Genomic DNA, 114,436 nt, shown 5'->3' with positions numbered 1-114,436 from the left:
GACGGGCGTGGTGCGCGCCGGCCTCGCGAACCTGCTCAGCATGTCGAAATCGCAGGGCGCCAGCACCATCACCATGCAGGTGGCGCGCAACTTCTATCTGTCGTCCGAAAAAACGTATTCGCGCAAGTTCTACGAACTGCTGCTCACCTTCAAGATCGAAGCCGAGCTCACCAAAGACCAGATCCTCGAGCTCTACATGAACCAGATCTATCTGGGACATCGGGCTTACGGCTTCGCGGCGGCGTCACGCACCTATTTCGGCAAGCCTGTGTCCCAGGTCACGGCAGCCGAAGCGGCCATGCTGGCGGGCATTCCCAAGGCGCCGTCGCGCTTCAACCCCCTTGCCAACCGGCCCCGCGCCGAACTGCGCCAGCATTACGTGCTCGGGCGCATGCATTCCCTGGGCTACCTCACCGACGCCGAATACCAGCAGGCCAAGGCGCAGCCCATCGTCATGAAGGCGGCCGAGGGCACGCCGGCCGGCGGTTACGCCATTCACGGGGAATATGTCGCCGAACTGGCACGCCAGCTGCTTTACGGCATCTACCAGGACGAACTCTATTCGCGCGGCATCAATATCTACACCACGGTGCGGTCGAAAGACCAGGAAGCCGCCTATCAGGCCGTGCGCGAGGGCGTACTGCAATACACGCGACGCGCCGTCTATCCCGGCCCCGAAGAACAGCTCGACATGCCTGCCGGCATTGAAAACAACGCCCAGGCACTCGACGACTACCTGGACGGCGTGTTCGATAAGCATCCGGACAGCGGCGACCTGCTTACCGCCGTCGTGCTGTCGGCCAGCCCGACCGAAGTCAAGGTGGCGCGCAGCGCCAGCGAGGTCATCACCATTACCGACAAGAAGGCGCTGGCCGTGGTGGCCCGCTCACTGGGCAGCAAGGCGCCCGCCGAGCGCAGGCTGCGGCGCGGCTCGGTGGTGTACATCCACAAGTTCGGCAATGGCTGGGAAGTCATCAACATGCCGGCCGTGCAGGCCGCATTCGTCTCGCTGTCGCCGCAAGACGGCGCGATTCGCGCCATGGTGGGCGGCTTCGACTTCTACCGCGGCAAATTCAACCGGGTGACGCAGGCATGGCGCCAGCCGGGCTCGAATATCAAGCCCTTCGTCTATGCCGCCTCGCTCGAACGCGGCTTGACTCCCGCCACCCAGATCTCCGACCAACCCTTCCAGCTGACCGCCGAGCAAACCGGCTCGAAGGCCTGGAACCCCAAGAATTACGGCAACACCTACGAGCCGATGCTGACGATGCGCCAGGCTTTGTACAAGTCCAAGAACATGGTGTCGATCCGCATCCTCCAGGCCATCGGCCCGCAGTACGCGCAAGACTACCTGGCGCGCTTCGGCTTCGACAAGGCGCGTCAACCGGCGGTGCTGCCATTGGCGCTGGGCGCGGGCTCGGTCACGCCGCTGCAGCTGGCGGGCGCCTATGCCGTATTTGCCAATGGCGGCTACCGTATTGCGCCGTATCTGATCGAACGCGTCACCGACAGCAGCGGCAAGGTGCTGATGCAGTCCAAGCCCATTGTTGCCGGCGATGCCGCGGCCCGCGCCATCGATCCCCGCACCGCCTATGTCATGGACGACATGCTGCGCGGCGTGGCCACCAGCGGCACGGCGGCACGCGCGCGCGTGGCGCTCAAGCGTTCCGACGTGGCCGGCAAGACCGGCACCACGAACGAATCGGTCGACGCCTGGTTCTCGGGCTATACGCCCACGCTGGTCGCCACCGCATGGATGGGCTTCGACCAGCCCAAGTCGCTCGGGTCCCGCGAAACGGGCGGCGGAGTGGCCATGCCGATCTGGCTGGACTATATGTCGACCATGCTCAAGGGCGTGCCGGAACAGAAGCAGCCGCCCAGGCCTGACGGCCTGCTCGTCGAGCGCGGCGAGTTCTATTTTTCGGAATTCCCTCCGGGCCAGGCCGTGGCGCGGCTGGGACTATCGGAGCCCACCCCTGCCGAAACCGATCAGCTGGGCGAGTTTCTGAACGATCTGGTGGGCGGCGGAGACAGCAGCATCCGCGTGTCACCCAGCATGAGCCCCGAACAGCAGACGCCCTGGTCGCAGAGAATCCCGTTCTAGGCAGCTCCCCCGCCTCGGCGGGGTATTTGTTTACAGCTTCACGGTGACCGGCACGCCGGCCGCAACCGAGCAGATCTGCGAAAGCGCATCGGGCAGTTGCGGCCCCCCGCGAGTGTCGTTCCAGTGCTGCCCGTCGTAGCGGTAATGGAAACCGCCACTGCGGGCCGCCACCCAGATTTCCTGCATGGCGGTCTGGCTGTTGACGACCACGTGCGTGCCGTCTTCGAACACCAGCGTCAGCACGTTGCCGCTGCGGCTGGCTTCGACATCGACGTCTAGTGACGCGGCCCAGTCGTCGGCCTGGCTCTCGATGCTGTCCAGAACCTGGTCGACCAACGCAAGGAATTCGGTTTCAGTCATAATCGAACCTGCAAGAATTACGGAGTTTCAAGTGTTCCACTTGGCACACAGCCGCATGGCCTTACGCATTGTAGCCACGCTTGCCACGACCAGCCTGGTCGCCGCCTGCGGCTTCAAAGGCCCACTTTACCTGCCGCCGCCCCCGCCCGGCGAGCCGCAGACAGATATTCCCGCGCCGCCCAGAATTCCCCCGCCCGATACGATTCCATGACCTTCCAGCATTCCTCGCAGCCTACTCTGGCCGGCGATCCGCATTTCCATTACCAGAACGGTACCCTGCACGCCGAAGGCGTCGCGCTCGACAAGCTCGCCGCCGAGCTCGGCACGCCGCTTTATGTGTACTCGCGCGCGGCGCTGGGCCAGGCCTGGCGCTCGTACAGCGACGCCATCGGCCAGCGCAATGTGCTGGTCTGCTATGGCATGAAGGCCAACTCCAACCTGGCCGTATTGAAAGAATTCGCGCGCCTGGGTGCCGGCTTCGACATCGTGTCGGGCGGAGAACTCAAGCGCGTGCTGGCCGCCGGTGGCGACCCGGCCAAGGTGGTGTTTTCTGGCGTGGGCAAGCAGGCCTGGGAAATGCGCGAAGCGCTGCAGGCCGGCGTGAAGTGCTTCAACGTCGAGTCGCAGGCCGAACTGCACTGCCTGTCCGACGTCGCTCAGTCGATCGGCAAGCGCGCCCGGGTGTCACTGCGTGTCAACCCCGACGTCGACGCTCACACCCATCCGTACATTTCCACCGGCCTCAAAGAAAACAAGTTCGGCATCGCCATCGAAGCGGCTCTGGACGCCTATCGGCTGGCCAAGTCCCTGCCCTCGCTCGACGTGGTGGGCGTCGACTGCCACATCGGGTCGCAGCTTACCGACATCAGCCCCTATTTCGATGCGCTGGAAAAGCTGCTTGACCTGATCCAGCAACTGAACGCCATCGACATCGACATCCAGCATCTCGACCTGGGCGGCGGCCTGGGCATCCGCTATACCGATGAAACACCGCCTTCGCCCCAGGCCTTGCTCGACCCGGTCTTCGAACGCCTGCAGGCACGCGGTCTCGGTCATCTGCAGGTCATCCTAGAACCCGGACGTTCCCTGGTGGGCAACGCGGGCGTGCTGCTCACCACCGTGCAGTACCTGAAGCACGCCGAGGCACGCAACTTCGCCATCGTCGACGCCGCCATGAACGATCTGCTGCGTCCGGCGCTGTACGAGGCCTACCACGGCCTGCGCGCGGTGGTTCCGCGCGACGGCGAACCGACGGAATACGACATCGTCGGCCCCGTGTGCGAAAGCGCTGACTGGCTGGCGCGCCAGCGCAAGCTGGCCCTGCAGGCGGGCGACGTGCTCGCTCTCGAATCCGCGGGCGCCTATGCCATGGTGATGGCCAGCAACTACAACACCCGCGCGCGCGCGGCTGAAGTCATGGTCGACGGCGCAAACCACTACATCGTGCGCCAGCGCGAAACACTCGACGACCTGCTGCGCGGCGAGTCGACGCTTCCCTGACAGTCCGCTGCGGCCGGCCGCGCGACATGCGCGCAAACCCGGCCGCGGCCGACAACCGGCTGCCGGCCCCCCACCTCAGTGGGGCGCGGTACGCCATTCAGAACCGGTGCCGAAATGCCCGCAGCACCTGAACGAACGATCCTTCAGGCGACAACGCCGTACGCACCCGGTTCTAGAGTTCGCCGTAGGAATGCAGCCCCGACAGGAACATATTGACGCCCAGGAAGGCGAACCCCGTCACCAGCAAGCCCACCAGCGCCCAGTACGCGGCCAGGTGTCCCCGCAGGCCCTTCATCAGGCGCATGTGCAGCCACGCGGCGTAATTCAGCCACACGATGAGCGCCCAGGTTTCTTTCGGATCCCACTGCCAGTAGGCGCCCCATGCGTCGGCCGCCCACAGCGCGCCCAGAATGGTGGCCACGGTAAAGAAGGCGAAGCCGATGGCAATGGCGCGGTACATGATGTCGTCCAGCACCTCGAGCGGGGGCAACGCCTGGGCAATGCGCCGGCGGGCCAGCAATATGCCGCCCACGATCAGTACTCCCAGGCCGAAATAGATGATCCAGGTGGCCGACACGCCTTCGGTACGAAACACGATGGGCTCAACGCACAGCAGGACCCCCAGGATGAACAGGGGCGCCAGTTTCAACCACGACGTCGTCGAACCATGCTGCTTGACCAGATAGGCAAAGCCCACCATGGCAGCCAGCGAAAAGGTGCCGTAGCCGATGAAGTTGGCCGGCACGTGCAGCTTCATCCACCAGCTTTTCAACGCCGGCACCAGCGGCTGGATCTGGCCAGCATCACGGGTGAAGGCATACCACAGCAGGAAGACGGTGGCCGATGAGATCACCAGCAGCACGAAGCCACCCAAGGCCCGGGTGGCGTACTTGCGCTCGTAGTACAGGTAGAACAGCGCAGTGATCAGCGAGAACAGCACGAACACTTCGTACAGGTTGCTGACCGGGATATGCCCCAGGTCGGGCCCCATCAGGTGCCCTTCGCGCCAGCGCACCAGCATGCCGGTCGTGCCGGAGAACACCGCGCCCCAGGTCAGGGCCGTGCCCAGCCAGGCCGAAGTCGGGCTCACGATGCCGATCCAGTAGCAGAGGGTGGCCAGGATGAAGAGCGCGCTCATCCACAAAATGGCCGACTGTGACGAAAACAGGTACTTCAGGAAGAACACCTGTTCGGCCTGCGCCAGATCGTTTCCGTAGAGCACCAATGCCAGGCCCGTGGCCAGGGCGCTGGCGATCATCAGCCGGCGCAGCGGACGCCACAGCCAGCCCAGCCAGGTCAGCAGGAAGACCGTACCGCACAGTATGATTTTCTCGTAGTAATCCATCGCGCTGCTGTAGCGCGTCAGGGCGTAGCCCGCCCCCGCCGCCAACAGCAGAAAGAAAACGATGTCTGACCAATCGGGCCGGCCGCGCAGCGCGCGCCCGTCACCCGTCGCGGACAAGGGGGCCTGCCACAAGGAGTCGGACGAAGGGGAAGTAGTGCTCACTGACATGAAAACCCTCAGGGCCGGTTCCGGCGCAATAAAGCCTGCTTGAAACGGTCGAATTCGTGATTGAAGTCCAGTGTACGCTTCTGCGAAGTCATGGCAGCCTGGACGTCGCTACCCGCACCCTCGGCAGCGGGCTTGATCCACACCCACACGCGTCTGTCGCGGATATAGAACATCGAGAACACGCCCAGCACCAGCAGCAGGCAGCCGATATAGACCGCATTCTTGCCGGGCGTGCGGCTGACCTGGAAGACGCTGGCCTGAACATGCTCGAAGTTGCTCAGACCCAGGAATACCGGGGCCGGATACACATGCAGGTCGGACAGCGCGGCAACCGCCAGGCGCGACCATTGCGCGGCCTGCTCGGCCTCGGGGCCTTCGCTGGGCAGGGGCGGCAGTCCGGCCCGCTCGCGCGCCACGTCGCGCAATTCCGCCATCGAGACCCCGATCAGGCGTATGACGACGTCGGCCGCACGTTCCAGGTCCGCGGCCGCCGTGTTGGCCTGCAGGAACGTGGCAATGGCCTGCAGCCCGCCCTGGGAGAACGTATCCAGCGCCCGTTCGGCCGCCGTCTGCAAGGCCTGCTGTTCGGCCTGCGCGGAGCTGTTGCGTTCGGCGAAGCGTTGTGCCGCCAGCTTGCGCACTTCCGGATCCGCCAGCGCGGCGCGCAGGTGCATGAATTCGGTCAGTGAGCTGTCGGCGTCGGCCGGTATGCGCAGATAGCGGTAGTTCTCGGATGCATTGTTGCGGACGCCGGCCAGGAAGACCGCCGCGCCGTCGAGCTCGACGGGCAGCATGTAGTTCATGAACTCGTGGGCCTGGCCCGCCTGGTCGACCAAGCGGTATTCGACGCTCGGCCCGACGTTGCGCAGGTTTTCGTTCTTTTTGCCGGCCGCACTGCCCGACACGGCTGCGACGTGCTCGCCCAGCGTCAGGGGGTTGCCGCTGGGCGTGCCGCTGGTCAGGTCTTCAACGTTGATGGGCCGCAGCGCCGTGATGTCGACCGCCATGCTGCGCGGGCTGCCATCGGCTGCGCGCGCCGTGATTTCGGCAGGCTTGCCCACGGTGCCGTCGACCTCGAAAGGAGCGCTGCTGGCGCCCACCAGCGGATAGCCTCTCAGGCTGACGCTGCTGCCGCCATCGTCGAAGCTGGATTGGTAGACCGTCACGCCCTTGTAGCGCAAAGGCTCGTTCACTTCGATGGTGGATTCGAACGTCTCGCCCGTGTCGGGATCGGTGACCTCGACCTCACTGGCAAACCGGCTGGGCATGCCCGTGGAGTAATAGTCGATCAGGAATTTCTTCAGCTTCAGGGTGAATGGCAGAGGTTGCACCAGTGCACCGTCACCGACCATGACGACGGCCGTGGTGGCCTGGCCACCCTCGGGTATCAGCACGCTGGCCCGAAAGCTCGGGTTGGCCACCGACAGCCTGCCGCTGGCCGGCACTTGCGAGATCAGCATGTTCTCGACAATCGGCTGCTTGCCCGCCAGCAACACCTGCAGGCGCACGGCAAGCTCGCTGTCCAGCAGGCCGCCCAGGCAGATGATCACCATGGCGGCATGGGCGCAGATGTAGCCCAGCCGGTTGGCGCTGCCTTTCTTGGCCGCCAGCAGCACGCCGTCGCCGTCGTGACGCTCGCGCACGGCATAGCCTTGCCCCACCAGCAGGTTCCTGATGTCTCCCGCCGCGGCCGCGGGCGGCACGGCGTCGCGTATTTCGACGCGGTGCGGAAAGGCCCGCAGGCTGCTGGCGCGCACGTGCTCGCGAAACGAGCGGGCGTCGCGCAGCATCTTCGGCGTATTGCGGATCAGGCACAGGGTGGTGGACACCACCAGGAACCCCATGATGGCCAGAAACCACCAGCTGTTGTAGACATGCCAGATGGAGAACTTGTCGAACACCTCGAACCAGAAGGGGCCGAACTGGTCGATGTAGGTGGTGGACGAACGGTTCTGCACCAGCACCGTGCCCAGCACGCTGGCCACGCAGATGAACATCAGCAGGCTTACGGCGAACCGCATGGACCCCAGCAACTCGAACAGGTCGCTGGTCAGGCTGCGCAGGGGGCGGGAGGAAGGTGAAGTCGTGTTCATGGAAAAAGGGGGGCCGCGCTACCGGCTTCCCCCCTTATGGACAGCGCCCACCCGAAACTGGTTCCGGGCCGGCGCGAGTATGACTGCGCGGGCCGGCCGCGCTTGGATCGAGCAGGCGCTTTAGCGCAGGCCCGCTGCGTAATCGGAGACGGCCTTGATATCGGCGTCCGACATGCGATCGGCAATTTCCTGCATGACGATGTTGTTGCCGCGGTCACCGCTGCGGAACAGCTTCAGCTGTTCTTCGATGTAAGACGGGAACTGGCCCGCCAGTCGCGGATACTGCGCAGGAATGCCGCCGCCGTTGGCGCCGTGGCACGACGCGCAGGCCGGCACGTTGCGCTCGGGCAGCCCGCCGCGCCAGATCTTGCGGCCCAGCTCGACCAGGTCTTCGTGGCCGGCGGTGGCCGGCTGGGTCAGCGATTGCTGCGCCAGATACAGCGACACGTTGCGCATGTCTTCGGGCGTGAGGTTCTGCGCCATGGGCGTCATGGGGGTGGGGTTGCCGCCAGGACCATTGCGCACGGGCTTTTCCGCGCCTTCCTTGACCTGGAAGTCGGCCAGCTGCTTCACGAGGTACTCGTGCGGCTGGGCAGCCAGGTTGGGGTTCGCAGGGATGCTGCTATTGCCCGCGGGGCCGTGACAGGATGCACAGGCCACGATGGCACGCGAGGCATCGCCCTGGTCGTACAGTTGCGCACCCTTGGCCGCGTCCGGCTTGGCCGGGCCGGCTGCGCCGTCGGCGGCGAAACTGGGTGAAATTACGGACGCACCGAGCATCAGCCCGCTTGCTACCAACATCCGGGACAGCACACGCTTCATTGAAAACCTCGACGATCGGATCTCGATCAAGGCGCCAAGGCGCCCCATGCCTGCCCCATGCCATGCCGGACCGAACATACATTCGCTCTGGGCCCGTAGCACCGACGATGCAACGCCTTCAGCAGGCGGAAAAAAGCCGGTGCAATGCAGGGGGACCACTGTTGCAAACGCACGATTATACAATAGGGTTCACATCCAACCGTATCGGCCCCCTCGTGTCCCTTTTACACCGCGCGTCTTTCACCATCTCGGCAGCCCGCCTGGACCAGCTGCCCGCCCCTGGCGCGCCCGAAGTCTGCTTCGTCGGCCGTTCCAACGCGGGCAAATCGTCGGCCATCAACGTGCTGTGCAACCAGCGCCGGCTGGCGTTTTCCAGCAAGACGCCCGGCCGGACGCGGCTGATCAACATGTTCGGCCTGCCCGACCCGCTTGACCCCGATCAACAGCTGGGTTTCCTGGTCGACTTGCCGGGTTATGGCTACGCGTCAGTGGCCCACAAAGAAAAAGAGAAGTGGTCCGACATCCTCGGCGGCTACCTGCGCGACCGCGCCTCGCTGGCCGGCATCGTGCTCATCATTGACATCCGCCGCGGCGTCACCGAACTCGACCGGCGCCTGGCCGACTTCATCGCGCCCACCGGCCGGCCGGTGCTGGCCCTGCTGACCAAGGCCGACAAGCTGCCCTTCGGCCAGCGCCAGCGCACCGTGTTCGCCGTCCGCAAAGACCTCGCCGATATCGGCGCGCTGCATACCGTGCCGTTTTCGGCCACCGAACGAATCGGCCTGCCAGAGGCCGCCCAATACATCGAGAACTGGATCTCTCCCAAGGTAGTGCCATGAAACCGCACATTATTGCTCCCGCATTTCCCATTTCGCGGCCGCGCCGCCTGCGCCGCGACGACTTCACCCGCCGCCTCGTGCGCGAAAGCGCGCTGACGGTCAACGACCTGATCTATCCGGTGTTCGTGGCCGAAGGCACCGGACTGCGGCAGCCGGTGCCCTCGCTGCCGGGCGTGGTGCGCTATTCGCCCGACACGCTTCTGCAGGCCGCCGAAGAGTGCGTGGCGCTGGGCATTCCCGTCATGGCGCTATTTCCGGTCATCGACCCTGCGCTCAAGACACCCGACGGCGCCGAGGCCGCCAACCCCGATGGCCTGATCCCGCGCGTGGTGGCGTCGCTGAAGCAACGCTTTCCGCAGCTGGGCCTGCTGACCGACGTTGCGCTCGACCCCTATACCAGCCATGGGCAAGACGGCGTCATCGACGACGAAGGCTACGTCCAGAACGAGCCCACGGTGCAGATCCTGATCCGCCAGGCCCTGGTGCAGGCAGCGGCCGGCGTAGACATCGTGGCGCCAAGCGACATGATGGACGGCCGCATCGGCGCCATACGGCAGGCGCTCGAAGCCGATCAGCACATCCACACCCGCATCATGGCCTATTCGGCCAAGTACGCCAGCGCGTTCTACGGGCCGTTCCGCGACGCCGTCGGCTCGGCCTCCAATCTGGGCAAGTCGAACAAAATGGCCTACCAGATGGATCCGGGCAACCTCGACGAAGCCCTGCGTGAAGTTGCGGCCGACCTTCAGGAAGGCGCCGACATGGTGATGGTCAAGCCCGGCATGCCGTATCTCGACGTGTTGCGCCGTGTGAAGGACACCTTCCGAGTTCCGACCTTCGCCTATCAGGTCAGCGGCGAATTCGCCATGATCAAGGCGGCAGCCGCCAACGGCTGGCTCGACCACGACAAGGTCATGATGGAAGCCCTGCTGGCCTTCAAACGTGCCGGCGCCGACGGCATCCTGACGTACTTCGCAGTCGACGCGGCCAAGCTGCTCAAACAGCAATAGGCTCTGGGCAGCGCCAGCAAGACGCTAGCGCGCCAACACGCGCTCAAGGACTGCCGCAAACCGCGGCGCATCCTGGAAGCCTATGACCCGCGCGTCGGCGATGGGCGCGCCGCCCGGCTCGAAGAACAATATGCCGGGCGGGCCGAACAGGCGGAAACGCTTCAACAATGCGCGGTCGTCGGCGTTGTTCTGAGTGACGTCGGCCTGCACCAGCAACAGTTGCGCCATGCGGCTGGCCACGGTCGGATCCGAAAACGTAAAACGCTCCATCTCGCGGCACGACACACACCAGTCGGCATAAAAGTCGAGCATCACCGGCTTGGTACTTTGTGCCAGCAGCGCGTCCAGTTCGGCATTGCTGCGGACCCGTACGAACTCGACAGGCCCCGCATTCGCCTCCCCCGCCGCGCCACCCGCGCGCTGCGCCAGGTGCGAAAGCGGCTGCAGCACATCGCGGCCGCCACTGGCCGCACCCGCCAGCCAAGCCACTCCGGCCAGTGCCAGCAACAGCCCCAGCCCCTTGGCGAACATGCGTGGCGCGCCGGCCGCTGGCGGCAGCGCATCGAACGCGCGCAGCATGACTGCCGCGACAATCGCCAGAAAGGCCCAGCCCACCATCTGCAACCAGGTCGGCAGAAGCGGAATCAGCATCCACCATGCAGTGGCCAGCAACAGCATGCCGAACAGGCGCTTGACGCCGTCCATCCAGGCCCCGGCCCTGGGCAGCAGCGCACCCGACGATGCGCCCACCACCAGCAGGGGCACTCCCATGCCCCAGGCCATGGCGAACAAGGCAGCCCCACCCAGCACGACGTCGCCCGTCTGCGATATGTAGAGCAGGGCGCCCGCCAGCGGTGCGGCCACGCAGGGACCGAGTATCAATGCCGATACGGCGCCCATTGCCAGGGCGCCGGTCGCGCGGCCCCCCGGAATTCGCGCGGCGCGGGCCGACAGCCAGCCCTGTACCGATCCCGGCATCTGGAAATCAAACGCACCGAAGGTGGCCAGGGCCAGCACCGCCAGCACACCCGCGAATGCGGCCAATACCCATGGCGTCTGTAACCACGCCGCGAGCCCGGCGCCGCTCAGGCCGGCCGCCACGCCCAGCAGCGTGTACACCACCGACATGCCCAACACATAGGCGGCCGCTAGGCCCAGGCCACGCCAACGCCCTGGATGGGCCTGCCCTTGCCCGCCGACCAGGATGGACGACAGGATGGGAATCATGGGCAATACGCAGGGAGTGAACGCCAGCAGCAGTCCCAGCACCAGGAACACGCCCGCGGTTTGCAACCAACCCAGATTGCCCATGGCATCGGCCAGGCCCAGGTCACCCGCCAGCAGCAGCGCGCCCAGGCCCTTGCCAGGCTCGGCGCCACTGGCCCCTACAGGGGAGGCAGCGGCCGTCAATGCGCCCATACCGGCCTCGGCGGGTGCCACGCCTGCTACGGCGTAGCCACCCGGCACAGGTGTCAGCCGGACGTTGTGGTCGGCCGGCGGATAGCACAGGCCCGCATCGGCGCAACCCTGGCTGGTGACGGTCAGGACGAAAGGCTGTTGCCCGCTGACCGGCACGGCGATCGCCACTTGCCGGTGATAGACCTCCATATCTTTCTCAAAGGTCGGGTCGTACTTCACCTCGCCTTGCGGAAAGACCGCGACGCCCAGCACAGCCGCATCCGGCGGGGTCGCCGCGACGGCAAAGCGTTCGCGGTACATGTAATAGCCGGACGCAATGCGATAACGCAACTCGAGCCTGTCCGGCGCGGTCATGGCGGCGCTGAAGACGAAGGCCTGTTCGGGCGGCAGGAAGTCGGTCTCGTCCAGGGCGGATGCCGGGCGGCTGGCCAGCATGGCCCACATCGCCAGCATGGCCAGCAGGCCAAGCACGCCACCTCGCCATGTACGGCGCGCACGAACCAAAAACGGATGCATCAGATTCTCTTTATGTTTGCGGCCGGCATAGCCAGCACCACCTTGCACGGACGTCAGCCCGGTCGAGCCTCAATGCGAAGACTGGCCATTGGCCTGCTCGCGTACCCAGTTCAGGTACGGCGCGTTACCGCCCAAGACCGGCACGACAATGATCTCGGGCACGTCGTAGGGATGCAGCCTGGCGATGGCGTCGATAAGCGCCTGCTGCCGGCCCACCGTGGTCTTGATCCACATGGGGATCTCTTCCGCCCCTTCGATTTCGCCTTCCCAGCGATAGATGGACAAAATCGGAGCGCCAAGGTTCACGCAGGCCGCCAGCCCGTCTTCGACCAGCACATGGGCGATGCGCTTGGCCAGCAACAGATCTGGCGCGTTGCTGATTACCAGCACGATATCGTCGTCGCGCGACATGAGAGCTCCTGTAAATGGCCGGCAATACCCGCGATAAGGTATTTTATCGGCACTGCGCATCGCGCCTACATTGCCCGGAGGCGAGCCGCCATGTCGGACGACTGCCTGTTCTGCCGTATTGCCCGGCAACAGATTCCTGCCCACGTCGTGCACCAGGACGACGAGATCCTGGCCTTCCTGGATATCCAACCGGTAAGGCCGGGCCATGTGCTGATCATACCCAGGCAACACTACTCTTACTTCGAGGACCTGCCCGCGCCCCTGGCCGGCCGTATCCTGGAATTGGGACAGCGGCTGGCGCGCGCCATGAAGCAACACTACAAGGTCGAGCGCGTCGGCTTCGTGTTCACCGGCATCCATGTCGCGCATGCCCACGCGCACCTCATACCGATGCACCAGAAGCACGACGTCACATCCACGCAGTACATCGCCCAGCAAGACCTGGATTTCATCATGCCGCCGCAGTGCCCGGCCGAGCAGTTGGAGGAAACCGCGGCGCAATTGCGGCGCGCGCTGTGCCAAGCATAGAATCCGTAGCGCCGGCGCCGCGCCGCATCGATCGCGCTTGCGAGTCCGGACCGCACGGCTGGGCACAAAAAACAAGGGCGGACCCGAAGGCCCGCCCTTGCGCTTATTCAACGGCCGGATTTATTCGGCAGCGTTGTCGGCCTCGGTTTCCTCGACTTCAGGACGGTCAACGAGTTCCATGTAGGCCATGGGAGCGTTGTCGCCTTGACGGAATCCCATCTTCAGCACGCGGGTGTAGCCGCCGTTACGGGCCGCGTAGCGCGGGCCGATCTCGGCAAACAGCTTGACCACGGCAGCGCGATCGCGCAGACGGGCAAATGCCAGACGCTTGTTCGCCAGAGTGGGTTCTTTGCCCAGGGTAATCAGGGGTTCAACGACGCGGCGCAGTTCTTTCGCCTTGGGCAGCGTGGTCTTGATCGCTTCGTGAGTGATCAACGAAACGGCCATGTTGCGAAACATGGCGAGACGGTGGCTGCTGGTGCGGTTGAGCTTACGCAAACCATTACCGTGACGCATGATAAGTTCCTTATGAATCTAAAGACGGTGCAAGCACCGCCAGGTTATCCGGATCTTCTATCGGCCTGTTGCCAAGCCGCGGTCCAGTGGAAAAGAGTGGCTGTGACGATCTGAATTCAGAGTGTTTTGGTTTCGGCCGGCCCTTCCGGGCCTTAACTTCGCTACGCGAAGTGAGCCTTCACCTAAACTGGCCTCAGAGCCAGGCTACGCCTGCCTCCCGATGATTCGGGCTTGCCCTAATCATCCTCCTTAGGGTCTTTCCAGACCCAGAGGAGGCCAGTTTTCCAGCTTCATGCCCAACGTCAGGCCGCGTGCAGCCAGGACTTCCTTGATCTCGTTGAGCGACTTGCGACCCAGGTTCGGGGTCTTGAGCAATTCGTTCTCGGTACGCTGGATCAGGTCGCCGATGTAGTAGATGTTCTCGGCCTTCAGGCAGTTGGCCGAACGGACGGTGAGTTCCAGATCGTCGACCGGACGCAGCAGCACCGGATCGATCTGCGGGGTGCCACGCACCGGCGCTTCGTACGAATCGCCAGCGCCTTCCAGCGCGGCAAACACCGAGATCTGGTCCATCAGAATGCGCGCCGACTGGCGAACCGCTTCTTCGGGCGAGATCACGCCGTTGGTTTCGATGTCCAGCACCAGCTTGTCCAGGTCGGTGCGCTGCTCGACGCGAGCGCTCTCGACGGCATAGCTGACGCGACGCACGGGGCTGAACGAAGCGTCCAGCACGATGCGGCCGATGGTATGGGTGCGGTCTTCCGACAGCGCACGCACGTTACCCGGCACATAGCCGCGGCCCTTCTCGACCTTGATCTGCATTTCCACCTTGCCGGCGTCGGTCAGGTTGCAGATGACGTGGTCGGGGTTGATGATCTCGACGTCGTGCGGCAGTTCGATATCGCTCGCCACGACGGTACCGGCGCCATTCTTGCGCAGCACCAGGGTCACTTCGTCGCGGTTGTGCAGCTTGAAGACCACGCCCTTCAGGTTCAGCAGGATGTCGACGACATCTTCGCGCACGCCGGGAATGGTCGAATATTCGTGCACCACGCCAGTCATCTGGACTTCGGTGGGCGCATAGCCCGTCATGGACGACAGCAGAATGCGGCGCAGGGCGTTGCCCAGCGTATGGCCGTAGCCGCGTTCGAACGGCTCCATCACGATCTTGGCGTGGTGGGTGCCGACCGGTTCGACTTCAATGGAACGCGGCTTCAGAAAACCTTGAGTGGACATGTACAGTATTCCTTTTCAATACCCTCGGCTCGTTACACCGATAAGGCTGATGGAAACGAGAAAAACAGAACGGCGAACAGCCGCTTGCTACTGACCGCAAAGCCCGCTCCGCGAGACTGGCGGAAGCGGGCTGTTGCAGAGCCTGCATCAGATAGGCGGCGAATGGTGCACGGCCACCGGGGCCGTGCCTGCACCGATTAACGCGAGTACAGTTCGACGACCATCGATTCGTTGATGTCGCGAGCGACGTCAGCGCGGTCGGGCATGGCCTTGAAGGTACCGGCCATCTTGTTGGCGTCGACTTCCACCCACTGCGGAAGGCCGATGCTGGAGGCCAGATCGAGCGCTTCGCGGATACGGCCCTGCTTCTTGGCCTTTTCGCGCACGGTGATCACGTCGCCGGCCTTGATCATCATCGAGGCGATGTCGGCGGTGTGGCCGTTGACTTCGATGGCGCGGTGGCTCACCAGCTGGCGAGCTTCGGCGCGCGTCGAGCCAAAGCCCATGCGATACACCACGTTGTCCAGGCGCGATTCCAACAGCTGGATCAGCGTTTCGCCCGTGTTGCCACGGCGGCGCTCGGCTTCAGCGAAGTACTTGCGGAATTGCTTTTCCAGCACGCCGTACATGCGCTTGAGCTTTTGCTTTTCGCGCAGCTGCAGGCCATAGTCGGAGGTGCGGGCACCCGAAGTGCGGCCATGCTGGCCGGGCTTGGAATCCAGCTTGCACTTGGAATCCAGCGAGCGACGGGCGCTCTTCAGGAACAGGTCAGTACCCTCGCGGCGCGAGAGCTTGCATTTGGGTCCAGTATAACGAGCCATGTGGATTCCCTTTAGATACGACGACGCTTCGGCGGACGGCAGCCGTTATGCGGCACGGGCGTGATATCGGCGATGCTCGAGATCTTGATGCCCAGGGCGTTCAGAGCACGCACGGACGATTCGCGGCCGGGGCCGGGGCCCTTGATGCGCACTTCGAGCGTCTTGATACCGTATTCCAGCGCGACACGGCCGGCGGTTTCGGCGGCCACCTGCGCGGCGAACGGCGTGGATTTGCGCGAGCCCTTGAAGCCTGCGCCACCCGACGTCGCCCACGACAGGGCATTGCCCTGACGGTCGGTGATGGTGATGATGGTGTTGTTGAACGACGCGTGAACGTGCGCAATGCCGTCCGAGACGTTCTTCTTGACCTTTTTGCGCACGCGCGAAGCGCCGCTGGTGGAAGCTTTCGCCATAATCCTGTTCCTCGATTATTTCTTCAGGGACGCAGCAGCACGACGCGGTCCCTTGCGGGTGCGGGCGTTGGTGCGAGTGCGCTGGCCGCGCACGGGCAAACCGCGCTTGTGACGCATGCCACGATAGGTGCCCAGGTCGATCAAGCGCTTGATCGACAGTTGCACTTCGCGGCGCAGGTCACCTTCGACCGTGAACACGCCCACGTGTTCGCGGATGCGTTCCAATTCAGCGTCGGTCAGGTCCTTGACCTTTTTGGAAAGGGGTACATTTGCTGCTTCGCAGATCTTGCGAGCGCGCGTACGACCGATGCCAAAAATGGCGGTCAGGCCGATCTCGGCGTGCTGTTGCGGCGGAATGTTAATGCCAGCAATACGGGCCATGACTGTTCCTTGAATATATCCGTTGCGTGTCGCTAACCGGGGTTAGCCTTGACGCTGCTTGTGACGCGGGTCGGTGCAGATGACACGCACCACGCCGTGACGTTTGATAACTTTGCAGTTGCGGCAGATCCGCTTAACCGATGCCATTACTTTCATGGTTGACTCCTAATTTTCCGTAATCCGGTCCGTTTACTTCGAGCGGAACACAATTCTTGCTCGCGTCAGGTCATAGGGCGTGAGCTCCACAGTGACCTTGTCGCCCGGCAAGATCCGGATGTAATGCATACGCATCTTGCCGGAAATATGGCCTAGCACCACGTGGCCGTTTTCGAGCTTGACGCGAAAAGTCGCGTTGGGGAGGTTCTCGAGAACCTCGCCTTGCATCTGGATGACGTCGTCCTTAGACATTCTCTTTTTGCTATCGCATCGGCAAACCTGAGGATCCCTTGAAGTTCGCCTTCTTCAGCAGCGAATCGTACTGGTGCGACATCATGTAGGCCTGTACCTGCGCCATGAAGTCCATCGTCACCACCACGATAATCAACAAGGACGTGCCACCAAAATAAAACGGTACGTTCCAGCGCATCACCAGGAATTCGGGCAGCAGACACACCAACGTGATGTACAGCGCACCCACCAGCGTCAGGCGCATCAGGATCTTGTCGATGTAGCGCGCCGTCTGCTCACCCGGACGAATACCCGGTACGAAAGCGCCGCTCTTCTTCAGGTTGTCTGCAGTCTCGCGGCTGTTGAACACCAGGGCCGTGTAGAAAAAGCAGAAGAAAATGATAGCAGCGGCATACAACGTGATGTAGAGCGGCTGGCGCGGTTCGAGGGCCGCAGCCAGGTCACGCAGCCACAGCATACTGTCGCCCGTCGAAAACCAGCTCGTGATCGTGGCCGGGAACAGAATGATCGACGATGCGAAGATCGGCGGAATCACCCCGGCCATGTTCAGCTTCAGCGGCAGGTGCGAGCTCTGGCCACCGTACACCTTGTTGCCTACCTGGCGCTTGGCATAGTTGACCGTGATCTTGCGCTGGCCGCGTTCCACGAACACCACGAACGCAGTCACCAGCACCACCAGCGCCACGATGAACAGGGCCGAAGGCACCGCCATCGCGTTGGTACGCACCAGATCCAGCAGTCCGGCCAGTGCCGAGGGCAACCCGGCGACGATGCCCGCGAAAATCAGGATCGAAATGCCGTTGCCCAAGCCACGCTCAGTGATCTGCTCGCCCAGCCACATGACGAACATGGTGCCGGTAAGAAGCGTCACGACCGTCGTGAAGCGGAACAACATGCCCGGATCGACGACCAGGCCCGGCTGGGATTCCAATGCCACCGAAATGCCCACCGCCTGCACCAGCGCCAGCACGACCGTGCCGTAGCGAGTGTATTGGGTGATCTTGCGGCGGCCGGCCTCGCCCTCTTTCTTGAGGGCTTCCAGCGAGGGCACCACGACGGACATCAGCTGCATGATGATCGATGCAGAGATGTACGGCATGATCCCCAGGGCGAAGATCGAAAAGCGCGACAAGGCGCCGCCCGAGAACATGTTGAACAGGCCCAGGATCCCGCCTTCGTTCTGGCGGAACAGGTCCGCCAGCGCGTCCGGATTGATGCCCGGAACCGGGATGTGCGTACCCAGACGGTAAACCATCAGGGCAAGCACCAGGAATACGAGCCGGCGCTTCAAGTCGCCGTATCGCGATCCGGTCTTGCCTAGTGCCTGTGCATTAGCCACGTGTTACCTCGCAATCAAGCAAGCGAGCCGCCCGCGCCTTCGATGGCGGCGCGAGCGCCGGCCGTCGCCGTGATGCCCTTGAGCGTCACTTTGCGCGAGAGTTCACCCGACTTGATGACCTTGGCGTAGCGTACCGCCTGGCCCACGACACCGGCAGCCTTCAGCACTTGCACATCGATCTCGTCGACGGGCAGGGATTGCAGGTCCGACAGGCGAACCTCGGCGTACAGGTGCCGACCCAGGGGCGTGAAACCACGCTTGGGCAGGCGACGCTGCAGCGGCATCTGGCCGCCTTCGAAGCCAACCTTGTGGAAGCCGCCCGAACGCGACTTCTGGCCCTTGTGGCCGCGGCCGGCGGTCTTGCCCAGGCCCGAGCCGATGCCACGGCCGACGCGACGCTTGGCGTGCTTGGCGCCTTCAGCGGGCTTCAGGGTATTGAGTTGAATTTCCGACATCGTAATTCCTTAGGCTTCCGAGACGGACACCAGATAATCCACCTTGCGGATCATCCCACGGACCTCGGGCGTATCGACCAGGATGCTGGTGCTGTTGACGCGGCGCAGGCCCAGGCCGCGCACGGTGTCGCGATGGGACTGCTTGGTACCGATCACCGAGCGCACGAGGGTAACTTTGATCTGCTTCTGAGCCATGATTTACCCCAGGATCTCTTCGACAGTCTTGCCGCGCTTGGCAGCGACTTCCGACGGAGTCAGGGAAGCGCGCAGGCCGTTCAGCGTGGCACGGACCATGTTGTAGGGATTGCTCGAGCCGAGACTCTTGGCAACCACGTTACGCACACCCATCACTTCGAAGATGGCGCGCATCGGGCCGCCGGCGATCACGCCGGTACCTTCGGCCGCAGGCGAGATCAGCACGGTGGAAGCGCCATGCTTGCCGACCACGGAGTGATGCAGCGTGCCGTTCTTCAGGGCAACCTTGAACATGCCGCGACGGGCCTGTTCCATTGCCTTTTGGACGGACACCGGCACTTCGCGAGCCTTGCCCTTGCCCATGCCGATGCGACCATCGCCATCGCCAACCACGGACAGCGCGGCGAAGCTCATGGTGCGACCACCCTTCACGACCTTGCTGACGCGGTTGACCGCGATCATTTTTTCGCGCAGGCCGTCGTCGTTCTCTTTTTCCGCGGCGCCTTTGCCTTGTACTTTAGCCATTTGACAGATCCTCGCTTAGAACTTCAGGCCGGCTTCACGCGCGGCATCGGCCAGCGCCTTGACGCGGCCATGGTAACGAAAGCCCGAGCGATCGAAGGCAACCAGTTCGATACCGGCGGCCTTGGCCTTTTCGGCAACGCGCTTGCCCACCAGCGTGGCGGCGGCAGTGTTGCCGCCCTGACCGGATTGGCCGGCCAGTTGCGCACGCACCTCGGGTTCCAGCGTGGATGCGCTGACCAGCACGCGATCGCCTTCCGGCGAAATGATGTTGGCGTAGATGTGCAGGTTCGAGCGGAAGACCGAGAGGCGATGTACGCGCAGCTCGTTGATCTTCCGGCGGGTCGGAACCGCACGACGCAAACGGGAAACTTTTTTGTCCATGATTCGTCCTTGCGTGCGCCGTTATTTCTTCTTGGTTTCTTTGATGATCACGCGCTCGTCCGCATAACGCACACCCTTGCCCTTGTAGGGTTCGGGTTCGCGATAGGCGCGGATTTCAGCGGCCACCTGACCGACGACTTGCTTGTTGGAGCCCTTGATGACGATTTCCGTCTGGGTGGGGCATTCGGCCTTCACGCCTTCGGGCAGCTTGTGCAGGATGTCGTGCGAGAAGCCCAGCTGCAGCTTGACGGCATCACCCTGGACCTGGGCGCGGAAACCCACGCCAACCAGGTTCAGCTTGCGCTCGAAGCCCTTGCTCACGCCGGTGACCATGTTGGCCACCAGAGCGCGCACGGTGCCCGACATGGCGCCAGCGTGGCGCGAGTCGTTGGCGGCAACGAACGTCAGCTTGCCGTCGTCCAGCGCAACGGTGACATCACCGGTCAGCGCCTGGGTCAGCGTGCCCAGCGGGCCCTTGACGGTGATCTGATCCTGTTGGATGTTGGCTTCAACACCCTTGGGCAGCTCGACCGGATACTTAGCGATACGTGACATGCGAGTTTCTCCTTAGGCCACGTAGCACAGCACTTCGCCGCCGACGCCGTTGGCACGGGCCTTGCGGTCGGTCATGACGCCGCGCGAGGTCGAAACGATAGCCACGCCCAGGCCGTTCATGACCTGAGGAATGCTGCTGCGGCCCTTGTAGATACGCAGCCCGGGGCGCGAGACGCGTTCGATGCGCTCGATGACCGGACGGCCGGCGTAGTACTTCAGGGTGAGTTCCAGCTCAGGCTTGGCCTGGGTGCCCTTGACTTCGAAGCTGTCGATGTAGCCTTCGTCTCGCAGCACAGCGGCAATGGCCGCCTTCAGCTTCGAGGAGGGCATGCTCACCGTAACTTTGTCAACTTGCTGCGCATTGCGAATGCGAGTCAGCATATCGGCGATGGGATCGCTCATGCTCATGTTTTATTCTCCTACCAGCTGGCCTTGGTGATGCCGGGGATTTCACCCTTCATCGCCATTTCACGCAGTTTGTGGCGGGTCAGCCCAAACTTGCGGAAGACACCGCGCGGACGGCCGGTAACGGCGCAGCGATTACGCTGGCGCGTCGGGTTGGCATTGCGCGGCAGTTGTTGCAGCTTCAGCCGAGCTTGGTAACGGTCTTCGTCGGACTTCGACTGATCGTCGATGATCGCCTTCAGTTCGGCGCGCTTGGCGGCGAACTTGTCGGCCAGCTTGGCGCGCTTGATGTCGCGATTGATGAGGGAAAGTTTAGCCACGTCATCAGCCTCTTAGTTACGGAACGGGAAGCTGAAGGCGGTCAACAGCGCCTTGGCTTCGTCGTCGGTCTTGGCGGTAGTGGTGATGCTGATGTTCAGCCCACGCAGCGCGTCGATCTTGTCGTACTCGATCTCGGGGAAAATGATCTGCTCTTTCACACCGATGTTGTAGTTGCCACGACCGTCGAACGCACGACCCGAAATACCGCGGAAGTCGCGCACGCGGGGCAGAGCCACCGCCACCAGGCGATCCAGGAATTCGTACATGCGCTGACCACGCAGCGTGACCATGCAACCGATCGGGTAGTTTTCGCGGATCTTGAAGCCGGCGATAGCCTTGCGGGTCTTGGTCACGACGGGCTTCTGGCCGGAGATCTTGGACAGATCGGACACGGCGTGCTCGATGACCTTCTTGTCGGCGACGGCTTCCGAGACACCCATGTTCAGGGTGACCTTGGTGATGCGCGGCACTTCCATCAGGCTCTTGTAGCCGAACTTGGCCTGCAGGTCGGGAGCAACCTTGCTCTTGTAGAAATCTTGCAAACGAGACATGTGTGTCGCCCCTTACGCCTTGGCGCCGACAACGGCACCATTGGAACGGAACACACGGACCTTGCGACCATCGACCACTTGAACGCCGACGCGATCGCCCTTGCCCGTGGCCGGATTGAACAGCGCCACATTGGAAATATGGATCGGCATGGTCTTTTCGACGATGCCGCCAGGATTGTTGGCCATGGGATTGGCCTTCACGTGCTTCTTGACGACGTTGACGCCTTCGACCAGGACGTGGTCAGCGTCGACGCGAGCCAGCACGGTACCGCGCCGCTTCTTGTCACGGCCGGTCAGGACGATGACTTCGTCGCCTTTACGGATGTTGTTCATCGAGGGCTCCTTACAGCACTTCGGGGGCCAGCGACACAATCTTCATGAACTTCTCGGTACGCAGTTCACGCGTAACGGGTCCGAAGATGCGGGTGCCGATGGGCTCCAGCTTGGCGTTGAGCAATACGGCGGCGTTGCCACCGAAGCGGATCAGCGAACCGTCTTTGCGGCGCACGCCCTTGGCGGTGCGAACCACCACGGCGTTGTAGATTTCGCCTTTCTTGACACGGCCACGAGGGGCCGCATCTTTGACGCTCACCTTGATGATGTCGCCGATACCGGCATAACGGCGCTTGGAGCCACCGAGCACCTTGATGCACATGACAGCGCGCGCACCGGTGTTGTCGGCCACGTCCAGCGTGGTCTGCATTTGGATCATGATTTTTCCTGTTCCAACTTAACCGGAATTACGAGTTTCCACCCTGGAAACGCCGCTCTTCCCGCCAGTTTTGGTCCCGTCAGGTCCGCCGCCCGCTTCGAAGACAATCTTCAAAGGCAATACAGCGACCCTGGGTTGAAATCCTGCGGATGCTTTTCTTCCCGAACCCCGCCACCCTGGCTATGCAGAAGCGCAATAGCACCCGGCCAGCAACGGCAATTCGGGAAAGCTGTCAATTCTAACCCGCTTGGCTCACGCACGCAAGTACTTTGTTGGAACGCGACGCAGGATCAGATACCGGTGAGCGTGCGGGCCATGACCACGGCCTCGGTGCGCACGCACGCTCAGGAGGAACTCCCCCTGTTCGGCCATTGCCACCGCCTGGCTGCAGTACTGGTATCCGCTCAGCTTGACCGCGTCCGCCTCATAGAGCAGAGCTCCTTCGCGGGTCAGATTCAGCAGCGTATCGGCGTCTTCGAATCGAGCTGCCGCTGTCCGCTGTACCTCCGGGTGTATGCCTTCGGCCTCGGCGGGCCAGCCGCACCGCATTGCCCGCAAAGCCACGCTGCCGCCACGCAGGCAGACAGGCCGCGCCGCAGGCCGGACAGGCGACCCTTCCTGATCCAGTACCGCGTGGGATTCTCGCTTGGATTCTCGTGTTGTTGCGCAGAAGGCAGAGCTGTGATCTGCGTGGAGGGAGCGCGTCGGCGTCTGCCTATTCGCTAGATGGGATAGTGCTAAAGAGGTAGAACGCGCCCGCGAACTGCCCTATGCTCGTTCAGGTCTCCCCCTCGACGCCCATGCGTCACCTTTACCCGCGCGCATGGGGGGCACCACGCCCCGACCGCGGCCACGATTGGCTCCCCTCGAACTGATCGCAGTGGCTCAAGCAGCGGCGCCCCAGCTGGTTTAGACTGGGGGGCGCACTCGCAGCTATTCCCATCTTTTACGCAAGGAACACTGGCATGTACGAACAATTGGCGCTGTATATCGACGGCGAATTCCTGGCGGGCGAAGGCCGCCGCACGCAGGATGTCATCAATCCGGCCTCGCTCGAGGTATTGGGCCAGTTGCCTCACGCCACCGAGGCCGACCTCGACCGTGCCCTTGCCGCGGCGCAACGGGCTTTCGAGTCATGGAAGCACAGCTCCCCCATGGAGCGTTCGGCCATCCTGCGCAAAGTGGCTTCCCTGTCGCGCGAACGCGCCAAGGAGATCGGCCGCAACATGACGCTCGACCAGGGCAAGCCCTTGGCCGAAGCCGTGGGCGAGATCACGGCCTGCGCCGAACACGCCGACTGGCACGCCGAAGAATGCCGCCGCATTTATGGACGCGTGATCCCCCCGCGCAGCCCCGAGGTCCGCCAGTTCGTGGTGCGCGAGCCCATCGGTGTCTGCGCCGCGTTCACGCCCTGGAACTTCCCCTACAACCAGGCCATCCGCAAGATTGCCGCGGCCCTGGGCGCCGGATGCACCGTCATTCTCAAGGGCCCTGAAGATTCGCCCAGCGCCGTCATGGCAATCGCCCGCATGTTTCACGAAGCGGGGCTGCCCAAGGGCTGCCTGAACGTGGTCTGGGGCGAGCCGGCCAAGATTTCCGACTACCTGATCCGCTCGCCGATCGTGCGCAAGGTGTCGTTCACGGGTTCGGTGCCCGTGGGCAAACAGTTGGCGGCGCTTGCAGGAGCGCACATGAAGCGTGTCACCATGGAACTCGGCGGTCATTCGCCCGTTCTGGTGTTCGACGACGCCGACGTCGGGCGCGCCGCCGAACTGCTGGCCAGGTTCAAGGTTCGCAACGCCGGGCAGGTGTGCGTGTCGCCCACCCGTTTCTATGTTCAGGAAAAGGCCTACGAGCAGTTCCTGGCCCGCTTCACCGAGGTACTGAAGGGCATCAAAGTCGGCGACGGCCTCGAAGAAGGCACGCAGATGGGCCCGCTCGCGCACGAACGCCGCGTGCCGGCCATGACGAAATTCGTTGAAGACGCAAAGAAGCAGGGCGGCAAGATTGCCTTGGGCGGCGAGCCGCTCGACCGCAAGGGCTTCTTCTTCGCACCCACCGTGGTCACCGACATACCCGACGATTCGATGCTGATGACCGAAGAACCGTTCGGTCCGGTGGCGCCGGTGGTGCGGTTCAAAGACACCGACGAAGTGCTGCGCCGCGCCAACAGCCTGCCATTCGGTCTGTCGTCCTACGTGTTCACCAACTCGCTGCAGACGGCCACCAAAGTGAGCAACGGTCTCGAAGCCGGCATGGTCAACATCAACCACTTCGGCAGTGCGCTTGCCGAAACGCCCTTTGGCGGCATCAAAGACAGCGGCATCGGCAGCGAAGGCGGGCTGGAAACCTTCGACGGTTACCTGGTCACCAAGTTCATCACGCATGTCTAGCGCTTGATCCGGGCCGGCGGTCTCTCTCGAGTATGACGCCGCCGCCCCGGCACTGCAGACCGGTGCCGCGGCGGCGCTGCCTGCCCCGGTGATCACCGCCCGCGGGGCACCATCTGTGCGCAGAAGTCGGTGCCTCTTCAGTGCCCGGCCTCTGGCGCAAGGGCAAAAAAAAAACGGCAAGGAATAATCCTTGCCGTTTTCACGTCAGGGCGGCGTACCGCCCTGCCAGCATCATTAGATGATGCGAACCGCTTCGATCAGGCGCACCACGCTCCAGGACTTGGAACGAGAAATGGGGCGGCCTTCCGCGATTTCGACAGTGTCGCCTTCGTTGTACTGGTTCGACTCGTCGTGCGCTTTGTACTTCGCGGAACGCATGACGATCTTGCCATAGATGGGATGCTTGACGCGGCGTTCAACCAGAACGACGACGGTCTTGTCCATCTTGTTGCTGACGACCTTGCCAACCAGCGTACGCTGGCGCTTGGTTTGAGTGGTTTCAGTTACGCTCATGATTATTTCCCTGCCTGCTCGGTCAGCAAGGTACGCACGCGCGCGATATCGCGACGCACGTTACGCAGCTGGCTGGTGTTGGCAAGCTGCTGCGTGGCCTTCTGCATGCGCAGACCGAATTGCGCCTTCAGCAGGCTCTCGAGCTCTTTGCCGAGTTCGGCGGCGTCTTTCGAACGGAGTTCGCTGGCTTTCATTGTGGTCTCCTTAAGCACCGATATGACGCGCGACGAACGTGGTCGAGATCGGCAGCTTCGCAGCGGCCAGGCGGAACGCCTCGCGCGCGAGCTCTTCGCTGACGCCTTCCATTTCGTAGAGCACCTTGCCGGGCTGGATTTCAGCAACCCAATATTCGGGGTTGCCTTTACCGTTACCCATCCGGACTTCGGCAGGCTTTTGCGAGATCGGCTTATCCGGGAAAATACGGATCCAGATACGGCCGCCACGCTTGATGTGACGGTTGATGGCACGACGAGCAGCTTCGATCTGACGGGCGGTCAGACGGCCGCGGCCGGTGGCCTTCAGGCCAAACTCGCCAAACGACACGTTCGTACCGCGCGAAGCCAGACCGGTGTTGCGGCCCTTTTGCTCTTTGCGATATTTTCTGCGAGAGGGTTGCAGCATGGTTATTCTCCTTCAGGCGCCGGAGCTGCGTCCGCCTTGCGGGGACCACGGCCACGACCACCCGGACGACCGGGACGGCCGCCATCGGGGCGGTCGCCACGCGGTGCGCGACGCGGACGGCGTTCTTCTTCACGCGGGGTAGCGGCTTCAGGCGGCAATTCGCCATTGGCCAGCATGTCGCCCTTATAGACCCACACCTTGATGCCGATCACACCATACGTGGTGTGGGCTTCAGACGTGCCGTAGTCGATATTGGCCTTCAGCGTGTGAAGCGGAACGCGACCTTCGCGATACCACTCGGTACGTGCAATTTCGATTCCGTTCAAACGGCCCGAGCTCATGATCTTGATGCCCTGGGCGCCCAGACGCATCGCGTTCTGCATGGCGCGTTTCATGGCGCGGCGGAACATGATGCGCTTTTCGAGCTGCTGCGAGATCGAATCGGCGATCAGCTGAGCGTCGGTTTCCGGCTTGCGGATTTCCTCGATGTTGACGTGCACGGGCACGCCCATCAGGCGCTGCAGATCGGCCTTCAGGTTTTCGATATCTTCGCCGCGCTTGCCGATCACCACGCCCGGACGAGCCGAGTAGACGGTGATGCGGGCGTTCTTGGCGGGACGCTCGATGATGACGCGGCCTACCGAGGCGCTCTTGAGCTTCTTCTTCAGATACTCGCGCACGCGGATGTCTTCGGCGAGCATGCTGCCGAAAGCTTTGTCATCAGCGAACCAGCGCGAGGACCAATTACGGGTGACCGCGAGACGGAACCCAGTGGGGTGAATTTTCTGACCCATCGTGACTCCTTAGGCTCCGACCTTGACCGTGATATGGCAGGTCTGCTTCTCGATGCGGTTACCGCGGCCCTTGGCGCGAGCCGAGAAACGCTTCATCGATTGGGCCTTGTCGACGTAGATCGTGGTGACCTTCAGTTCGTCGATGTCGGCGCCATCGTTGTGTTCCGCGTTGGCGATGGCGGACTCGACAGCCTTCTTCAGGATGCCGGCGGCCTTCTTCGGGGAAAAGGTGAGGATGTTCAGCGCTTGAGCAACCGACTTGCCACGGATCAGGTCCGCGACCAGACGGGTCTTCTGCGCCGAGATGTGAACCCCACGGATAACGGCAGTAGTTTCCATCGATTACCTCTTCGCCTTCTTGTCCGCAGCGTGACCCTTGAACGTACGGGTCAAGGCGAACTCGCCAAGCTTGTGACCGACCATGTTCTCGTTGATGTACACGGGAACGTGCTGGCGGCCGTTGTGCACCGCGATCGTCAGGCCGATGAACTCGGGCAGGATCGTGGAACGGCGCGACCAGGTCTTGATCGGCTTCTTGTCTTTACCCGCGACGGCCGAGTCCACCTTCTTGATGAGATGGGCGTCGACAAACGGGCCTTTCTTGATCGAACGTGACATAGTGTTCGCCTCTTACTTGCGCTTGCGCCGTTGGACGATCATGTTGTTCGTCCGCTTGTTGCGACGGGTCTTGAAACCCTTCGAGGGCGTGCCCCACGGGCTGACCGGCTCGCGTGCTTCACCGGTGCGGCCTTCGCCGCCGCCGTGCGGGTGATCGACCGGGTTCATGGCCACGCCACGAACCGTCGGACGCACACCGCGCCAACGCATTGCACCGGCCTTGCCGATCTGGCGCAGGCTGTGTTCTTCATTACCGACTTCACCGATGGTGGCACGGCACTCGATATGCACGCGACGGACTTCGCCCGAACGCAGACGCACTTGAGCGTAGGTGCCTTCACGAGCCAGCAGCACCGCCGAAGCACCGGCCGAACGCGCCATCTGGGCGCCCTTGCCGGGGATCATTTCGATGCAGTGGATCGTGGTACCCACCGGGATGTTGCGGATCGGCAGCGTGTTGCCGGCGCGGATCGGGGCTTCGATGCCCGAGACCAGCGTGGCGCCCACTTCCAGGCCGCGCGGCGCAATGATGTAGCGACGTTCGCCGTCGGCGTAGCACAGCAGAGCAATGTGCGCCGTACGGTTGGGGTCGTACTCAAGGCGTTCAACCTTGGCCGGAATGCCGTCCTTGTTGCGACGGAAGTCGACAATACGATAGTGCTGCTTGTGACCGCCGCCACGGTGGCGGATGGTGATGTGACCGTTGTTGTTACGGCCAGAACCACGGGTCTTCTTTTCCAGCAGGGCAGCGTGCGGCGCGCCTTTGTGCAGGTTCGGGCTTACCACCTTCACCATGCCACGGCGGCCCGCCGAGGTCGGTTTTACTTTGACGAGGGCCATTTACTTCACCTCCGCAAAGTCGATTTCCTGGCCTTCCTTGAGCGCGACATAGGCCTTGCGCTCATTGCGGCGGCGACCCACGAAGCGGCCAAAGCGCTTGACTTTGCCCTTACGGTTGAGGACCTGCACGGACTCGACCTGCACCTTGAACAGCAGTTCGACGGCAGCCTTGATCTCCGGCTTGGTGGCGTCAGCCACGACACGGAAAGCGATTTGCTGATGTTTTTCGGCTACGAAGGTGGCCTTTTCGGTCACCACGGGAGCCAGAATGACTTGCATCAAGCGTTCGGCATTCATCCCAGCATCTCCTCGAGTTGAGCGATGGCCGGCTTGGTGATCAGCACTTTTTTGTAGTGGATCAGCGACAACGGATCGGCATAACGGGGCTCGACCACGGCGACGTGCGGCAGGTTGCGCGTGGCGAGATAGATGTTCTCATCGACGGTGTCGGTGATGATCAGCACCGAATCCAGGCCCAGGCTCTTCAGCTTGGCCACGGCCAGCTTGGTCTTGGGCGATTCGAGGCCGAACGTCTCGACGACGGCGATGCGGTCTTCGCGGGCCAACTGCGAGAGGATCGAACGGATACCCGCGCGATACATCTTCTTGTTGACCTTCTGGCTGAAGTTTTCTTCAGGCGAGTTGGGGAACGTGCGACCACCCCCACGCCACAGCGGCGACGAGGTCATACCAGCGCGCGCGCGGCCGGTACCCTTCTGGCGCCAGGGCTTCTTGGTGGAGTGCTTGACTTCGGCGCGGTCTTTCTGAGCACGGTTGCCACTGCGCGCGTTGGCCTGATAGGCCACCACGATCTGGTGCACCAGCGCTTCGTTGAAATCGCGACCGAAAATGGTGTCGGGCGCGTTGAAAGTCGCGGCCCCACCTTGGTCGTTCAGGAGCTTGAGATCCATGTTGCTTACGCCCCCTTCTTGGCCGGCGCCTTGATGGCCGGACGCACGACGACATCGCCGCCAGCGTGGCCGGGCACGGCGCCCTTGACCAGCAGCAGGCCGCGTTCGGCGTCTACACGCACGACGTCGAGGTTTTGAACGGTACGGGTCACATCGCCCAGATGGCCAGCCATGCGCTTGCCGGGGAAGATGCGGCCCGGGTCTTGCGCCTGACCGATCGAGCCCGGCACGCGGTGCGAACGCGAGTTACCGTGCGAAGCGCGCTGCGAACCGAAGTGGTGACGCTTGATCGTGCCGGCGAAACCCTTACCGATGGTGGTGCCCGTGACGTCGACCTGTTGGCCGGCTTCGAAGACAGATTCCACGGCGATGACGGCGCCAGGGGTGAATTCGGCCAGACGGGCCGGATCCAGGCGGAATTCTTTCAGGATGCTACCGGCTTCGGTGCCGGCTTTCGCATAGTGGCCGGTTTGCGGCTGAGCCACACGCGAGGCACGACGAGTGCCATAAGCCACTTGGACCGCGGCATAGCCGTCGGTTTCTTGCGACTTGATCTGGGTCACGCGGTTGTTCGACACGTCCAGCACGGTTACCGGGATGGATTCACCTTCCTCGGTAAAAATGCGGGTCATGCCGACCTTGCGACCCACCAGACCCAGCCGATGAGCGGCGGGCGTGGACGTCGAATTCGACATTGTTTTCTCCATTCCCGACTACGATTGGTCGGGGCTAATCAGGCAAAAGGTAAAGGCTTTCACCCTACAGGACTAAGTAACCAGAACCGCCCGCCCTGCTGTTGCAGAACATTCGGCCAGGGTTGCTCTCGCCACAAAATGGCAAGCTTTGCATATTAGCATGCTCCGCAGAGTCAACACAAGCACTTAACTCGGGAAGCGCATAACAAAATGGCCGCGTCCCGAAGGATGCGGCCATTGCTACGGGCTAGTAAGCCCGAACCGATTACTGCAGCGCGATCTCGACGTCGACGCCGGCCGGCAGGTCCAGGCGCATGAGTGCGTCCACGGTCTTGTCGGTGGGATCCACGATGTCCATCAGACGCTGGTGCGTGCGGATTTCGAACTGATCACGCGACGACTTGTTCACGTGCGGCGAACGCAGTACGTCGTAGCGGCGGATGCGGGTAGGCAGCGGCACGGGGCCGCGGACCACGGCGCCGGTGCGCTTGGCGGTGTCGACGATCTCGGCAGCGGACTGATCGATCAGCTTGTAGTCGAAGGCTTTCAAGCGGATACGGATCTTCTGGTTTTTCATGGTGTTTCCTAAAGAACGAAAGGCGAAGGCGGTAGAAGAGGACTCGCCGCCTTCGCTATGGGGTGGTCGCCTTAGGCGAGGATCTTGGCGACGACGCCGGCGCCGACGGTACGACCGCCTTCACGGATGGCGAAGCGCAGACCTTCTTCCATGGCGATCGGTGCCAGCAGCTTGACCGTCATCGAGACGTTGTCGCCAGGCAGCACCATTTCCTTGTCCTTCGGCAGCTCGATCGAGCCCGTCACGTCCGTCGTACGGAAGTAGAACTGCGGACGATAACCGTTGAAGAACGGCGTATGACGGCCACCTTCTTCCTTGGACAGAATGTACACCTCGGCCGTGAAGTCCGTGTGCGGCGTGATCGAACCCGGCTTGGCCAGCACCTGGCCACGCTCGACGTCTTCACGCTTGGTACCGCGCAGCAGCACCCCAACGTTGTCGCCCGCCTGGCCCTGGTCCAGCAGCTTGCGGAACATTTCCACGCCCGTGCACGTCGTCTTGACCGTCGGCTTGATGCCCACGATTTCGATTTCTTCGCCAACCTTCACAATGCCGCGCTCGACGCGGCCCGTGACCACCGTGCCACGACCCGAGATCGAGAACACGTCTTCAACCGGCATCAGGAACGCACCGTCAACCGCGCGCTCCGGCGTCGGGATGTACGTGTCCAGCGCTTCGGCCAGCTTCAGGATCGCCTGCTCGCCCAGCTCGCCCTTGTCGCCCTCGAGCGCCAGCTTGGCAGAACCCTTGATGATCGGCGTGTCGTCGCCCGGGAAGTCGTACTTCGACAGCAGTTCGCGAACTTCCATTTCCACCAGCTCGAGCAGCTCGGCGTCATCAACCATGTCGGCCTTGTTCAGGAACACGATGATGTACGGCACGCCAACCTGGCGGCTCAGCAGAATGTGCTCACGCGTCTGCGGCATCGGGCCGTCAGCGGCCGAGCACACCAGGATCGCGCCGTCCATCTGCGCCGCGCCCGTGATCATGTTCTTCACATAGTCAGCGTGGCCCGGGCAGTCAACGTGCGCGTAGTGACGGCTTTCCGTCTCGTATTCCACGTGCGACGTGTTGATCGTGATGCCGCGCGCTTTCTCTTCCGGCGCCGCGTCGATCTGGTCGTAGCCGCGGGCTTCCCCGCCGAACTTCGTCGACAACACGGTCGTGATCGCCGCCGTCAACGTCGTTTTGCCGTGGTCAACGTGACCAATCGTACCCACGTTCACGTGCGGCTTGGTACGTTCAAACTTGCCTTTTGCCATGATCTCTGTCCTTTGACTTTCAAGGAAACTTGGATAATTTGCCACGCCCCCGGATCGCGGAAGCATGGCGACGGTTATTTACTTGGCCCGAGCGGCGATGACTTCGTCAGCGACGTTCTTGGGGGCCTCGGAGTAATGCTTGAATTCCATCGTGTAGGTGGCGCGCCCTTGCGTCAGCGAACGCAGGTTCGTGGCGTATCCGAACATCTCGGCCAGGGGAACCTCGGCCCGGATGGTCTTGCCGCCACCAACCATGTCGTCCATGCCCTGCACCATGCCGCGCCGCGAGGACAGGTCGCCCATCACGGTGCCAGCGTAGTCTTCCGGCGTCTCGACTTCTACGGCCATCATGGGCTCGAGCAGCACGGGGCTGGCCTTGCGCATGCCGTCCTTGAAGGCCATCGAGCCGGCCATCTTGAACGCGTTTTCGTTCGAGTCGACGTCGTGGTACGAACCGAAGAACAGCGTGACCTTGACGTCTACCACGGGGTAGCCGGCCAGGATGCCCGACGGCAGGGTTTCCTGGATGCCCTTATCGACAGCCGGGATGTACTCGCGAGGCACCACGCCGCCCTTGATGGCGTCGACGAACTCGTAACCACCGCCCGGGGGCAGCGGCTCGAGCTTCAGCACCACGTGACCGTACTGGCCGCGACCGCCCGATTGCTTGACGAACTTGCCTTCGACTTCTTCGCAAGTCTTGCGGATGGTTTCGCGGTAAGCCACCTGCGGCTTGCCGACGTTGGCATCCACGCCGAATTCACGCTTCATGCGGTCGACCAGAATTTCCAGGTGCAGCTCGCCCATACCGGAAATGATGGTCTGGCCGGATTCTTCATCGCTGCGCACGCGGAACGAAGGATCTTCCTGGGCCAGGCGCGCCAGAGCCAGACCCATTTTTTCCTGGTCGGCCTTCGACTTGGGTTCGACGGCCTGCGAAATCACGGGCTCGGGGAACTCCATGCGCTCGAGCAGGATGTGCGAATCGATGTCGCACAGCGTTTCGCCGGTGGTGACGTCTTTCAGGCCCACCACAGCGGCGATGTCGCCCGCCAGAACTTCCTTGATTTCTTCGCGGTTGTTCGCGTGCATTTGCAGCAGACGGCCGACGCGTTCTTTCTTGCCCTTGATGGGGTTGAAGACGGTATCGCCAGACTTCAGCACACCCGAATACACGCGCACGAAGGTCAGCTGGCCCACGAACGGGTCGCTCATCAGCTTGAACGCCAGCGCCGACAATTTTTCGCCGTCGTCGGCCTTGCGCGACACTTCATTGCCGTCGTCGTCCTGGCCACCCACCGGCGGAATGTCGATCGGCGAGGGCAGGTAGTCGATGACCGCGTCGAGCATGCGCTGCACGCCCTTGTTCTTGAAGGCGGTGCCGCACAGCATGGGCTGGATCTCGCCGGCGATGGTGCGCTGGCGAATGGCCGCGTTGATCTCGGCTTCATCGAGCGCGCCGGTTTCGAGGTACTTGTTCATCAGTTCCTCGGTCGACTCGGCGGCGGCTTCGACCAGCTTCTCACGCCATTCCTGGGCAACGGTTTCCAGTTCGGCCGGAATGTCGACGTAGTCGAACTTCGTGCCTTGGCTGGCCTCGTCCCAGACGATGGCTTTCATCTTGACCAGGTCGATGACGCCCTTGAAGGTGTCTTCGGCGCCGATCGGGATCACGATGGGAACCGGGTTGGCGCGCAGACGCGTCTTCAACTGGTCGTAGACCTTGAAGAAGTTGGCACCGGTGCGGTCCATCTTGTTGACGAACGCCAGGCGAGGCACGCCGTACTTGTTGGCCTGGCGCCATACGGTTTCAGACTGCGGCTGCACGCCGCCCACGGCGCAGTACACCATGCACGCACCGTCGAGCACGCGCATGGAACGTTCGACTTCGATGGTGAAGTCCACGTGTCCCGGGGTGTCGATGATGTTGATGCGGTGCTCGGGGTAGTTGCCGGCCATGCCACGCCAAAACGCCGTCGTAGCCGCCGACGTAATAGTGATGCCACGCTCTTGCTCTTGTTCCATCCAGTCCATGGTGGCTGCGCCATCATGAACTTCGCCCAGCTTGTGGTTGACGCCGGTGTAGAAAAGAATGCGTTCGGTCGTGGTGGTTTTCCCTGCATCGATATGCGCAGAGATGCCAATGTTGCGATAGCGCTCGATCGGGGTTTTGCGGGCCATGGTAGGGGTGTCCTTAACCTTAAATTACCAGCGGAAATGGCTGAAGGCCTTGTTGGCCTCGGCCATCTTGTGCGTGTCTTCGCGTTTCTTCATCGCGGCGCCACGACCTTCAGAGGCGTCGATCAGTTCGCCAGCCAAGCGCAGATCCATCGACTTTTCACCGCGCTTCTTCGCGGCTTCGCGCAGCCAACGCATGGCCAAGGCCAGGCGGCGCACAGGGCGCACTTCAACCGGCACTTGGTAGTTGGCACCGCCCACGCGGCGGCTTTTCACTTCGACGATCGGCTTGATGTTGTTGATCGCCAGGCTGAAGACTTCGATCGGCTCTTTGCCGGTCTTGGCCTGAACCTGCTCGAGCGCGCCATAGACGATGCGCTCGGCGACGGCCTTCTTGCCGTCCAGCATGACGACGTTCATGAACTTGGCGAGTTCGACGCTGCCGAACTTGGGATCGGGCAGAATCTCGCGCTTGGGTACTTCGCGACGACGGGGCATGTTGCTTCCTTGTGTCAGTTCAGTTGAACCGTGATCTTCACGGCCATGGCCGTCCATCGGGACGGCCCCTTACGTGCCGCGCACCGTCCCGACAAGGGGCTGGCGCGGTTGCACTGTGGCGACGCTTGCGCGCGGCCGGGGTACTGCAAAAAACGGGTGAAACGCCGATCAGGCCTTCTTCGGGCGCTTGGCGCCGTACTTCGAGCGAGCCTGCTTGCGATCCTTGACGCCCTGCAGGTCGAGCGACCCGCGCACGATGTGGTAACGCACACCCGGCAAGTCTTTCACACGGCCGCCGCGAACCAGGACCACCGAGTGCTCTTGCAGGTTGTGGCCTTCGCCGCCGATATACGAAATGACTTCGTAGCCGTTGGTGAGGCGCACCTTCGCAACCTTACGCAGGGCGGAGTTAGGCTTCTTGGGGGTGGTGGTGTACACGCGGGTGCACACGCCGCGACGCTGCGGGCAGTTTTCGAGCGCAGGGCTCTTGCTTTTGATGATGCTGACTTCGCGCGGCTTGCGCACGAGCTGGCTAATGGTAGGCATGACCTTTTAAATCCCTTTTACGTACCACTGGTAAGTACTTTGTGTACTCTTGTCGCGGCTGGCCGCCCTGGCGAGGCTGGCACCACCCGCGAGAGGCAGTTCACGCAAAACCGCCTCAAACGTTCCGTACGTAAAAGAGCGGGTCTTGCAGTTAACACGCATAAAGCGGCAGCCGTGGCCTGAACCGATGGAGCAAACCCCGCTGGAACAAACCCAAAACCGGGCTTGCCACCTTGGAATAGGCAAGGCTACTTTATGCGCGAATAAAGCAGTAAGCCCGTCAGCATAACCCAGATCATAGGGTGTGTCAAAGCCGGATTGCTGGCCTGCCGCAGGGTGCGGTCCGCGGTTGCCGTGGCGGGCGCAATGCGCACGGACTGGTCTGCCGCACTGGTGTCGGCCGAGTGCCGGCCGGGATGGTGCCAGTAAGCAGACAGACGGGAAGCCGAGTCAAAATAAGGGGCAGATGCCTGCGCCCCGATCCGGACCGTCGAACTGGGGGAGGCTGCCAGCGCCCGGCCATGGCCTGGCCTTGGCCCGCCGCGGCCGCGCTGGCCGGATATCGCACGGACAGCTGCACGTGGCATGCGGCTGGAGTCGCCCGCTGCCGTTGCCATTGCGGTTGGCGCACCGGGGCAGCGCCCGGGTACTGAATCTTATTGGTTGGCGAAAAGATAGCCGCTGCCGTACACGGTACGAATGGGCAACGTGGCCCCGGCCAGCTCGGCTTTGCGCCGCAGGCGGCTGACGATGACATCGATACTGCGGGCGCCCCCGCTACGACCGATACTGCTGTCGGATTCGAGCCTCTGGTTGAGTTCGGCGCGGCTGACCGCGCGCCCGGCGACATCGAGCAGCGCCTGGACCACCAGCCGTTCGTTCGCGGACAGCGAAATCGCCACACCGGCGGGTGACAACAAGGTCCAGTTCTGGTCCCGCAATTCCCAGCGACCTGCCGCGGACTCGGAACTGTCTGCCGCGCTCGGCCTTTCGGGCATGCGGCCCGGCAGCCGGCGCGCCAATGCCAACAGGACACAAGCCAGCTCACGAGGGTCTGCGGGATGGGGCAGGCAGATATCGGCTCCGCTTTGCAGACAGCGTAACCGCCCTTCCACACCGCTTGTTGACCCGATTACAACGATCCCCAGTGAAGGCGAGGCGCGCAACCGGGAAAGCAGGGCGTAACCGATTTCGCCAAGTTCGTCGATATCCAATACGGTTGCATCGAATTGTGCCGCATCCAGCTGTTTGAACAGCTCGAGCGGGGTGCCGCACGCTTCTGCAGCGATGCCCGCCTGCAACAAAGTCTCTGCGGTTTGTGCACGCATTGTTGCATCGGGCACCATGATCAGTACCTTGATTTGCTTCATAACAATGTCCCTGAAGGTCGTCTTCTCTTTGAAACACGCGGCCTGCCGGGTGCTTCGCAGTGCGACATTTCTGAGACAGTGTGGAGAGTTTCTGCGCCAAACCGTAGTTAATCTTTGTCAACTTCACAATATTTGACGTTCACATTGTTGCAAGATTCAAGGATACGCAACGACGCGTTATCATCGCTATGCGGTATCGCGTCGCGCGTCCCGCGCGCTTGAACGGAAAGGGCCGAACATGCTCCATTCAGTGAACAAGCCCGTAAGCATCGCCTCGCTGGAAGACGACCTTGATCAGGCACGCCTTATCCAGCAGCTGCTGGACTCTGCCGGTTACGCATGCCGAAGCTTCCAGCGTAGCCGCGATTTACTTGCCGCCGCTCGTAACAGGGATTTCGATCTCATTATTCTGGACTGGCAAGTACCCGATATGACAGGTGATGAAGTACTGCGGCAACTGCGCGCCACCCTGGGCTTTCAGATGCCCATCATTTTCCTGACCAGCCGCAACCAGGAAGCGGATCTGGTGCAGGGGCTGGCCGCCGGCGCCGACGATTATGTGGTAAAGCCGCTACGCCCTGCCGAGTTGCTTGCGCGCATCACCGCATTGTTGCGCCGCACCCAGGCGGTCGTGCCTGAACATGCCCCCTTCAAGGTGGCTTCGTACCACATCGACCCGGCGAAGCGCGTCATCGCGCTGAACGGAACAGAAGTGACCCTGGCACCGAAAGAATTCGAGCTGGCCCAACTGTTTTTTCGCAATGTAGGCCGCCTGCTGTCACGCAACGTCCTGGCCGAAAGTGTATGGAACCGCGAGATTCCCGCCACCTCGCGCACGCTGGACACGCACCTGTCGAACATACGCCAGAAGCTGCAGTTGCGGCCCGAGAACGGCGTACGGCTCGCTGCCTCGTACGCGTTGGGATACCGGCTGGAAGTGTTGAACGAGAGCGCAGATGCGACACAAACGCCTGGCCAATGAGCCCAGGCAATAGGAGGTTTTTTCATGACATTGCGATCGGCGCGCGTTTTCGTTTTTCTTTGCATGGCCACTGCCGGATTCGCCTCGGCGCAGCCGATCGGAGCACTGGGCGACGACTTCATTTATAAGATCCGCCCCGGCGACACTTTGATCGAGCTCGCCGACACGTATACACGCAGCGAGTCCAACTGGAGCGCGTTGCAGCGTGTGAATTCGATTGCCGACCCCTATCGCTTGATGATCGGCTACGAGCTGCACATCCCTTTTTCGATGATTCCCGTGGAACCCGCGCACACGCAAGTCGTGCACGTCAGCGGCCGGGCCGATATCGATGGCGCGCCGGTTCGCGTGGGCATGCCGGTTCCCGAGGGTTCCACCATCACCACGGCGGCCAATGGGTTCGTGACGCTTGAGTTGGCCGATGGCACGAAGATCACGTTGCCCCAGCAAGGCACCACCGAGCTGCAGCGCTTGCGCCAGTTCCAGGGCACGGCGCTCACGGATTCCATCCTGCGCGTGGAAAGCGGTGTGGTGGATTCGCATGTCGCGCCGTCCGGCCAGGGCGTCGGACGGTTCGAGGTGCGAACACCGGTAGCCGTGACGGGGGTCCGTGGAACCCGCTTTCGCGTGCGTGCCAACAGCGAGGGCGCCCGCAGCGAAGTGGTTGAGGGCAGCGTGCGGCTGCAAGCCCATGCCCCCGAGCAGCACCCGGGCAAAGCCGTGGCCGTGGCCACCGGGCAGGGCGCAGCGGTCGCGGCCGACGGCGCGCTCATAGGCATACATCCATTGCTGCCCGCTCCCCGGTTGGGCGAGGCGCAACGGGCCGGTGGCGGCCAATGGACCGCGTCAGTCACGCCCGTGCCCGGGGCGGTGGCCTACCAGGTGCACGTGGCGCGCGATGCGCTCGGCATGGAGTTGACATCGTCACAGCGGTTCCCTGGTCCGGACATCCGTTTCTCGGCGCCGGGCGCCGGGACGTACTTTGTCGTGGTACGCGCCGTGGATGCGGCGGGCCTGGAAGGGCGTGACGCCAGCTTGAGTTTTGAGGGAGCCAATGTGCTTACCACGGCCTCTGGCCTGCCTGTAACGCTGCAACACGGCGGCGTGGTCACCCTGTCCGACTATTGAGCCGCGCCGCGGCCTCGCGATGCCTACCGGGATATATGGTCGCAGACGCATCCCGTATTCGCGGGTAGCACTTACCATCGCCCTGGCGGTGCTGACCGCCTTGCTGGGTTCGTTGAATGGTCTGGGCCGGCTCGACCAGATTGCGTACGATCGCGCCATTTCGCTGGTCAAGCAGCCGCGCGCCGACGATGTCGTGATCATCGTGATCGACGACGAAAGCGTGGCCGCTGTGGGACGCTGGCCGTGGCCACGTGCCGTACACGCAGCCTTGCTGGATCGTCTGCAAGGCGCGCGTGCAGTAGGGCTCGATATCGTATTTGCCGAGCCCGAGCTCCAGCAGCCCGACAGCGACCGAATATTCGCGGACGCCATCCGCCGGCAGGGGCGCGTCGTGCTGCCCGTCGTGCTCGACAATGTCCAGCACCCCACGCGGGTGGAACAGCCGGTGGCTCCTTTGGCGGACGCGGCCGCCGGCCTGGGTTATATCAATATCGCGCCCGACGTCGACGGCGTAGTTCGGCAAGTTACCTGGGAGCATGAAATACACGGCGTCCAGTGGCTGCACTTTGCCCTGGCCATGCTGCAGGTGGGAGGCCAGGATGAGGCGGTGCGCAACTTCACGAGCCACCTGCCGGCGGGCTCCACCCTGATTCCTTATGCGGGTCCGCCGGGCAGCTTCCACATGATTTCCTACGTATCGGTGCTGCGCGGCGACCTGCCGGCCGATTACTTCCGTGACAAGTACGTCATGGTGGGCGCCTGGGCCACCGGCATGGGCGACGTTTTCCCGGCCCCGGTCTCCCACAGCACCAGCGGAATCTCGGGCGTCGAGATCATGAGCAGCATGCTTCAGTCGGTACGGGACGACCGGGTGGTGTGCGCCACGCCGTGGTGGCTGAATGCGCTGATCAGCGCGGCGCCGGTACTGTTGCTGTGCCTGGCTCTGCCGCGGTTGTCTCCCCGGCAGACTTTGCTGTACGCCTCGCTATTGTTCCTGGTGGTATTGATAGGCGCGACGGTGACGCTGACATGGGGAGATCTGTGGATACCCCCCTCCGCCGCGCTGCTCGGACTCGCCATCTGCTACCCGGTGTGGAGCTGGCGCAGCCAGGAAGCCGCGTTGCGCTACATGACCAAGGAAATGGCACGCCTGCGCCGCGAGTATCCCCCGGTAATGCACGAAGCCATTCCGCAAGACCTGCGTATCAGCCGCTCGCTGGACCAGCATGTCGCCGAGCTCGATCAGGCGCTGAGCAGGGTGCGAAACCTTCGGCGCTTTCTTATAGACGGCCTGGATGGCATGCCAGACGCCACACTGGTCGTCGATCACACGGGTCGCCTGCAGTTCCGCAATCGCCCGGCCGTCATGTATTTCCTGAACCTGAGCATTCGGCCCCCGCGTACCGGAAGCGCACTCGCGCCCGTTCTGGAAAAGGCGTTCGAAGACGCTCCCACGCGCCAACTGATCAGCGCGGCCTTGCGCACCCGGGCTGAGCCCACGGGCGCTCCCACGGCGCAGGAACGGGTCAACGTCGAAGTGCGAGACCGCGCGGGGCAGGACCTGTTGATCAGGTGCGCCCCCTTCCGTACGGCGCGGGGCGCCCATGCGGGTCTGGTGGTCACGCTGAGCGATATCAGCGCCATCCGGCAGGCCGAGCGCCAGCGTGAAGAAACCTTGCGCTTCATATCCCACGACATGCGAGCGCCGCAGAATTCGATCCTCGCACTCGTGGCGCTCAACCAGAGCCAGCCCGGGCAAGGCGTACCGCAAGAGGCCCTGACCCGTATCGCCAGCCTCGCACATCGAACGCTGGGTCTGGTGGACGATTTCATCCAGCTCACGCGTGCCGAGTCGATGGACATCAGCCACGCCAGACTGAATCTGACTGACCTGGCGCAAGATGCTGCGGACGAGTTCTGGGCAACGGCCCAGCGGCGCAATATCGCCATGCATGTGCAGGCCCCGGACGCCCCGGCGCTGGCTTACGGTGACCATACGCTGATTCGCCGCGCCATCTGCAATCTGCTGGATAACGCCATCAAATACAGTTACGCCGGAGGCAGGGTGTGGCTACGGGTCCAGGCGGGCGATGATCAGACCTGGAATGTCGATGTGGAAGATGCGGGCGCGGGTATCGCCGCCGAGGAACAAGAGCGCCTGTTCTTGCCGTTCTTTCGCACCGGTGAGGCGCACGAGTCCGACGTCAGCGGATCCGGCCTGGGACTCGCCTTCGTGAAAACCGTGGCGCAGCGCCATGGCGGACACATCACGGTGCACAGCATTCGCGGGGTGGGCACAACATTTACCTTGAGCCTGCCCATGGCCCTGGACGATACCGCCTACGAAACATGATCGGATACCGGCGCGGGTTCAGCGGAACACATGCGTGATGACGGCAGGCTTGCCGGCTTTGACGTCCAGTGTCAGCTGATGCGGCGGCTGGGCCGAGTTGCGTATCGTGATCGCGTACCGTCCAGGGGCAAGACGCAGCGTCTTCAGCGGCGGGGTGACCCCGCGCGATACGCCATTGACGACGATTTCGCCCCAAGGCCGCACATTGATCCCGACCGTGACGGGAGCAACCTGCGGCGCCACCGGCTGCGGCTTGCGGCCTTGCGCGGCAGCCGGCCTAGAGGCCGCCTCGGGCGAGGCTTGCGAAGGCACTGCCGGCGCGGCCGCATGTTCGGCCACCGGCTCGGATGCGTCCCGGACCACCGGTTCGGCCGGTTCGCTCGAGCTCACCCCAGGAGGCAGGCTGGCGGCTGTTGGCACCGCGGGGGGCTCAAGCGGCGGCGCGTCGGCAGGGGGCCTGGGCACCTCGGCCCGGGTGAGGGCCGGTTCGGAATACGTAATGACCTCGCTGGGCTTCTCGGTGAGGCGGCCCCACCAGTAGGCGGCCACCCCTATCGTTGCAATTGCCAGCAACATTGTCTTGATCGCGGTGCGCACGCGCCCACGGCGTGAGCCCGGGTACACATACGCCTCGTGCGCGGTCTCGGCGGGCTCGATGGCCTGCGTGGGAGCTGGCGCCGCCACCGGTGTGGCGGGCAAGGCCATGAGCTTGGCATAGTCCTGCAGAGTCCGGGGCCGGTCCGCCGGTTGCATGGCCAGGCCCGCGTCAATTGCCTCCAGAAATGCGGCGTCGTACTTGGGCAGGTCCATTGCGGCCAGTGGCCGATACGTATCATTGACCCGCCGTTCGGGAGCCGCAGGCGGGCGCTGGCCAGTCACCAGCGAATGCGCCACCGCGCTCAACGCATAGATGTCCGTCCAGGGGCCGCGCGGCCACTCGGAGGCCTCGGTATACAGTTCAAAAGGGGCGTACCCCGGAACAAGCGTGAGGCTGTCCGCTGTGCGTGGAGGCCCTGACAAGGCCATGAGGTGAGCGCGTCCGTCTTCGTCCATGCCCACGGAATGCACCGAAATGTCACCACACACTCGGCCGACGCGGTGCAGGTCCTCAAGCACCGGAAGCACCTCGGCGAGAATGCGTTGGATACGCTTCTGGGGCACGCCGCCGGCCGTTGTCGCCGCGATGGCGCTCAGCGGGCGATGTGCCAGGGGCGCGGCGCCAGCAAAAGGGCCACGTGGCGAGGAGAAACCGGCAGAGGAAAACATAACCGAATCAGCGAGAATTTGACGCCTTCAGGACGCGCGATTATGGCGGCATCCGACGCTCAGGCCATGCGATAAAGAGGGGCAGGTTACTTTTTATAACGTAACTTCGCAGTAAGACGCATTATTCGTGCGACGCAACATAGGCTATTGATGCACAACCCGGATAATATCCGAGCATCCCGCGCGGGCCGTTTCACAATGGCTACGCAAGGAACAGGATGTGACTCTTTCCTCATTGCCCACGTGACCCTGCCTATGAAAAATCGTGCTCTCTTGCCCGCTTTCCTTTGCGTCATGGCCTTGCTCGGCGGTTGCGCCGGCCTGGGCTCGAGGTTCGAGGGGCCGGCGTCGGCCGAGGCCGAGAGCGCCATCACCCAAGTCCGCGAGTATTACTCCAACGGACAATACGGCAGCGTGATACGCACAGTGGCCACCTCGGGCGAGCTGGCGTCAGCGCCCACGTCCATGCGCATCGAGGCTTACAAGTTGCAAGCGTTCAGTTACTGCGTGCGAGACTTCCCTCAACTGTGCGAAGACACTTTCGTCAGGATTCTTCAGCTGGATCCGTCCTTCACCCTGGCGCCGAACGAAGCGGGCCACCCCCAGTGGGGCCCCGTGTTCCAGTCGGCGCAGGCTCGCGCCAGCCGCTGACAGTCAGCGGTTCACGGCGTGCAGCGCCGCGGCGCTGCAGCGTGGCCCGACACGACACGCGCACTGCCTGCCGGAAATCGATGCTCGGCAGATAAAAAAAAGGCCGCTGAATGATCAGCGGCCTTTTGTCTGACGCGGCCGGCATGCCGGCCAGCATCAGATGACGGGATCAACCCATCATTCGGCGGCGCCGTCCTGCCCCGCCTCAGGCTGCGGCGTCTCGGCGTCAACCGTCACGGGCGCATCTTCGAAGGGGTTGGCCAGCTGGCGCGCGGCTTCGCGCTCGGCAGCCTCGAGGGCTTCCTTGTCCTTGCGGGCGATGTGATACGCCAGGCCGGTACCCGCCGGAATCAGGCGGCCGACAATGACGTTCTCTTTCAACCCGCGCAGGTCGTCGCGCTTGCCCATGATGGCGGCTTCGGTCAGGACACGGGTAGTTTCCTGGAACGAAGCAGCCGAGATGAACGAGTCGGTAGACAGCGAAGCCTTGGTGATGCCCAGCAGCACGTTGTCGTAGGTCGCCGGACGCAGGCCTGCAGCGATGACGCGGTCGTTCTCGTTCAACAGCTCGGAACGCTCGACCTGCTCGCCCGGGATGAAGTCGGTGTCGCCGGCATCAACGATGTTCACACGACGCAGCATCTGACGAACAATCACCTCGATGTGCTTGTCGTTGATCTTCACGCCTTGCAGTCGATAAACGTCCTGGACTTCGTCCACGATGTACGTCGCCAGCTTCTCGATACCCTGCAGGCGCAGGATGTCGTGCGGGTCGGCCGGGCCATCGACGATCATCTCGCCCTTGTTCACCACCTGGCCATCGTGCACCAGAACCTGTTTTTCCTTGGGAATCAGGAACTCGTGGCTGATGCCTTCCAGATCGGTGATGACCAGGCGCTGTTTGCCCTTGGTGTCTTTGCCGAACGAAACCGTGCCCGTGACATCGGCGAGCATGCCGGCGTCTTTGGGCGAACGTGCTTCGAACAGCTCGGCCACGCGCGGCAGACCGCCGGTGATGTCGCGAGTCTTTTGCGATTCTTGCGGAATACGCGCCAGCACCTCGCCCACCGCCACCTGTTGGCCATCGCGCACCGTGATCAGCGCGCCGACCGGGAACGAGATGTTGACCGAGTGATCGGTGCCCGCGATCTTGACGTCTTCGCCGTTGTCGTTGACCAGCTTGATCTGCGGACGCATGGCCGTCTTGCCGCCACGCGTCTTGGGCGTGATCACCACCAGGGTCGACAGACCCGTGATCTCGTCGAGCTGCTTGGCAACCGTGACGCCCTCTTCGATGTTCTCGAAGCGCACCGCACCCGCGTACTCGGACACGATCGGACGGGTGAGCGGGTCCCAGGCCGCCAGGCGGGTGCCGGCCTTGACCGTTTCACCATCGCCCACCAGCACCGTGGCGCCGTACGGAATCTTGTGACGTTCGCGCTCGCGGCCGTTGTCGTCGAAGATCGCCAGTTCGCCCGAGCGCGAGATCGCCACGCGTTCGCCCTTGGCGTTCGTGACATAACGCATCGTGCCCGCGAAGCCCACCTTACCGTTGGACTTGGTTTCCACCGCGCTGGCCAGGGCCGAACGCGATGCCGCGCCACCGATGTGGAACGTACGCATCGTGAGCTGCGTGCCCGGTTCACCGATGGACTGTGCGGCGATGACGCCCACCGCTTCGCCCACGTTGACGTGCGAGCCGCGGCCCAGGTCGCGACCGTAGCAATGCGCGCACAGACCGTGACGGGTTTCGCAAGTGAGGGGCGTACGCACCTTCACTTCATCGACGCCGATGCGATCGATCAGATCGACCAGATCTTCGTCGAGCAGGACGCCGGCCGTGATTGCCGTTTCCTGCGTGTCGGGGTTCACCACGTCGATGGCGGTGACGCGGCCCAGGATGCGATCACGCAAGGGTTCGATCACTTCACCGCCTTCGACCAGCGCCTTCATGGCGTAGCCCTGGCTGGTGCCGCAATCGTCTTCGGTGATGACCAGGTCTTGCGTCACGTCGACCAGACGACGGGTCAGGTAGCCCGAGTTCGCCGTCTTGAGTGCGGTATCGGCCAGGCCTTTACGCGCACCGTGAGTCGAGATGAAGTACTGCAGAACGTTCAGGCCTTCGCGGAAGTTCGCGGTAATCGGCGTTTCAATGATGGAGCCGTCAGGCTTGGCCATCAGGCCGCGCATGCCGGCCAGCTGGCGAATCTGCGCAGCCGAGCCCCGGGCGCCGGAGTCAGCCATCATGTAGATCGAGTTGAACGACTCCTGGCGCACTTCCTCGCCATGACGGTTGACCACCGGCTCGGTGGCCAGTTGTTCCATCATCGCTTTGCCGACCTTGTCGCTGGCCTTGCCCCAGATATCGACCACGTTGTTGTAGCGTTCTTGGGACGTGACCAGACCCGACGAGTACTGCTTGTCGATTTCCTTCACTTCGCGGCTGGCCTCGGCCAGGATGCCTTCCTTGGCCTTGGGAATGAGCATGTCGCCCATCGCGATGGAAATACCACCACGCGTGGCCAGGCGGAAACCCGCCTGCATCAGCTTGTCGGCGAAGATCACCGTGTCGCGCAGGCCGCAGCGGCGGAACGACTGGTTGATCAGGCGCGAGATCTCTTTCTTCTTGAGCGACTTGTTCAGCACCGTGAAGGGCAGGCCCTTGGGCAGGATCTCGGACAGCAGAGCGCGGCCAACCGTCGTTTCGTGGCGACGCTGTACCGGCTGGAATTCGCCGTTCTCGTCACGCTCGTATTCGGTCAGGCGCACGGTGATGCGCGACTGCAGTTCCACTTCGCCGTTGTCGTAAGCGCGCTGCACTTCGGCCACATCGGTGAAGAAGATGCCTTCGCCCTTGCCGTTGATGCGCTCGCGCGTCGTGTAGTAGAGGCCCAGCACGATGTCTTGCGACGGCACGATCGACGGTTCGCCGTTGGCCGGGAACAGGACGTTGTTGGAAGCCAGCATCAGCGTACGCGCTTCCAGCTGCGCTTCGAGCGACAGCGGCACGTGCACGGCCATCTGGTCGCCGTCGAAGTCGGCGTTGAAGGCCGCGCAAACCAGCGGATGCAGCTGGATCGCCTTGCCTTCGATCAGCACCGGCTCGAATGCCTGGATGCCCAGACGGTGCAGCGTGGGCGCACGGTTCAGCATCACCGGGTGCTCACGAATGACTTCTTCGAGAATGTCCCAGACCACCGGTTCCTGGCTTTCGACCAGCTTCTTGGCCGCCTTGATGGTGGTGGCCAGGCCCATCATTTCAAGGCGATTGAAAATGAAGGGCTTGAACAGTTCCAGGGCCATCAGCTTGGGCAGGCCGCACTGGTGCAGCTTGAGCTGCGGGCCCACCACGATGACCGAACGGCCCGAGTAGTCGACGCGCTTGCCCAGCAGGTTCTGGCGGAAGCGGCCGCTCTTGCCCTTGATCATGTCGGCGAGCGACTTGAGCTGGCGCTTGTTGGCGCCCGTCATGGCCTTGCCGCGACGGCCGTTGTCCAGCAAGGAGTCCACCGCTTCCTGCAACATGCGCTTCTCGTTGCGCAGGATGATTTCCGGCGCTTTGAGTTCGAGCAGTCGCTTCAGGCGGTTATTGCGGTTGATGACGCGGCGGTACAGGTCGTTGAGATCGGACGTGGCGAAACGGCCACCGTCGAGCGGCACCAGCGGGCGCAGGTCGGGCGGCAGCACGGGCAGCACTTCCATGACCATCCATTCGGCCTTGATGCCCGACTTCTGGAAGCCTTCGAGCACTTTCAGGCGCTTGGAGATCTTCTTGATCTTGGCTTCCGAGCTGGTGGCCTTGAGCTCGCCGCGCAGCGTTTCGACCTCGCGATCGATGTCGATGGTGCGCAGCAGCTCACGCACGGCTTCGGCGCCCATCAGGGCACGGAAGTCGTCGCCATACTCTTCGGTCTTGGCCAGGAAGTCATCGTCGGACATGATCTGGCCGCGCTTGAGCGGCGTCATGCCGGGCTCGATGACGCACCAGGCTTCGAAGTACAGCACGCGCTCGATGTCGCGCAGCGTCATGTCGAGCACCATACCCAGGCGCGACGGCAGGCTCTTCAGGAACCAGATGTGCGCGACCGGGCTGGCCAGCTCGATGTGACCCATGCGTTCACGGCGGACTTTGGCGACCGTGACTTCGACGCCGCACTTCTCGCAGATGACGCCACGATGCTTCAGGCGCTTGTACTTGCCGCACAAGCACTCGTAGTCTTTGATCGGCCCGAAGATTTTCGAGCAGAACAGACCGTCGCGCTCGGGCTTGAACGTGCGATAGTTGATGGTCTCGGGCTTGCGGACTTCACCGTAAGACCACGAGCGGATTTTCTCGGGCGAGGCGATGCCGATCTTGATGGCATCGAACTGCTCGTCTCGAGACTTGCTTGAAGAGGTCGAGTAGCGCTTTCATTAGTTACGCTCCAAATCCATGTCCAGGGCCAACGAGCGGATTTCCTTGACCAGCACGTTGAACGATTCCGGCATGCCGGCATCGATGACGTGGTCACCCTTGACGATGTTTTCGTATACCTTGGTGCGGCCGGTGATGTCGTCGGACTTCACCGTCAGCATTTCCTGCAGGGTGTAGGCCGCGCCATAGGCTTCCAGCGCCCACACTTCCATTTCACCGAAACGCTGACCGCCGAACTGCGCCTTGCCGCCCAGCGGTTGCTGGGTCACCAGCGAGTACGGGCCGGTGGAACGGGCGTGCATCTTGTCGTCGACCAAGTGGTGCAGCTTCAGGTAGTGCATGTAGCCGACAGTGACCGGACGTTCGAACTGCTCGCCGGTGCGGCCATCGAACAGCCAGGCCTGCGTACGGGTGTCGGTCAGCTTCATGCGCTGGGCGACGTCGTCGGGATAGGCGAGTTCGAGCATCTTGCCGATTTCTTCCTCGGTCGCGCCGTCGAACACCGGCGTGGCGAACGGCACGCCGTTCGTGAGGTTCTGCGCAAGTTCCATGACTTCGTCGTCGGTCAGGGTCTCGATGTGAGCGCCCGTACCCGTGGTGTTGTACACCTTTTCGAGATAGGCACGCACGTTCTTCACCTGCGCCGTGCGCTCGTCGCGCAGCATGTCGGCGATGCGATGACCCAGGCCCTTGGCTGCCCAGCCCAGATGCACTTCGAGCACCTGCCCGACGTTCATCCGCGACGGCACGCCCAGCGGGTTCAGCACGATGTCGGCAGGAGTACCGTCGGCCATATGCGGCATGTCTTCCACCGGGGTGATACGCGAGACCACACCCTTGTTGCCGTGACGGCCGGCCATCTTGTCGCCAGGCTGCAGGCGGCGCTTGACGGCCAGGTATACCTTGATCATCTTGAGCACGCCCGGGGGCAGCTCGTCGCCTTGCGTAAGCTTCTTGCGCTTTTCTTCGAACGCCAGATCGAACTGGTGACGCTTCTGCTCGAGCGATTCCTTGGCTTGTTCCAGCACCACGGCGTGGGGCTCGTCAGCCAGGCGGATGTCGAACCACTGCCAACGGTCGAGGTCGGCCAGATACGCTTTGGTGATCGTGGCGCCCTTGGCCAGCTTGCGCGGGCCGCCATTGACCGTCTTGCCGATCAGCAGCTTCTCGATACGATCGAACTGGTCGTTCTCGACAATGCGCAGCTGGTCGTTCAGGTCTTGGCGATAGCGGCGCAGTTCGTCGTCGATGATGGACTGGGCGCGCTTGTCGCGCACGATGCCTTCGCGCGTGAAGACCTGCACGTCGATGACGGTGCCCACCATGCCCGAAGGCACGCGCAGCGAGGTGTCCTTGACGTCAGATGCCTTCTCTCCGAAGATGGCGCGCAGCAGCTTTTCTTCAGGCGTCAGCTGGGTCTCGCCCTTGGGCGTGACCTTGCCCACGAGCACGTCGTCGGCGGTGACTTCGGCGCCGATGTAGACGATGCCCGAATCGTCCAGGCGATTGAGCTGGGTTTCGGCCAGGTTGCTGATGTCGCGCGTGATTTCTTCAGGTCCCAACTTCGTGTCACGCGCCACGACCGTGAGTTCCTCGATGTGGATCGAGGTATAGCGGTCGTCAGCCACGACTTTTTCGGAGATCAGGATCGAATCTTCGAAGTTATAGCCGTTCCAGGGCATGAACGCGATCAACATGTTCTGGCCCAGCGCCAGTTCGCCCAGATCGGTCGAGGCGCCATCGGCCAGCACATCGCCCTTTGCGACCTTATCGCCACGCTTGACGATGGGACGCTGGTTGATGTTGGTGTTCTGGTTCGAACGCGTGTACTTGATGAGGTTGTAGATGTCGACGCCGACTTCGCCAGCGACGTTCTCTTCGTCATTGACACGGATAACGACACGCTCGGCATCGACGTGGTCAACCACGCCGCCACGCAGGGCCTGCACGGTGGTACCCGAGTCGACCGCGACGGTGCGCTCGATGCCGGTGCCCACCACGGGCTTCTCGGGGCGCAGGCACGGCACGGCCTGACGCTGCATGTTGGCGCCCATCAGTGCACGGTTCGCGTCGTCGTGCTCGAGGAACGGGATCAGCGATGCCGCCACGGAGACGATCTGCGAAGGTGCGACGTCCATGTAGTGCACGTTGCTCGGCGCGGTCAACATGGTTTCGCCTGCTTCGCGGCAAGCCACGAGGTCGTCGACGAAACGGCCTTCTTCGTCGAGCGCGGCGTTGGCCTGCGCGATGACGTAGTTGCTTTCTTCGATGGCCGACAGATAGTCGATCTGGTCGCTGACCTTGCCGTCGATGATCTTGCGGTAAGGCGTTTCGAGGAAGCCGTACTCGTTCAGGCGCGCGTAGAGCGCCATCGAGTTGATCAGGCCAATGTTCGGGCCTTCAGGCGTTTCAATGGGGCAGACGCGCCCATAGTGCGTGGGGTGCACGTCGCGCACCTCGAAGCCGGCGCGCTCGCGGGTCAGACCACCCGGGCCCAGGGCGGAGACACGGCGCTTGTGCGTGATTTCCGACAGGGGGTTGGTCTGGTCCATGAACTGCGACAGCTGGCTCGAACCGAAGAACTCCTTGATGGCCGCGGAGATCGGCTTGGAGTTGATCAGGTCGTGCGGCATCAGGTTTTCGGTCTCGGCCTGGCCCAGACGTTCCTTGACGGCACGCTCGACGCGCACCAGCCCGGCACGGAACTGGTTCTCGGCGAGCTCGCCCACACAGCGCACGCGACGATTGCCCAGGTGATCGATGTCGTCGATCTGGCCGCGACCGTTACGCAGCTCGACGAGCACCTTGATGGTCTCGACGATGTCTTCGTTGGTCAGCGTCATGGGACCGGTGATGTCTTCGCCACGGCCCAGACGGCTGTTGACCTTCATGCGGCCCACGCGCGACAGGTCGTACGTTTCTTCGCTGTAGAACAGGCGCTGGAACAGGGCCTCGACGGCGTCTTCGGTTGGCGGCTCGCCAGGACGCATCATGCGGTAGATCGCTACGCGCGCGGCCATCTGGTCGGCGGTTTCGTCGGTGCGCAGCGTCTGCGAGATGTAAGGACCGCGATCGAGGTCGTTGGTGTACAGCGTCTGGATGTTGTGCACGTTGGCGGCGCGCAGGGCGCTGAGCACGCTTTCCGTGATTTCATCGTTGGCGTGCGCCACCACTTCGCCGGTGTCGGGGTCGACGATGTTCTTGGCCAGCACACGGCCGTACAGGAACTCTTCGGGCACCGAAATGCGCTGGATGTTGGCATTGGCCATGTCGCGCAGGTGCTTGGCGTTGATGCGCTTGTCTTTCTCGACGATGACATTGCCGTCACGATCGGAAATATCGAAGCGGGCCATCTCGCCCTTCCAGCGTTCGGGCACGAATTCGATCATGCCGCCTTCGCTCTTGATTTCGAAGTTGTCGAAATCGAAAAAGTGCGCCAGGATGGATTCCGGCGTCATGCCGATGGCCTTGAGCAGGATCGTCACGGGCATCTTGCGACGGCGGTCGACCCGGAAGAACAACACGTCTTTCGGATCGAATTCGAAGTCGAGCCACGAGCCGCGGTAGGGAATCACGCGTGCCGAGAACAACAACTTGCCCGAGCTGTGCGTCTTGCCGCGGTCGTGTTCGAAGAACACGCCCGGCGAACGGTGCAGCTGCGAAACGATGACACGCTCGGTGCCGTTGATGACGAACGAACCGGTGCCCGTCATGAGCGGAATTTCGCCCATGTAGACTTCCTGTTCCTTCACTTCCTTGATGGTGGGCTTGCTGACTTCGCGGTCGAGCAGCACCAGGCGAACCTTGGCGCGCAAAGGCGACGCATAGGTCAGGCCGCGTTGCTGGCATTCCTTGACGTCGAACACCGGCTCGCCCAGCACATAGCTGACGAACTCCAAGCGCGCCATTCCGTTATGGCTGACAATCGGGAAAATCGACGAAAACGCCGCCTGCAGGCCTTCGCTAACGCGGCTGGACGGGGGAGTATCCGCCTGCAGGAAAGTTAGGTAGGATTGAAGCTGAGTCGCCAGCAGGAAAGGAACGTTTTGAACGTCTTCACGCTTGGCGAAGCTTTTGCGGATGCGCTTTTTTTCGGTGTACGAGTAAGGCATGAGCACTCCGACTCGAGGTTGCATGGGCCGTCAACCACGGCCCCAGGTGATACGACTCCAGAAAACCCCACTGTAAAGGGCGACCTGGCAGTAGGGGTTTCCTGGAAACGCAAAAGCCCGGGGACGGCAAACTGCGCTGTCCCCGGGCAGATGACGCAAGGTTTACTTGACTTCGACCTTGGCGCCAGCTTCTTCCAGCTTCTTCTTGGCGGCTTCGGCGTCAGCCTTGGCCACGGCTTCCTTGACGGGCTTCGGCGCGCCGTCGACCAGGTCCTTGGCTTCCTTCAGACCCAGGCCGGTCAGTTCACGCACAGCCTTGATGACGCTCACCTTGTTGGCGCCGGCTTCGGTCAGCACCACGGTGAATTCGGTTTGCTCTTCAGCAGCAGCAGCGGCGCCACCGGCAGCGGGGGCGGCCACGGCCACGGCGGCGGCAGCAGCCGACACGCCAAACTTCTCTTCCATTTCCTTGATCAGCTCGGACAGCTCGAGCACGGTCATGCCAGCGATGGCGTCAAGGATTTCAGCTTTGTTCAGTGCCATTTTTCAGAACTCCAAAATTGGATAAATGCCAGGTTGGGTGTCGCTCGGTCGTTCAGCGAATTCCACACGCAGAGGCTTACGCCGCTGCCTTCTGGTCGCGCACGGCGGCAAGGCCACGGGCGAACTTGGTGGGAACTTCGTTGAGCGTACGCACGAATTGCGCGATGGGGGCTTGCATGGTGCCCAGCAGTTTCGAGAGCAACTCTTCGCGCGAGGGCATGGTGGCCAAAGCCTTCACGCCTTCTTGGGTCAGCAGGCTGTTGGGCAGGGCGCCCGCCTTGATGACCAGCTTGTCGTTGCTTTTCGCGAAACCTGCGAGGACCTTGGCCGCCGACACCGGGTCTTCGCTGATGCCATAGATCAGCGGACCGGTCAGTTGCTCGGACAACGGCTCGAAAGCCGTGCCGGCAACCGCACGACGGGCCAGCGAGTTCTTGAGAACACGCAGATACACGCCCGATTCACGCGCAGTTTTGCGCAGTACGGTGACAGAGGCGACGTCCAGACCACGGTACTCGGCGATAACAATCGATTGGGCCTTGGCAACGGTTGCCGAGACTTCTTCGATCACCACCGCTTTCTCTTGACGATTGAGACTCACGGTTTGAACACTCCATCAAAAGACGCATGGGGCCTCGAGGCCTTGCGCGTCAACCGAATGCGGCGCCTGGTTGAGTTCTTCGGGTAAAGAAATCTTCCTGGGGACGCCGTCTACGCTGGATCCGGACTAGGTGAGCTCCGGGATTAAGCGGGGCAGCGGCGATGCTGCTGCCGTGCCCTGCTCCAGCGGTCTTTGACAGCAACATCCGGAATCCGGATGCAGCCCAAAGTTCGTTGTTGCCTGCGGCCGATCAGTTGGCCGAAAGAGAAGCTACTTCGACTCGCGCGCCGCCACCCATGGTGGAAGACACAGCAAGCTTGCGCAGGTAAATACCCTTGGCGGCAGCGGGACGAGCCTTTTGAAGGGCGTCGACCAGGGCGGCCAGGTTGGTTTGCAATTGTTCCACGCCAAATGAGGCGCGACCGATGGTGGCGTGAATGATGCCGGCCTTGTCGGTACGGTACTGGACCTGACCGGCCTTGGCGTTCTTCACGGCGGTGACGACGTCGGGCGTCACGGTGCCGACCTTGGGGTTCGGCATCAGGCCGCGGGGGCCCAGGATCTGACCCAGGGTACCCACGACGCGCATCGTGTCGGGCGAGGCAACCACCACGTCGAAATCGATCTGGCCAGCCTTGATGCGCTCGGCCAGGTCATCCAGGCCGACGATGTCGGCGCCGGCGGCGCGAGCTGCCTCGGCCTTTTCGCCCTGGGCGAACACGGCCACGCGGACGCTCTTGCCGGTACCGGCAGGCAACACCACCGAACCGCGCACGAGCTGGTCGGATTTTTTGGGGTCAATGCCCAACTGCACGGCCACGTCGATGGACTCATCAAACTTGGCGGTGGCGGTTTCCTTGACCAGGGTCAGGGCCTCGGTCACCGGATACAGCTTGGTGCGGTCGATTTTCTTCGCGATGGCGGCGGCGCGCTTGGTAATTTTTGCCATGATCAGATCCCCTCAACCGTGATGCCCATGCTGCGGGCGCTGCCAGCGATCGTGCGAACGGCGGCATCCAGATCGGCAGCCGTCAGATCGGGTTCTTTGGTCTTGGCGATTTCTTCGACCTGGGCACGCGTCAGCGTGCCGACTTTATCGGTGTGCGGCTTGGCCGAACCCTTTTGCAAGCCGGCAGCCTTCTTGATGAGGACCGTCGCAGGCGGGGTCTTCATGATGAAGGTGAAGCTCTTGTCGGCGAAAGCGGTGATCACCACCGGAATCGGCAGACCGGGCTCCATGCCCTGGGTCTTGGCGTTGAACGCCTTGCAGAATTCCATGATGTTCAGGCCACGCTGACCAAGCGCCGGGCCAATCGGGGGGGAGGGGTTAGCCTTACCAGCCGGTACTTGCAGCTTGATAAAGCCGACGATCTTCTTCGCCATGCTTTGCTCCTTGCGGGTTCAAACGCCCGCCGCGACGCGACGGGCTCCCCGGGGTTGAAAATCAGGTCTTTTCGACCTGGCTGAAATCGAGCTCGACGGGCGTGGCGCGACCAAAAATGGTGACAGACACACGCACCTTGCTCTTTTCGTAGTTGACTTCTTCGACGTTGCCGTTGAAGTCTGCAAACGGACCTTCTTTCACGCGAACCATCTCGCCCACTTCGAACAGGATCTTGGGGCGGGGTTTCTCGACGCCCTCTTCCATCTGGGAGAGGATCTTCTCGACTTCCTTTTCGGAAATCGGCGTGGGACGGTTGCCCGAGCCCCAGAAAACCGGTGACGCGGTTGGTATTCTTGACCAGGTGCCAGGTTTCGTCGGTGAGGTCCATTTCAACCAGGACATACCCCGGGAAAATGCGACGTTCACTGATGGACTTCTGGCCGCCTTTCATTTCGACGACTTCTTCCGACGGCACCAGGATGCGGCCGAACGACGTCTGCAGGCCCGCGCGCTCAATGCGCTCGTTCAGGGCCTTGTGGACGCTTTTTTCCATGCCTGAATACACATGGACGACATACCAGCGCTTACTCATGCGGCGTCCTTATTTCCAGCCCAACAGCAGGCCGTAGAGTATCCATTCGATGCCCTTGTCGAACAACCACATCAGCAGGCCCGTGACCGCCACGAAGGCGAACACGATGCCGGTCATCTGGGTGGTTTCCTTGCGGGTGGGCCAAGTAACCCGCTTGGTTTCGTTGTACGCCTCGCCACCGAAGGCGATCGTGCGACGCCCAGGTTCGCTGAACCAGGCGATAACGCCGGCAAGCACGAGCCCGCCCACGAACACGCCGATGCGCACGACCATGGGCTGGGCGCTGAGCACCGAAAAACCTACGATGCCAGCAATAACGACAAGAACCGCCAGGCCGAGCTTGACCCGGTCGGTGGTGCTGGTTACGGTTTCTACGCTGGTATTAGACATTTTGCGACGCAGGCCGGCCACGATTGCACGGCTTGCGGTGATCTCCCGGCGGTTTATGAGCGAGCGGGGTTGACGACGATTTGGCCAGGTTGGCCATGGCTTGAGCCAAAAGTGTGGCAGGGGCAGTAGGAATCGAACCTACAACCTTCGGTTTTGGAGACCGACGCTCTGCCAATTGAGCTATACCCCTAAAACGCTTCAAGCGCGCGATGCATGGCAACTTGCGGAACCATACATAGTACTACTTTTTTCACAAATATGGGAAGCAGGCCCATGAAGGGCCGGCTTCCCCGGGCAGATCGCGCTGTTTAGGCGAGGATCTTGGCGACGACGCCGGCGCCGACGGTACGACCGCCTTCACGGATGGCGAAGCGCAGACCTTCTTCCATGGCGATCGGTGCCAGCAGCTTGACCGTCATCGAGACGTTGTCGCCAGGCAGCACCATTTCCTTGTCCTTCGGCAGCTCGATCGAGCCCGTCACGTCCGTCGTACGGAAGTAGAACTGCGGACGATAACCGTTGAAGAACGGCGTATGACGGCCACCTTCTTCCTTGGACAGAATGTACACCTCGGCCGTGAAGTCCGTGTGCGGCGTGATCGAACCCGGCTTGGCCAGCACCTGGCCACGCTCGACGTCTTCACGCTTGGTACCGCGCAGCAGCACCCCAACGTTGTCGCCCGCCTGGCCCTGGTCCAGCAGCTTGCGGAACATTTCCACGCCCGTGCACGTCGTCTTGACCGTCGGCTTGATGCCCACGATTTCGATTTCTTCGCCAACCTTCACAATGCCGCGCTCGACGCGGCCCGTGACCACCGTGCCACGACCCGAGATCGAGAACACGTCTTCAACCGGCATCAGGAACGCACCGTCAACCGCGCGCTCCGGCGTCGGGATGTACGTGTCCAGCGCTTCGGCCAGCTTCAGGATCGCCTGCTCGCCCAGCTCGCCCTTGTCGCCCTCGAGCGCCAGCTTGGCAGAACCCTTGATGATCGGCGTGTCGTCGCCCGGGAAGTCGTACTTCGACAGCAGTTCGCGAACTTCCATTTCCACCAGCTCGAGCAGCTCGGCGTCATCAACCATGTCGGCCTTGTTCAGGAACACGATGATGTACGGCACGCCAACCTGGCGGCTCAGCAGAATGTGCTCACGCGTCTGCGGCATCGGGCCGTCAGCGGCCGAGCACACCAGGATCGCGCCGTCCATCTGCGCCGCGCCCGTGATCATGTTCTTCACATAGTCAGCGTGGCCCGGGCAGTCAACGTGCGCGTAGTGACGGCTTTCCGTCTCGTATTCCACGTGCGACGTGTTGATCGTGATGCCGCGCGCTTTCTCTTCCGGCGCCGCGTCGATCTGGTCGTAGCCGCGGGCTTCCCCGCCGAACTTCGTCGACAACACGGTCGTGATCGCCGCCGTCAACGTCGTTTTGCCGTGGTCAACGTGACCAATCGTACCCACGTTCACGTGCGGCTTGGTACGTTCAAACTTGCCTTTTGCCATGGCTGACTCCTGACCTGGATTGAAGCTTCTGACTAAGAAGAGAACAAAAATTAGTGGTGCCCATGACGCGGATCGAACGCGTGACCTCTCCCTTACCAAGGGAGTGCTCTACCACTGAGCCACATGGGCAAATTCTGGAGCGGGTGAAGGGAATCGAACCCTCGTCGTAAGCTTGGAAGGCTTCTGCTCTACCATTGAGCTACACCCGCGGGCTATCCTTTTCACCACTCGCCCGTATTCTGCAGTGCCCACCGCACAGCGAACCGAGCGGGATAAACCGGGGCCTTACACTGAGAATCCAGGCGAGGCCTGGATTCGGAATATGGGTCTCTGGTGGAGAGGGTTGGATTCGAACCAACGTAGGCGCAAGGCCAACAGATTTACAGTCTGCCCCCTTTAACCACTCGGGCACCCCTCCAGCGGAGAACTAGGGATTATGGACACTTTCAAAATGAATGTCAAATCACCTGCCCGATATTTTTCTAAGCCGCTCAGTACCTGTCGAAAAATTGCTGCAGCACTGACACCTCGGCCGTGAGGGAAAGGCCCAGCATCAGCAGAATGCGGGCTTTCTGAGGGCTCAGTTCGCCCGCAGCGATGAAGTGCGCGGCGTCGTCGTCGATTTCAACGTTGCGTTCCACACTGCCGCTACCCGTGCGGCTGGCCCGAACCACCGCGACGCCGGCCGCGGCGGCGCGCTGCAGGGCCTCGATGACGGCGTCGGTCGCGTTGCCGTCGCCCACGCCGGCCAGCACGATGCCCCGGCACCGCCCCGCCAGGAAATCGATGAGATCAGCGCCCACGTCGACGCCAGCGTGTGCGATGTCGACCCGGGGCCAGTGAGCCGCCTCGAGGGCGTCAAGGTGGAATTCGCTGGCCGTGGAATGCACGGTGCTGTTGCGCGAGTAAAAAGTGGCCTGCGCGCCGCGGATGCGGCCCGCCCTGCCCCGGTTAGGAGACGCGAACGCATTGATCCCCGCGCACGCCACTTTCTGTACTTCACGCGCGTAATGGATGTCTTCATTCATGACGACCAGCGCACCGCGCCCGTGGGCTTCGGGGCTGGCGGCCAGCGCCACGGCGTGATACAGGTTGGCGGGGCCATCGGCGCTAGCGGCCGTTGCCGGGCGCATGGCCCCCACCAGGACTAGCGGCTTGGCGTGGCGGATCACCAGGCTGAGGAAATACGCCGTTTCTTCGAGCGTATCGGTGCCATGGGTCACCACGATACCGTCGACCGTGGAATCGCTGCACAGCGCCTCGATGCGACGTGCCAGGCGGGCCCACACGGCGTGCGACATGTTCTGGCTGCCGACACTGGCCACCTGCTCTGCCCGCAGCCGCGCCAACTGGCCCAGGCCTGGTACCGCCGTCAGAAGTTGGTCGACGTCGATGGCACCGGCCTGATACGACGTTGAACCCTGTCGTGCCTGTGCCCCCGCAATGGTGCCCCCGGTGCCCAGTACCACTATGGTCGGCAGCCGCGTGTCAGGCATCGAGCGCACCGGAAAGCCCCTGGCGCTCGAGCAGCGAGTTCAGGTGTTCCCAACCATGAAAGTCGATGACGAGCTGGCCTTTGTCGCGCGCGCCCACTTTCAGCACCACCCGCGTGCCGAGCTGGTCGGACAAGGCCTCTTCCAGGCGTGCGACGTCGCGTGACGCGCCGGCGCCCTTCTTGCGGGCCGGCGCTTCCGTTTCTTTTGCGGTCTTGGCAACCAGTTTTTCGGCTTCGCGCACCGACAGCCGCCTGGCGATGATCTGGTTCGCCAGCTGGATCTGCATGGCCGCGTCAACGGCCAGCAGCGCTCGGGCATGCCCCATGTCGATATCGCCGGCCAGCAGCATGGTTTGTACGGGGGCCGCCAGGTTCATCAGGCGCAACAGGTTGCTGGTGGCGGATCGCGAGCGCCCGATGGCCTGCGCCGCCTGTTCGTGAGTGAGGCCGAACTCGTCCAGCAGCCGGCGCACGCCCTGGGCCTCTTCGAGCGGATTGAGGTCTTCGCGCTGGATGTTTTCAATCAGCGCCATGACTGCCGCGTTCTCGTCGGCGACCTCGCGCACCAGCACCGGTACCTCTTTCAGCCCAGCCAGCTGCGCGGCCCGAAAACGCCGTTCGCCCGCGATGATTTCGTAGTGGCCGGGACTATCGTCGAGGGCTCGCACGAGTATGGGCTGCATGATGCCCTGCGTACGTATGGATTCGGCCAGTTCGTTCAATGCGCCTTCGTCCATGCGCGTACGCGGCTGATACTTGCCAGCGCGCATTTTCGAGACCGGCAGGGTAGACGGCGGGCCCTCTGCTTTGGTGACAGCCTTTCCTATGGTGTCGATGGCGGGCCCGTCTGCACCGAGCAGGGCGTCCAGCCCGCGGCCCAGACCCTTGGGTTTCTTGGTGGCCATGTCGAGTAATCCTTCCTACAACTTAAAAGTTTTGTGGCGGCCGTCCTGCGGGCCGCTCGCCGGGGCGGCGACCGCGGCTGCTCCCCTTCAAGTGCAAGCTGGAACGATACGCCCTGCCGCCGATACGGAGAACGTGTGGATTACCCCAGCATGCAGGTAAGGGGCTCTGTGCCGGTATCAGTCCATGCTTTCCACGCGTTTCACCATTTCGGCGCCAAAGGCGATGTAGGCCTGCGCGCCCCGCGATGCCTCGTCGTAAACCACGCCGGGCAGTCCATAGCTGGGCGCCTCGGCCAGGCGCACGTTGCGCGGAATGACGGTGGTGAACACCTTGTCGCCGAAATGCGATTCGAGCTGGGCGGACACCTGCTGTTGCAACGTCATGCGCGGGTCGAACATGACCCGCAGCAGTCCGATGAGGCGGAGGTCGCCGTTGATATTGCGGTGCACCCGCTTGATGGTGTTGACCAGGTCGGACAGCCCTTCAAGCGCGAAGTATTCGCACTGCATGGGAATGATTACGCCATGCGCCGCGGCCAGCCCGTTCAGGGTGAGCAGTGACAGCGTGGGCGGGCAGTCGATGAGGATGAAATCGTACTGTGCCGACACTGCGTCTATGGCGGCCCGCAACTGCCGTTCGCGCTCGTCCATGTTGACCAGGTCGATTTCGGCGCCCGACAGTTCACGATTGGCGGGTAAAACATCGTAGCCACCCGATTCGGATCGTACGCGCGCGTCTTCGATGGTGGCGTCGCCTATCAGTACCTGGTACAGGTTCGACTGCAAGGTGCTTTTATCGATGCCACTGCCCATGGTGGCATTACCCTGCGGGTCGAGATCGACCAGCAATACCCGCTTGCCGTGCTTGGCCAGGCCCGCCGCCAAGTTGATGGCGGTCGTGGTCTTGCCGACGCCGCCTTTCTGGTTGGCGATGCAGAAAACGCGGGCGCCGCGCGGACCGGACGAAGTGGTGTTCATAGAGTTCCTTGACTGCGACGCATCCAGATCAGGCAGCGTTGGGCATCCAGCGCCGGGACTTGCAGCGGCTGGATACTATCGACGCGCCAATCACCTTGATCTTGCAGGGCTTGAATCTCGTCGTGCGGGACCTTCCCTTTCATGGCGACGAGGGTACCATCGTTGCGCACATGGCGACCGGCCAGCGACGCGAAATCGTTGAGCGAAGCGAACGCCCGAGAAATGACGACGTCGCACTCGGCGGGCGGCAATTGCTCGACGCGAGTGTGCAGGGCGCGCAAGTTCGCAAGCGACAATGCGCCGGACATCTGGCGGACGAAAGCGGTTTTCTTTTCCACTGCATCGATGCAACTGACTTCCCAATGCGGCCGCATGATGGCCAGCACCACTCCCGGCAGGCCGCCGCCCGACCCGACGTCATACAGGCGAGCCGGCGCATCGGGCGACAAGACCCTGCTCAACGGTTCGACCACGCTCAGGCTGTCGAAGAGGTGCTGCACGAGCATCTGCTGCGGATCGCGTATGGCCGTGAGGTTGTACGTGCGGTTCCAGCGCTGCATCTGCTCGAGATAACCCAACAGCTTTTGTTCCTGCGCAGGGCTCATCTGCAGGCCCAGGCTCGCGCCGGCCTGCTGCAAAAGGGGCAACAGGTTTGCGATGGCTGCCGCGCTCATGCGGCGCGCTGGCGCGTGCCGTAGTGCAGGCGCTTCAGATGGATGAGCAGCAGCGAGATGGCTGCGGGGGTCACGCCCGAAATGCGGGCAGCCTGCCCAATGGTTTCGGGGCGATGGGTCTTGAGCTTTTGCCGGACTTCGAACGACAGGCTGCTGACTGCGTCGTAATCGATGTCGGCGGGTATGCGCTGCTGTTCGTGTGCAAGGTGTTTTTGCACTTCATCTTGCTGGCGAGCGATATAGCCCGCGTATTTCACCTGGATTTCAACCTGCTCGGCGAGCACGTCATCTTGTACGACGCCGGGGCCGGCCAGCAGGCTGCCGTCGGGATTGCGGACTTGCATCAGCGATTCGTATGACACCGCGGGGCGCTTGAGCAAATCTGATAGTGAGTACTCACGTTCAATCGCCCTGCCGAGGAGGGGCTCGGCCACCTCTACCGGCAGGCTACGAGGGCTGACCCAAGTTGACTTCAGGCGTTCGACTTCGGCCGCCACGGCATCGCGCTTGCGGCTGAATGCTTCCCAGCGTGCATCATCCACCAAGCCCAACTTGCGCCCCACTTCAGTGAGGCGGAGGTCAGCATTGTCTTCGCGCAAGCTAAGCCGATATTCGGCACGGGAAGTGAACATGCGATAGGGCTCGGTGACGCCGCGCGTGACCAAGTCATCAACCAATACTCCCAAATAGGCTTCGTCGCGCCGGGGCGTCCACAATTCACGCCCGAGGGCCTGCAAGGCTGCGTTCGCCCCTGCCAGCAGCCCCTGCGCGCCCGCTTCTTCGTAGCCGGTGGTTCCGTTGATCTGGCCAGCGAAATAAAGACCCTGGATGGCTTTGGTTTCAAGCGTGCTTTTCAGTGCGCGCGGATCGAAGTAGTCATACTCAATGGCGTAGCCTGGCCGCAAAATGTGGGCGTTCTCTAATCCGGGCAGAGAATGGATCAGGTCCAACTGCACGTCAAACGGAAGGCTGGTAGAGACGCCGTTGGGATAGACCTCGTGCGTATCCAGGCCTTCGGGCTCCAGAAATACCTGGTGCGATGCCTTGTCAGCAAAGCGGTGGATTTTGTCTTCTATCGACGGGCAATAACGCGGCCCGACGCCCTCGATCACGCCGCTATACATAGGCGACCGGTCAAGCCCGGCGCGAATGATGTCATGCGTACGCGCATTGGTATGGGTAACCCAGCAGGGCAGTTGCTGGGGATGCAGCCCCGCGTGACCCATGAACGAAAACACAGGTATCGGGTCCAGGTCTCCCGGCTGGCGTTCCAGCACGCTGTAGTCAATGGTTCGGCCATCAATACGGGGCGGTGTGCCGGTCTTCAACCGGCCCTGAGGCAACTTAAGTTCCTTCAGCCGTTGACCCAAGGAATTTGCTGGCGGATCGCCGGCGCGGCCTCCGGAGTAATTCTGTAGACCTACATGAATCAGTCCGTTGAGGAATGTGCCCGCAGTCAAGACCACCGAGCGGGCCCGGAACTTCAATCCGATCTGCGTGACGGCCCCCACTACCCGATCTCCCTCAACCATGAGATCGTCAACGGCCTGCTGGAAAATCCATAGATTCGTCTGGTTCTCCAGCCGGGTGCGTATCGCCTTCCGGTACAGTACGCGATCGGCTTGCGCGCGGGTTGCGCGCACCGCAGGCCCCTTGGAGCCATTCAAGATTCGAAACTGAATCCCGGCTTCGTCGGTGGCAATAGCCATTGCGCCACCCAAGGCGTCGATCTCTTTGACCAAATGCCCTTTTCCGATTCCGCCGATGGAGGGGTTGCACGACATCTGCCCCAATGTTTCGATGTTGTGCGTGAGGAGCAAGGTCTTGGCGCCAACGCGGGCCGCGGCTAGCGCGGCCTCGGTGCCGGCATGTCCGCCACCGACCACAATGACGTCAAATTCGTGCGGATAATCCATGGTAAAAGCAGAAGAAAGAGCTGGTTGACGTGCATTATAGAGTCTGCGCGCGTGATGTTTCACGTGAAACCCCGACGGAGTTGAAACGGCACGCGTCACGCTTCGCACTGTTTCACGTGGAACAGTGGCCCCCTCGAACCGGGCGCGGTGCAAGGCGTAGGGCTTTTTAGGATATTGGGATCGTATGGGTCCTTCCGCATATAGCGTCGGAAACCCGCGCCGCCATAGCAATCCAAGCCCTTATGGGCGAACGAGTCTCCGGGCGGATCGCTTCCGAGGTTGTTCCACGTGAAACAATACCCACGGTACTCCTACCCACGAGTAAGCGAAAAGCGACGCGCGCGATACTGAAGGCCGGGCGCTCTGCCCGATATCGACCCGCCAAGCCGATACCCCAGCTTGAAGAAATTGCAAGCGCGGGGAACATACCGCCTGATCCCAATCTATGCCGCACGACGCGTGTCGCGGCAGGGGATCCGCAGCCGAGCCACAAGCGGACCCCGCCTGAGCACCGGAAAGGTACGAGGGCCGTAGATGAGTGTCGCGCGACCAGCGGCGAACGACCGTACTGGTCGGTCTAACGCTTAGGTGCCGATACTAGTACCTAGACCCAGCCCCCGAGATCACTTTGGCACACTCACCACCACCGCGGCACGGCGGGGCGCGCCGAGGACGTCGTGGCCTGCCGGATACCGGGCGACCGCTGGCTCGCCGGCGCCAGCCTGCATCGGCCGATCGCCCAATAAAGCCCCAACGGAAACGCCCTCTTCGGCGTCACCGCCGGGACGGCGCTCTGGCGATGGAAGACCGCACCTGCGCGCCCGACCACACGACCGTTCGCCGGCCCTTGAACCAGCTCGGTCTGGCGTCCGGGCGTAGTTTGGACCGTCATAGCCAGGATGGCGTTCCCACGCTGATCGCCCAATACATCCAGCATGGCTGCGCGGCCTGGAGAATGACCTGTACCAGGGACTGTGAGATCCCGTTGGCCAGCCGAGGCATGCATGACGCGCCGGTTCCGGAGAGCGAGACCGTCTATTCGCACCCCCAGTCGCTGCCGGCAGGGTGGGTGGCTTGCGGCTTTTTCCTACCGCGTGTCAACATTTGGCCTGCGCCAGGCAAGCTATCCGCCCGAGCTAGAAAGGCCGCAGGTCATGGCTGTAGCGCTGCAGTCCTGCTCACTCATTCGTCGGGTGCACTCCCAGGGGCGCGGCGCCGGCAGAATCACGACCAGACCACTACCCGCCTCAGGGTAGGCACCCTGCCTCTCAATCCATCGCTGCAAAACAGCGCCACGACGGTGTGCACGCGCCACTCTCGGGTGACACCCGCAGTCGCCGCGCGATAAGAACACCGAGGCGAACTGCGCCCAAGTTCGTCACGGCATCGTGGTTCGCCTCCAGAGTTCATAGCGGCTTGAACGCGACGCTTAGGGGCCTGGGCCCTTCAGGTGAACCGGATTACCTGACAAATGCTGAGCAGCATGTAGGGACGGTCCAGGCTGTAGTGACGCACTTTGGAAACGCCCAAGCGCGGCTTCCTACAGCAATCGTCGAAGAAAACGCCTGGACGTTAATGCCCGTGCGGCTTCGCGGCGATCGAAGGCTTGGAACGCATAAACAGAGCAGACCAGTGGTTGTTGTAGTTTTCCATTACGGCGGTTGCATCAATGGCTCGGGGGTCACCACCTGCAGCACGGTGGTGCCGCATCCATACCCGCTACGCCGTAGCGCGGCCCTCTCGGTTGCGAAGCGTCGCGGGCGGTTCCACTCGCTCTGCGCTGCAACGCCCAAATCTCAACAATAGGGTGCCGGGCACTGGCCTCGTGACGCAGGACGCGTCGCCATCGCTTTATCCGCCGCCGTCGCAGTGTTCCACGTGAAACACTCGCAAATGAGTTTCCTGGTCGGGAGGAAAAAGGTGGATATGCGCACGCGCCCGCATCGGCAGGGCAGCGTTGAAAGTCGACCACGCGACGCCTCGCCCCGAGGAGATATTCACAGGAGAGGAACGGTGCCGCGCGCGCAACGTTCCGCCGAGCAGAGCGCTATACAACCTGGGGATATCTTTGTGCACAAGTCCAGAGCAGATACCGCAGCGCAGCAGCGCAACGCCGCCGTGGAGTTGAAGCGATAGACCGAACCCGACCCCAATTAACGGCAGTTACGCTGTTAAGTGCCGGAAATCATGACGTTTTTTGGAATAACAACATTTTGGCGATATGCGGCCATGCAGCAGACGGATGCGCCGATATCACATCGTTTAACGGCGATCCCGCCCTGTGCAAAACTATTTCAAACTTTCCCCGGGTCGAACCGCGATCTGCGCCGTCACCTGCACTGAGCGCAGCTCTCATGGTATCTATGCACAAAGTTATCCCCAGATTTACGCACATAGGGGAAGGACAGCGGAAGGCACAAACAACAACGCCCCGACAGCGGAGCGCAGCGGGACGTTGCAGCCAGGCCTGACCTGGCATACGGGAAATCGGGATTTCCCGACTTAAAGCGGGCGAATTTCGGCCGCTTGAGGTCCTTTCGGACCATCCTTGACTTCGAATTCGACTTCCTGGCCCTCGTTCAGGCTACGGTATCCGCGCCCCTGGATTGCCGAGAAATGCGCAAACACATCGGTACCGCCGGCGTCCGGCGTAATGAAGCCGAAACCCTTGTCGGCGTTGAACCACTTGACCTTGCCCTTCTGAACCATTTGTATAGCGTCCTGGTAAATATGAGAGTGCGAGTGAATCAAGGACGCCAACGCGCATAAAGGCCTGTGCAACACTTGAATCGACTGCGAAAGTCAGCATACTCACGCGTCTTGTGCTTAACAAATAGTTGTTTACCCCTATGTGGCTTTTTCCCCAAGCGTCGCCTTCGGCGATATGCGGGGCATGTGGCGGCGCAATGGGCCCGGTTAGTGGGATACTTACGCGTTCTCTTACTCCCCTAAACGCCGTATCTTCACGCCATGATCCGATCCAAGTTGCCAGACGTCGGCACGACCATTTTCACCGTCATGAGCCGCCTGGCCATTGAACATCAGGCCATCAACCTTGGGCAGGGCTTTCCTGATTTCAATCCCGATCCCCGCTTGTGCGAGCTGGTGACCCGCGCCATGAGCGCCGGCCACAACCAATACCCGTATATGCCCGGCGTTGCGCCGCTGCGCCAGGCCATTGCCGACAAAACCCAGGCACTGTACGGGCACGCTTACGACCCCGAGACCGAGATCACCGTGACAAGCGGCGCCACTGAAGCCCTGATGGCCACGGTGCTCGCGGCGGTGAACAGCGGTGACGAGGTAGTGGTCATCGAGCCATGCTTCGATTCGTACCTGCCCGCCATACGGCTGGCCGGCGGCACCGCGGTGCCCGTGCCCCTGCGCGCACCGACAGCTGAGGACCCTTACCACCGCATCGACTGGCAACGGGTGCGCGACGCCATTACGTCGCGAACACGGCTGCTGATGCTGAACTTTCCCCATAACCCGACGGGCGCCATTCTGGACGACAGCGATCTCGACGCGCTGGAAACCATCGTGCGCGAAACAGGGGTGCTGCTGCTGTCGGATGAAGTGTATGAACACATCGTGTTCGACGGACGCCCCCATGCCAGCCTGGCGCGACGGCCGTTGTTGGCTGAACACGCGTTCGTGATCTCGTCGTTCGGCAAGACTTATCACACCACCGGCTGGAAAATCGGCTACTGCTGCGCGCCCAGGCAATTGAGCGCCGAGGTGCGCAAGGTGCACCAGTTTATGGTGTTCACCGTGTCTTCGCCCATGCAGTTTGCCTTGGCCGAGTACATGCAGGATCCACGGCCATACCTGGAGTTGCCCGCTTTCTACCAGGCCAAGCGAGACCGGCTGGCGGCCGGCCTGGCAAGCACACGATTCAAGCCCTTGCCCAGCCCCGGGACGTTTTTCATGCTGGCAGACTACAGCGACATATCTTCAAAGTCGGAAGCGGACTTTTCGCGTGAACTGACTGAACAACATGGCGTCACGGTGATCCCGGTGTCGGCTTTTTATCAGCGGCCGGATGCCCCCGAGTCCAACCACCAGTTGGTGCGGTTCTGCTTTGCCAAGAAAGATGCCACGCTGGACGAGGCGATTGAACGACTGGCGGCGGTATAAAAAAAGGGCCAGATGATCTCATCTGGCCCCAATAAAATGGCGGGATCAGGATGCCGCTTTTTGCGCCTGTCGCTTTGAGCGTATCCGGCGCAACGTCTGCGGCACAATGACCACCGCCACGGCGGCAATCCACAAGCCTATCGATACCGGGCTGCTGAACAGCACGGACAGCTCCCCATTCGTGATCGACAAGGCCCGTCGCAGGTTCTGTTCCATCATGTCGCCCAACACGACACCCAGTACCAGTGGCGCCATCGGCACACCGAATTTGCGCAAGTAATAGCCCAGCGCGCCTATGCCCACCGCCATCATCAGGTCGAATGTTCCCGAGTTGATGGCATACACCCCGATAAAGCTGATGCCGAGAATCCCGGGAACCATCAGCCAACCGGGCACCGACAACACCTTCGAGAATATCCGCACCATGGGCACATTCATCAAGAACAACATCACGTTTGCGATGAACAGCGACGCAATCAGGCCCCACACCAGTTCGGGCTTGGTGTCGAACAGCACAGGGCCCGGCGTGATGTTGTAGAGCGTGAGCGCGCCCATCATGACCGCGGTGGTGCCCGAGCCCGGTACCCCCAGCGTCAACATGGGCACGAAAGAACCTATGGCCGACGCAGTAGCCGCCGATTCCGGCGCCACGAGGCCCCGCATATCGCCCTTGCCAAACTTTGCGTCGGGATCGCGGTTTTCGATGATGCGTTTCTCCTGCGAATACGCCACTGCGGCAGCCACGCTGGCGCCTGCGCCCGGCAGGACGCCCACGCCGAAACCCACCAGGGAACTACGTCCGATACTACCGGCTGTGAAGGCCAGCTCTTTCAGGTTGAACAACTTGCGACCACTGGACTTGACCTCGACGCTGTGGCCGGCGGTGACCTTTTCCAGCATTTCAAGCATTTCAGCCACCGCGAACAATGCGATGACCACCACCACGAAATCGATCCCGTCTGCCAGATGCACCGAGTCGAAGGTGTAGCGGTATACGCCTGAATTCGAATCCACACCTATCACCGAAATGCCCAGGCCTATCATTGCCGCGAGCACGCCCTTGATCGGCTGCTGCCCCAGCAGGCTGGTCAGGCAGCAGAACGCAAAGACCATCAGCACGAAGTATTCGGCCGGCCCGAATGCGAGCGCCCATTGCGCCAGCAGGGGCGCGAGCAGGATGATGCCGGTGACAGACACGATGGCGCCGCAGAAGGCGGAAGCGGCGGACAATGACAGCGCCACGTTGGCCATGCCCTGGCGAGCCAGCGGGTAGCCGTCGAGCGTGGTCATGATGGCACTGGCTTCGCCAGGCACGTTGAGCAGGATGGACGTGATGCGGCCGCCGTACTCGGCGCCCACATACACCGCGGCCAGCAGAATCAAGGCCGTCTCAGGCGGTAGATTCATGGCAAAGGCGATCGGTAACAGCATCGCCACGCCGTTGATGGGGCCCAGGCCGGGCAGCACGCCAACCATCGTTCCAATGAACGAACCAATGGCGGCCACGAGAAGATTGGTCAGCGAAAACGCAACGCCGAAACCGATGGAAAGGTGATCGATGATGCCGCTCACAACAGATCTCCCAGCAGGCCGACGGGCAGCACCACATCGAGCACCGTGTCAAACAACACGAAAAAGAAAACTCCCATGATCAGGCCGCCCGCCGTACATTTGAGCCAGCCGCCGCCGAAGAGCCGCCCGACCAAGACCGTCATCAAGGCCGTGGCGAGGATGAACCCCAGCCACTGAAACAGAAACGCATAAGCAGCGGCCACCAGTACCATGAGGGCGATCCGCGAATTGGCGGCGGCCGAGTTCGCTTCGATGGGATTTCCCCCTTTTACGGCCAACCGCAGGCCACACAGCCCAATCATGCAGGCAATCAGCATGGGAAAAGCCCGCGGCCCGACAGGCTCGTAGGCGAAGGGAGCTTCGATGTCCCATCCGGCCCACGTCATGAGGGCGGCCAGGACCAGGGCTGCAATGCCCAAGGTACGATCATTCATGATCCGGTTCCAGGATTCGATTGCCACGGCGACGGGCGCTCACGCGCCGCGGCGTGGGGGACAGGGGCGGCGAATGCCGCCCGCCCTGCGTTACTTCTTGATGAGGCCGAAGCTGTCGGCCAGTTCGTGGTATGTCTTCACGCGTTCTTTGACGTAGGCGTCGAGCTCGGCGCCGGTCTTGCTGAACGGGAACAGGCCCTGCTGTTCGCGCAGCTTGGCGTATTCAGGCGAGGCCATGGTTTTGTTGAATGCGTCGACCCAGAATTGGTAGTCTTTGTCGGACACTTTCGGGCCCACATAGAAACCGCGAATGATCGGCCATTCGATGTCATACCCCTGCTCTTTGGCGGTAGGAACGGAATTCAACTTCCCGGGCAGGCGCTCGTTGTTGAACACGGCAAGCACCCGGATCGGCGCACCGCCTTCGAGCATGGTGAACGCTTCGGCGGCGTCGCCCATATAGGCCTGTATGTGACCGCCGCGCAACGCCGTGACGGCTTCGCCCCCGCCTTCGAATGCGACGAAGCGCATTTTGCGGAAATCGACCCCGGCTGCCTTTGCAGTCAGGGCAGCTTTCATCCAGTCCTGGCTGCCGACAGTGCCGCCGGCGCCCAGCACGATCTTGGTGGGGTCTTTCTTGAAAGCCTCCATGAGGCTCTTCAAGTCGGTGTACGGCGAATCGTTGCGCACCACGGCCACGCCGTAGTCCGTGCCGATGCCAGCCAGCCAGCGCACGTCATCGACGTTGTATTTGCCGAACTTGCCTTGGGCCAGGTTCAGCAGCGAGCCCCCTGAAAATGCCACGATGGTGCCGGGCTCGTCGGGGTGCTGCGCGACGATGTTGTTGTACGCCACCGCGCCAATGCCGCCGGGCATGTAGACGATGCGCATGGACTCTTTCAGGGCGCCGCTCTGCTTGAGCCCCTCTGTGGCAAGACGGCAGGTCAGGTCGAAACCGCCGCCCGGTTGTGCCGGCGCTATGCATTCAGGACGCCGGGGCTCGTCGGCCGCCTGGGCCGTCATGCCCATGATCAGCGCACATGCGCCAAGTACCGCCGCCAGGCGGGCTTTCAAAGAGGATTGCATCGCGGTCTCCGTGAATCGCTTTTTAAAAGTAGTGACTAGCGGCCGCCACCATTCGAGGGGTCGAGCCACGGACCTAACCGTACTCAATCCAGGCTTTCCGGAACCTTTCAGAATCAGGCTATTTTGTGCCGCAGCGCAGCATTGGGGAAAAAAGCCAGGGTAAATACTAATGCCGCGCGCAGCCCGGATTGCGGCGTTCGATTCTCGAGCAGCATCCTGCCGCCGTGGATTTCAATGATGGTGCCCACGATCGCCAGGCCCAGACCGGCTCCGGGCTTGTTCTTGCCGGCCGCGCCCCGTCGGAAGCGCACGCTGGCGCGCGCAATGTCTTCGGGCAGCATGCCGGGGCCTGAATCTTCGACCGTGACCCGGGCGTAGCGCTCATCGGCGTAAACGCGCACGGTCACCTGGCTGCCATGCGGGGAGTAGCGGATGGCGTTGTCCACCAGGTTGCTCAAGGCCTCACGCAGCAGCCAGTCAATACCCTGGATGTACACCGGCCGGCTGGACGCCTCGAGACCCAGGTCGAGCTTGCTGGCGCGAGCGGCGGGCAGCAGACTTCGGATCACGCCTTCCGCGAGCGCCGCCAGGTCTACCGGCTGGGGGGCAAGCCCGCCTTCGGCCAGGGAAGCGTCTTTAGCGCGCGCCAGCGCCAGCATCTGGTTGGTGGTGCGTACCGCACGGTCCAGCCCTTCTTGCATCGCCAGGAGCGCTGTACGGACCTCGTGAGGGTCTGTTTCGCGAAGGGCGTAGGCCGTCTGGGTGCGCAACACCGATAGCGGAGTGCGCAATTGGTGCGAGGCGTCGTCAAGGAACTGCCGCTGCAGCCTCGCCTGGGCAGCAAAACGGGCCATGTGGAGATTTACGGCGTCGACCAAGGGGGTGACCTCCCCTGGGATGTCTGGAGCCTCTACGGGGCTTAAATCGTCTGGAGACCGCCGCTCGACTTCCTGGCGCAGCCGTTCGAGGGGCCGGACAGCCATGAAGACGCTCCAGACGACCACCAGCACCACGATGGCGATCACCACGACATCGCGTTCCAGCGCGCGCACCAGGGCACGCTGCAGGAAGTCCTGGCGGGATTCCAGAGTTTCTGCCACCTGGACGATGACGCGCCCGCCCCGGTTGTTGTACAGGGGGGGATCCATGGGACGGGCCAGTGCCCCCACACGCAGCGGAACCCCCTGGTAGTCGGCATAGAAGAACTGCGGCTGCCCCGAAACCAGCGGCTGCCTCGGCATGGGCAGGCCCGGACTGCCTATCTCGGCCAGGCCATCTTCGGTAGCCACGCGGTAATACACGCTGCCATTGGCCGTGAGCTCGAAAAATTCCAGCATCAGGTAGGGCTGCTCCATCGAAAGCCCGCCGCTGGCTGTGGATATGTTGTGGTCGATGGAACGAAGAGCGCCTGACAGAGAGCGGTCGTATGCGAGGTCGACCTGGTTGCGCAGCTGGTTGTTGGACAGCCACAGCGCGACCAGCATGATGCAGACCAGGGCCGGTATGAGCCACCACAGCAGCAGCGATTTCAGCGTGTGGGGCCGTGCCGACCTGAACCACCGACCAAGGCTAGCCTTCAAGAACTGCCTCCAGGCTGTAACCCATGCCTCGCAGGGTGACGATCTGTACGCCGGTGTCCGCCAGTTTTTTGCGCAAACGATGAACCAGTACTTCGATGGCTTCCAGGTTGATGTCGGAATCGTCTGTCTGGATGCGGTCGAGAATCTGTTGCTTGTTGATGGGCTCGCCGCTGCGTTGGATAAGGACGCGCAACACGGCGTGTTCGCGAGGTGACAGTTGCAAAGCCTGGCCGCGCACGGTGAACCGCTGCGCGGACGTATCAAGCACCAGGTCGCCCAGCGCCAGCCGGGGGTGTTCGCGACCGCGGCTGCGTCGTATCAATGCCGTGAGCCGTGCCTCGAGTTCCTCGAGGACAAACGGCTTGGGCAGGAAGTCATCGGCGCCCTCGTGCAACGTTCCCACCCTTTCGGCCAGGGAATCGCGGGCTGTGAGCACCAGGACTGGCGTGCGGTCGTCGCGGGCGCGAATTTTCGATAGCAGCGTATGCCCGTCCATGCCGGGCAGGCCCAGGTCGAGGATGACGGCGTCGAATTCCTCGACGGCGAGCCGGCGTTCGGCGATCAGCCCATCGTCAGCCCATTCGACCACGAATCCGGCATGGCGGGCCAGGCTGCGCGAGAGCCATTTCGCCAGTTCGGCTTCGTCTTCAATCAGCAGGATACGCATGGTTGGAATTGTGGCACTGGTGGCCGCTGGGAAGACATAGATGTTTTTTCTCTTCTTTCTTCTATATATAAAGACTAATGATTAATAAGGGCTGTGGATAACTGCATCAACTCATTAAAACCCATAATTTTCAACAGTTTGCAGGCGTTTTTGCCTGTGCATCAGTTCTGTGTGGAATCTTGGACCAACTTGAACAACTTTTCAGCCGGTCTCAGAAGCCGCGGTTGTTCAGTCGCGGTCCACATGCTGTACACAGCAACCCGTCCTAGAGGTTATCCACAGGCCGGTTTCGCGGTTTGACCCTCGAAAACCACCGGGTGAACACTCACTTACAGACAGGAATCAGGGCGCAAGAAATGGGCTTCTTGCGCCCTAATTCTGCTCTACATTGGATGCTACGCCGTTGAAGGATGCCACCATGGACACGCCAGGATCCCTTGCCGACTATAAAACCGATGACGCCCGCTGGGCGGCCGTCTGCGCGCGCGACTCGGGGGCAGATGGCCACTTTGTTTACGCGGTGCGCACCACTGGTGTTTACTGTCGGCCGAGCAGTTCCGCACGGTTGCCGCGTCGCGAGAATGTCTGCTATTTCTCCACCGCGCAGGAGGCGGAAGCCGCAGGGTTCCGCCCCAGCCTGCGCGCGGCCAGCGACCGCAGTACCGTGGCCAGGCATCGCGCGCAGCGGGTGGCCCAGGCCTGCCGTTATATCGAAGAAGCAGAGCAGGCACCGGATCTTGCGGCGGTGGCAGCCCGGGTGGGCTTGAGCCCCTACCATTTCCATCGCCTGTTCAAGGCGGAAACCGGCCTGACACCCAAGGCCTACGCGAATGCCCACCGTGCGCGCCGCCTGCGCGACGAACTTTCTGGCGCGTCCACTGTGACCCAGGCGATCTACGATGCAGGCTTCAATTCGAACAGTCGTTTTTATGAGGCTTCCGCCGGATTGCTGGGCATGCGGCCCAGCGACTACAAAGCCGGCGGACCCAATACCGACATATGGTTTGCGGTAGGGGAATGCAGCCTGGGGTCCATCCTGGTGGCCTGCAGCGAGCGCGGCCTCTGCGCCATTGCTCTGGGCGACGATCCCGACGTTTTGGTCCGGGAAGTGCAGGACCGGTTTCCCCAGGCCCGGTTGTGCGGGGGCGACCCGGGTTTCGAACGGCTCGTCGCTGAGGTGGTCGGGGCGGTCGAAGCGCCGGCATTGGGGGTGAACCTGCCATTGGATGTGCGCGGTACTGCGTTCCAGCAGCGAGTGTGGCAGGCGCTGCGCGCCATTCCTGCCGGGGCCACCACCAGTTATGCCGAGATCGCCCGACGCATCGGCGCACCCAAAGCCGTACGCGCAGTGGCACAGGCCTGCGGTGCGAATCCATTGGCAGTGGCCATTCCATGCCACCGCGTCGTCAGGCGCAATGGCGATCTGTCCGGATATCGCTGGGGCGTCGAGCGCAAGCGCGAATTGTTGGAACGTGAAGCCCTGGCGTCAGATTCGGCGCATCCGGCGCGCTGACGGCGCCATTCAACCGGCGAAGCCCCCTGCGTCGAGGAACGCCTGCTCATCGGCCGTGGAATCGCGGCCCAGCTGCTGGTTGCGATGGGGAAACCGTCCGAAGCGCTCAATGATTTGCAGGTGCTCTTCCGCGTGGAACAACCACGGCGAACCCAGGGGCTGGTTCAGTTCCACGGCCTGGCGCTGGTCTTGCAGATTCTCGGAATGCGATAAAGGCAAATAGCAGAAGACCCGCATGCCTGCCTCGATCTCAGCGTCGAAACCCGCCTGGATCATGTGTCGCGCGAAATACAGCGCAAGTGGATCTGTCGCGTACATGTGCGCAGTTCCGCGAAACGCATTGCGCGGAAATTGGTCCAGCAGTATCAGCAGCGCGAGTGCGCCGGCGGGACTGGTGGACCAATGGTCGAGCTGCCGTTTGGCGGCGCTCATGTGCAGCGCAAGGAAGCGCTCGCTGAAGGCGCGGTCAAAGGCATCGTCTTTGCGAAACCAGCGCTCGGGACCGGCGGAGCGCCAGAAGTCGACGACGTCGTTCGTATCTGCGGGATGGTCAGCCACGGTTGCGCTTTCCTGAAGTTGCGGATGACAACCAGCATAGCGAAGCTCGCGCAAAAGAACCAGGCGACGGAACGTGCGGCGGACTACAGTGCTTGCGGTTCAACGGCTCGCGGGGAAAGCGACTGCGCCAGGCATGGGACCTGGCTCAGCAATCCAAAGAAGCATCCGCGACCGGCGCGACGAGCACGTTCACCATGTCGTTGTCATGGAAGGGCGCAAGCTGGGCCGGGGTGGCACCGGCATCGGTGATGAGGGTCCATGGGCGATGCATCGGTGTCCAGGCGGGTTGTCCGGAAAAGCCCAGTTTCATGGCATCTGCCAGTACGAACACCGTCTGGGCACGCGCCATCATTTTCTCTTTGAGCCACGCCTGGTCGGCACTCGCTTCACACAGTCCGAACTCAGCCACGATGCCGTCGGCACCCAGGAAAACCTTGTCTGCCTTGATGCGCGCCAAGGCAAGATCGGCCAGCGGCCCGACCGTGCCCATGCTGAGCTTGCGCACTTCGCCGCCCAGCATGGTGACGCGAATGTCGTCGTCGCGGGCCAGGATGGCAAGCACCTCGATGTTGCTGGTGATGACGTGCAGGTCGCTGCGGCCCCGCAACATCCGCGCGAGCGCTGCCGTCGTGGTGCCCGCGTCCAGCAGCAGCGTGTCCCCTTCGTGGATTTGCTGCAGCGCCAGCGCAGCAATGGCTTCTTTCTGGGGGCGCTGGATGTACATGCGTTCGTTCAGCGTGTGCTCGCGCCTGTCGTGATGAACGAATGCCGCTCCGCCATAGGTGCGAACGAGCCGCCCTTCGGCCGCCAGCTGATTCAAATCGCGCGCACGGTTGAAATCGATACCGACAGGCGGCTGCCAAGCTCTGCGACATCGGCGATACCTTCGTGCACCAGGTGCATGATGCGCTGCTGACGTTCGCGGGATTTATGGGACGACATGAGGGCCTCGTCGGTTCGGAAGGGGGCGCAGCGACCACCGCGGCAGGCGGACTAACGCGATTCTTCCAGAATTTTGCCCACTGCATGATTGTTTCGATCAAACATTGTGTCCAACCGGCTGGATTCGCAGGATGATTTGACCGAAACGGGCACAATTTCGTTGACATGCAAAATGTGAGCGTGCGACGATGGCCAAAATTTCAGGGCGGCAAGACATAGCCAGCCCACCAGGAGACAAACATGAAAATTCAAGCCCGGGTGCTTGCGCTTTGCGCCGCCGCCATGATGGTGTCCAGCCTGCCGGCCACTGCCGCGCCGCAGGCCGACTGGAAGTTCTATACCTACTTCGCCGCCAACGACAAACCCACCCTGCTGCACAAGGCCTACGCCGAAGATGTGACGCAGGCCAGCCAGGGTCGCCTGCGCATCCAGGTATATGCGTCGGGGGAACTGCCCTACAAGGCGTCGGACGTGCTGCGGGCCGTGGCGCGCAACCAGGTGCAGATGGGTGACGTGGCCTTTGGATTTGTGGCGGGCGATGTGCCGCAGCTCAATGCCTTGTCTATGCCTTTCTCGTGCACTTCCATCGAGAAGTTCTACGACAACGCTGCGCCGGCCATGGAAAAGGATATCAACGACGTACTGGGCAGCAAATTCAAGACCCGCTCGATCATGCAATGGGTGATGCCGCCTCAGCAATTGTGGCTGGTGAAACCCATACAGGGCATCGATGAATTGAAAGGGCTCAAGGTGCGCGCCTGGAACCGTGAGCAAGTCGACATGATGGCGGCGCTGGGCGGTGCCGGTGTGACCGTGACACCATCGGAAGTGATCCCTTCGCTGCAACGCGGTGTGGTCGACGGGGCTTTCACGGCGGCGGTTCCCGCACTGGACTGGAAGTTCCACGAAGTGACAAAGATGGGCTACATGCTCAATCTGACCTTGGCACACCAGGCCATGGTGGTTAACCAGAAAGCGCTGGATGAGCTGCCGGCCGACCTGCAGAAGCTGTTGATCGACAAGGCGGCGGAATGGGCCCCGAAGTATCGGGCCGCCATGATCGAAGCCGACCGCGACGCGCGCCGGCAGTTGCAGGAAAAGGGCATGACCCTCTTGGACGTCAGCCCCGCCGACATGGACAAATTGCGTGCGGCCACCAAGCCCATCGGTGAGGCATGGGCATCCAAGAACGGTGACCTGGCGGGCAAGATGCTGGCGGGTGCCGTCGATGCCTGCCACTGACCCGCAGATTGCTGCGGGCAAGTCGATGCTGGACCGTCTGGGCCGCGCGCTCGATGCATTGGGCCGCGCCGCGCTGTCGGTGTCGGCCTGCATGCTGCTGGTCATGATGATCTTGATGTGCGTCGAGATTGCGACGCGCCTGTTCTTCAAGACATCCATCCAGATTTCAGAAGAGTACAGCGGCTACCTGTTCACCTGGGCGACGATGGGCGGCTTTCTGTACGCGCAGCGGTCGGACCGCTTTCTGCGCGTGGACGCCCTGCGCAACATGCTGCCGCCCAAGCTGCGGGCCGCCATCGACGGGCTGGCTGCGATGGCAGGCGCCATACTTGCACTGATCTTGCTGGAAGCCACCTTCGACACGTTCTACAGCAGTGTGCTGTTTGAAACGACTTCGATGCAGTATTCGGAAACGCCGCTGTACCTGCCTCAGGTGGTGATGCCTGTCGGATTCGCCCTGCTGGCGCTGGCGTTTCTGCATACGGCGTTCGTTCAATGGCGAGCCGCCTGCGGGCGCGGCCCCCTGCCCGTGGCGATCACGGCTGCCAATGATTCTGCACAGGCGGTACAGGAATGAGCTGGCAACTGACGCTGAGCATCTACGGCGTGATGCTGCTGGCGACCCTGGTGGGGGGTGTCGGTATCGGAATCAGTATCGGACTGGTCGGTATTGTGGGCATTACCCTGGTGGCCGGCACCGACCTGTGGCTGTCGCTCGGTGACATCGTCTGGAACACCACCAATAACTTTACGCTGGTGTCCATACCGTTGTTCGTGCTGATGGGCGAGATCATCCTGCGCAGCGGTATTGCGAGCCGGTTCTATTCGGGAGTCGCCGTGTTGCTGCGCTGGCTGCCCGGCGGGCTGGCGCAGACCAACATCATTGGCTGCGCGATCTTCTCGGCCATTGCTGGCTCATCTGTGGCAACGGCCATGACGGTGGGCGCCGTGGCGGTGCCCGAAATGCGCAAGCGCGGCTATGCCGACAGCCTGACATTGGGCACGTTGACCGGCGGCGGTTGCCTGGGCATTCTCATTCCGCCTTCCATCCCTTTGATCGTCTATGCGTCGATGACACAGGTGTCGTTGCTGGACCTGTTCATGGCCGGCGTGATACCGGGACTGTTGCTGGCCGGCATCTTCATGGTGTATGTGGCCATACGAGTGGCAATCAACCCGGCGCTGGCGCCGCGCGACCATGTCAGGCCGTCGGCGGGGCAAGTGGCCGACGCGGCGCGCGACGCTCTACCGGTGGTGGGTCTGATTGCGGCAGTCATCGGCAGCATGTACTTCGGCATCGTCACGCCTACCGAAGCCGCGGCGTTGGGGTGTCTGTTTGCACTGTTGCTGGCCGCCGCCTATCGGGTATTGACGCGAGCGCGCCTGATGCAGGCCTTGGTGAATGCGGCAATAACCAGCGGCGTCGTGATGTTCATCACGATCAACGCGCAGATCCTGAACTTCGCCATCGTGACCTCGGGCCTCGGTCAGGGGTTGGCCAACGGCATGGTCGATATGGGCCTGTCGCCGTTCACTTTCTTCCTGCTGTTGCTGGCCGTTTACCTGGTGGTAGGGATGTTCATCGATGGCTTGTCCATCATGCTGCTCACGGTGCCCATCCTGTATTCCTCGTTCATGGCCATGGGGTTCGACGGCGTGTGGACGGGCATCATTATTGTGGTGTTCATCGAGCTGGGCGCCCTGACTCCCCCCATGGGCCTGAACCTGTTTGCCGTGCAATCCATTGCGAGCGATACGCGCATGGGCACGGTGGCGCGTGCATCAATGCCCTACGCATTGATCGTCGTAGCCTTCGCGTTCTTGCTGTATGCACTTCCGGGCATCGCCCTGTGGCTGCCCTCGGTCATGAAAGGAGTCTGATAAGTGTTCTTCGCCGCCCCGCCCGTCATTCCCACCCGGGTCTTTGCGCGCCTGCCCGATCACCTGCGCAAACAGGGCAAGAATTCCGAATGGCATCGGGGGCAGCCCGGCAAGCTGCCCGAACATTCATTGCTGGAGGGGCCGGCGTTCGATCGTGACGGTACGTTGTGGTGCGTGGACATTCCGTACGGCCGCATCTTCAAGGTGTCGCCCGATGGCGAATTCAGCCTGGCGCTGGAATACGACGGCGAGCCCAACGGCGTGGCCATTCACCAGGACGGGCGCCTGTTCATCGCAGATTACGCGCACGGCATCATGGTGTACGACCCGCGTACGGGTGAAATCCGCCCGCACCTTACACGGGTTCGGCTGGAACGCCTGAAGGCCGTCAACGACCTGGTGTTCGCGCCCAATGGCGACCTGTACTTTACCGACCAGGGCCTGACCGGACTGCACGATCCCACCGGCCGGGTGTTCCGCATGCGCGCAGACGGCCATGTGGACTGCCTGTTGGACAACATCCCCAGCCCCAATGGCATTGCGCTGGACCCGAGCGGCACGGTGTTGTTCGTGGCGGTGACCCGGGCCAATGCCGTGTGGCGCGTACCGCTGATGCCCGACGGCACAATCGCCAAGGTGGCCAACTACATTCAGTTGTCGGGCGGCTTCGGCCCCGACGGCCTGGCGGCAGATAGCTCAGGCGGCCTGGCCGTGGCCCATATCGGGCTGGGCGTGGTGTGGCTGTTCGATCATCGCGGCCTGCCGGTGGGCCAGGTGCACTCCAGCTTGGGCGATCACACCACGAATGTGGCTTTCGGCGGCCCCGACGGCAAAACCTTGTTCATTACGGAATCGGAAAGCGGGCACATACTGCAGGCCGATGTACCCGTGGCAGGCCTGGGGCTGTATTCGGGCGTGTAGGCAGCAACGGCCTGGCCGGCGCTACTTCCCGATACAGAAGCTGGAAAAGATCTCGCCCAGCAGATCGTCGCTGGTGAACTTGCCGGTGATACTGGTCAGGCTTTCATGCGCCAGGCGGAGCTCTTCGGCGAACAGATCCAGCACGCGGTCGTCCTGCGCGGCGTGTTCGGTGGCGGTGGCCAGGTGATCGGCGGCCCGTTGCAAGGCCTGCAGATGGCGTTCGCGCGCCAGCCAGGGCGATTCGGCGCCGGGGTTCCAGCCGGCCAGGCCCAGCAGGCGCGTGCGCAGTTCATCCAGCCCCGCGCCCTGTCGGGCTGAAATGCCCAGGGCGCCGGCCGCGGGCTGGAATGGCTGGTCCAGAAGATCCACTTTATTGAAGACGGTCAGCACCGGGGTGCGAGCGGGCAGGCGCGCGACGATCTGCGTGTCGAGCGCGTCGGCCGGTTGTGTCGCGTCCTGCAGATGCAGAATCACGTCGGCGCGCTCGATTTCCTGCCAGGTGCGCGCAATGCCGATGCTCTCTACCGTATCGTCGGTATCGCGCAGTCCCGCCGTGTCGACAATGTGCAGCGGCACGCCATCGATGTGGATTTCCTGCACGACCTTGTCGCGCGTGGTGCCGGCAATGGGTGTGACGATGGCGATATCGTCGCCCGCCAGTGCGTTCAGCAAGCTGGATTTGCCCACATTGGGTTTGCCGGCCAGCACCACGTGCAGGCCTTCGCGCAAGATGACGCCCTGGCGCGCCTGGGCGATCATTGTGTCGAGGTCCTCGGCGAGGGCCTGCAAGGTCGGGCGAGCCTGGTATTTCTCGAGAAAATCGATCTCTTCCTCGGGGAAATCCAGCGTGGCCTCGACCAGCATGCGCAGATGCACGATGCGATCCGACAAGGCGTTGACCCTGCCTGAGAATTCGCCCGACAGCGACGCCATGGCGCCGCGCGCGGCCGCGATAGATGACGCATCAATAAGATCGGCTACCGCTTCGGCCTGGGCAAGGTCCATGCGGTCGTTCAGGAACGCCCGCCGCGTGAATTCGCCCGGCTCGGCCAGGCGCAGGCCCAGGTCGGCGCCGGCCTGCAGGCAGCGTTCGAGTATGCGGCGCATAACGGCGGGGCCGCCATGGCCCTGCAATTCGAGCACGTCTTCGCCGGTGTAGGACTGGGGCGCCCGGAAATACAGCGCTATGCCTTCGTCCAGGTGTTCTCCGGTGTCGGCCGTGAACGGCAGGTAATGCGCGTGGCGCGGAGTCAGGTCGCGGCCGAAGAGCCGCCGCGCCAGGATGGTGAGATCGGGGCCGGACACCCTGACGACACCGATGCCGCCGCGGCCCGGGGCGGTGGCGATGGCGGCGATGGGAGCATGCGTGGGCAGGGCCATATATCAGCAGATTCCAGACAGATCACGAAGGGCAATAAGGGAATATAACTGTTGCGTGCCTGCGCGTTTGCTGGTTAAGTTGTGCGGCAGTCCAACCCGCGGAACCGACTTGGAGAGAGCACGATGGCGTCTCGATGGCTACGTTTACTGGCAGGTGGGGCATTGACCCTTTCCATGGCGCTGGGCGCGGCGGTGCCGGCTGCGGCGCGCGATCTGGTGGTGGCATTGAAGACCGAGCCCAGCTCGCTCGACCCGCAATATCACGCCCTGACGCCCAACACGCAGATCTCGCATACGTTGTTCGACCCGCTGGTGCGCGCCGACTCCAAGCTGCAGCCGCAACCCGCGCTTGCCGAATCCTGGACTGTGGACGGCAATGTCTGGACGTTCAAGCTGCGGCCCAACGTTAAGTTCTCGGACGGCAGCCCGTTCACCGCGGAAGATGTAGTGTTTACCTACGACCGCGTGCCCAAGGTACCCAACAGCCCGTCGCCCTTCACACTGTACCTGGGCTCGGTGGCCAAGGCCGAAGCCGTAGACCCGCTGACACTGCGCATCACCACCAAGGCGCCTGCGCCGCTGCTGCTGATCAACTTGGCGCAATTGCCCATCTTGTCGAAGCAGGCCGCTTCAGGCCCCGCGGCCGAAGGCAAGACCACGACGCAGCTCAATAGCGGCGACGGCCTGGTCGGCACCGGCCCCTATAAGTTCGTGTCCTGGAAGCGCGGCGCCGAACTGGTGTTCGAGCGCAATGAACATTACTGGGGTGAGAAGCCCGAATGGGACAAGGTGATCTATCGCCCCATGTCGAATGCGGCCGGTCGCGTGGCCGCCCTGTTGGCCGGCGATGTGGACATGATCGAGGACCCCCCCACCGACGACTTGCCGAACCTGAAGAAGAACAAGGGCCTGTACGTCGAAGAAACGCCTTCGGTGCGGGTGATGTACGTGGCGATGGACCAGCACGCCGAGCCCACGCCCGGTATTCCGCTGGACAAGAACCCATTGAAAGACAAGCGCGTGCGCGAGGCTCTCTCGCTGGCCCTCAATCGCGATGCCATCGTCGACCGCGTCATGGGCGGCGTGGCCAAGGCCGCCGGCAATGCGTTGCCCTATCCCATGTTCGGCTCGTCCAAAGAACACGCCGAAGCGCCCAAGGCCGATGTGGAAAAGGCCAAGGCGCTGCTGAAGGAAGCGGGCTATCCCGATGGCTTCGCCATTACGCTGGGCGCCCCGTCAGGCCGCTACGTGAACGATTCGAAGATCGCCCAGGCCGTGGCGTCGATGTGGTCGCGCATCGGCGTGAAGACCAGCGTCGAGGCGCTGGCGCCGTCGGTGTTCTTCAAGAAGCGCGACAGCTACGAATTCAGCGCGTACATGGCCGGCTGGTCCGCCACGAGCGGCGAAATGTCGAACCCGCTGACCTCGCTGCTGATGACGCGCAACCCGGAGGCGGGCGAAGGCACCACGAACCGTGGCCGCTATTCCAACCCCGAGATGGACAAGCTGGTGCGCGAAGCCGCGTCCACCATGGATGACGACAAGCGCGCCAAGCTGCTGCAGCAGGCCAGCAATCTGGCCATGGACGACTACGCCATGCTGCCGCTGCATTTCGAGCTGTCGGTATGGGCCATGAAGAACGACATCCGCTACCAGGGGCGCCCCGACCAGACCACGCTGGTGCAATACGCGACGCTGAACAAGTAAGGCCGAGGTAGCGGCAACGTGCTGGCCACCATTATCCGCAGGCTGCTTCAGACGCTGGTCGTATTGCTGGTGATGTCCGCGCTGGTATTCGTGGGCATCTATCTGGTCGGCGACCCCGTCTCGATGATGGCCAGCCCCGAGGCCACCGATGCCCAGCGCGACGCGATCCGCGCCTCGCTGGGCCTGGACAAGCCCCTGCTGATGCAGTATCTGGTGTTCCTGGGCCAGGCGGTGCAGGGCAACTTCGGCAACAGTTTCCTGACCGGCGAACCCGCCATGCGCCTGATACTCGAGCGCATGCCGGCCACGCTGGAACTGGCCACGGTGGCCATGCTGATGTCGGTGCTTATTGGTGTGCCGCTGGGCATATTGGCCGGCCTGCGTCCCACGGCGGTGGGCTCGCGCGCCATCATGACGGGTTCGGTGCTGGGCTTTTCGCTGCCGAACTTCTGGGTCGGGCTGATGCTGATCATGCTGTTCGCCGTGATGCTGGGCTGGCTGCCCGCCAGCGGACGCGGCGCGACGGTGCCGGTGTTCGGCATACCGCTGAGCGTGCTGACGCTGAGCGGCTGGGCCAGCCTGATTCTGCCCGCAAGCACCATTGCGTTGGCCAAGTGCGCGATGATTGTGCGTGTGACGCGTGCCGCCACGCGCGAATCGCTGCCCATGGATTACATCAAGTTCGCGCGAGCCAAGGGCCTGTCCGAAAAGCGCGTGCTCGGCGTGCATCTGCTGAAGAACATCCTGATTCCCATTGTGACGGTGGCGGGCCTGGAATTCGGCCAGGTCATGGCCTTTGCGGTCGTGACCGAGACGGTGTTTTCCTGGCCCGGCATGGGCAAGTTGCTGATCGATTCCATCATCAACCTGGATCGCCCCGTGGTGGTGGCCTACCTGATGTTGATCGTGTTCTTCCTGGTGATGTTGAACCTGATCGTGGACATTATCTACACCGTGCTGGACCCGCGGGTACGCCTGGAACGACGCGCATGACCCCACCTCTGACCCCTGCCGCCGACGTACCCGCTGCCGCGCCAGTTGAAACGCCGCTGCGCCGCTTCATTGTGGATTTCTGCGCCAGCAAGCTGGCGCTGCTGGGCCTGGCGCTGCTGCTGTTGACCTTGGGCGCAGCGCTGTTCGCCCCGTGGATCGCGCCGCAGAATCCTTTCGACATCGGGTCGCTCGATATTCTGGATTCGAAACTGCCGCCCGGCAGCACCAGCAGCGACGGCAGCATGACGTACTGGCTGGGCACCGATGGCCAGGCGCGCGATGTGTTTTCCGCCATTCTGTATGGCATGCGCACCAGCCTGATGGTGGGCGCGATCTCGGTGCTGGCGGCTTTCATCATCGGCGCCACGGTAGGCCTCATCGCGGCGTATTTCGGCGGGCGTGTCGACGCCTTGCTGATGCGCCTGGTCGATATCCAGCTGTCTTTCCCGGCCATCCTGGTGGCGCTGATTCTCCTGGCCATCCTGGGCAAGGGGGTCGACAAGGTCATCATCGCGCTCGTGGTCGTGCAGTGGGCCTATTTTGCGCGCGCGGCGCGTGGCGCCGCCCTGGTCGAGCGCGGGCGCGAGTATGTCGAGGCCGCACGTTGCATGTCGCTGGGCTGGGGGCGTGTGCTGTTTCGTCACGTACTGCCGAACTGCATGCCCCCCCTGATCGTGATCGCCACCATCGATCTGGCGCACGCCATCGCACTCGAGGCCACACTGTCTTTCCTGGGAGTAGGGGTTCCGGTCACCGAACCGTCGCTGGGCATGCTGATCTCGAACGGTTTCGAATACCTGTTGTCGGGCCTGTACTGGATTTCGTTCTTTCCGGGCATAGCGTTGGCCGTTGCCATCGTGGGCATCAACCTGGTGGGTGACCATCTGCGCGACGTGCTCAACCCCCGCAACGCGATGTAAGCGGTTCGCCACCATGACTAGCCCTGTTCCCGCTCCTGTGCCGCCTACCCTAGAAGTACGTGGCCTGAAAACACACTTCTACACCCGCGCGGGCGTGGTCAAGGCGGTTGACGGCGTGGATCTGTCGGTCGGCGCGGGCGAGATCCTGGGGCTGGTCGGGGAATCGGGGTCGGGAAAAAGCATTACCGGTTTTTCGCTGCTGGGCCTGGTCGACGCGCCGGGCCGCGTGGTGGATGGCGAGATACGCCTGAATGGCGAGGACCTGCGTGCCGCCACGCCCCGGCGCTGGCGCGAACTGCGAGGCCGCGATATCGCGATGATCTTCCAGGATCCGATGATGACGCTGAACCCCGTGTTGCGCGTCGATACTCAGATGATGGAAACCGTGCAGGCGCACCGCAAAGTCAGCCGTGCCGAAGCGCATGCAAGATCGCTCGAGGTGCTGACCAAAGTGGGCATACCGTCGCCGCAGGAGCGGCTGCGCGCGTATCCGCACCAGCTCTCGGGCGGCATGCGGCAGCGCGTGGCGATCGCGATTGCGCTGCTCAATTCGCCGCGGCTGATCATCGCAGACGAGCCGACCACGGCGCTGGACGTGACCATACAAGGGCAGATCCTGTACGAGATGCAGAAGCTGTGCCGTGAAACCGGCACCGGCCTGATCTGGATCACCCACGACCTGGCTGTCGTGGCGGGGCTGGCCGACCGCGTGGCGGTGATGTATGCGGGGCGCGTGGTCGAAACCGGCACGACCGCCGACGTCATAAGCAGGCCGCTGCATCCGTACACCCATGGGTTGATCGCATCGATTCCCACGCCGCAGACGCGCGGGCAGCCGCTGGCGCCCATACCCGGCATGACCCCGTCGCTGCTGAATCTGCCGCGCGGCTGCGCGTTTCGCGAGCGCTGCACGCGGGCCACCGAGGCCTGTCTGCAAGCGCCGGAAGCGGTCGAATACCGGCCCGGGCATAGTGCCCGTTGCTGGCATGCAGGAGAACCGTAGTGCAGACCCCCGCGCCCATCGCGCCATCCGAGGCGACTTCGCCGCTGCCGGCGGGCTCACCCATTCTTTCGTTGCGTCAGGTCGAGCAGCATTTCGTGCAGCCGGTCGACCTGGCTGGCCGCATTGCCAATTTGTTCGGCGCAGGGCTGAAGACCCTGGTGGTACAGGCCGTGGCCGGCGTCGACCTGGATGTGCGCGCCGGCGAGGTCATCGGCATTGTGGGCGAATCGGGCTGCGGCAAATCCACGCTGGGGCGCATGGTGTCGGGCATTCTGCGCCCGACCGGCGGCCAGATCCTGTACCACGACAAGCCTGTGTCGCAGATGCCAGGCAACGAGCGGCGTGCGTACGAGCTGGACGTGCAGATGATTTTCCAGGATCCGTATGCCTCGCTGAACCCACGCATGCGTGTGCAGGAGATCATCGGTGAAGCGCCCGTGGCGCACGGCCTGATCCGGTCGGGCGACAAGGCAGCCTATGTGGCCGGGCTGATGCGCCAGGTGGGGCTGGATGCCGCCTATGCTCAGCGCTATCCGCACCAATTCTCGGGCGGGCAGCGGCAACGCATAGGCATTGCGCGCGCGCTGGCGCTCAAGCCGTCGGTGATCGTGTGCGACGAAGCCGTCGCGGCGCTGGATGTGTCCATCCAGGCCCAGGTGCTGAACCTGTTCACGCAGTTGCGGCGCGATCTCGACCTGACCTACCTGTTCATCAGTCACAACCTGAGCGTGGTCAGCCACATTTCAGACCGTGTGGCCATCATGTACCTGGGGCGCATCATCGAGCTGGCGCCCACCGACGCGGTTTTTTCACGCGCCAACCACCCGTACACGCAGGCGCTGCTGAAAGAGCTGCCCGATCTGCGGCCCGGGCGGCGCGATTATCGGCCCATCAAGGGCGAACTGCCCTCGCCGCTGGCGCCGCCGCCCGGGTGCCCGTTCCACCCGCGCTGCCCGCATGCGATGCCGCGCTGCTCGGTTGAACGCCCTCTGTTGCGCGATATAGCGCCGGGGCATGCAAGCGCCTGTCATCTGAATGACGAACCGGTTGGGGCGCCGGGCGCGCCGCACGGCTGACGCGCGCGGTGGCGGCCGCGGCCCCGGTTGGCGCGGCAGCGGCTTGCACGAGGCGGGCGGCGCTGCCGGGTGCCGGCACCCTTGCTTCATGCTGCCGGTATGCTAAAAAAGCCCTGTATATAGACCTTTCCGTAGATGCGACGCCATGAAAACCCTAGACGAAATCGAACGTGCCCATGCCGAACTGACCAGTCTGCGACGCGATATCCATGCGCATCCCGAACTGGCTTTCCAGGAAACCCGTACCTCTGCGCTGGTGGCCGAACGGCTGCGCAGTCTGGGCATCGAGGTACACACCGGCCTGGGCAAGACGGGGGTGGTGGGCGTGTTGAAGTCGGGCACCGGTGGCAAGACCATCGGCGTGCGTGCCGACATGGACGCGCTGCCCATGCCCGAACACAACCGGTTCGCGCACAAATCCACGATCGAAGGCCGCATGCATGGCTGCGGGCATGATGGTCACACGACGATCTTGCTGGGCGCGGCCGAGTACCTGGCCAGGCACCGCAACTTCAACGGTACGGTCGTCTTCATTTTCCAGCCGGCCGAAGAAGGCGGCAACGCCGGTGCGCGCGCCATGATGCAGGATGGCCTGTTCGATAAATTTCCGTGCGATGCCGTCTTCGGGCTGCACAACATGCCGGGTATGCCGGTGAACCAGTTCGGGTTCCGCAGCGGGCCCGCCATGGCGTCGAGCAATCGCTGGGACATCACGATACGCGGCGTGGGCGGTCATGCGGCTCAGCCGCATCGCTCGGTCGATCCCATTGTCATTGCGGCCGACATGGTGCACGCGCTGCAGACCCTGATCTCGCGCAGCAAAGACCCGCTCGAGTCCGCTGTGCTGACCATTACGCAGATTCACGCGGGGGACGCGTATAACGTCATCCCCGGCGAGGCCGTCCTGCGTGGAACGGTACGCACCTACACGGTCGACGTGCTCGACCAGATCGAAGCCGGCATGCGCCGCATCGCCACCACGCTGCCGCAGGTGTATGGCGCAACGGGCGAACTCGACTTCGTGCGGGCGTACCCCCCGCTGGTGAACTGGGAAAAGGAAACTGCCTTCGCCGCTGAAGTTGCGCGCGAAACGTTTGGCGACGAACACGTGAATTGCGATATTCCGGCGTTCATGGGCGCCGAAGATTTTTCGTTCTATCTCGAGAAAGTGCCCGGCTGCTACCTGTTCCTGGGCAACGGCGATGGCGATCACCGTATTGCCAGCTACCATGGGATGGGACCTTGCCAACTGCACAATCCCAACTACGACTTCAACGACGCGTTGCTGCCGGTTGGCGCGACGTATTGGGTCAAGCTGGTCGAGAAGTTCCTGGCGGCCGGCTGACCCGGGCCGCCGGCGGACGCCTGCAGCGCGCGGCTTGCGCCCTATATGACGCCAGGCTCTGATTAAACGCCGAGAACTTCGTTTGCCGTCGCCGCGCGCCTTTGCATAATGGATCACTCTGAAACCCGGAGTGATCCATGTCTGCCAGCAATGCGCTGCGTCTCGCCGACCTGGCGAGCGAGCTTTCCCAGGATTTCGAAATCCGTCCTTTGCCCGGCGGCACAGGCGCGGAAATAATCGGCATTGACCTGGGCAGCCCGCTGTGTGACAGGGATTTCGCCCGTGTGCACCGGGCCCACCTGGACCACCACGTGGTGGTCTTCCGCGACCAGCGCATTACGCCCCAGCAGCATATCGACTTCAGCCGCCGCTTCGGCAAGCTGATGATCCATGTGCTGCATCAGTTTCACTTGCCGGGACACCCCGAGATCCTGGTCGTGTCCAACATTGTCGACCAGGGCAAGCCGGTGGGGCTGGGCGACGCAGGCAAGTATTGGCATTCGGATATTTCATACAAGCCGCTTCCCAGCCTGGGATCGCTGCTGCACGCGCAGGAACTGCCGGCCGAAGGCGGCGACACGCTGTTCGCCGACATGCACAAGGCGTACAACACCTTGCCGGGCCACTTGCGCAGCGCCATCGACGGCCGCCGAGCCGTGCACTCGTATCTGGCCAAGTACGGGCAATTGCAAAAAGAAGGAAACTGGCGCCCGACCCTGAGTGCCGAACAGTTGGCGCAGGTTCAGGAAGTGACTCATCCGGTGGTGCGCACGCATCCGGAAACCGGGCGCAAGGCGCTGTTCGTGAGCGAGGGCTTCACCACGCGCATAGAAGGCCTGCCCGAAGACGAAAGCCGTCAGGTGCTGGACGAACTCTTCGCCCACAGTGTCCGCCCGGAACACATATACCGCCATGTGTGGCGCGACCACGACCTGGTGTTCTGGGACAACCGCTCGTTGATACACCTGGCCGCGGGCTGCCCGCCCCACCTGCGCCGCAAGCTGTACCGAACCACGATCGAAGGCGACCTGCCTTACTGAACCGGATTCAAGAATGGATCATTTACCTGCATCCCGGCCCAGTCTGGGTCGACTTCTGGGCGCCTCGTTGCTGGCGCTGGTCATTGCCCTGCTGGCGCTGTCGTCTCCCACGCCTGCGCTGGCTGAAGGCCGCCTGCGCGTCGCCGAGCAATACGGCATCGTCTACCTGCTGCTGAACGTTGCGCGCGACCAGCAGCTGATAGAGAAACACGGCAAGGCCGCCGGTGTGGATATCGATGTGGAATGGGTCAAACTGTCGGGCGGCCCGGCGGTGAATGACGCGTTGCTGTCGGGCGGCGTGGATATCGCCGCGGCGGGAGTGGGACCTCTGCTCACCATCTGGGATCGCACACGAGGGCGCCAGAACGTAAAGGGGGTAGCCTCGCTGGGCAATTTTCCGTACTACCTGGTCAGCAACAATCCGGCAGTGACGTCCATCGCCGACTTCACTGAGAAAGATCGCATTGCGCTGCCTGCCGTCGGTGTCTCGGTGCAGGCGCGAGTGCTGCAGTTGGCGGCCGCGCGGCAATGGGGCGATGCGCACTATGCCAAGCTGGATTCGATCTCGGTGGCCATGCCGCATCCGGACGCAACTGCCGCGATTATCTCGGGCGGCACCGAGATCACCGCGCATTTTGCCAATCCTCCCTTCCAGGACCAGGAACTCGCGCAGAACCCGCAGGCGCGCATCGTGTTGAACTCGTACGACGTGCTGGGCGGGCCCAGCGCCGCGACGGTGTTGTTCGCCACCGAGAAGTTCCGCAACGAAAATCCCAAGACCTATGGCGCGTTCCTGGCGGCCCTGCAGGAAGCGGCCGGATTCGTCACCGCTAATCCGGAACAGGCCGCCGACATCTACCTGCGCGTCACGGGCGCCAGGCTCGATCGCGACTTCCTGGTCAAGGTGATCACCAACCCCGACGTGTCTTTCACCCTGCAGCCGAACAACACGCTGGTGCTGGCCCGCTTCATGGGGCAGATCGGGGCCATCAAAAATACGCCTGAGAGCTGGCGCGATTATTTCTTCGAAGACCCTGCCATCGGGCAAGGCAGTTGATATGCAGACATCACAGCCGCTGCTTCAGGTACGCGACCTGACGCTGGAATACAAGACGCCCCAGCGGCGGGTGCGCGCCACGCACGAAGTGAGTTTCGACGTGCATCGCGGTGACCGCTATGTCCTGCTGGGGGCGTCGGGCTGCGGCAAGTCGACGCTGTTGAAGGCCATCGCCGGCTTCGTGCCGCCGGCCGCCGGGCAGATCCTGCTCGAGGGTCAGGCTGTCACCGGGCCCGGGCCGGACCGTATCGTGGTGTTCCAGGAATTCGATCAGCTTCCTCCCTGGAAAACGGTCCTTGATAACGTGGCCTTTCCGCTGGTGGCTTCCCGCAGGCTGGGTCGCGCCGAGGCACGGGATCGGGCCCTGCATTACCTGGACAAGGTCGGTCTTTCGGCATTTGCCGATGCGTATCCACATACCTTGTCGGGCGGGATGAAGCAGCGTGTAGCCATTGCACGGGCCCTTGCGATGCAACCGCGCGTGCTGTTGATGGACGAGCCCTTCGCCGCGCTCGACGCGCTGACCCGCCGCAAAATGCAGGAAGAACTGCAGGCGCTGTGGGAAGAGGCGCGCTTCACCTTGCTGTTTGTCACGCACTCTATTGAAGAGGCGCTGGTCCTGGGAAATCGCATTCTGCTGCTCTCGCCGCATCCGGGCCGGGTGCGTGCCGAATTGGACGCACAGCCGTTCGACCTGCTCAGCCAGGGTTCCGCCGCATTCCAATCCGCGACGCGCCGCATTCATGACCTGCTGTTCGACGCGCCCGCATCCCGGCCGCTGCAGAAGGCCGCCTGAACCTGGAAAGCATCGATGGCTTCAAACAATGGCGCCGTGCTGCGTCCCGAAATCGAATACCTGCTGCCGCCGCTGCCTGAGATGACGGCGCAAGCGCCACTGCCGTGGCATGAAAAGCTGCGCCAGCAGGCGGCCGTGCGCAAGACCCTGATTCTGCTGGCATTGGCTTTGGCATGGGAAGCCGCGGCGCGTTATACCGACAACGATTTGCTGCTGCCCGGTGCATGGCAGACAGCGCAGGCTTTCGTCCAGGGCTTGCTTGACGGCGAGCTGCCGGCGCGCGCATGGCAATCGCTGACCGTACTGCTGAAAGGGTACGCTGCGGGTATTGCACTGGCGTTTGCGTTGACCACGCTGGCCGTGTCCACGCGCGTGGGCCGCGATGTGCTGTCGACCCTCACGGCGATGTTCAACCCGCTGCCTGCCATTGCATTGTTGCCCCTGGCTCTGCTGTGGTTCGGCCTGGGCGAGGGCAGCCTGGTTTTCGTATTGATCCACTCCGTGCTGTGGGCGTTGGCATTGAACATCTATTCGGGCTTTCTCGCGGTGCCCGAAACCCTGCGCATGGCAGGCCGCAACTACGGCTTGAAAGGGCCGCGCTATGTACTTGCGATTCTGGTGCCGGCCGCATTGCCGGCCATTGTGGCCGGGTTGCGCATCGGGTGGGCTTTCGCTTGGCGCACGCTGATCGCGGCCGAACTTGTTTTTGGCGCGTCCAGCGGCAAGGGGGGCCTGGGCTGGTACATTTTCCAGAACCGCAACGAGCTCTACACCGACCGCGTATTTGCCGGACTGGCGGCCGTGGTGATCATCGGCCTGGTGGTAGAGAATGTGGTATTCAATACGCTGGAGCGCCTCACGGTGCGGCGTTGGGGCATGCAGCGGTAACCCGCGCCCTCATCTTCTGCCGGCCGCGCGCAGCACCATATCGGCGCCCTTTTCCCCGATCATGATGCTGGCCGCGTTGGTGTTGGTCGATACCATCGTGGGCATCACCGAAGCATCGATGACGCGCAGGGCCGAGATGCCGCGAACGCGCAGTTCCGGGTCTACCACCGACGATTCGTCCTGCCCCATCTTGCACGAGCCGCTGGCGTGAAATACCGTTCCGCCATGGTGGCGGGCGAATGATTCCAGCTCGGTGTCGCCGGTGACGACGTTGCCCGGCATGTACTCTTCCGCCGTGATCAAATCGCGAAATGAAGGCTGGCGGAATATGTCGCGCAGTATCTTCAGGCCGTCGACCAGTACGCGCGCGTCGTGCGGGTCGGTAAGATAGTTCGTGACGATGGCGGGCGGCTGTAGCGGATCAGACGACCGTATCCGCACATGCCCGCGCGACAGCGGCCGGCACTGAGTAGCCGACGCCGAGAAGCCGGAAAACCGGTGCAGCGGGTCGCCGGGCTTGTCTACCGAAAGCGGCATGACATTGAACAGCAAATCGGGACGCCCGCCCTCGGCGTACTGACTGCACACCATGCCCCCCATCTGCCCTGCACCCACCGTCAGCGGACCGGACCGCGCAAAGAGCCATCGTGCGCCCATCGAGGCCATCCCCGCCAGGCTGCGCGACTGATCGTTGAGCGACATTTTTTTTCGCAGCTTGACGATGACGCGTGCCTGGTAATGGTCTTGCAGGTTTTCACCCACCCCGGGCAAGTCTGCGGCGACGTCGATGCCATGCTGTTTCAGCAGCGATGCCGGACCGATTCCCGACAACTGCAGCAGTTGTGGCGATTGCAACGCGCCCGCGGCCAGCAGTACTTCTGTCTCGGCACGTGCCGATTCCAGTGTGCCGTCACGCAGCCATTCGACACCAGTGGCCCGCCCCTGCCGCACGAGTATGCGTGTGACATGGGCGTTGGTCAGCACGGTCAGGTTGGGCCGCGCCATCACGGGCATCAGGAAAGCCGACGCGGCGTCGCAGCGCCAGTGGCCGCGCAGCGTCAGTTGATATGAGCCCAGGCCTTCGGTTCGTGCACCGTTGAAATCCGGGTTCCTGCCGAATCCGGCTTCGGCGCCGGCTTGCAGCCATGCGTGGCAGTAGGGATGGTTATTGCGCAATTCGGATACGCACAATTCGCCCGAGGCGCCGTGGAATTCACTGGCGCCGCCTTCGTAACGCTCGGATCGCTTGAAGAACGGCAGCACCTGCCGGTAGCCCCAGCCCTCGGCGCCCCGCCGTTGCCAGTCATCGAAGTCGGCGTGCTGGCCGCGGATGTACAGCAAGCCATTGATGGCGCTGGATCCGCCCAGTATGCGCCCGCGCGGCCAGACGATGCTGCGATTGCCGGTGGCTTCCTGGGGCTCGGTCGGAAATTGCCACGAGAAGCGGGGGTCGTAGATCGTACGGAAATACCCGATGGGCAGGCGCAGCCAGAAGTTGCTGCTTTTACCGCCCGCCTCGATCAACAGGACGCGGCATCGCGGATCGGCACTCAGGCGGTTGGCCAGCACGCAGCCGGCCGACCCCGCGCCCACGATGATGTAGTCGTAGCCGCCCGGCCGCTTGGCGCGGCTCATGGCGTGAGCACCGGCAGGCCCAGAGCCAGGGGCTGGCATGCCTCGGGACGGAAGTCGTTATCGCGCATCATGTTCATCGTCAGCGGGGGCTGTCTCGGTTCGATGTCGGGATCGTGAAACCGACGTTCCTCGGCGCCGGAGTAGCGTCGGCTGGCGCCGGGAGCTGCAATGCTTCGGGCGGAGCGCTGCATGCCTTGTCTCCTGTGTGCTGGTGTACAGGGAGGCCCTGTTCCGGCGACTTGTTGTCGCGAGAGGGCATAGCGACTCGCTACACCTCTCAAGGTTCTATAAACCATACGACCGCCCCATCCCGGTTGTCAAGGTAGCCGCCGTCTTTGCAGGCCGAAAATAGCAAAACGCCCCGCGGCGGTGCCGAGAGGCGCTCGAAAGCGGAATGCGCGGCGGGCTACGCGAGACCCAGGGCCGCCGCGACCCCGGCTGCGTAGGCGGGATCCGCCCGCCGGAAGTGCTCAAGCTGGCGTCGCTGGATGGTTTCGGGCACACCAGCCATGTGCCGGCCAATGTTGTCGAACAGGGCCTGCTGCTGGTCCGGTGTCATCAGGCGGAACAGGGCCCCCGGCTGCGAGTAGTAGTCGTCATCAACGCGGTGGTTCCAGCGGTCGGCCGCCTGTCCATCCAGCGGCAACGGGGGCTCGGCGGCGGCCGGATCCTCACGCCACATGCCGGCACTGTTCGGCTCGTAATTCAACATCGCGCCCTGATTGCCGTCCACCCGGCCGGCCCCGTCCCGGTGAAAGCTGTGGAACGGGCAGCGTGGCGCATTGACCGGGATCTGATGGTGGTTGATGCCCAGGCGGTACCGATGGGCATCGCCGTATGAAAAGAGCCGGCCTTGCAGCATCTTGTCGGGCGAGAAGCCGATGCCGGGCACGACGTTGGCGGGCGTGAACGCGGCCTGTTCGACCTCGGCGTAGTAATTCTGCGGGTTGCGGTTCAGCTCGATCACGCCCACATCGATCAACGGATAGTCGCCATGCGGCCATACCTTGGTCAGGTCGAACGGATTGATGGGGTAAGTGGCGGCGTCTGCCTCGGGCATGACCTGCACTTTCAGGGCCCAACGGGGGAATTCCCCCCTGTCGATGTGTTCGTACAGATCGCGCTGGGCGCTCTCGCGGTCTTGCCCCACCACTTCGGCGGCTTGCGCGTCGGTGTAATTGGCGATGCCCTGCAGGGACTTGAAATGAAACTTCACGTAGAACCGCTCGCCCTTCGCATTGATGAAGCTGTAGGTATGCGAGCCGAAGCCGTGCTGCTGACGGTAATTGCGCGGCAGGCCGCGATCGCTCATGACGATGGTGACCTGATGCAGCGATTCCGGATTGAGTGACCAGAAATCCCAGGCTTCCTAAAACGTGGGGTGCCCTGCGAGCGAAGGCGACCGGCATTTTAGTAAAAACTATTAAAATATAGAAATTGATTTAATTTTGCTTTGAGAGAAGCAAAAACTAAGCCCTCTTGCGAGGGCTTGAGTCGTAAAGCCGCCGAGGCGGCGTCGGCGGCCGCCCCGGTGCCATATACGTCAGCGATTGGCCGCCGCGGCGGTCTTGCGCTCGAGACTGCGCGTAATAGACCATTGCTGCGCGATGGACAGCGTATTGTTCACGCACCAGTACAGCACCAGCCCGGCCGGGAAGAAGAACATCATCCCGCCGAACACCAGCGGCATGATCATCATGACCTTGGCCTGGATAGGATCGGGCGGCGTGGGGTTCAGCCTGATCTGCAGGAACATGGTGGCCATCATGACCGCGGGCAGGATGAAGTAGGGATCGCGCACCGACAGGTCTTGCACCCACAGGATCCACGGCGCGCCGCGCATCTCGACGCTGGCCAGCAGCACCCAGTACAGCGCGATGAACACCGGAATCTGTACCAACATGGGCAGGCAGCCACCCAGCGGGTTGATCTTTTCTGTGCGATACATCTCCATCATGGCCTGGTTGAGTTTCTGGCGGTCGTCGCCGTACTTCTCTTTCAGGGCCTGCAGGCGGGGCGCCACTTGCTTCATGCGGGCCATCGAGCGGTAGCTGGCGGCGGCCAGGGGGAAGAACACCGCCTTGATGATCACCGTCAGGGCCACGATGGCCCAGCCCCAGTTGCCCAGCAGGCCGTGCAGCCAGGTCAGCAGCGAGAACAGCGGCTTGGCGATGATGGTGAGCCAGCCATAGTCGACCACGAGCTCCAGCCCCGGGGCCAGCGCGGCCATGGCTTGCTGGTCCTGGGGGCCTACCCACAAGTGGGAATCCACGCGTGCGGTGTCGCCGGGCTGGACGGCGCCGACGGCCTCGATGCTGCGCGCGGCGTACAGATTGGGTTGCACCTGCAGCAGTTCGTTGGTGCGCGGTTTGCCTTGCGGAGGCACCCACGCGCTGGCGAAGTAGTGCTGCACCACGGCAATCCAGCCGTTGTCGGCCTGCCTGACGTAGTCGCCCTTGCCTTTGGCGATATCAGAGAACGTGACCTTCTGGAACTTCTCTTGCTCGGAGTAAACCGCGATACCCGTGAAAGTGTGATAGAAGCTCGAGGTGTCGGCGGGGTCGTTGCCGTCGCGTTCGAGCTGCAGGTAAAGCGACGGCGACAGCGGCGCTTCAGTGGTGTTGGTCAGCGAATGCTGGACGTCGATGTCATAGCGGCCGCGATGCAAGGTGTAGGTCTTGGTGACCTTCAGGCCGCCCGAGTCGGCCTCGAACACCACCTGCAACTGGTCGCCCGTCAGCTGGCGTTCGGCGGAAACCAGGCGGAACGGCGTCAGATGGGTAGGAAAGCTCTGGCCGCTGGGCGCGCCCACCAGACCGGACTGCACCACGTAGGTGAGTTCGGGGGAGCGGTCGAGCAGCACCGTGGGCTTGTTCGGCTGGCCCGCGGTGGGATACTTGAGCAGTTCGGCGCGCACCAGCTGCGCCCCGGAGCTGTCGAACGTCAGGCGCAGGACATCGGTGGTGACGACCACCTGCTCGGCCTGGGCCGCGGCAGGCGCTGCGGTCGCGCCCGGTACCGCGCTGGTGGCGGCGGCAGCCGGCGCGGAAGGCACCGATGGCGTGGCGGCCTGCCCGTTCGCGGCGGTTTGCCCGGTGGACGACTCAGGGCTGGTGGCCGCGGGCGGAGCCCCGAACAACGACGGTTTGCCGTGCTGGATTTGCCAGTTGTTCCACAGGAGCAACAGCGAGAAAGAGAAGATCATCCAGAGGATGGTTCGTCGGATATCCATGATGCCTACGGTAAGTATGCGGGCCGCCGGAAAACGGAACGGCAAACCCGCGAGTTTAGCGTCAATTGGGACCGGTGCGGCGCCGATGCGCGTCGCACGGGGGCGATTCGGGGTGCCGTGCGGCCGGAACCGGGTCGTGGCCCCCAGGCGTCCAGGGGTGGCAGCGGCCGATGCGGCGCGCCGCCATCCAGGCCCCCCGCCAGGGCCCGTGCTGCTCGATGGCTTCGATGGCATACGCCGAGCAGGAGGGGGTGAACCGGCACTGACGGCCCAGCCACGGGCTCAGGAAGAACCGGTAGAACCGGATCGGGGCGATGAGCAGAGCCTTCATCATGGCCGTGCCCGCGCGAAGTGAGCATCTACTTCTGCCCGCGCCTGCCGCTTCAGCACCGTCAGCGTCGCGGCCGGCGGCCGGCTGTGCAGACGCACCACGAAATCGCGGGGCGGCAATTGCAGCCGGCAATGGCGGAAGGCCTCACGGATGACGCGCTTCAGGGCATTGCGCGTGCTGGCATGCGCGGCGTACCGCTTGGCAATGACCAGGCCCAGGCGAGCCTGGGCTGCCTGCCCAGGGGGCAGACTGTTGGGCGCGGAGCTGAGAATGAAGAAAGCCCCTCGGGCCAGCCTACGCCCTTTCAGGGCGGCGGCAAACTCGGAGGGGCGATGCAGCCGCGCCTCGGGAGGAAGCGTGGCGCGCGGCATGAACGACCGGTGCGGCGATACGCGACTGGCGGAAAGACCGGATGCCGGCCTTAGACGGCCAGGCGCTTGCGGCCCTTGGCACGGCGGGCGTTCAGTACGGCACGGCCGCCACGGGTTTTCATGCGCACGCGAAAGCCGTGGGTACGCTTGCGGCGGGTAACGGAAGGTTGGTAGGTGCGTTTCATGGACGATCCACAAAAAGAACAACGTCAGAAGGGACCTGCCCGACGGGTTCCTGTCCAGCCTGGGGCTGGCGCATAGGGCGGCGGGGGCGACCCCGGCGCACGTAAAGGAACCTTCTGACAGACAGAATTCGGAAAAGCCCATCATTTCAGCAAGTTTTCTCTGCCTTGTCAAACAGTTACGCCGGGCGGACAGTAAGCCGGGGCCGGCGGCCTGTGGATAACCCACGCTCAGGCAAGGTAGAATCGAGGTTTGAACAAGAGCGACATGAAAGATTTCTGGCAGACCTGCGTCAGTCGTCTAGAGCAGGAACTCCCCCCCCAACAGATCAGCGCCTGGATACGGCCGCTGGTGCCGCTTGCGTACGACGAGACGCAGGCCGTATTGCGCGTTGCCGCGCCCAACCGCTTCAAGCTGGACTGGGTGCGCAAGAACTTCTCCCACCAGATAGAGGCCTTGGCCGCCGAATGGTTCCAGCGCCCGGTTCAGGTGTCGTTCGAACTGCCCGCGGGCAGCACGGCCCCGCGCATGCCCGCAGCGCCGCGCGCGCCGGCACCGCCCGTGGCGGGCGCGCCCGTTTCCGCCGCCGCCCCGGTTGCGTCCCCGGCGCAGGCACCGGCACCCGCCTCGACGGCGGGCGTTGCGGCCGCCATGCAGGCCGATGCGGCCGGCGTGGTGTACGAACGATCCCGCCTCAATACCGACCTGACCTTCGAGAATTTCGTTACCGGCAAGGCCAACCAGCTGGCGCGCGCGGCGGCGCTGCAGGTGGCCGAGAATCCCGGCATCTCGTACAACCCGTTGTTCCTGTATGGGGGCGTCGGGCTGGGCAAGACCCACCTCATTCACGCCATCGGCAATGCCATGGTGGCGGCGGGCACCGGGGTGCGGGTGCGCTACGTGCATGCTGACCAGTACGTGTCTGACGTGGTCAAGGCTTACCAGCGCAAGGCGTTCGACGACTTCAAGCGCTATTACCACTCGCTCGACCTGCTGCTGATCGACGACATCCAGTTCTTTTCGGGCAAAAGCCGCACGCAGGAAGAATTCTTCTATGCGTTCGAAGCCATGGTGGCGCAGCGCAAGCAGATCATCATCACCAGCGACACCTACCCCAAAGAGCTGGCGGGCATCGACAGCCGCCTGATCTCGCGCTTCGATTCCGGCTTGACCGTCGCCATCGAGCCGCCGGAACTCGAAATGCGCGTGGCCATCCTGTTGCGCAAGGCCGAGTCCGAAGGCGTGCCCATGCCCGAAGAAGTGGCCTTCTTCATCGCCAAGCACCTGCGCAGCAACGTGCGCGAACTCGAAGGGGCGCTGCGCAAGGTGCTGGCCTATGCACGCTTCCACGGTCGCGACGTGCTGTCGGTCGACGTATGCAAGGAAGCCCTGAAAGACCTGCTGTCGGTGTCCAACGGCCAGATCACGGTCGAGAACATCCAGAAAACGGTGGCTGATTTCTACAAGATCAAGGTCGCCGACATGTATTCGAAACGGCGGCCCGCCAATATTGCCTTGCCGCGCCAGGTTGCCATGTACCTGGCCAAGGAGCTCACCCAGAAAAGCCTGCCGGAAATCGGCGATCTGTTCGGTGGTCGTGATCACACCACCGTGCTGCATGCCGTACGCAAGATTTCCGACGCCCGCGCCAAGCAGGCCGAACTGAACCATACCCTGCACGTGTTGGAACAAACTCTAAAAGGATGAACATGCAACTCGTACAAACCACACGCGATGCATTGCTGAAACCGCTGTCGACGGTGGCGGGAATTGTCGAAAGACGCCATACCCTCCCCATCCTGGCGAACATCCTCATGCGCAAGGAAGGCAACAAGGTCGCCTTCATTGCGACCGACCTCGAAGTTCAGATCACCACGCACGCCGATTTCGGCGTAGGGCAAGACAACGAATCCACCACGGTAGCCGCGCGCAAGCTGCTCGACATCCTTAAGGCACTGCCCGACACGGGTGAGGTCAAGCTGGGCCTGGCCAACAACAAGCTGTCGGTGCAGTCGGCAAAAAGCCGGTTTGCCCTGCAGACGCTTGCGGCCAGCGAATTTCCCACCGTGGCGCAGCCCGAACAATGGGACGTTTCCCTGACGCTGCCGCAGCGCACCCTGCGCCATCTGCTCAACATGGTGCACTTCGCCATGGCGCAGCAAGACATCCGCTATTACCTGAACGGCATGCTGCTGGTATTCGAAGCCGGCCATGTGCGCGCGGTCGCCACCGATGGCCATCGCCTCGCCCATTGCGCTACCGAAGCCGAAGGCATCGCGCAGCGCCACGAAGTCATCGTGCCGCGCAAGACAGTGCTCGAAATGCAACGTCTGCTTGAAGATTCCGACGAGCCCGTCTCCATCGACGTGGCGCCGGGCCAGATCCGTTTCCGTTTCGGTGACGTCGAGCTGGTGTCCAAGCTGGTCGAAGGCAAGTTCCCCGATTTCACGCGTGTGATTCCCACCAATTACACGCGGCAGTTCGTCATCAGCCGTGAGGCCCTGCAAGGCAGCCTGCAGCGCGCGGCCATTCTCACTACCGATAAATTCAAGGGCGTGCGCCTGCAGCTGGCGCAGAACCAGATGAAGATTTCGTCTTCCAACGCCGAACAGGAAGAGGCGCAGGAAGAGCTCGATATCGACTACGGCCACGAAGCGCTCGACGTGGGCTTCAACGTCAGCTACCTGCTCGACGTGCTGTCCAACGTCAAGGCCGAGAACATCCAATGGTCGGTCATGCCCGATGCAAACGCCTCGGCGCTGATCACCCTGCCCGACGACGACCAGTTCAAGTACGTCGTCATGCCCATGCGGATCTGATCCGCCTACATGGGTTTATGCCGCGCCGGGCACCCGCTGCCCGCCGCGGTCCGGCCGCCAGGCCGTCTTTTGAAGTCTTAGCGATATAAACATGTCAGATCAGCAGAACAGCAATCCCGAGAACACCGGCTACGGCGCCGATTCGATCAAGATGCTCAAAGGGCTGGAGGCCGTGCGCAAGCGCCCAGGCATGTATATCGGCGACACTTCCGATGGCACCGGCCTGCATCATATGGTTTTCGAGGTCGTCGACAACGCGATCGACGAAGCGCTGGCCGGCCACTGCGACGACATCGTCGTCACCATCCACACCGACAACTCGATTTCCGTTTCCGACAACGGCCGCGGCATTCCCACCGACATACACAAAGACGATGAGTTCGGCCGCAGCGCCGCCGAAATCGTCATGACCGAACTGCACGCGGGCGGCAAATTCGACCAGAACTCGTACAAGGTGTCCGGCGGCCTGCACGGTGTGGGCGTATCGTGCGTGAACGCGCTGTCGGAATGGCTGCGCCTGAGCATCCGCCGCAACGGCCAGCTGCACCAGATGGAATTCCGCCAGGGCGAGCGCGTGGCGCCGCTCACGGTCGTCGGGCCTACCGACAAGCGTGGCACCGAGGTGCGCTTTCTTGCCGACCCCGTCATCTTCAACAACATCGAGTACCACTACGACATACTGTCCAAGCGGCTGCGCGAGCTGTCGTTCCTGAACAATGGCGTGAAGATCCGCCTGATCGACCAGCGCCAGGGCAAGGAAGAAAACTTTGCTTTCTCGGGCGGCGTGCGCGGTTTTGTCGAATACATCAACCGTTCTAAAACGGTACTGCACCCGAACGTGTTCGCCGTATCGGCCGAATCCAGCGCCGGCGGCGTGGCGGTAGGCGTGGAAGTCGCGATGCAGTGGAACGACACATACGGCGAAACCGTATTGTGCTTCACCAACAACATTCCGCAGCGTGACGGCGGTACGCACATGACCGGCCTGCGCGCCGCCATGACCCGTGTCATCAACAAGTACATTGCCGACAACGAACTGGCCAAGAAGGCCAAGGTCGATACTTCGGGCGACGACATGCGCGAAGGGCTGGCCTGCGTGCTGTCCGTAAAGGTGCCCGAACCCAAGTTCAGCAGCCAGACCAAAGACAAGCTGGTGTCGAGCGAAGTGCGCCCGGCCGTTGAAGACGCGGTGGCCCGCACCCTGGAAACGTGGCTGCTCGAGCACCCCAACGACGCCAAGGCGCTGTGCGGCAAGATCATCGAGGCCGCGCGGGCGCGCGAAGCCGCGCGCAAGGCGCGCGAAATGACGCGCCGCAAGAGCGTGCTGGAAGGCGCTGGCCTGCCCGGCAAGCTGGCCGACTGCCAGGAAAAAGACCCGGCGCTTTGCGAGCTTTACATCGTCGAGGGCGATTCGGCCGGCGGTTCGGCCAAGCAGGGTCGCGATCGCAAGTTCCAGGCCATTCTGCCGTTGCGCGGCAAGGTGCTGAACGTCGAGAAAGCGCGTTTCGACCGCCTGATCGCCAGCGAGCAGATCGCCACGCTGATCACCGCGCTGGGCACGAGCATCGGCCCCGACTTCAATATCGACAAGCTGCGTTATCACCGCCTGATCATCATGACCGACGCCGATGTCGACGGCGCGCACATCCGTACGCTGCTGCTGACGCTGCTGTATCGCCAGATGCCCGAGCTCATCGAACGCGGTTATGTCTACATCGCGCAGCCGCCGCTGTACAAGGTGAAAGTCGGCCGCGACGAGCGCTATCTGAAAGATGACCAGGAAGAAGCGCAGTTCATGCTGCAGATGGCGCTGAAAGACGCCGCGCTCATTCCGTCGCAAGGCGCCGACCCCATCACCGGCGAGCCGCTGGCCGAATTGGCCCGCCAGTATGTGCTGGCCGACGCCGTCATTGCTCGCCTGTCGCGCCTGTTCGACGTAGACGCCCTGTCGGCCCTGGCCGAAGGCGTCGAGGTCGACCTTTCCTCGGCCGAAGCGGCCGAGACGTCAGCGCGGCGCCTGAGCGCCGCGCTGCGCGAGGCGGTGGCGGGCAACGGCGTTGAAGTCACCGCCGAGTTCGACGAAGCACACGAGCAGCATCGCCTGATGGTGCGCCGCATGCACCACGGAAATGTGCGCCTGAGCATCATCGATGCCGACTTTGTCCAGGGCGCCGATTACGCCGTGCTGGCCAAGTCGGCCAAGACGTTCCTGGGCCTGATCGGCCCGGGCGCCATGGTCGTGCGTGGCGATGGCGACAAGCGCAAAGAGCAGTTCATCACCGACTTCCGCGAGGCCATGCAGTGGCTGCGCAGTGAAGCCGAACGCGGCATTTCGAAGCAGCGCTACAAGGGCCTGGGCGAAATGAACCCCGAGCAGCTGTGGGAAACCACCATGGACCCGACCGTGCGCCGCCTACTGCGCGTGAAGATCGAGGACGCCATCGCGGCCGATGAGATCTTCACCACGCTGATGGGCGACGATGTCGAGCCGCGTCGCGCGTTTATCGAGACCCACGCGCTGTCGGCGTCGAACATCGACGCGTAGGGCGTGCAGTAGCAGGACCCATAACGTGAGATTTTGGGAGGCATCTATTGAGACATTTATCGAATGATGGGTCTTGATAGTGCTGACTGACTTGTCACTTCCTACAGCATGGCTCTGGAAACTCAACGGTGTAGGTTTTAGGAATCATGGCTCATTGTCTTCGGGTAAGTCGGCCAGCGTCCTGAGAGCAGTATTTGAGGGCTGTCGCTTATGCGATGGCCCTTTTTGCGTTTAAATTGTTTGAGTTTTAGGGGTTTGGTAAGCCCCCCCATTTTTCACGGCACGCAGAAGTAGCAACGCTATGCGGCCATGACCAACCGCTGTGTGGAGGTTATGCCGCCCCGGGCCATATTTGGGCATTCGTCAATGGCTCGGACGCCCGGCTAAACAGCCGCTTACGCGGCTTGATGCGCAGATTCAACTCGAGTTCGCGGTAGTTTCGAGACACCCGCTTATCGGTTCAGTTAAAACCCCGGACATTGCTTGAAATGACGGACAGCCCCACTCCTATCGACGAGGGCCTGCTGACTTCATCAATTGCTCGAGGGCTTGCGTGATCTGTTGCCACTCTTGTTGCGCTTGTGTCACGCTGCTCGCCTGCGCATCAAGCGCCATTTGTTTTGCGTAATCAAGTGCTTGTGGTCCACGCGCGTGCCAGAGCGACATCGCCGAGAGCCAAACCGAGCCATTGCAGCGTGATGGATCAAACTGCCAGTGTTCTCCTTGATTTGAGGCTCGAGGTACAAGACCACAACGACTCTCGGGACCTTGAGCCACTGTAAACAGACTCAGAAGATCAGAAAGCGCCGAAGCATCATTCGCAAAATAGGAATGACCCAGGACATCATCTCCAAGCGCTGTCATATCGACGGTATCGATCGCGTTAATAACGAGAATATCATCGCCCGCCTGCCCCGCTCTGGGCCGGCTGCCGTGCAGCTTGCGCGACACCGAAAGCGCCAGATCCTGATCTGATGCGTACAAGGTGAGGCGGTTAGCAATGGGCCTGATGGTTTGCACCATTTCCGAAAACAGTCCTGCATCCACATCCGGTGCCGTGAAAATGATTTGATCAAAGGCGGGTTTTGGTTCTTGGGCATGACGTACAGCGTAGAGCTCCAGGGCATCCGTCAAAGCGCGGTTGCCCATGGAATGCGCGACTAGATGTATGCGTTTGGCGCCCGATTTTTGCACGATCTCCTCAAGAAAACGCAACAGATTCCGCCCGCTGTGCCGCACGACGGCCGTGTCGGCAATGTAATCCAGTGTGCTGGCGCGTGACGGCCACGAATAAAGTATTGGCAGCCCGGGAAAATTCAGATCGTAGGCAATCTGCGCGGTACGTCGGGCTGCGTCGGCGAATGATACGTTGTACCCGTGCACAAAAACGAAAGCCTGATCGGAGCCTTGTTGCTCGAGCGTGCGACGCATTTCTTGCAATGCCTCTTGACCATCGAGCACGGTCATGCTCATGAGCACCATGTGACGCTCGGGGCTTTCGTGGACTTCAAACGACATTAACGAGGGGCGCTCCACGGCACCCGGTTTGTGCGTGCGGGGCACACTGACATCGACCGTCCCCCAGTTGAACTGGCCCCGTTCTCCACCAAAGTAGGAATCGGGTTTACGCGAGCCCGTCACATTTCTATCAGTCCCAAAAAACACTTTCACTCGCGCAAAATTATTGGGATCAACCTCACCGTAATCGACGTTAATGTGGTCAATAGCGGGCACGGGTACTGTGGGGACGTTGGACTGACGACCGCGTCCCCGCGACAGAGGCTGATAGGCCGCCACAGCTTCAGTGTCACCGATCTCGGTTGCCAGGGCCAACAGTCGTTGACGTGCGGGCACGAGCGCAGGATGAGCGGCCCCCAGATTGGCCTGGTCAACAGCAAATGCGGCACGCCCTTGTTCAAGAGCCTGGCGGGGCAAACCGGCCCGTTCATAGGCCTTCGATGCGGCTTCGTACCATTGAGAAAGTTCGGGAACGCGCCCGCCTTTCCACCGGGCCAGCAGTGCAGCACCTTTCTCCCACGTCTGGGCCGCATCCGACCATCGCTCTGCCACCTCGTAGACCATGGCAAGACGCTGCAACAGGTCGAGCCGCACTTCGGTGTCTTGTTGCGGGGTGGTTGCCAGCGCGCTGGTTATTCTGGCGATTGCCTGATCAAAATCCTTCTGGGCAACCGCAGTCTCGACATCACCGACGAGCAACAGATCCGGCGCAGCCTGCGCATTTGTCAACGCCAGACCACCACACAGCAACAGCGCTGCCACGATTGAACGTTTGATTCTCATCGTTGACCCTAAAGTTCATCCTCAAAGGTACACACCCTGCGCGTTCGCCGGCCAGCAAAGTATCAAACCGGCCGGCGCACCAGAGCCCGTACTATAAATCCACAACACCTCTCCATGTAACGCTATTGACGCAGCTGAGTTGACGGCCTCGTCTGCCCGACGTCAGATACTGGCAAGAGCTTCCAGGACAGGAGCTGCCCCTGTCCATCGAGCGCGGCAGACGCTCCCCGTCTGGCGCAAACGCCCAAGGCAGCGTCGTCAGAACATTTCCCCGATAAGCCCAGTCGATATCAAGGGCGTTTTGCAAATCGACCATGCGAATACTGGCGCCATCGAGGATGGCAAGTCGCGGTGTTGCGGCGATCTGCATGGCGAGCAAAGCCGGATTCAGATAAGACTCGAGTTCCCCGGATTTGGCTTGTGACGATGATATCAAGGCATTATTCTTGCCCAGCGGGCGATCAAACAGCCAGGCCTTTTTCTCAAGATCCCATACACCCAGCAGGCGTTTCGAGTTTGAATCAGCAGGCCCGACTTGATATGTCCGGCTGAAGTAGCGCCCATTGGTCCCCAGAGCCACCTTTGCCATGACGTCAAACCGAGCCTGTTCGCCGTGCGGTGTTGAAAGCTTCCAGCGATTTAGTATCTGTCCGGTGGCAACGTTCAACTCCATGACCTCTCCATACTCATCGACCAGGCGCACCTGCGATTGCGCTAAACCCGCAATCGCATCGACGAACCCCTGAAGTTTTATGTCCTCGCGGCGCCACTGCTGAGGATCCGAGCTCGGAATCACCAGTAGTCCGCGTTCGGGGAAGCCCCCTTCAATGACAAACCATTGCCCGTCGCCGGTAAAAGCCGCCGTCAATTCGGGGCGAGATAGTGGGGATGCAATCCCGATCTCGTCAAACGGGGCGACAGAGAACCGCTCAAAGTCGATCCAGTAGCGCTTCCTGTCCGAAGAAACCAGCCCCGAGGTGACGGCGTAACGCGCCTCGGGCGCGATCACGACCGAGTCGACCCGCGACAAGGAAAGGGGTAATACTTGCCGCTGCCCACTCTGGAGATCTAGGCGAATGATGGACTGGCCATCCGCAATCACGAGAAAACGTCCTGACGGATCGTACGCGAGGGCGCTGCCGAACCCGTCGCGAACCCGTACATCGGCAATCGCTTCGATCCCTGGGCTGGGATCACTGGCCTGAGCAAGAACGATGGGCATTTCGTGATTAACTGCACGGGCTGTGGGCAACTGACGTCCTTGCGTCAACTCGGCTACGCGGTTGGCGACATACTGACGCAACTCGTCCACATGAATACGCCGATCCAGATCCGTATCAGCGGCACGCGACCCCAGCCCTTCCAGGACGGCTGCCGTAAACACGCCGTTGGACCACTGGGGCGACTCCAGAGCAAATTCTTCTGCACCCGCCGCGGCAATGATGTGAGCACCACTACCCATCTGCAGATCAATAAAAACATCTTCCAGTAAAGGTCGGCGAAGGTCGGGCGCACTTGGCGGAACTGTGCTGACACGCCGCAGCCCACGCGCACTTACCTGATCCGGTGACGACTGACTCGCCACCAGGACTTGCGCCTGCGGCTCGAGCCCGACTTTAGCCTCATCATTCTGGCCGGCATGGCAGCTGTCGAGCATTAACAGGCGCGATCGGGCCGGTGTCGCATCGAGCAGACCTTCTATCTGCGCGAAACTCAAACCCTTGCTTTCGGGATCGGAAAAATCCATATCCGTAGGCGCAAAGTAATACTGCCCGCTAGCGGACAGCAAACCATGGCCCGCGAAATATAGAATTACCCGATCGGTCGGGCGAGCCTGCGCTAAAAACCTGCTTGCTTGTAAAACATTGTCCTGAGTTGCCGCAGCGTCAATCAACAGATGTGTTTTAAGGGTATGCCCAAGTGTTTTGTCGAAGAAGTTGGCGACGTCCCGGATATCTTTGGCCGCATAACGCAGGTCATACTGCGATTGCAGATAGGATGAGACCCCAACGCCCAAAAGATAAGTCGTCGGTGTCTGATCAGGCTGTGATAGATGCACGAAAGCCGCCAGTGGCGACGAGCTTACCGCAGTGGAGGTCTCCAAGGTCACTGTGACGCGGTTGTCCCCCGGCACCAGGGTCACGGGAACCTCGACGTTTCCAGCGCTGACCTGCAAGCCCTCGCGTGGCGTCACAGAGACACCCGACAACGCGACATGCAGACGACCATCCTGTGGGACTTTTATCGACAGTGTGTAAGCCGGACTCTGCGTTTGCAGCGAAGGCTGTCGGGCCCAGACGAGGGGGGCTCCCTCTACGTTGACAGTACCCTGCAGCGCCAGGCGACGCATCCGCTGCTCATGGAGCTTAGACATGGCATCCAGATAGGCGGCAGAGGCATACCCGAGTCGGGCCAGAACCTGATCCGGACGGTTGCGCTCCAGATCGAATGCTGAGAACTCTTGCAGCCCAGTCGCATCCACGCGCGTCAGCGCACTTACGGCAGTGCGTGACGCCGCGTACAGACCATCTGGTGCGATCAATGCGCTGCCGTGCTCTCCGATACGGTAAGCGCTGACAATCCAGTCGCCGGTGGCGCGATCGTAAATGCGCAGCGCTGAGTCCGGCATCATTGCATAAATGCGCTGGTCTCTCTGCCTGATCGCAACCGGTGCCACACCATTCGTCTCTAGCGTCTGCCGCACTTTGCGCGTCTGTAGATCAAAGACAACAATGCCTTGGTCTGTCCCCAGCACCAGATCATTGCCTAACCGATCATGACTCTCTATCCAACCGTCAAACACACTTTGCCCGGTCGCATCGAGCACACCGTCACGCCTGACAAACCAAAGCGAATCTGCATCCGTGAAGTACACATCGAGCAACATGCTTAACCAGGCGGCGGGGCCGGAACCCGCACCTAGAGAAGGAGACTGAGGTTCGGCGCGCTGCCTTTGCAGTTGCTGTCCGTCGGGAAGACTGTAAATCGACAAGGCACCTTCAGTGTCGGTGGTGAACAAAAGCGCCGGCGTTGATGCGTCACTCGACCCGGAACCACCCGCAGGGCTTCTTGCACGCAACCAGTTCACAGGCGAACTTAATCCTTGTACAGCGGTCTGCACTTTGCCGTTCGCGCAGCGCACGATTCTGTCGGTCAGTCCAAGCCACAACTCTCCTTCCTCGGAAAGCCAGCGATAGCTCACAGACGGATCGTGAGCCGGTTCGCACCACGATGGCCAGCGTTGCCCGATCCATGCCAGCCACTGATCATAGGGCAGCGGCGTTTGCTGCCCGGTTGCGAGATCCCATCGATACAGCCCTTGTCCGAGATACCGTCTGGCGGGCACACGGTCTCGCCAGGCCATCAGATCCGGGTCTGTGAGGGCCGGTGAGACTGCGATGATCACCTCTCCCTTGGCTTCATCGATCTCTGCAAGCGCATACTGCCTCGGATTGACCGGCAACTCGCCGATCACCGCACCGGTTTCAGCATCAAAAATCCTGCGCGCAGCAAGTACCGCGCCGTCTTTGAGCACCGCAAACTCGGGCGATGCATCGTAGCGACAGGCTGCGCTAGACGGGGTGAATCCGTTTTCCTCGGACCATATGTGCCAGCAACCATTTTCATCGAGGCCCAGTAGACGTCCATCCTCGAGAAACTGCCACTGGCGTATGTTCTCGGGCAGGATCGTGCTTTTCCCCGACCGTACAGAGAACAAAGACGACGGCGCTGAACGGGTGCGGCCAGACATCACGAGGAGCGTTTTTTGATCGGGTGAGAATCGCAACTGACCCGGCTCGAATGGAGGGGTACCGGGCACCTCCCAGAGGGTGTCGAGGTTGGGCAGTGCCAGCATGCGTAACCCATCGTGGCCAAACACAGCAAGGAACTGACCCTGATCATCGAGTGCAAGCCGTGCCCCTGCCCCTCGAGGTATCGCCTTGAGTCGGTTCTCCTGTTCAGACGCGGTATCAAGCAAAGCCGCCTCTGACCAAGAGCTCATGGCAATCCAGTGGCTATTGGTGCTTGCGGCCAGATCTACCAGCCCTTGTTGACCGAAGAGGATTGCACGTGGTTGCTCAAACACAGGCCGACCGGAGACCCGGTTCCAGATTGTGAATTTTTGAGCTGAGACCACCAGTATGCTGGATCGCCCTGCGACCCATTGCAGTTCTTGCACCCCATTGGGTTCGCCTCGCACTGCAGCAATCTGACCCAGACGCTGACGTCGCGACAGATCCCAGAAACTGACGTTTCCGCTGGCGTCACCCATGGCCACAGTCACTGCATCGGCAGCGACTGCCATCGCACTTGCACCGCCTAACCCTCCTGACTGCTCAGCTGTCTGAACCACGATGTCGCTTGCTTTGACTGGCAAACAGACCCATAGACCCATCAAGAAACAGACCTTGCTGAACAACTTGGCGCCAATCATTGCTCAGTTCCTTTTCCGCTGTTACCTAGGCTGAACCCGGAAGCTGAACACCTGCGCCGACATAGGCTGCCCGCCTTGCCGGGCCGGTCTGAGACTGCGAGTCGCCACATTCCCAAAACCTGCATCCATCATGAGCGCCGTAAACGGATCTTGCTGGCCTCGCGTTCGCACCGAAGTATCTAGATTGTCCTGTGCCAGAAACGCCAGACTGATGGGCTGCGAAGGCTGTACTACCGGCAAGCCCAGCACCAGCAGTCTTTCGCGCCCAAGGCTATCGGACAAAGCTTCGTACTCGCCAATTGCCACCTTCGCACCGGCCTCGATTCTGGGATTGAACATCTGCGGGGAATCAGGCCAGAGCGCAGTCATTCCGAAACCAGAATGCACCAGCATGATCGTCAGATCCACGGCGGACGTGCTGGTATTGTGAACAATGAGACTCAGACAGTCGCCCTCGCGAAGATCCATCTGAGAACCCGGCTCGTAGGCTTGGCTGCCCTGCAGCGGCGCAGATTGCGTGAGCTCATTGCAAGCAGGCTCGCCGGGCTGGGGCCGCCGTACCCAGGCTTTGACATCAAGCGCCTTGCCCATGCCAGTTGCTTGAGCCACTCGGAGCACACTGAGTACACGGGACGCCTTGAGCAAGGCATCTGCGATAGTATCTGCAACCTTATCTGCGTCTGATGACTGCACGGCGATCGCAGGTGCAGGAACATCCACCGTTGCGTCTGCATCAAGTAGCTCCAGACGATCTGCGCGCAAGCACAGCCATAGATCCACTCCAGCAGATTCAGAAGTCAGCCACTGCACTCTTTTAGCTAGAGCGTCTTGTTCACGGAGTTTGTCCAAAGCAGATTCAAGCTCGGGAGTTGCAGGCTCGCACCCGCTGTTGCCACCATGCTGCAAGGCCACTTTGAGCCGCCAGTCGACTTGCGTCTGCCACGCACGTGCGTACATGATCTCTGGCAAACGGTTGACCGCGACCGCGTGGCCGTCGGTTTGCAGCAATCTGACATCGGCATCAACCGCTCTGGCCTGACTGACGACAACGGTCGCCAGCACGTCTTCGTCCTGGGCTTCTGGCGTTTGATACAGCTTCAATGTCGAACCCGGCGTCTGGTCATGCATGAGCCCCGCGGACAGGGTCATATGATCGCCTTTACGGTTGACGCGCCACGGTGTCGCCCGATTCTGCTGACCTCCCCACACTCGAGCAGATAACGCTGTGCCTTCGATCATTGGCACGGCCGTCGCCCCGGCAGTAGCCTGAAAACGCTGCATGACACGTTCGATCAATTCGGTATAAGAAGCATCTGGCGCTTGCTCAAGCGCCTGCAGCAATGTAAAGCTGAAGACGCCATGTTCACGCGCATCGGGCGCACCTGGCGGAAGGGCGAATTCGGGCGTTTCCTGATGGCTCTGGGCCGCGTAAAAGGCCACCAGATCGCCGGCAGGCTCGGCGCGTTCAGGTTGTGGCTGGCCCTCGGATCGCTGACCAGAACGGTGAGCAACTGAGCCGGCGGATCGTGTGCGGGCTGCTTGCATCACGTCAGACGGTATACCGAGTTGCTGCGCCGAAACCTGGCGGTATCGCACGGCTGATGGCCTGACCGCACGGGTCATGGTTGCCGAGTGACAGGTGTCAAATACTGCCCAGACAAACGCCTTCTTGGCGCGAATCTTGTCGATCGCTTGCTTGAACTCGTTGTCCGCAATCGCATTTTCGACCACCGCCCGTGATGAATCCCAACCTCTGGCATCGCGTGGTAAAAAAATTTCATCGAGACCATCCGGCTCATCTCGTATGGAAGCCTGGGACGCAGGCTGTTGTGCACCATGACCGGCAAACATCAGGAATACAAAATCCCCATCGCGGGCCTCGCCGGCAATGCGTTCAAGCTCCTGCATGATTGCCTGCCTGGTAGGCAGCCCGGCATCTTCAACGCCATCAGCCAGGACGGTAAGGGAGACATCGGGCCTGGCCCGGGTCAGGTAATCGCGCCATAAAGCGACATCATTGCGAGGTCCCAACAACTGGGCGCCTGGGTCTAGAAAGGGATAATCGGACACCCCCACCAGCAGCGCATGCGCAGTGCCTGGTGAACTTGCCCCGGCAGCCAGCCCGGCTCTCGTATAAAAAGCCAGAAGAACCAGCACCACCCCTACAGTGATCCGCCAAAAAATCCCTGACCTGCCTGACACACGACTCTGCATATCCCCCCGCTTTACTAACAGAAACAACTTACTGCCAAATCCTACACCGAGTGGATCTGCCGAGTGAACCCTCTTTGCACCGCGGGATGAACTTGTTCGTGCGGTTGCGTTCTCTACAGTGACTTCTGCCGCCTGCAAGAACATCTTCGGCAGGACGCAGGTGAATTAGCGATTGAGCGTGCACTGCCGGTCGGTGCTGCTCCGCTGAAAGTTGTGCAGGCACCCGCCGCGAGCCAGGGGAGAGCCGCGCCGGCACGCACGTCGAAAACAAATCAGGTTCGATGAAGCCTTCGCCCAAGTGGGACTGAAATGCATCTAGACTACCGCCTGTCCATCCGCTTCACTGTAGGGGCAGCTCGAGAAGTTGATTGATTCGCTCCTTGCACGTCTGAAGCGCTTCGCTATCGACGGCAAAGCAACGCCCCCGCGAGCTACGCATGCTTCACGTGTGGCGCATGGAAGATCGGGGTTGAACTTGGCGGCCCTCGCCACCGAATAAGCGGCTGATATTCAGGTGTCTCAAGTTATGAGTGCACTCCTCTCAATGCATGCTTCCCAAGATCAGTAAGTCTTTGATTCGTAATAGCCGTTCGCCGCCTGCGAGGGCGCTTACTCGCTCAGGAAGCGAGTGACTTCGGCCCAATCGTTAGTCGACAGGGCGACGTCCTCGAAGTCGCCAGCTTCCTCGTCGTAGCGCGAAACGCAGAAGCGCTGGCTCCGGCCGGATTCGCGGTCGGCATAGCTGGCGTAGTCGACGTACACCTTCAAGCTGCGCTCCTCGTTCTCGAACGAGGGCGCTGCATCGATGGCATTCGACGCGTCGAAGAAACCTTCAGGCAGGGTAGGCAGGGTTGTTATGTCGAAGTCGGGAAACTCGCGACGCAGTCGTTCAAGGTTCATATGGGATGCAGGTGGGGGCTGGAGGCCTGGCATTTTACGTTGCTCAGCGTTGCCAGTGGCGAAGATGCCTCGAAATAGCGTCTGTTGGCGCTGCGCAGCTCATGACGAGCGGCGTTGCTGTTTCAATCGCGATCGGTTGCTTGTTGACTTCGATATGCGACGTTCAGCATCACCCAGCCTTTGTTGGAAGCCCCTGATTCGGAATGCGGCGACCGTACAGCGGTCTTAAAAGAATCGGTGTGCCGGCTGAACGTGGCGTGACCGCTGTACGTCCGACGGATGATTATAGTTCGCCTGTGTACTCGCCTCGAGCGGGGTATTCATTCGCGACGGCGAAATCGATGGCCGCGAGCAGATTCCTGAATGCCGGGCGTGCGAATGGCATCGTCTGCACTGAGGCGTAGTACAGCGTGCCGTCCGGCCGCACGAGGAACACGCCAGGCTCTGAGAAGCGCGGCAGCTCTTCGATACCGATAGAAGTCGTGCCGCGGCTCTCGGAAATGTAGAGTCCCCAGTCGCGGGCGGCCTGCAGGTTCAGCCCATAGCCCACAGGCAGTTGCGTCGCGCCTATTTTCTCAGCCATGGCGCGGGCCCGGTCCGCAGTGTCGGAGGAGACTGCGACCACGCGCACGCCTCTATTGGCAAATTCAGCAGCAAGTCGCTCAAGCTCCATCAGGTATTTGGCGCAGATCGGGCAGTGCAGGCTGCGGTAGAACACTACCATCGTGTAGCGCTCGACTTGCCCCTTCAGCAAGTCAAACGGACCGTGCGCCACGGTGGCGACTTCAAGAGTGGGTACGGACAGGCGGGGAGTAAGCATGGGGTCTCCGGTTCATGACTAGGGCGGTAGCTCATTCTCCTGTACGATTAGAATCAAATAGTTCAAATAACTTTGCAGTTCGTTCATCTCATGGGCCGCCCTCCGCTCGACAGGTTGTCTGCCATTCTTGATGGACTTTCCCCCCGGATGACAGTCCGGTTTGCCGGACTGGTCGCCGAGAGTCTGCATTTCGGTGCGGAACCTCAGCATGCCCTCCAGCTTCATTTGCTGACTCAAGGTGCAGTGTGGCTCGAGCAACCGGGTCAGGGCAGCCGGCTCCTGGCCGCGCCGACTGTCGCCGTGATCCCGTCGCACTATCGATATTCGTTGCGGCCCCAAGCTGGACACGCTGGCCACCTGTTGCACATCGAGACAGTCTTCGCCGGGCCCGCCGAGTACATCCTGCTTGAAGCGCTCGACCAATCCCTGTTGCTTACACTGAACGACAGCAATCCCCGAATTGCACCACGTCGTGCAGATCATTGCGTCCGAGCTGAGCCACCCTCGTTGCGGACACCCCGCCCTGCTGGCGCGAGCGGGAGAGATCCTGTTCATTGGCGTGCTCAGGCACTTGCTCGAGCATCCGGGATCTTCGTCTGGGTTGCTCAGCGGGCTGGCCGATCCTCGCATCGCTCGCGCTTTGGTGGCTATCCACAGCGCACCCCAGGCGTCTTGGAATCTCGAGGTGATGGCCGAACAGGCCGGTATGTCGAGAACCGGTTTTGCGGTGAAGTTCCGGCAAGTGATGGGGTGTACGCCGGGCAGCTATCTGAGACGGTTTCGGTTGTCGATCGCCGACAAGGCAGTGATCAACGGGCAAGGCCTCAAGCGCGCGGCCAGGTTGTCGGGTTATACCAGCGCGGCGGCGTTGGCGCGTGCGCTGGGCAGGCGCACTGCGGCGGCGCCAAGCCGGCCGCTTTAGTGGTGTCGAAGGAGCAGCTGCTCGGATTGGAATGACTGTATCCACCGTAACTTGATCAACGCTCGGGCTTTATGTTTGCCAAGTAGGGAGAGCGGGGTGCGCTTGCAGAGTTCCCCCAGTTGCACGGCACGGCCGCCCTGCGCGCTCGTTTTGCGGCAGAGCACATCAATGCCTTGTATGCCGTGTGTCCCTTCATACAGGGCGTTGAGTCGGTTGTCACGATAGAGCCGCTCCACCGGATGATCACGTCTGTATCCGTAGCCCCCAAAATCTGAACAGTGGGTTATTCGCTTCTAGGCAGAATTGGGATGGCAATGACTGGATGATGGAGTGAGCAGACTGAGCAACTGGCCTGCGTCGTTCCTTTCGAAATCGATGCCCGCTGTGCGTATTTCGTCAGCCAACCTTGCGGGCCGGCCATTGCAGGTAGCGCGCCGCGACTTCGGGGTCGGGTTGCGCCAGGCGGGGCACGCGCCCCAGCAGTGGCGCAGGCAGGCGCTGCTCCAAGGCATGCACATTGGCCGCCGCGTGCAGCATGTCGGCATCGACGTGGTTGGCTACCCACCCAGCGAGGCGCAGGCCCTGCGCTGCGATGGCGCGGGCGGTGAGCAGCGCGTGGCTGATGCAGCCCAGCCGCATGCCGACGACCAGTACCACCGGCAAGGCAAGCTGCTGTGCCAGATCGGCGGTGTCGTGATGGTCGTTCAGCGGGACGCAGAAGCCGCCCACCCCTTCCACGATCACCGCTTGCGCACGCGAGGCGGCCTGCAGGTAAGCGTCGCGTATCGGCGGCAGCTCCAGCGTGATGCCTTCAGCGGCGGCGGCGATATGCGGGGCCGCTGCGTCCCGCAGGACGTACGGGCAATGCGCGCCGTCGGCGAGCTTGACGGAGCTGGCCAGGCATAGTGCTTCCACGTCTTCATTGCGCAAGCGTCCGTCGACCCATGAGGCACCCGCGGCGA

The 114,436-nt window shown here is 62.4% G+C and carries 108 protein-coding genes, 4 tRNA genes and 4 pseudogenes (2 of these 116 running past the window's edge); 32 read left to right on the top strand and 84 right to left on the bottom strand.

Annotation, left to right across the window (positions count from 1 at the left end):
• Positions 1-2,104: the 3' portion of a penicillin-binding protein 1A gene (locus ACV17W_RS14080; protein WP_462592950.1), read on the top strand. Its footprint begins 353 nt before the window's first position; 2,104 of the gene's 2,457 nt are visible here — the last part of the coding sequence; its start codon lies beyond the left edge, outside the window; it ends in the stop codon at positions 2,102-2,104.
• A 30-nt stretch (positions 2,105-2,134) separates the two neighbouring features.
• On the opposite strand, the gene cyaY is transcribed toward ACV17W_RS14080, so the two are convergent.
• Positions 2,135-2,464, bottom strand: coding sequence for an iron donor protein CyaY (gene cyaY / locus ACV17W_RS14075; protein ID WP_462592949.1), 330 nt, complete (start codon positions 2,462-2,464; stop codon positions 2,135-2,137).
• Here cyaY and lptM point away from each other — a divergent pair.
• Entirely contained in the window at positions 2,415-2,675 is a 261-nt protein-coding gene (lptM, locus tag ACV17W_RS14070) for an LPS translocon maturation chaperone LptM (protein ID WP_462592948.1), read from the top strand. The two genes, cyaY and lptM, sit on opposite strands and share 50 nt — an antisense overlap.
• Complete coding sequence (gene lysA / locus ACV17W_RS14065; RefSeq protein ID WP_462592947.1) at positions 2,672-3,964, top strand: diaminopimelate decarboxylase; 1,293 nt, start codon at positions 2,672-2,674, stop codon at positions 3,962-3,964. Before lptM ends, lysA begins: the two co-directional genes overlap by 4 nt.
• A gap of 172 nt (positions 3,965-4,136) precedes the next feature.
• On the opposite strand, the gene ccsB is transcribed toward lysA, so the two are convergent.
• The 3 genes from ccsB to ACV17W_RS14050 all read right to left on the bottom strand — a co-directional run bounded on the left by ccsB (position 4,137) and on the right by ACV17W_RS14050 (position 8,392).
• Entirely contained in the window at positions 4,137-5,477 is a 1,341-nt protein-coding gene (gene ccsB, locus ACV17W_RS14060; protein ID WP_462592946.1) for a c-type cytochrome biogenesis protein CcsB, read from the bottom strand.
• 8 nt (positions 5,478-5,485) lie between these two features.
• The gene (locus ACV17W_RS14055; protein ID WP_462592945.1) at positions 5,486-7,570 is read right to left on the bottom strand and encodes a cytochrome c biogenesis protein ResB; all 2,085 of its coding nucleotides are present in this window, start codon (positions 7,568-7,570) and stop codon (positions 5,486-5,488) included.
• Between the two features lie 120 nt (positions 7,571-7,690).
• Positions 7,691-8,392 (bottom strand): c-type cytochrome, encoded by a 702-nt coding sequence (locus ACV17W_RS14050; protein ID WP_462592944.1) that lies wholly within the window; start codon positions 8,390-8,392, stop codon positions 7,691-7,693.
• Positions 8,393-8,607: 215 nt separating this feature from the next.
• Here ACV17W_RS14050 and yihA point away from each other — a divergent pair, with 215 nt between their 5' ends.
• Positions 8,608-9,231, top strand: coding sequence for a ribosome biogenesis GTP-binding protein YihA/YsxC (gene yihA, locus ACV17W_RS14045; RefSeq protein ID WP_462592943.1), 624 nt, complete (start codon positions 8,608-8,610; stop codon positions 9,229-9,231).
• The gene (hemB, locus tag ACV17W_RS14040; RefSeq protein ID WP_462592942.1) at positions 9,228-10,241 is read left to right on the top strand and encodes a porphobilinogen synthase; all 1,014 of its coding nucleotides are present in this window, start codon (positions 9,228-9,230) and stop codon (positions 10,239-10,241) included. Before yihA ends, hemB begins: the two co-directional genes overlap by 4 nt.
• A 24-nt stretch (positions 10,242-10,265) precedes the next feature.
• On the opposite strand, the gene dsbD is transcribed toward hemB, so the two are convergent.
• Positions 10,266-12,176 carry a protein-disulfide reductase DsbD gene (dsbD, locus tag ACV17W_RS14035; protein ID WP_462592941.1) on the bottom strand — a complete coding sequence of 637 codons (1,911 nt, stop codon included), beginning with the start codon at positions 12,174-12,176 and terminating at the stop codon, positions 10,266-10,268.
• 69 nt (positions 12,177-12,245) lie between these two features.
• A complete protein-coding gene (cutA, locus tag ACV17W_RS14030) occupies positions 12,246-12,587 on the bottom strand; it encodes a divalent-cation tolerance protein CutA (protein WP_462592940.1) in 342 nt (113 codons plus the stop codon).
• Between the two features lie 90 nt (positions 12,588-12,677).
• On the opposite strand from cutA, the gene ACV17W_RS14025 reads away from it, so the two are divergent.
• On the top strand, positions 12,678-13,115 hold the full coding sequence (locus tag ACV17W_RS14025) for an HIT family protein (protein ID WP_462592939.1): 438 nt from the start codon (positions 12,678-12,680) through the stop codon (positions 13,113-13,115).
• 120 nt (positions 13,116-13,235) lie between these two features.
• On the opposite strand, the gene rplQ is transcribed toward ACV17W_RS14025, so the two are convergent.
• From rplQ to ACV17W_RS13930, 19 genes are all read right to left on the bottom strand, one after another.
• Positions 13,236-13,631, bottom strand: a complete 396-nt coding sequence (gene rplQ, locus ACV17W_RS14020; protein WP_012251745.1) for a 50S ribosomal protein L17 — start codon at positions 13,629-13,631, stop codon at positions 13,236-13,238.
• Between the two features lie 249 nt (positions 13,632-13,880).
• Entirely contained in the window at positions 13,881-14,867 is a 987-nt protein-coding gene (locus ACV17W_RS14015; protein ID WP_462592938.1) for a DNA-directed RNA polymerase subunit alpha, read from the bottom strand.
• Positions 14,868-15,064: 197 nt separating this feature from the next.
• Entirely contained in the window at positions 15,065-15,688 is a 624-nt protein-coding gene (gene rpsD / locus ACV17W_RS14010; protein WP_462592937.1) for a 30S ribosomal protein S4, read from the bottom strand.
• Between the two features lie 11 nt (positions 15,689-15,699).
• Complete coding sequence (gene rpsK / locus ACV17W_RS14005; protein WP_006216516.1) at positions 15,700-16,101, bottom strand: 30S ribosomal protein S11; 402 nt, start codon at positions 16,099-16,101, stop codon at positions 15,700-15,702.
• 15 nt (positions 16,102-16,116) lie between these two features.
• Positions 16,117-16,482: a 30S ribosomal protein S13 gene (gene rpsM, locus ACV17W_RS14000; RefSeq protein WP_012251748.1), complete on the bottom strand. Its 366-nt coding sequence runs from the start codon at positions 16,480-16,482 to the stop codon at positions 16,117-16,119.
• Positions 16,483-16,524: 42 nt separating this feature from the next.
• The gene (gene rpmJ, locus ACV17W_RS13995; protein ID WP_003806928.1) at positions 16,525-16,638 is read right to left on the bottom strand and encodes a 50S ribosomal protein L36; all 114 of its coding nucleotides are present in this window, start codon (positions 16,636-16,638) and stop codon (positions 16,525-16,527) included.
• Positions 16,639-16,671: 33 nt separating this feature from the next.
• Positions 16,672-16,890 carry a translation initiation factor IF-1 gene (gene infA / locus ACV17W_RS13990; RefSeq protein WP_003806927.1) on the bottom strand — a complete coding sequence of 73 codons (219 nt, stop codon included), beginning with the start codon at positions 16,888-16,890 and terminating at the stop codon, positions 16,672-16,674.
• Between the two features lie 10 nt (positions 16,891-16,900).
• Positions 16,901-18,229 (bottom strand): preprotein translocase subunit SecY, encoded by a 1,329-nt coding sequence (gene secY, locus ACV17W_RS13985; protein ID WP_462592936.1) that lies wholly within the window; start codon positions 18,227-18,229, stop codon positions 16,901-16,903.
• 14 nt (positions 18,230-18,243) lie between these two features.
• Complete coding sequence (gene rplO, locus ACV17W_RS13980; RefSeq protein ID WP_462592935.1) at positions 18,244-18,684, bottom strand: 50S ribosomal protein L15; 441 nt, start codon at positions 18,682-18,684, stop codon at positions 18,244-18,246.
• Positions 18,685-18,693: 9 nt separating this feature from the next.
• Positions 18,694-18,879, bottom strand: coding sequence for a 50S ribosomal protein L30 (rpmD, locus tag ACV17W_RS13975; protein WP_462592934.1), 186 nt, complete (start codon positions 18,877-18,879; stop codon positions 18,694-18,696).
• Positions 18,880-18,882: 3 nt separating this feature from the next.
• Entirely contained in the window at positions 18,883-19,404 is a 522-nt protein-coding gene (rpsE, locus tag ACV17W_RS13970; protein ID WP_462592933.1) for a 30S ribosomal protein S5, read from the bottom strand.
• 15 nt (positions 19,405-19,419) lie between these two features.
• Positions 19,420-19,785: a 50S ribosomal protein L18 gene (gene rplR / locus ACV17W_RS13965; RefSeq protein ID WP_462592932.1), complete on the bottom strand. Its 366-nt coding sequence runs from the start codon at positions 19,783-19,785 to the stop codon at positions 19,420-19,422.
• A gap of 21 nt (positions 19,786-19,806) precedes the next feature.
• A complete protein-coding gene (gene rplF / locus ACV17W_RS13960; protein ID WP_462592931.1) occupies positions 19,807-20,340 on the bottom strand; it encodes a 50S ribosomal protein L6 in 534 nt (177 codons plus the stop codon).
• Between the two features lie 12 nt (positions 20,341-20,352).
• On the bottom strand, positions 20,353-20,748 hold the full coding sequence (gene rpsH, locus ACV17W_RS13955) for a 30S ribosomal protein S8 (protein WP_462592930.1): 396 nt from the start codon (positions 20,746-20,748) through the stop codon (positions 20,353-20,355).
• 11 nt (positions 20,749-20,759) lie between these two features.
• Positions 20,760-21,065 carry a 30S ribosomal protein S14 gene (gene rpsN / locus ACV17W_RS13950; protein WP_462592929.1) on the bottom strand — a complete coding sequence of 102 codons (306 nt, stop codon included), beginning with the start codon at positions 21,063-21,065 and terminating at the stop codon, positions 20,760-20,762.
• 12 nt (positions 21,066-21,077) lie between these two features.
• Positions 21,078-21,617, bottom strand: coding sequence for a 50S ribosomal protein L5 (gene rplE / locus ACV17W_RS13945; protein WP_462592928.1), 540 nt, complete (start codon positions 21,615-21,617; stop codon positions 21,078-21,080).
• A gap of 12 nt (positions 21,618-21,629) precedes the next feature.
• On the bottom strand, positions 21,630-21,950 hold the full coding sequence (gene rplX, locus ACV17W_RS13940) for a 50S ribosomal protein L24 (protein WP_462592927.1): 321 nt from the start codon (positions 21,948-21,950) through the stop codon (positions 21,630-21,632).
• Between the two features lie 10 nt (positions 21,951-21,960).
• A complete protein-coding gene (gene rplN, locus ACV17W_RS13935; RefSeq protein ID WP_005017313.1) occupies positions 21,961-22,329 on the bottom strand; it encodes a 50S ribosomal protein L14 in 369 nt (122 codons plus the stop codon).
• 252 nt (positions 22,330-22,581) lie between these two features.
• Entirely contained in the window at positions 22,582-22,893 is a 312-nt protein-coding gene (locus ACV17W_RS13930) for a hypothetical protein (protein WP_462592926.1), read from the bottom strand.
• Between the two features lie 401 nt (positions 22,894-23,294).
• Here ACV17W_RS13930 and ACV17W_RS13925 point away from each other — a divergent pair, with 401 nt between their 5' ends.
• The gene (locus ACV17W_RS13925) at positions 23,295-24,722 is read left to right on the top strand and encodes an NAD-dependent succinate-semialdehyde dehydrogenase (protein ID WP_462592925.1); all 1,428 of its coding nucleotides are present in this window, start codon (positions 23,295-23,297) and stop codon (positions 24,720-24,722) included.
• Positions 24,723-24,956: 234 nt separating this feature from the next.
• Here the strand turns inward: ACV17W_RS13925 and rpsQ are convergent, their stop codons facing one another.
• The 16 genes from rpsQ to ACV17W_RS13845 form a co-directional block, all read right to left on the bottom strand.
• The gene (gene rpsQ / locus ACV17W_RS13920; protein WP_462592924.1) at positions 24,957-25,235 is read right to left on the bottom strand and encodes a 30S ribosomal protein S17; all 279 of its coding nucleotides are present in this window, start codon (positions 25,233-25,235) and stop codon (positions 24,957-24,959) included.
• A 2-nt stretch (positions 25,236-25,237) separates the two neighbouring features.
• Positions 25,238-25,429, bottom strand: a complete 192-nt coding sequence (gene rpmC, locus ACV17W_RS13915; RefSeq protein ID WP_218371079.1) for a 50S ribosomal protein L29 — start codon at positions 25,427-25,429, stop codon at positions 25,238-25,240.
• A gap of 10 nt (positions 25,430-25,439) precedes the next feature.
• Positions 25,440-25,856, bottom strand: a complete 417-nt coding sequence (rplP, locus tag ACV17W_RS13910) for a 50S ribosomal protein L16 (protein WP_462592923.1) — start codon at positions 25,854-25,856, stop codon at positions 25,440-25,442.
• A gap of 2 nt (positions 25,857-25,858) precedes the next feature.
• Entirely contained in the window at positions 25,859-26,650 is a 792-nt protein-coding gene (gene rpsC / locus ACV17W_RS13905; protein ID WP_207404966.1) for a 30S ribosomal protein S3, read from the bottom strand.
• A 9-nt stretch (positions 26,651-26,659) separates the two neighbouring features.
• Complete coding sequence (rplV, locus tag ACV17W_RS13900) at positions 26,660-26,989, bottom strand: 50S ribosomal protein L22 (RefSeq protein WP_026639687.1); 330 nt, start codon at positions 26,987-26,989, stop codon at positions 26,660-26,662.
• A 3-nt stretch (positions 26,990-26,992) separates the two neighbouring features.
• Positions 26,993-27,268 carry a 30S ribosomal protein S19 gene (gene rpsS, locus ACV17W_RS13895; protein WP_026639688.1) on the bottom strand — a complete coding sequence of 92 codons (276 nt, stop codon included), beginning with the start codon at positions 27,266-27,268 and terminating at the stop codon, positions 26,993-26,995.
• A gap of 12 nt (positions 27,269-27,280) precedes the next feature.
• Positions 27,281-28,108, bottom strand: a complete 828-nt coding sequence (gene rplB, locus ACV17W_RS13890) for a 50S ribosomal protein L2 (protein WP_094823930.1) — start codon at positions 28,106-28,108, stop codon at positions 27,281-27,283.
• Positions 28,109-28,405 carry a 50S ribosomal protein L23 gene (rplW, locus tag ACV17W_RS13885; RefSeq protein ID WP_462592922.1) on the bottom strand — a complete coding sequence of 99 codons (297 nt, stop codon included), beginning with the start codon at positions 28,403-28,405 and terminating at the stop codon, positions 28,109-28,111. It abuts the gene before it with no gap.
• Positions 28,402-29,019, bottom strand: coding sequence for a 50S ribosomal protein L4 (gene rplD / locus ACV17W_RS13880; RefSeq protein WP_462592921.1), 618 nt, complete (start codon positions 29,017-29,019; stop codon positions 28,402-28,404). The genes rplW and rplD overlap by 4 nt, the downstream gene beginning before the upstream one ends.
• Before the next feature lie 5 nt (positions 29,020-29,024).
• Positions 29,025-29,714 (bottom strand): 50S ribosomal protein L3, encoded by a 690-nt coding sequence (gene rplC / locus ACV17W_RS13875; RefSeq protein ID WP_462592920.1) that lies wholly within the window; start codon positions 29,712-29,714, stop codon positions 29,025-29,027.
• Positions 29,715-29,979: 265 nt separating this feature from the next.
• Positions 29,980-30,291, bottom strand: a complete 312-nt coding sequence (rpsJ, locus tag ACV17W_RS13870; RefSeq protein ID WP_012251770.1) for a 30S ribosomal protein S10 — start codon at positions 30,289-30,291, stop codon at positions 29,980-29,982.
• 71 nt (positions 30,292-30,362) lie between these two features.
• A complete protein-coding gene (gene tuf, locus ACV17W_RS13865; protein WP_462592907.1) occupies positions 30,363-31,553 on the bottom strand; it encodes an elongation factor Tu in 1,191 nt (396 codons plus the stop codon).
• Between the two features lie 78 nt (positions 31,554-31,631).
• Positions 31,632-33,734: an elongation factor G gene (gene fusA, locus ACV17W_RS13860; protein ID WP_462592919.1), complete on the bottom strand. Its 2,103-nt coding sequence runs from the start codon at positions 33,732-33,734 to the stop codon at positions 31,632-31,634.
• Between the two features lie 24 nt (positions 33,735-33,758).
• The gene (rpsG, locus tag ACV17W_RS13855) at positions 33,759-34,229 is read right to left on the bottom strand and encodes a 30S ribosomal protein S7 (RefSeq protein ID WP_012251773.1); all 471 of its coding nucleotides are present in this window, start codon (positions 34,227-34,229) and stop codon (positions 33,759-33,761) included.
• 168 nt (positions 34,230-34,397) lie between these two features.
• Positions 34,398-34,775: a 30S ribosomal protein S12 gene (rpsL, locus tag ACV17W_RS13850; RefSeq protein WP_005017264.1), complete on the bottom strand. Its 378-nt coding sequence runs from the start codon at positions 34,773-34,775 to the stop codon at positions 34,398-34,400.
• Between the two features lie 656 nt (positions 34,776-35,431).
• Positions 35,432-36,145 carry a response regulator transcription factor gene (locus ACV17W_RS13845; protein ID WP_462592918.1) on the bottom strand — a complete coding sequence of 238 codons (714 nt, stop codon included), beginning with the start codon at positions 36,143-36,145 and terminating at the stop codon, positions 35,432-35,434.
• 238 nt (positions 36,146-36,383) lie between these two features.
• On the opposite strand from ACV17W_RS13845, the gene ACV17W_RS13840 reads away from it, so the two are divergent.
• Genes ACV17W_RS13840 through ACV17W_RS13830 form a run of 3 tightly spaced genes read left to right on the top strand, consistent with a single transcriptional unit; the run spans position 36,384 to position 40,608 of the window.
• Entirely contained in the window at positions 36,384-37,127 is a 744-nt protein-coding gene (locus ACV17W_RS13840) for a response regulator transcription factor (RefSeq protein ID WP_462592917.1), read from the top strand.
• A gap of 24 nt (positions 37,128-37,151) precedes the next feature.
• Positions 37,152-38,255, top strand: a complete 1,104-nt coding sequence (locus ACV17W_RS13835; RefSeq protein WP_462592916.1) for a FecR domain-containing protein — start codon at positions 37,152-37,154, stop codon at positions 38,253-38,255.
• Positions 38,256-38,274: 19 nt separating this feature from the next.
• A complete protein-coding gene (locus tag ACV17W_RS13830; RefSeq protein ID WP_462592915.1) occupies positions 38,275-40,608 on the top strand; it encodes a CHASE2 domain-containing protein in 2,334 nt (777 codons plus the stop codon).
• An 18-nt stretch (positions 40,609-40,626) separates the two neighbouring features.
• Here the strand turns inward: ACV17W_RS13830 and ACV17W_RS13825 are convergent, their stop codons facing one another.
• A complete protein-coding gene (locus ACV17W_RS13825) occupies positions 40,627-41,874 on the bottom strand; it encodes a serine/threonine-protein kinase (RefSeq protein WP_462592914.1) in 1,248 nt (415 codons plus the stop codon).
• 255 nt (positions 41,875-42,129) lie between these two features.
• On the opposite strand from ACV17W_RS13825, the gene ACV17W_RS13820 reads away from it, so the two are divergent.
• On the top strand, positions 42,130-42,525 hold the full coding sequence (locus tag ACV17W_RS13820; protein ID WP_462592913.1) for a TssQ family T6SS-associated lipoprotein: 396 nt from the start codon (positions 42,130-42,132) through the stop codon (positions 42,523-42,525).
• Positions 42,526-42,702: 177 nt separating this feature from the next.
• On the opposite strand, the pseudogene rpoC reads toward ACV17W_RS13820, so the two are convergent.
• The 19 genes and pseudogenes from rpoC to ACV17W_RS13725 form a co-directional block, all read right to left on the bottom strand.
• A pseudogene (rpoC, locus tag ACV17W_RS13815) lies at positions 42,703-46,939 on the bottom strand (DNA-directed RNA polymerase subunit beta').
• Positions 46,939-51,051 (bottom strand): DNA-directed RNA polymerase subunit beta, encoded by a 4,113-nt coding sequence (rpoB, locus tag ACV17W_RS13810; RefSeq protein ID WP_462592912.1) that lies wholly within the window; start codon positions 51,049-51,051, stop codon positions 46,939-46,941. The pseudogene rpoC and the gene rpoB overlap by 1 nt, the downstream one beginning before the upstream one ends.
• 162 nt (positions 51,052-51,213) lie before the next feature.
• Positions 51,214-51,594 carry a 50S ribosomal protein L7/L12 gene (rplL, locus tag ACV17W_RS13805; RefSeq protein ID WP_013397031.1) on the bottom strand — a complete coding sequence of 127 codons (381 nt, stop codon included), beginning with the start codon at positions 51,592-51,594 and terminating at the stop codon, positions 51,214-51,216.
• A gap of 76 nt (positions 51,595-51,670) precedes the next feature.
• The gene (gene rplJ / locus ACV17W_RS13800; protein WP_462592911.1) at positions 51,671-52,195 is read right to left on the bottom strand and encodes a 50S ribosomal protein L10; all 525 of its coding nucleotides are present in this window, start codon (positions 52,193-52,195) and stop codon (positions 51,671-51,673) included.
• 250 nt (positions 52,196-52,445) lie between these two features.
• Positions 52,446-53,144, bottom strand: coding sequence for a 50S ribosomal protein L1 (gene rplA, locus ACV17W_RS13795; protein ID WP_462592910.1), 699 nt, complete (start codon positions 53,142-53,144; stop codon positions 52,446-52,448).
• A 2-nt stretch (positions 53,145-53,146) separates the two neighbouring features.
• Positions 53,147-53,578, bottom strand: a complete 432-nt coding sequence (gene rplK, locus ACV17W_RS13790; RefSeq protein WP_462592909.1) for a 50S ribosomal protein L11 — start codon at positions 53,576-53,578, stop codon at positions 53,147-53,149.
• Positions 53,579-53,639: 61 nt separating this feature from the next.
• Positions 53,640-54,171 (bottom strand): annotated as a pseudogene (gene nusG / locus ACV17W_RS13785) (transcription termination/antitermination protein NusG).
• A 9-nt stretch (positions 54,172-54,180) separates the two neighbouring features.
• Positions 54,181-54,561 carry a preprotein translocase subunit SecE gene (gene secE / locus ACV17W_RS13780; RefSeq protein WP_462592908.1) on the bottom strand — a complete coding sequence of 127 codons (381 nt, stop codon included), beginning with the start codon at positions 54,559-54,561 and terminating at the stop codon, positions 54,181-54,183.
• A gap of 114 nt (positions 54,562-54,675) precedes the next feature.
• A tRNA-Trp gene (locus ACV17W_RS13775) sits at positions 54,676-54,751 on the bottom strand.
• 118 nt (positions 54,752-54,869) lie between these two features.
• Positions 54,870-56,060, bottom strand: coding sequence for an elongation factor Tu (gene tuf / locus ACV17W_RS13770; RefSeq protein WP_462592907.1), 1,191 nt, complete (start codon positions 56,058-56,060; stop codon positions 54,870-54,872).
• A gap of 54 nt (positions 56,061-56,114) precedes the next feature.
• Positions 56,115-56,189, bottom strand: a tRNA-Thr gene (locus tag ACV17W_RS13765).
• 6 nt (positions 56,190-56,195) lie between these two features.
• Positions 56,196-56,269, bottom strand: a tRNA-Gly gene (locus tag ACV17W_RS13760).
• Between the two features lie 122 nt (positions 56,270-56,391).
• A tRNA-Tyr gene (locus ACV17W_RS13755) sits at positions 56,392-56,478 on the bottom strand.
• A 73-nt stretch (positions 56,479-56,551) separates the two neighbouring features.
• Positions 56,552-57,556 (bottom strand): asparaginase, encoded by a 1,005-nt coding sequence (locus tag ACV17W_RS13750; RefSeq protein ID WP_462592906.1) that lies wholly within the window; start codon positions 57,554-57,556, stop codon positions 56,552-56,554.
• Positions 57,549-58,460, bottom strand: coding sequence for a ParB/RepB/Spo0J family partition protein (locus tag ACV17W_RS13745; protein WP_462592905.1), 912 nt, complete (start codon positions 58,458-58,460; stop codon positions 57,549-57,551). Before ACV17W_RS13745 ends, ACV17W_RS13750 begins: the two co-directional genes overlap by 8 nt.
• A 177-nt stretch (positions 58,461-58,637) precedes the next feature.
• Positions 58,638-59,438 carry a ParA family protein gene (locus ACV17W_RS13740; RefSeq protein ID WP_462592904.1) on the bottom strand — a complete coding sequence of 267 codons (801 nt, stop codon included), beginning with the start codon at positions 59,436-59,438 and terminating at the stop codon, positions 58,638-58,640.
• Positions 59,435-60,112: a 16S rRNA (guanine(527)-N(7))-methyltransferase RsmG gene (gene rsmG / locus ACV17W_RS13735; RefSeq protein ID WP_462592903.1), complete on the bottom strand. Its 678-nt coding sequence runs from the start codon at positions 60,110-60,112 to the stop codon at positions 59,435-59,437. The genes ACV17W_RS13740 and rsmG overlap by 4 nt, the downstream gene beginning before the upstream one ends.
• Complete coding sequence (gene mnmG / locus ACV17W_RS13730; protein WP_462592902.1) at positions 60,109-62,028, bottom strand: tRNA uridine-5-carboxymethylaminomethyl(34) synthesis enzyme MnmG; 1,920 nt, start codon at positions 62,026-62,028, stop codon at positions 60,109-60,111. The genes rsmG and mnmG overlap by 4 nt, the downstream gene beginning before the upstream one ends.
• Positions 62,029-64,530: 2,502 nt before the next feature.
• The gene (locus ACV17W_RS13725; RefSeq protein ID WP_094823955.1) at positions 64,531-64,737 is read right to left on the bottom strand and encodes a cold-shock protein; all 207 of its coding nucleotides are present in this window, start codon (positions 64,735-64,737) and stop codon (positions 64,531-64,533) included.
• A 261-nt stretch (positions 64,738-64,998) separates the two neighbouring features.
• Here ACV17W_RS13725 and ACV17W_RS13720 point away from each other — a divergent pair, with 261 nt between their 5' ends.
• The gene (locus tag ACV17W_RS13720; protein ID WP_462592901.1) at positions 64,999-66,165 is read left to right on the top strand and encodes a pyridoxal phosphate-dependent aminotransferase; all 1,167 of its coding nucleotides are present in this window, start codon (positions 64,999-65,001) and stop codon (positions 66,163-66,165) included.
• Between the two features lie 45 nt (positions 66,166-66,210).
• On the opposite strand, the gene ACV17W_RS13715 is transcribed toward ACV17W_RS13720, so the two are convergent.
• The 5 genes from ACV17W_RS13715 to ACV17W_RS13695 all read right to left on the bottom strand — a co-directional run bounded on the left by ACV17W_RS13715 (position 66,211) and on the right by ACV17W_RS13695 (position 71,504).
• Positions 66,211-67,737: a tripartite tricarboxylate transporter permease gene (locus ACV17W_RS13715; RefSeq protein ID WP_462592900.1), complete on the bottom strand. Its 1,527-nt coding sequence runs from the start codon at positions 67,735-67,737 to the stop codon at positions 66,211-66,213.
• Positions 67,734-68,171 (bottom strand): tripartite tricarboxylate transporter TctB family protein, encoded by a 438-nt coding sequence (locus ACV17W_RS13710; RefSeq protein ID WP_462596555.1) that lies wholly within the window; start codon positions 68,169-68,171, stop codon positions 67,734-67,736. Before ACV17W_RS13710 ends, ACV17W_RS13715 begins: the two co-directional genes overlap by 4 nt.
• 90 nt (positions 68,172-68,261) lie before the next feature.
• Positions 68,262-69,257, bottom strand: coding sequence for a Bug family tripartite tricarboxylate transporter substrate binding protein (locus ACV17W_RS13705; protein WP_462592899.1), 996 nt, complete (start codon positions 69,255-69,257; stop codon positions 68,262-68,264).
• A 113-nt stretch (positions 69,258-69,370) separates the two neighbouring features.
• The gene (locus tag ACV17W_RS13700; RefSeq protein ID WP_462596554.1) at positions 69,371-70,741 is read right to left on the bottom strand and encodes a sensor histidine kinase; all 1,371 of its coding nucleotides are present in this window, start codon (positions 70,739-70,741) and stop codon (positions 69,371-69,373) included.
• Between the two features lie 85 nt (positions 70,742-70,826).
• Positions 70,827-71,504, bottom strand: coding sequence for a response regulator (locus tag ACV17W_RS13695; RefSeq protein WP_462592898.1), 678 nt, complete (start codon positions 71,502-71,504; stop codon positions 70,827-70,829).
• A gap of 418 nt (positions 71,505-71,922) precedes the next feature.
• Between ACV17W_RS13695 and ada the strand changes: the two genes are divergently transcribed.
• Positions 71,923-73,017 carry a bifunctional DNA-binding transcriptional regulator/O6-methylguanine-DNA methyltransferase Ada gene (ada, locus tag ACV17W_RS13690; RefSeq protein ID WP_462592897.1) on the top strand — a complete coding sequence of 365 codons (1,095 nt, stop codon included), beginning with the start codon at positions 71,923-71,925 and terminating at the stop codon, positions 73,015-73,017.
• A gap of 9 nt (positions 73,018-73,026) precedes the next feature.
• Here ada and ACV17W_RS13685 read toward each other — a convergent pair whose 3' ends face one another.
• The 3 genes from ACV17W_RS13685 to ACV17W_RS13675 all read right to left on the bottom strand — a co-directional run bounded on the left by ACV17W_RS13685 (position 73,027) and on the right by ACV17W_RS13675 (position 74,517).
• The gene (locus ACV17W_RS13685; protein ID WP_462592896.1) at positions 73,027-73,575 is read right to left on the bottom strand and encodes a DUF924 family protein; all 549 of its coding nucleotides are present in this window, start codon (positions 73,573-73,575) and stop codon (positions 73,027-73,029) included.
• Positions 73,576-73,720: 145 nt separating this feature from the next.
• Positions 73,721-74,395 carry a DeoR/GlpR family DNA-binding transcription regulator gene (locus ACV17W_RS13680; protein ID WP_462592895.1) on the bottom strand — a complete coding sequence of 225 codons (675 nt, stop codon included), beginning with the start codon at positions 74,393-74,395 and terminating at the stop codon, positions 73,721-73,723.
• Positions 74,392-74,517 carry a hypothetical protein gene (locus ACV17W_RS13675; RefSeq protein WP_462592894.1) on the bottom strand — a complete coding sequence of 42 codons (126 nt, stop codon included), beginning with the start codon at positions 74,515-74,517 and terminating at the stop codon, positions 74,392-74,394. The genes ACV17W_RS13680 and ACV17W_RS13675 overlap by 4 nt, the downstream gene beginning before the upstream one ends.
• A gap of 240 nt (positions 74,518-74,757) precedes the next feature.
• Here ACV17W_RS13675 and ACV17W_RS13670 point away from each other — a divergent pair, with 240 nt between their 5' ends.
• Genes ACV17W_RS13670 through ACV17W_RS13655 form a run of 4 tightly spaced genes read left to right on the top strand, consistent with a single transcriptional unit; the run spans position 74,758 to position 78,561 of the window.
• Positions 74,758-75,759, top strand: a complete 1,002-nt coding sequence (locus ACV17W_RS13670; protein WP_462592893.1) for a TRAP transporter substrate-binding protein — start codon at positions 74,758-74,760, stop codon at positions 75,757-75,759.
• A complete protein-coding gene (locus tag ACV17W_RS13665; RefSeq protein WP_462592891.1) occupies positions 75,746-76,336 on the top strand; it encodes a TRAP transporter small permease in 591 nt (196 codons plus the stop codon). The genes ACV17W_RS13670 and ACV17W_RS13665 overlap by 14 nt, the downstream gene beginning before the upstream one ends.
• Entirely contained in the window at positions 76,333-77,640 is a 1,308-nt protein-coding gene (locus tag ACV17W_RS13660; protein WP_462592890.1) for a TRAP transporter large permease, read from the top strand. The genes ACV17W_RS13665 and ACV17W_RS13660 overlap by 4 nt, the downstream gene beginning before the upstream one ends.
• Positions 77,641-77,643: 3 nt before the next feature.
• On the top strand, positions 77,644-78,561 hold the full coding sequence (locus tag ACV17W_RS13655; protein ID WP_462592888.1) for an SMP-30/gluconolactonase/LRE family protein: 918 nt from the start codon (positions 77,644-77,646) through the stop codon (positions 78,559-78,561).
• A gap of 21 nt (positions 78,562-78,582) precedes the next feature.
• Here the strand turns inward: ACV17W_RS13655 and mnmE are convergent, their stop codons facing one another.
• Entirely contained in the window at positions 78,583-79,935 is a 1,353-nt protein-coding gene (mnmE, locus tag ACV17W_RS13650; RefSeq protein ID WP_462596553.1) for a tRNA uridine-5-carboxymethylaminomethyl(34) synthesis GTPase MnmE, read from the bottom strand.
• Positions 79,936-80,064: 129 nt separating this feature from the next.
• On the opposite strand from mnmE, the gene ACV17W_RS13645 reads away from it, so the two are divergent.
• From ACV17W_RS13645 to ACV17W_RS13600, 10 genes are all read left to right on the top strand, one after another.
• Positions 80,065-81,648 carry an ABC transporter substrate-binding protein gene (locus ACV17W_RS13645; RefSeq protein ID WP_462592886.1) on the top strand — a complete coding sequence of 528 codons (1,584 nt, stop codon included), beginning with the start codon at positions 80,065-80,067 and terminating at the stop codon, positions 81,646-81,648.
• An 18-nt stretch (positions 81,649-81,666) separates the two neighbouring features.
• A complete protein-coding gene (locus ACV17W_RS13640) occupies positions 81,667-82,641 on the top strand; it encodes an ABC transporter permease (protein WP_462592884.1) in 975 nt (324 codons plus the stop codon).
• Complete coding sequence (locus ACV17W_RS13635) at positions 82,638-83,561, top strand: ABC transporter permease (RefSeq protein WP_462592882.1); 924 nt, start codon at positions 82,638-82,640, stop codon at positions 83,559-83,561. The genes ACV17W_RS13640 and ACV17W_RS13635 overlap by 4 nt, the downstream gene beginning before the upstream one ends.
• Positions 83,562-83,574: 13 nt before the next feature.
• Positions 83,575-84,564, top strand: coding sequence for an ABC transporter ATP-binding protein (locus ACV17W_RS13630; RefSeq protein ID WP_462592880.1), 990 nt, complete (start codon positions 83,575-83,577; stop codon positions 84,562-84,564).
• Positions 84,564-85,640, top strand: coding sequence for an ABC transporter ATP-binding protein (locus ACV17W_RS13625; protein ID WP_462592878.1), 1,077 nt, complete (start codon positions 84,564-84,566; stop codon positions 85,638-85,640). Before ACV17W_RS13630 ends, ACV17W_RS13625 begins: the two co-directional genes overlap by 1 nt.
• A 145-nt stretch (positions 85,641-85,785) precedes the next feature.
• Complete coding sequence (locus ACV17W_RS13620; RefSeq protein WP_462592877.1) at positions 85,786-86,985, top strand: M20 aminoacylase family protein; 1,200 nt, start codon at positions 85,786-85,788, stop codon at positions 86,983-86,985.
• Between the two features lie 137 nt (positions 86,986-87,122).
• Positions 87,123-88,025 (top strand): TauD/TfdA dioxygenase family protein, encoded by a 903-nt coding sequence (locus ACV17W_RS13615; RefSeq protein ID WP_462592875.1) that lies wholly within the window; start codon positions 87,123-87,125, stop codon positions 88,023-88,025.
• A gap of 13 nt (positions 88,026-88,038) precedes the next feature.
• Positions 88,039-89,082: an ABC transporter substrate-binding protein gene (locus tag ACV17W_RS13610; protein ID WP_462592873.1), complete on the top strand. Its 1,044-nt coding sequence runs from the start codon at positions 88,039-88,041 to the stop codon at positions 89,080-89,082.
• A gap of 1 nt (position 89,083) precedes the next feature.
• On the top strand, positions 89,084-89,878 hold the full coding sequence (locus ACV17W_RS13605) for an ABC transporter ATP-binding protein (RefSeq protein ID WP_462592872.1): 795 nt from the start codon (positions 89,084-89,086) through the stop codon (positions 89,876-89,878).
• 15 nt (positions 89,879-89,893) lie between these two features.
• Positions 89,894-90,766 carry an ABC transporter permease gene (locus tag ACV17W_RS13600; RefSeq protein WP_462592870.1) on the top strand — a complete coding sequence of 291 codons (873 nt, stop codon included), beginning with the start codon at positions 89,894-89,896 and terminating at the stop codon, positions 90,764-90,766.
• 9 nt (positions 90,767-90,775) lie between these two features.
• Here ACV17W_RS13600 and ACV17W_RS13595 read toward each other — a convergent pair whose 3' ends face one another.
• The 7 genes and pseudogenes from ACV17W_RS13595 to rpmH form a co-directional block, all read right to left on the bottom strand.
• On the bottom strand, positions 90,776-92,401 hold the full coding sequence (locus ACV17W_RS13595) for a GMC family oxidoreductase (RefSeq protein WP_462592869.1): 1,626 nt from the start codon (positions 92,399-92,401) through the stop codon (positions 90,776-90,778).
• Entirely contained in the window at positions 92,398-92,592 is a 195-nt protein-coding gene (locus tag ACV17W_RS13590; protein ID WP_462592867.1) for a hypothetical protein, read from the bottom strand. Before ACV17W_RS13590 ends, ACV17W_RS13595 begins: the two co-directional genes overlap by 4 nt.
• Before the next feature lie 215 nt (positions 92,593-92,807).
• Positions 92,808-93,767: pseudogene (locus ACV17W_RS13585) on the bottom strand (catalase); the annotation flags it as partial.
• A 177-nt stretch (positions 93,768-93,944) separates the two neighbouring features.
• Positions 93,945-95,633 (bottom strand): membrane protein insertase YidC, encoded by a 1,689-nt coding sequence (yidC, locus tag ACV17W_RS13580; protein WP_462592866.1) that lies wholly within the window; start codon positions 95,631-95,633, stop codon positions 93,945-93,947.
• A gap of 61 nt (positions 95,634-95,694) precedes the next feature.
• Positions 95,695-95,967, bottom strand: a complete 273-nt coding sequence (yidD, locus tag ACV17W_RS13575) for a membrane protein insertion efficiency factor YidD (protein WP_462592865.1) — start codon at positions 95,965-95,967, stop codon at positions 95,695-95,697.
• Positions 95,964-96,335 carry a ribonuclease P protein component gene (locus ACV17W_RS13570; protein ID WP_462592863.1) on the bottom strand — a complete coding sequence of 124 codons (372 nt, stop codon included), beginning with the start codon at positions 96,333-96,335 and terminating at the stop codon, positions 95,964-95,966. Before ACV17W_RS13570 ends, yidD begins: the two co-directional genes overlap by 4 nt.
• 50 nt (positions 96,336-96,385) lie before the next feature.
• Positions 96,386-96,520 (bottom strand): 50S ribosomal protein L34, encoded by a 135-nt coding sequence (gene rpmH / locus ACV17W_RS13565; protein ID WP_003800771.1) that lies wholly within the window; start codon positions 96,518-96,520, stop codon positions 96,386-96,388.
• Between the two features lie 265 nt (positions 96,521-96,785).
• Here rpmH and dnaA point away from each other — a divergent pair, with 265 nt between their 5' ends.
• From dnaA to gyrB, 3 genes are all read left to right on the top strand, one after another.
• Complete coding sequence (dnaA, locus tag ACV17W_RS13560) at positions 96,786-98,225, top strand: chromosomal replication initiator protein DnaA (protein ID WP_462592860.1); 1,440 nt, start codon at positions 96,786-96,788, stop codon at positions 98,223-98,225.
• A 2-nt stretch (positions 98,226-98,227) separates the two neighbouring features.
• The gene (dnaN, locus tag ACV17W_RS13555; protein ID WP_462592859.1) at positions 98,228-99,337 is read left to right on the top strand and encodes a DNA polymerase III subunit beta; all 1,110 of its coding nucleotides are present in this window, start codon (positions 98,228-98,230) and stop codon (positions 99,335-99,337) included.
• A 91-nt stretch (positions 99,338-99,428) separates the two neighbouring features.
• Positions 99,429-101,882, top strand: coding sequence for a DNA topoisomerase (ATP-hydrolyzing) subunit B (gene gyrB, locus ACV17W_RS13550; RefSeq protein WP_462592858.1), 2,454 nt, complete (start codon positions 99,429-99,431; stop codon positions 101,880-101,882).
• Between the two features lie 507 nt (positions 101,883-102,389).
• Here the strand turns inward: gyrB and ACV17W_RS13545 are convergent.
• The 5 genes from ACV17W_RS13545 to ACV17W_RS13525 form a co-directional block, all read right to left on the bottom strand.
• Entirely contained in the window at positions 102,390-104,183 is a 1,794-nt protein-coding gene (locus ACV17W_RS13545; protein WP_462592856.1) for an alpha/beta fold hydrolase, read from the bottom strand.
• Between the two features lie 91 nt (positions 104,184-104,274).
• Positions 104,275-108,618, bottom strand: a complete 4,344-nt coding sequence (locus ACV17W_RS13540; RefSeq protein WP_462592854.1) for a caspase family protein — start codon at positions 108,616-108,618, stop codon at positions 104,275-104,277.
• A gap of 21 nt (positions 108,619-108,639) precedes the next feature.
• The gene (locus tag ACV17W_RS13535; protein WP_462592853.1) at positions 108,640-110,778 is read right to left on the bottom strand and encodes a caspase family protein; all 2,139 of its coding nucleotides are present in this window, start codon (positions 110,776-110,778) and stop codon (positions 108,640-108,642) included.
• Between the two features lie 663 nt (positions 110,779-111,441).
• On the bottom strand, positions 111,442-111,732 hold the full coding sequence (locus ACV17W_RS13530) for a hypothetical protein (RefSeq protein ID WP_462592852.1): 291 nt from the start codon (positions 111,730-111,732) through the stop codon (positions 111,442-111,444).
• A 283-nt stretch (positions 111,733-112,015) separates the two neighbouring features.
• A complete protein-coding gene (locus tag ACV17W_RS13525; RefSeq protein ID WP_462592851.1) occupies positions 112,016-112,552 on the bottom strand; it encodes a peroxiredoxin-like family protein in 537 nt (178 codons plus the stop codon).
• A gap of 90 nt (positions 112,553-112,642) precedes the next feature.
• Here ACV17W_RS13525 and ACV17W_RS13520 point away from each other — a divergent pair.
• Together ACV17W_RS13520 and ACV17W_RS13515 are read left to right on the top strand one after the other, a co-directional pair.
• Positions 112,643-112,840, top strand: a pseudogene (locus ACV17W_RS13520) (cupin domain-containing protein); the annotation flags it as partial.
• Between the two features lie 172 nt (positions 112,841-113,012).
• Complete coding sequence (locus ACV17W_RS13515; RefSeq protein WP_462592849.1) at positions 113,013-113,474, top strand: helix-turn-helix domain-containing protein; 462 nt, start codon at positions 113,013-113,015, stop codon at positions 113,472-113,474.
• Here the strand turns inward: ACV17W_RS13515 and ACV17W_RS13510 are convergent.
• Both ACV17W_RS13510 and bioD read right to left on the bottom strand, forming a co-directional pair.
• Positions 113,471-113,761: an acyl-CoA dehydrogenase family protein gene (locus ACV17W_RS13510; RefSeq protein WP_462596552.1), complete on the bottom strand. Its 291-nt coding sequence runs from the start codon at positions 113,759-113,761 to the stop codon at positions 113,471-113,473. The two genes, ACV17W_RS13515 and ACV17W_RS13510, sit on opposite strands and share 4 nt — an antisense overlap.
• Before the next feature lie 109 nt (positions 113,762-113,870).
• Positions 113,871-114,436, bottom strand: partial view of a dethiobiotin synthase gene (bioD, locus tag ACV17W_RS13505; protein ID WP_462592848.1) — the 3' portion only. Its footprint extends 112 nt past the window's final position; the window shows 566 of its 678 coding nt (coding positions 113-678); its start codon lies beyond the right edge, outside the window; the stop codon is at positions 113,871-113,873.

The organism is Bordetella sp. MIP270_01_BMS, assembly GCF_054958705.1.
This window is presented reverse-complemented; position numbering and strand designations above follow the sequence as displayed.

Coding starts and splice junctions, on each gene's coding strand:
- rpsH (WP_462592930.1), bottom strand. CDS start 20,748: ATGAGCATGAGCGATCCCATCGCCGATATGCTGACTCGCATTCGCAAT.
- ACV17W_RS13675 (WP_462592894.1), bottom strand. CDS start 74,517: ATGTCGTCCCATAAATCCCGCGAACGTCAGCAGCGCATCATGCACCTG.
- rpmJ (WP_003806928.1), bottom strand. CDS start 16,638: ATGAAAGTAATGGCATCGGTTAAGCGGATCTGCCGCAACTGCAAAGTT.
- rpsM (WP_012251748.1), bottom strand. CDS start 16,482: ATGGCCCGTATTGCTGGCATTAACATTCCGCCGCAACAGCACGCCGAG.
- ACV17W_RS13660 (WP_462592890.1), top strand. CDS start 76,333: ATGAGCTGGCAACTGACGCTGAGCATCTACGGCGTGATGCTGCTGGCG.
- rplV (WP_026639687.1), bottom strand. CDS start 26,989: ATGGAAACTACTGCCGTTATCCGTGGGGTTCACATCTCGGCGCAGAAG.
- ccsB (WP_462592946.1), bottom strand. CDS start 5,477: ATGTCAGTGAGCACTACTTCCCCTTCGTCCGACTCCTTGTGGCAGGCC.
- ACV17W_RS13630 (WP_462592880.1), top strand. CDS start 83,575: ATGACTAGCCCTGTTCCCGCTCCTGTGCCGCCTACCCTAGAAGTACGT.
- ACV17W_RS13525 (WP_462592851.1), bottom strand. CDS start 112,552: ATGCTTACTCCCCGCCTGTCCGTACCCACTCTTGAAGTCGCCACCGTG.
- rpmH (WP_003800771.1), bottom strand. CDS start 96,520: ATGAAACGCACCTACCAACCTTCCGTTACCCGCCGCAAGCGTACCCAC.
- rplD (WP_462592921.1), bottom strand. CDS start 29,019: ATGGATCTCAAGCTCCTGAACGACCAAGGTGGGGCCGCGACTTTCAAC.
- ACV17W_RS13925 (WP_462592925.1), top strand. CDS start 23,295: ATGTACGAACAATTGGCGCTGTATATCGACGGCGAATTCCTGGCGGGC.
- ACV17W_RS13545 (WP_462592856.1), bottom strand. CDS start 104,183: ATGAGAATCAAACGTTCAATCGTGGCAGCGCTGTTGCTGTGTGGTGGT.
- ACV17W_RS13605 (WP_462592872.1), top strand. CDS start 89,084: ATGCAGACATCACAGCCGCTGCTTCAGGTACGCGACCTGACGCTGGAA.
- rplA (WP_462592910.1), bottom strand. CDS start 53,144: ATGGCAAAAATTACCAAGCGCGCCGCCGCCATCGCGAAGAAAATCGAC.
- fusA (WP_462592919.1), bottom strand. CDS start 33,734: ATGGCCCGCAAAACCCCGATCGAGCGCTATCGCAACATTGGCATCTCT.
- ACV17W_RS13720 (WP_462592901.1), top strand. CDS start 64,999: ATGATCCGATCCAAGTTGCCAGACGTCGGCACGACCATTTTCACCGTC.
- ACV17W_RS13620 (WP_462592877.1), top strand. CDS start 85,786: ATGAAAACCCTAGACGAAATCGAACGTGCCCATGCCGAACTGACCAGT.
- rpsS (WP_026639688.1), bottom strand. CDS start 27,268: ATGTCACGTTCGATCAAGAAAGGCCCGTTTGTCGACGCCCATCTCATC.
- rplL (WP_013397031.1), bottom strand. CDS start 51,594: ATGGCACTGAACAAAGCTGAAATCCTTGACGCCATCGCTGGCATGACC.
- ACV17W_RS13570 (WP_462592863.1), bottom strand. CDS start 96,335: ATGCCGCGCGCCACGCTTCCTCCCGAGGCGCGGCTGCATCGCCCCTCC.
- cutA (WP_462592940.1), bottom strand. CDS start 12,587: ATGTCGCGCGACGACGATATCGTGCTGGTAATCAGCAACGCGCCAGAT.
- rpsL (WP_005017264.1), bottom strand. CDS start 34,775: ATGCCTACCATTAGCCAGCTCGTGCGCAAGCCGCGCGAAGTCAGCATC.
- rpsD (WP_462592937.1), bottom strand. CDS start 15,688: ATGGCTCGTTATACTGGACCCAAATGCAAGCTCTCGCGCCGCGAGGGT.
- ACV17W_RS13635 (WP_462592882.1), top strand. CDS start 82,638: ATGACCCCACCTCTGACCCCTGCCGCCGACGTACCCGCTGCCGCGCCA.
- ACV17W_RS13615 (WP_462592875.1), top strand. CDS start 87,123: ATGTCTGCCAGCAATGCGCTGCGTCTCGCCGACCTGGCGAGCGAGCTT.
- dnaN (WP_462592859.1), top strand. CDS start 98,228: ATGCAACTCGTACAAACCACACGCGATGCATTGCTGAAACCGCTGTCG.
- rplW (WP_462592922.1), bottom strand. CDS start 28,405: ATGAATGCCGAACGCTTGATGCAAGTCATTCTGGCTCCCGTGGTGACC.
- rpmC (WP_218371079.1), bottom strand. CDS start 25,429: ATGAAAGCCAGCGAACTCCGTTCGAAAGACGCCGCCGAACTCGGCAAA.
- dnaA (WP_462592860.1), top strand. CDS start 96,786: ATGAAAGATTTCTGGCAGACCTGCGTCAGTCGTCTAGAGCAGGAACTC.
- rplN (WP_005017313.1), bottom strand. CDS start 22,329: ATGATCCAAATGCAGACCACGCTGGACGTGGCCGACAACACCGGTGCG.
- rpmD (WP_462592934.1), bottom strand. CDS start 18,879: ATGGCTCAGAAGCAGATCAAAGTTACCCTCGTGCGCTCGGTGATCGGT.
- dsbD (WP_462592941.1), bottom strand. CDS start 12,176: ATGCATCCGTTTTTGGTTCGTGCGCGCCGTACATGGCGAGGTGGCGTG.
- ACV17W_RS13710 (WP_462596555.1), bottom strand. CDS start 68,171: ATGAATGATCGTACCTTGGGCATTGCAGCCCTGGTCCTGGCCGCCCTC.
- yidC (WP_462592866.1), bottom strand. CDS start 95,633: ATGGATATCCGACGAACCATCCTCTGGATGATCTTCTCTTTCTCGCTG.
- ACV17W_RS13825 (WP_462592914.1), bottom strand. CDS start 41,874: ATGTTTTCCTCTGCCGGTTTCTCCTCGCCACGTGGCCCTTTTGCTGGC.
- ada (WP_462592897.1), top strand. CDS start 71,923: ATGGACACGCCAGGATCCCTTGCCGACTATAAAACCGATGACGCCCGC.
- lysA (WP_462592947.1), top strand. CDS start 2,672: ATGACCTTCCAGCATTCCTCGCAGCCTACTCTGGCCGGCGATCCGCAT.
- ACV17W_RS13645 (WP_462592886.1), top strand. CDS start 80,065: ATGGCGTCTCGATGGCTACGTTTACTGGCAGGTGGGGCATTGACCCTT.
- ACV17W_RS14015 (WP_462592938.1), bottom strand. CDS start 14,867: ATGTCCACTCAAGGTTTTCTGAAGCCGCGTTCCATTGAAGTCGAACCG.
- tuf (WP_462592907.1), bottom strand. CDS start 31,553: ATGGCAAAAGGCAAGTTTGAACGTACCAAGCCGCACGTGAACGTGGGT.
- lptM (WP_462592948.1), top strand. CDS start 2,415: ATGCTGTCCAGAACCTGGTCGACCAACGCAAGGAATTCGGTTTCAGTC.
- ACV17W_RS13845 (WP_462592918.1), bottom strand. CDS start 36,145: ATGAAGCAAATCAAGGTACTGATCATGGTGCCCGATGCAACAATGCGT.
- secE (WP_462592908.1), bottom strand. CDS start 54,561: ATGTCTAATACCAGCGTAGAAACCGTAACCAGCACCACCGACCGGGTC.
- ACV17W_RS14025 (WP_462592939.1), top strand. CDS start 12,678: ATGTCGGACGACTGCCTGTTCTGCCGTATTGCCCGGCAACAGATTCCT.
- rsmG (WP_462592903.1), bottom strand. CDS start 60,112: ATGAGCGCGGCAGCCATCGCAAACCTGTTGCCCCTTTTGCAGCAGGCC.
- yidD (WP_462592865.1), bottom strand. CDS start 95,967: ATGATGAAGGCTCTGCTCATCGCCCCGATCCGGTTCTACCGGTTCTTC.
- rplK (WP_462592909.1), bottom strand. CDS start 53,578: ATGGCGAAGAAGATCGTCGGCTTTATCAAGCTGCAAGTACCGGCTGGT.
- rpsJ (WP_012251770.1), bottom strand. CDS start 30,291: ATGAAAAACCAGAAGATCCGTATCCGCTTGAAAGCCTTCGACTACAAG.
- rplF (WP_462592931.1), bottom strand. CDS start 20,340: ATGTCACGTATCGCTAAGTATCCGGTCGAGCTGCCCAAGGGTGTTGAA.
- rplX (WP_462592927.1), bottom strand. CDS start 21,950: ATGAACAACATCCGTAAAGGCGACGAAGTCATCGTCCTGACCGGCCGT.
- ACV17W_RS13830 (WP_462592915.1), top strand. CDS start 38,275: ATGCCTACCGGGATATATGGTCGCAGACGCATCCCGTATTCGCGGGTA.
- rplC (WP_462592920.1), bottom strand. CDS start 29,714: ATGTCGAATTCGACGTCCACGCCCGCCGCTCATCGGCTGGGTCTGGTG.
- ACV17W_RS13595 (WP_462592869.1), bottom strand. CDS start 92,401: ATGAGCCGCGCCAAGCGGCCGGGCGGCTACGACTACATCATCGTGGGC.
- ACV17W_RS13610 (WP_462592873.1), top strand. CDS start 88,039: ATGGATCATTTACCTGCATCCCGGCCCAGTCTGGGTCGACTTCTGGGC.
- ACV17W_RS13590 (WP_462592867.1), bottom strand. CDS start 92,592: ATGCAGCGCTCCGCCCGAAGCATTGCAGCTCCCGGCGCCAGCCGACGC.
- ACV17W_RS13725 (WP_094823955.1), bottom strand. CDS start 64,737: ATGGTTCAGAAGGGCAAGGTCAAGTGGTTCAACGCCGACAAGGGTTTC.
- ACV17W_RS13740 (WP_462592904.1), bottom strand. CDS start 59,438: ATGAACACCACTTCGTCCGGTCCGCGCGGCGCCCGCGTTTTCTGCATC.
- gyrB (WP_462592858.1), top strand. CDS start 99,429: ATGTCAGATCAGCAGAACAGCAATCCCGAGAACACCGGCTACGGCGCC.
- ACV17W_RS13665 (WP_462592891.1), top strand. CDS start 75,746: ATGCCTGCCACTGACCCGCAGATTGCTGCGGGCAAGTCGATGCTGGAC.
- ACV17W_RS13745 (WP_462592905.1), bottom strand. CDS start 58,460: ATGGCCACCAAGAAACCCAAGGGTCTGGGCCGCGGGCTGGACGCCCTG.
- ACV17W_RS13835 (WP_462592916.1), top strand. CDS start 37,152: ATGACATTGCGATCGGCGCGCGTTTTCGTTTTTCTTTGCATGGCCACT.
- ACV17W_RS13750 (WP_462592906.1), bottom strand. CDS start 57,556: ATGCCTGACACGCGGCTGCCGACCATAGTGGTACTGGGCACCGGGGGC.
- ACV17W_RS14055 (WP_462592945.1), bottom strand. CDS start 7,570: ATGAACACGACTTCACCTTCCTCCCGCCCCCTGCGCAGCCTGACCAGC.
- ACV17W_RS13600 (WP_462592870.1), top strand. CDS start 89,894: ATGGCTTCAAACAATGGCGCCGTGCTGCGTCCCGAAATCGAATACCTG.
- ACV17W_RS13540 (WP_462592854.1), bottom strand. CDS start 108,618: ATGATTGGCGCCAAGTTGTTCAGCAAGGTCTGTTTCTTGATGGGTCTA.
- rpsC (WP_207404966.1), bottom strand. CDS start 26,650: ATGGGTCAGAAAATTCACCCCACTGGGTTCCGTCTCGCGGTCACCCGT.
- rpsG (WP_012251773.1), bottom strand. CDS start 34,229: ATGCCCCGTCGTCGCGAAGTACCCAAGCGCGAGATTCTGCCCGATCCC.
- ACV17W_RS13820 (WP_462592913.1), top strand. CDS start 42,130: ATGAAAAATCGTGCTCTCTTGCCCGCTTTCCTTTGCGTCATGGCCTTG.
- ACV17W_RS13700 (WP_462596554.1), bottom strand. CDS start 70,741: ATGCTGGTCGCGCTGTGGCTGTCCAACAACCAGCTGCGCAACCAGGTC.
- ACV17W_RS14050 (WP_462592944.1), bottom strand. CDS start 8,392: ATGAAGCGTGTGCTGTCCCGGATGTTGGTAGCAAGCGGGCTGATGCTC.
- hemB (WP_462592942.1), top strand. CDS start 9,228: ATGAAACCGCACATTATTGCTCCCGCATTTCCCATTTCGCGGCCGCGC.
- mnmG (WP_462592902.1), bottom strand. CDS start 62,028: ATGGATTATCCGCACGAATTTGACGTCATTGTGGTCGGTGGCGGACAT.
- rpsQ (WP_462592924.1), bottom strand. CDS start 25,235: ATGAGCGTAACTGAAACCACTCAAACCAAGCGCCAGCGTACGCTGGTT.
- rplB (WP_094823930.1), bottom strand. CDS start 28,108: ATGGCCCTCGTCAAAGTAAAACCGACCTCGGCGGGCCGCCGTGGCATG.
- rplR (WP_462592932.1), bottom strand. CDS start 19,785: ATGGACAAAAAAGTTTCCCGTTTGCGTCGTGCGGTTCCGACCCGCCGG.
- rpoB (WP_462592912.1), bottom strand. CDS start 51,051: ATGCCTTACTCGTACACCGAAAAAAAGCGCATCCGCAAAAGCTTCGCC.
- rplE (WP_462592928.1), bottom strand. CDS start 21,617: ATGTCTCGTTTGCAAGATTTCTACAAGAGCAAGGTTGCTCCCGACCTG.
- ACV17W_RS13695 (WP_462592898.1), bottom strand. CDS start 71,504: ATGCGTATCCTGCTGATTGAAGACGAAGCCGAACTGGCGAAATGGCTC.
- ACV17W_RS13705 (WP_462592899.1), bottom strand. CDS start 69,257: ATGCAATCCTCTTTGAAAGCCCGCCTGGCGGCGGTACTTGGCGCATGT.
- rplQ (WP_012251745.1), bottom strand. CDS start 13,631: ATGCGTCACGGTAATGGTTTGCGTAAGCTCAACCGCACCAGCAGCCAC.
- rplP (WP_462592923.1), bottom strand. CDS start 25,856: ATGCTGCAACCCTCTCGCAGAAAATATCGCAAAGAGCAAAAGGGCCGC.
- rpsE (WP_462592933.1), bottom strand. CDS start 19,404: ATGGCTAAAGTACAAGGCAAAGGCGCCGCGGAAAAAGAGAACGACGAC.
- cyaY (WP_462592949.1), bottom strand. CDS start 2,464: ATGACTGAAACCGAATTCCTTGCGTTGGTCGACCAGGTTCTGGACAGC.
- ACV17W_RS13530 (WP_462592852.1), bottom strand. CDS start 111,732: ATGAACCTTGAACGACTGCGTCGCGAGTTTCCCGACTTCGACATAACA.
- ACV17W_RS13840 (WP_462592917.1), top strand. CDS start 36,384: ATGCTCCATTCAGTGAACAAGCCCGTAAGCATCGCCTCGCTGGAAGAC.
- rpsK (WP_006216516.1), bottom strand. CDS start 16,101: ATGGCGAAAGCTTCCACCAGCGGCGCTTCGCGCGTGCGCAAAAAGGTC.
- tuf (WP_462592907.1), bottom strand. CDS start 56,060: ATGGCAAAAGGCAAGTTTGAACGTACCAAGCCGCACGTGAACGTGGGT.
- ACV17W_RS13670 (WP_462592893.1), top strand. CDS start 74,758: ATGAAAATTCAAGCCCGGGTGCTTGCGCTTTGCGCCGCCGCCATGATG.
- infA (WP_003806927.1), bottom strand. CDS start 16,890: ATGTCTAAGGACGACGTCATCCAGATGCAAGGCGAGGTTCTCGAGAAC.
- rplO (WP_462592935.1), bottom strand. CDS start 18,684: ATGTCGGAAATTCAACTCAATACCCTGAAGCCCGCTGAAGGCGCCAAG.